Source organism: Escherichia sp. MOD1-EC6300 (assembly GCF_002965045.1).
Lineage (GTDB): Bacteria > Pseudomonadota > Gammaproteobacteria > Enterobacterales > Enterobacteriaceae > Escherichia > Escherichia coli_F.
In genome coordinates, this window is record NZ_PTRH01000014.1 from 1 (window position 1) to 105,403 (window position 105,403).

A 105,403-nucleotide genomic window follows, 5' to 3' on the forward strand; every position below is an offset into this window, starting at 1 on the left:
TTTTTCGTCTTGCGACGTTAAGAATCCGTATCTTCGAGTGCCCACACAGATTGTCTGATAAATTGTTAAAGAGCAGTGCCGCTTCGCTTTTTCTCAGCGGCGCGGGGTGTGCATAATACACTTTCCCGCTACAGAGTCAAGCATTTTTTTGCTTTTCTCTGTCGAGATTCTCAGGAGAACCTCGCTGACCCGGCGGCGTGTTTGCCGTTGTTCCGTGTCAGTGGTGGCGCATTATAGGGAGTTATTCCGGCCTGACAAGAGGAAATTTAAAATAATTTTCCGACCGCGCATTTTTTACTCTTTATGCTTATTTCAGCGTCGGTTTGTCGGTTAAATGGGCGATTTCTCGGGCGAAATTCGCCACCTGCTGCCAATCGGTATAGACAACTTCTTTGCGCGTATCCGTTTCACCGCCTGACATCTTCATAATCAGCTTGATCATAAAGCGGTCGTACCAGCGGTAACGTGGATAACGTAGCGCCCCGGCAATGACGGCACAGCGATCGGGACGCCATTGTGAACTCATCAGAAACTTGCGCGCGTAGCTGTTGGTCTGTGGAGTACGCTTCTCCGGTTTACGCGCCACCAGGTTTACGGAGTAAAAGGCGCTCGGCATCGAATTCAGCCGCGTCGCATGCTTTTTGACAAATTCCTGGAACGCAGAGTGGTAGTGACCATAGCGAATAGAAGCACCAATGACCACACGGTCGTAGTTTTCCCACTGGGGTTCTTCAATGCGGTGCACATTGGCGACATCCGCCTGGATCCCCAGTTCTTTCAGTTCCGAAGCCAGGTAGGAGGCAATCTCGCGCGTTTGTCCGTCCCTTGTTGAGAAAAGAATTAATGTTTTCACGTATTACTCCATCATTCACGCCAGAAAGTCGGGGTAAAGAGCACCAGCAATGTAAAGACCTCGAGACGACCAAACAGCATGTTGGCAATCAGGATCCATTTAGCCACCGGGTTCATACTGGTAAAGTTATCAGCAACCACGCCAAGCCCTGGTCCCAGGTTATTCAATGTCGCAACAACCGAGGCAAAGGCAGAAAAGTCATCCACACCCGTGGCGATAATCGCCAGCATACTGACAATAAACACCAATGCATAGGCGGAGAAAAATCCCCAAACGGCTTCGAGGATACGTTCCGGCAGTGCGCGATTCCCCAGCTTAATGCTATACACGGCGTTCGGGTGCACCAGTCGTTTCAGCTCACGGTTCCCCTGCTTAAACAGCAGCAGAATGCGGATCACTTTCAGGCCACCGCCCGTAGACCCGGCGCAACCGCCAATAAATGCTGAACATAAAAGCAGTACCGGCAAAAAGAGCGGCCAGCGGGCAATGCTATCTGTCGTAAATCCGGCGGTCGTCGCCATCGACACCACCTGAAAAAACGCCTGGTTAATTGTCATCAGCGCCGAACTGTAGACATTATGAAACCACAGCACGAGGGTACAAATAACCACCAGCGTAAACTGTACGCCGATAAACATGCGAAATTCCGGATCGCGCCAATAAACCTTCAGACTACGCCCACTTAACAGCGAAAAGTGCAGACCGTAGTTACAGCCGGAGATCAGCAGGAAGATAGCAATGATGGTGTTAATAGTCGGGCTGTCGAAATAACCGATACTGGCATCATGTGTCGAGAAGCCGCCAATAGCGATAGTCGCAAAGCTATGGCCGATGGCATCAAAGGCATCCATTCCGGCAAACCACAACGCCAGCGCACAGGCGACGGTCAGCAAGACATAAATCAACCACAGGGTTTTCGCCGTTTCCGCAATTCGCGGGCGCATTTTGTTATCTTTCAGCGGGCCGGGCATTTCCGCGCGATAGAGCTGCATCCCACCCACGCCGAGGATAGGCAGTATCGCAACCGCCAAAACGATGATCCCCATCCCGCCAAACCATTGCAGCATCTGGCGATAAAAGAGGATTGCGTGAGGAAGTGTATCCAGTCCCACCAGCGTAGTGGCCCCCGTGGTAGTCAGACCGGAGAAAGATTCAAAAAACGCATCGGTAATCGTGAGGTTTGGGCTTTCCGAAAAGATAAAAGGGAGCGCACCGACGCTACCCAACACGGTCCAGAACAGCACCACTATCAGAAACCCTTCACGGGATTTCAGTTCGCCCTTTTCTTTACGGTTCGGCCACCACAGCATAGAACCAATGGCAAGGGCGACAAAAAAGGTCTGGGTAAAAGCGCGGCCCGCTCCATCCCGGTAGATGAGTGCTACCAGCCCAGGGATAATCATGGTCCCTGAAAATAAGATGACCAGTAGTCCAACGATTCGGGTAATGGCGCGAAAATGCATCTCTGCCGCTTCCTTAGTTCTGCAAAACGAAGTGGGGATTATTCTTCAATCGCTAACAATTGCAATGAACCACGGCTAAAATCCGCCAGCTTTGCGGAAAATTCAGCCACTTTCGCCGCCGGAAGCGCCACCCGCAGCAGAACGAATGCCTGATAATCACTGTTGATAATTTTGCCGCCACACTGCCCCAGCAACGCTTCAATGCCGGTTAACTGACTATATTCACATTGCAAAGTATATTCGGTTAATGGCGTCTTGCGTTGGGTCGTTAGCTGGCGCAGTGCCTGATTCACGCCGCCGCCATACGCTTTCACTAACCCACCGGTGCCCAGCAATATGCCGCCGTAGTAGCGCACCACCACGGCGGTAATTTCCCCGACGCCGCTGCCCATAAGTTGGGCGAGCATCGGTTTACCTGCCGTTCCCGCCGGTTCCCCGTCATCAGAGAAACCCAGTTGTTGAGAATCATCCGGTGCGCCAGCTACCCACGCCACGCAATGGTGGCGGGCATCAGGGTGTTCTGCCCGCACCGATTCAACAAACGCTTTCGCCGCCTCGACGCCATCGGTATGCGCCAACAGCGTAATGAAGCGGCTTTTTTTGATCTCTTCAACAACCGTGACCGGTGCCGCAGGAATTAACCAGCTTTCCATCACGCCAGTTTCAGATCCCGGGTCATGTTTTCCACGTTGTTTTCGTGGATCACCACGTTGTCTTCGATACGAATACCGCCGAACGGTTTCAGTGCTTCAATTTTCTGCCAGTTGAAGTGTTTGCTGAACTGCCCTTCACGCCACGGTGCCAGCAGCGATTCGATGAAGTAGATACCCGGTTCGATGGTTAAGACCATGCCCGGCTGGAGAATACGGGTGCAGCGCAGGTACGGATATTTTGCCGGTGCCGCGAGGTGCGTACCGCTATCATCCTGCATAAAACCGGCCACGTCATGCACCTGCAGGCCCAGCGGATGGCCGATACCGTGCGGCATAAACGGTCCGGTAAGATCATTTTCGACCATCGCCTCTTCACTCATATCGGTGATGATTTGATGTTTACGCAGCAGTTTGGCGATACGCTGATGGAACTGGATGTGGTAATCCACATAGCTGACGCCTGCTTTCATGGTGGCGATCAGCGCCAGTTGTTCATCATTTACGTCTTTCACCAGCTGTGCATAGTCGTTGTCGCTTTTTGCCGACCAGGTACGAGTCAGGTCAGCCGCATAGCCGTTATATTCGGCCCCGGCATCCAGCAGGAAGCTGCGCATCTCTTCCGGTGCCTGATGGTCGAGTTTGGTGTAATGCAGTACCGCAGCGTGTTCGTTGAGCGCCACAATGTTGCTGTAAGGCACGTCGGTATCACGATGACCGGTCGCGGTCAGATAGGCAATGTTGATATCGAACTCGCTCATGCCAGAACGGAACGCTTCTTCTGCCGCGCGATGACCGTTGACCGCCATTTTCTGCGCTTCTCGCATACAGGCCAGTTCGTACTCGGTTTTGAAGGAGCGGTAGTAATGCAGGTAGTCGATCACCCCTTTCGGGTTGATATTGCTGGCCTCAATACCCAGTTGCAGCGCACGTTCTGGCACCGGACCGATATAACCGATATTGCCGCGCGCAGCAGGCAACAGACTACCAATGCCATCGGCTTTCGGCAGCGCGATCACTTCTACATCTTCAGTCCAGAAGGAGTTCGGCAGCGGTTCGACGTTGTGCCAGTAATCAACCGGCAGATAGAACCACAGTTTCGGCTTATTCACGCCATCCACCAGCAGCCAGCAGTTTGGCACCTGAGTTACCGGCACCCACGCTTTGAATTGCGGGTTCACTTTAAACGGATAGGGATGATCGTCGAGAAAAACGTTGAACAGTTCGCCGGAGTGAATAAGTAACGCATCCAGCTTGAAGCGCGCCAACGCATCGCGAGTCCGTTCCTGTAAGGTAGCTATATGATTTTTATAGAGCGAGGCCAGTGATTCCATTTTTTACCCTTCTGTTTTTTGACCTTAAGTCTCCGCATCTTAGCACAACGTTAATACAGAGCGTGATTTCTGCCGAGCGTGATCAGATTGGCATTTCTTTAATCTTTTATTTGCATATTTTTAACACAAAATACACACTTCGTCTCATCTGGTACGACCAGATCACCTTGCGGATTCAGGAGACTGACATGCTTTACAAAGGCGACACCCTGTACCTTGACTGGCTGGAAGATGGCATTGCCGAACTGGTATTTGATGCCCCAGGTTCAGTTAATAAACTCGACACTGCGACCGTCGCCAGCCTCGGCGAGGCCATCGGCGTGCTGGAACAGCAATCAGATTTAAAAGGGCTGCTGCTGCGTTCGAATAAAGCAGCCTTTATCGTCGGTGCTGATATCACCGAATTCTTGTCCCTGTTCCTCGTTCCTGAAGAACAGTTAAGCCAGTGGCTGCATTTTGCCAATAGCGTGTTTAATCGCCTGGAAGATCTGCCGGTGCCGACCATTGCTGCCGTCAACGGCTATGCGCTGGGCGGTGGCTGCGAATGTGTGCTGGCGACCGATTATCGTCTGGCGACGCCAGATCTGCGCATCGGTCTGCCGGAAACCAAACTGGGCATTATGCCGGGCTTTGGCGGTTCTGTACGTATGCCACGTATGCTCGGTGCTGATAGTGCGCTGGAAATCATTGCCGCCGGTAAAGATGTCGGCGCGGATCAGGCGCTGAAAATCGGTCTGGTGGATGGCGTAGTCAAAGCAGAAAAACTGGTTGAAGGCGCGAAGGCGATTTTACGTCAGGCTATTAACGGCGACCTCGACTGGAAAGCGAAACGTCAGCCGAAGCTGGAACCGCTAAAACTGAGCAAGATTGAAGCCACCATGAGCTTCACCATCGCTAAAGGAATGGTCGCACAAACAGCAGGGAAACATTACCCCGCACCCATCACCGCAGTAAAAACCATTGAAGCGGCTGCCCGTTTTGGTCGTGAAGAAGCATTAAATCTGGAAAACAAAAGTTTTGTCCCGCTGGCGCATACCAACGAAGCTCGCGCACTGGTCGGCATTTTCCTTAACGATCAATATGTAAAAGGTAAAGCGAAGAAACTCACCAAAGATGTTGAAACCCCGAAACAGGCCGCTGTGCTGGGCGCAGGCATTATGGGCGGCGGCATCGCTTACCAGTCTGCGTGGAAAGGCGTGCCGGTTGTCATGAAAGATATCAACGACAAGTCGTTAACCCTCGGCATGACCGAAGCCGCGAAACTGCTGAACAAGCAGCTTGAGCGCGGCAAGATCGACGGTCTGAAACTGGCTGGCGTGATCTCCACGATTCATCCAACGCTCGACTACACCGGGTTTGATCGCGTGGACGTTGTGGTAGAAGCGGTTGTCGAAAACCCGAAAGTGAAAAAAGCCGTGCTGGCAGAAACCGAGCAGAAAGTACGCCCGGATACCGTGCTGGCTTCCAATACTTCAACCATTCCTATCAGCGAACTGGCCAACGCGCTGGAACGCCCGGAAAACTTCTGCGGGATGCATTTCTTTAACCCAGTGCACCGGATGCCGTTGGTGGAAATTATTCGCGGTGAGAAAAGCTCCGACGAAACCATCGCGAAAGTTGTCGCATGGGCGAGCAAGATGGGTAAAACGCCAATTGTGGTTAATGACTGCCCCGGCTTCTTTGTTAACCGCGTGCTGTTCCCCTATTTCGCCGGTTTCAGCCAGCTGCTGCGCGACGGCGCGGATTTTCGCAAGATCGACAAAGTGATGGAAAAACAGTTCGGCTGGCCGATGGGTCCGGCATACTTGCTGGATGTCGTGGGCATTGATACCGCGCATCACGCCCAGGCAGTGATGGCAGCAGGTTTCCCGCAGCGGATGCAGAAAGATTATCGCGATGCCATCGACGCTCTGTTTGATGCCAACCGTTTTGGTCAGAAGAACGGCCTTGGTTTCTGGCGTTATAAAGAAGACAGCAAAGGTAAGCCGAAGAAAGAAGAAGATGCCGCCGTTGACGACCTGCTGGCAGAAGTCAGCCAGCCGAAGCGAGATTTCAGCGAAGAAGAGATTATCGCCCGCATGATGATCCCGATGGTCAACGAAGTGGTGCGTTGTCTGGAGGAAGGCATTATCGCCACTCCGGCAGAAGTCGATATGGCACTGGTCTACGGCCTGGGCTTCCCTCCGTTCCACGGCGGCGCGTTCCGCTGGCTGGACACCCTCGGTAGCGCAAAATATCTCGATATGGCACAACAATATCAGCACCTCGGCCCGCTGTATGAAGTGCCGGAAGGTCTGCGTAATAAAGCGCGTCATAATGAACCGTACTATCCCCCGGTTGAGCCAGCCCGTCCGGTTGGCGACCTGAAAACGGCTTAAGGAGTCACAATGGAACAGGTTGTCATTGTCGATGCAATTCGTACCCCGATGGGCCGTTCGAAGGGCGGTGCTTTTCGTAACGTGCGTGCGGAAGATCTCTCCGCTCATTTAATGCGTAGCCTGCTGGCGCGTAACCCGGCGCTGGAAGCAGCGGCCCTCGATGATATTTACTGGGGTTGTGTGCAGCAGACGCTAGAGCAGGGTTTTAATATCGCTCGTAACGCGGCGCTGTTGGCAGAAGTGCCGCATTCTGTCCCGGCGATCACCGTCAATCGCTTGTGCGGTTCATCCATGCAGGCACTGCATGACGCAGCACGGATGATTATGACTGGCGATGCACAGGCATGTCTGGTCGGTGGCGTGGAGCATATGGGCCATGTGCCGATGAGTCACGGCGTCGATTTTCACCCCGGCCTGAGCCGCAATGTCGCCAAAGCGGCGGGCATGATGGGCTTAACGGCAGAAATGCTGGCGCGTATGCACGGTATCAGCCGTGAAATGCAGGATGCCTTTGCCGCGCGATCACACGCCCGCGCCTGGGCCGCCACGCAGTCGGGCGCATTTAAAAATGAAATCATCCCGACCGGTGGTCACGATGCCGACGGCGTCCTGAAGCAGTTTAATTACGACGAAGTGATTCGGCCGGAAACCACCGTGGAAGCCCTCGCCACGCTGCGTCCGGCGTTCGATCCAGTCAGCGGCACGGTAACGGCGGGTACGTCTTCCGCTCTCTCCGATGGCGCTGCAGCCATGCTGGTGATGAGTGAAAGCCGCGCTCGTGAATTAGGTCTTAAGCCACGCGCCCGCGTACGTTCGATGGCGGTCGTTGGTTGTGACCCGTCGATTATGGGTTACGGCCCGGTTCCAGCCTCGAAGCTGGCGCTGAAAAAAGCGGGGCTTTCTGCCAGCGATATCGGCGTGTTTGAAATGAACGAAGCTTTTGCCGCGCAGATCCTACCATGTATTAAAGATCTGGGACTGATTGAGCAGATTGACGAGAAGATCAACCTCAACGGTGGTGCGATCGCGCTGGGCCATCCTCTGGGTTGTTCCGGTGCGCGTATCAGCACCACGCTGCTGAATCTAATGGAGCGCAAAGACGTCCAGTTTGGTCTGGCGACGATGTGCATTGGTCTGGGTCAGGGTATTGCAACGGTGTTTGAGCGGGTTTAACCACTTGCCGGATGCGGCGTGAATGCCTTATCCGGTCTACCGACCCGGCACTAATGTAGGCCTGATAAGACGCGCCAGCGTCGCATCAGGCATCGATTGCCGGATGCGACATAGATCTAAATGCCACTGTATAAAGTTTTAGTTGCCGTTCTTCCCGCCTGTCAGGGGCGGGTTTTTTATATCTCAGATAAACGCAAACGCATCGCCAAACAGGCGGTCTTCCCGCGCATTACGCTCACTGCAAAACAGGTCACGGGCGATTTTCGCCATCTCAAAACGCCCGGCAATGTAGATATCATGCTCTGCCAGCGTGCCGTGATCCTGCAATACCGCCGTTAACACGGTGCCAGTACGCCCACGCCAACCCGCTTCCGGTTGTTCAACCACCGGCACCACTTGCAGACCAGGATGCTTCAGCGAAAGCGCCTCAAGCTCGCAGAGATCATAAAGATGCTGCTCTTCACGCCCCCCCCAGTAAATGGTGATATCACGGTTTGGGTTACGCGCCAGCGCCGTCAGCAAAATCGAGCGCGCATAAGAGAACCCGGTGCCACCCGCAATCAAAATCATCGGACGTTCTTCATCATCGCGCAGCCACGCTTCTCCGTGGGGAATATCGACCACGATTTGATGATCTTTGAGGATACGGTCCATGACTGCTTTCGCGTAAAGGTTGATTTCAGAAGCGCCAATATGCAGCTCGATAAACTCTTTTTCATCCGGCGTCGAAGCCATTGAGAATGGACGTTTATCGCGCTCATCCATCACCACCATCAAATACTGACCAGCACGAAAAGAAAAGGCCGCGTCTGGCACGATTCGAACACGATATACGGTATCGGTGATAGCTTCTACCGAGGTCACTTTACAGCTTAAGGTTGTCATGCGCTTTCTCTGTCGGATCGATAAATAGGGCAAAACAAACGCGCATCAGGCGCTTTTACCGTTGTTAAAGATGGCCAGTTCATCCCAGATGGCGTCAATATGCGCGACAACATCCGGATCTTTTTTGATGGGACGTCCCCATTCACGCTGGGTTTCCCCTGGCCATTTATTCGTGGCATCCAGCCCCATTTTTGAACCCAGCCCGGAGACAGGCGAGGCAAAATCCAGATAATCAATAGGCGTATTTTCTACCAGAACAGTATCCCGCGCCGGGTCCATACGGGTGGTAATCGCCCAAATCACATCGTTCCAGTCGCGTGCGTTGACGTCATCATCGCAAACGATCACAAATTTAGTGTACATAAACTGGCGTAAGAACGACCAGACGCCCATCATGACGCGCTTCGCGTGTCCGGCGTACTGTTTTTTGATCGTCACTACCGCCAGGCGATAAGAGCAGCCTTCCGGCGGCAGGTAAAAATCGACAATTTCCGGGAACTGTTTTTGCAGAATCGGCACAAACACTTCGTTCAGTGCGACACCCAGCACAGCAGGTTCATCCGGCGGACGCCCGGTATAGGTGGAATGATAAATCGCATCTTCACGCTGGGTAATATGCGTCACAGTAAATACCGGGAAACTATCGACTTCGTTATAGTAACCGGTGTGGTCGCCATACGGCCCTTCCGGCGCCGTTTCACCTTGTTCGATATACCCTTCCAGCACAATCTCCGCACTGGCGGGCACTTCAAGGTCATTGGAGATACACTTCACCACTTCGGTCTTGGTGCCGCGCAGCAATCCGGCAAACGCATATTCTGAAAGTGTATCCGGAACGGGCGTTACCGCACCGAGAATCGTAGCGGGATCAGCACCCAGCGCCACAGAAACCGGGAAACGTTCGCCCGGATGCGCCGCGCACCACTCCTGATAATCCAGCGCGCCGCCGCGATGCGACAGCCAACGCATAATCAGTTTGTTTTTACCAATCAGCTGCTGGCGATAAATACCCAGATTCTGCCGTTCTTTATTCGGGCCGCGCGTTACGGTCAGCCCCCAGGTAATCAGCGGCGCGGCATCTTCCGGCCAGCAGGTCATAATGGGAATGCGGTTAAGATCGACGTCATCGCCAGAGACGATTTTTTGTTGGCAGGGCGCACCACGCAGTCGCTTTGTCGGCATGTTCAATACTTGTTTAAACTGCGGCAGTTTATCAAACAGGTCGCGGAAACCTTTTGGCGGCTCCGGCTCTTTCAGAAACGCCAATAATTTACCCACTTCACGCAGCGCCGAAACATCTTCCTGCCCCATGCCCATCGCCACGCGCTTTGGCGTACCGAACAGGTTGCACAGCACCGGCATTGAGTAGCCTTTAGGGTTTTCGAACAACAACGCAGGCCCACCGGCACGCAAAGTGCGGTCAGCAATTTCAGTGATTTCCAGATGCGGATCCACCGGGAGCGTGATACGTTTTAGCTCACCCTGCTGTTCAAGCAGCGTCAGGAAGTCGCGTAAATCGTTATATTTCATGGCATCCATTGTAGCCTCTTAATCTGCGCCCATTATACGGCGTTCATCTTTGCGATGCTGTAAATTTGTTAAATTAGCGTGAACTCTGACGGTATAACGCAAACCGGGGAATATAATTAACTTAGCGTAAAGCTTTTGCTATCCTTGCGCCCCGATTAAACGGATAAGAGTCATTATGCAATCCTGGTATTTACTGTACTGCAAGCGCGGGCAACTTCAACGTGCCCAGGAACACCTCGAAAGACAGGCTGTGAATTGCCTGGCACCGATGATCACCCTGGAAAAAATCGTGCGTGGCAAACGTACTGCAGTCAGTGAACCATTGTTCCCCAACTACCTGTTTGTGGAATTTGATCCAGAAGTCATTCATACCACGACTATCAACGCGACCCGCGGTGTTAGCCACTTCGTGCGCTTTGGCGCGTCGCCAGCGATAGTCCCATCAGCGGTGATTCATCAGCTGTCGGTGTATAAACCGAAAGACATTGTTGATCCGGCAACCCCTTATCCGGGTGATAAGGTAATTATTACCGAAGGCGCATTCGAAGGTTTCCAGGCCATTTTCACCGAACCCGACGGCGAGGCACGTTCCATGCTATTGCTTAATCTTATTAATAAAGAGATCAAGCACAGCGTGAAGAACACCGAGTTCCGCAAACTCTAAAACGCAACCCCAAACAGTGTTTTGACATTGGCATCCGTGGTGGCAGCCAGCCATGCGGCATCTTCCCCACGCCATTGCGCGATACGTTGCAAAATATGGGGCAGATAGGCTGGCTCGTTGCGCCGGGATGATGGCTTCGGCGTGAGATCTCGCGGGAGCAGATACGGCGCATCAGTTTCGATCAGCAATTTCTCCGCCGGAATCAACGGCAAGATTTCCCGCAGCTCCAGCCCACGTCGTTCATCGCAAACCCAACCGGTAATGCCGATATAAATTCCACGCGCCGCGCACGCCTGCATCTCTTCACGTGTACCGGTAAAGCAATGAAGAACTGCACCAGGCAGTTTATCCAGCCACGGCTCCAGCAAGGTTATAAACCGATCGTGGGCATCGCGACAGTGCATAAATACTGGCATGTTTAATTCTGCAGCAATGCGTAGCTGAGCAACAAAAGCACGTTCCTGCTCTTCTGGTGTAGAAAAGTTGCGGTTAAAGTCGAGGCCACACTCACCAATCGCCACCACTTCTGGCTGCGAGGCCAGTTCAATGATCGCTTCTTCGGTCGCTGCTTGCCACTGGCTGCTGTCATGAGGATGCACGCCCGCCGTTGACCAACAGGATGAATACTGACGCGCCAGTTTTTGTGCCTGCTGGCTTTCGTGCAGGTTAGTGCCAGTGATGAGCAGCCCATCAACTCCTGCGTCAAAAGCGCGTGCTACAACATCATCACGGTCTTTCGCAAATTGCGAACTGGTCAAATTAACGCCGATATCAAACATCCTGTACTCCATATGACAACCGCCCTGACGGGCGGTTGAATTTATTCTTCAGTTTTTTCGCTTTCTGCTTCAGCGTCGTTTTCCTCTTCCCGGTTTCGACCCTTACCAACGTAAAAGCGTGAGAAGAAGACACCGATTTCAAACAGGCAGTACATCGGGATCGCCAGCAGCGTTTGCGAGAAGACATCCGGCGGCGTCAGCAGCATCCCGACAACAAATGCGCCAACCAGCACATACGGACGTTTTTTGCGTAAGTCTTCTGGCGAGGTAATTCCCATCCAGCACAGCAGCACAATTGCCACCGGCACTTCAAAGGAGACACCAAACGCCATAAACAGCGCCATAACGAAGCTTAAATAGCTGGCGATGTCGGTGGATACCTGTACCCCTTCCGGCGCGGTATTGGCAAGGAAGCCAAATGCCAGCGGAAAGACCACAAAGTAGGCGAACGCCATGCCGATATAAAACAACAGAGAGCTGGAAACCAGCAGCGGCACCACCAGACGACGTTCATGCTTATACAGCGCTGGGGCGATAAACGCCCACACCTGATAGAGAATCACCGGCGCTGACAGAATCAGCGACACCATAAAGGTCAGCTTGATCGGCGTAAAGAACGGTGAGGCCACGTCGGTGGCGATCATCGTTGAACCTTGCGGCAACTGCTTGATCAATGGCGCGGATACCAGGTGATAGATGTCATTGGCGAAATAGACCAGACACAGGAATATCACGATCACCGCGATAATGCAGTTCAGCAGACGCTTACGCAGCTCAATCAGATGCGTGATAAGCGGTTGAGTATCTTCTACAGACATGTTTACGGTTTATCACTCGACGAAGGGGAAGGTGCAGCGGTTTTCGGTTCAGCGTCCGCAGCAGGTTTTACCACCGGCTCTGGCGTGGTTTCTGGCTTCTGTTCCGGCGAACTGGCCTGCGTTTGTGCAGCGGCAGGCGTTACGCCTTCATGCGCAGCTTCATTATCTTTCACCACCGGATTATGGATGGTGTGCGCTTCATCGCTCGCCTTTTCAGGATCGTTTGCAACGTAGGAACGCTTCATCGACTCCGCGGCCTGGCGTAGTTCATCCATCGACGCTTTCAGTTCGGGCGTCAGGTTAGTGAGGCTCGCCTTTTCAACCTTTTTCAGGCTGTCCTGAAACTCCTGGAGTTTTAACTCCTGGGTCAGTTCGTTCTGCACCGTTGTCGCCAGTGAACGCAACGCGCGAATCCAGCCCGCTACCGTTTTTACCGCCACAGGCAGTCGTTGCGGCCCCAGAACGACGAGGCCGATGATGAACACCAATAGCAGTTCGCTAAAACCGATATCAAACACGGATTACACCTGCTCTTTATCGTGGCGCTTCGCGTCTTCTGTTTTAGCCTGTTCCTGATTCGTATCCGCCTGCTTATCGGCGATAGTTTTCGCAGTAAAATCAGCATCCTGACTGGTTTTATCCTGCTTTGGTTCATCATCGCTCATTGCTTTTTTAAAGCCTTTGATCGACGCACCAAGATCGGAACCGATGGAGCCGAGCTTTTTGGTGCCAAAAAGCAGTACAACGATGACGGCAATAATCAATAACTGCCAAATACTGATACCACCCATACATGTTCCTCTGTGGTAGATGATGATTAAACAAGGCCGCATTATACGTTACACGGCCCGCCTTGAGCGATGAAAAAATCAGCGTGTTTTGCGCCAACCGACAAACCAGGCGATCAGACCACCTGCCATTAACCAGCCGGGCATCAACCCCCATTCAGGGCGGCTGACCAACAAGAATGTGCCGCTTAATACTAACGTAGCGCCAATTCCGAGAAAATAACGCGATTGTCCCTGACGTATATGATTTGACTGAAGCTCGCGGGCAATCTTATCAACACTGTGCTGTAAATACTTGCCCTGGCGCAAACTGTCGTAAACCAGTTCAGGCAGTTCTGGCATTTTTTCGACCCAGAACGGCGCTTTTTCTTTAAATGCTCTCACCAGCGCAGGAATACCGACCTGATCTTTAATCCACGATTCAAGGAAAGGCTTCGCCGTTTTCCATAAATCAAGCTGCGGATAAAGCTGGCGTCCTACCCCTTCGACGTAGAGCAGGGTTTTCTGGAGTAACACCAGTTGCGGCTGCACTTCCATATTGAAGCGACGCGCCGTATTAAACAGATTTAACAGCACATGTCCAAACGAAATTTCGGCCAGCGGTTTCTCAAAGATAGGTTCACAGACCGTACGAATGGCAAATTCGAACTCTTCAACGTTGGTATCTGGCGGCACCCAGCCAGAATCGACGTGTAGCTCTGCCACTTTGCGATAGTCGCGATTAAAGAAGGCGATAAAGTTTTCCGCCAGATAGCGTTTATCTTCTTTGTTTAGCGAGCCGACAATCCCGCAATCAATGCCGATATATTTCGGGTTTTCTGGGTGTTCATAGCTTACAAAGATGTTGCCAGGGTGCATATCGGCATGGAAAAAGCTGTCACGAAAGACCTGAGTGAAGAACACCTGCACGCCGCGTTCTGCCAGCAACTTCAAGTTGGTGCCGTTTTTCTCCAGCGCCGCGACATCTGAAACCGGAATGCCGTAAATGCGCTCCATCACCATCATCCCTTCACTACAATAGTCAGGGTAAACTTCCGGGATGTAGAGCATCGGGCTGTCTTCAAAATTGCGCCGAAGCTGAATGGCGTTGGCAGATTCCCGCAGCAAATTCAGTTCATCAATCAATGTCTTTTCGTACTCGCGCACCACTTCGGTTGGGCGCAGACGGCGACCATCCGGCAGCAAACGCGGCACCCAGCGAGCCAGACGGTAGATAAGTTTCAGATCCGCTTTAATCACCGGCAAAATATCCGGGCGGATAACTTTAATCACCACCTCTTTGCCATTCGATTTCAATCGTGCGGTATGAACCTGAGCAATAGAAGCCGACGCCAGCGGCTTGATTTCAAAATCGTCAAACCACGCTTCTACCGGCAAACCGCCCATTGCAGCTTCAATCTGTTGCTTCGCAAGCTTGCCATCAAACGGAGCAACTTTGTCCTGCAATAACGCCAGCTGATCGGCAATATGCGGAGGAAAAAGGTCGCGGCGGGTAGACAGCATCTGCCCGAACTTGATCCACACTGGCCCCAGTTCTTGCAGAGCCAGTCGTAGTCGCTCACCTAAAGGTTTGTCTTTATGCCGATTTGGCATCCAGAATAATGAGTATCGCCATAGTCGTAACGGCAGGGTGATACGCATTTTAGGGATCAGTTCATCAAGTCCGTAGCTTAAAAAAGTGCGAATGATGAAATATAGGCGCCGTACTTCACCTGGCGTCATTTAGCCTCCAGTTTTTCCAGCCGTTTGGTCAGGGCATCAACAGCACGCTCGACGGCAGCCGTCTCTTCCGCAAACCAGGCCACTTCAAGTGGACCGGGTGCCATACGCCACTCTTCAGTAATGGCTTCCGCCACATAACGTTGCTGGCGTTTAATACCGTGATGCAGGAGCTTTGCGCCTCCACGCAGGGCTTTGCTGATACCTTCAGCGGCGATATCACCGGTATAAGGGGCCAGCAGTTCCGCAGGGTCGAACTCTGCCAGATCTGCCAGCGCAACGAAGTTTTGCACCACCTGAATATCGCCCTGTACTTCCAGCTCACCGCTGCGAATTAACGCAGCAAGCTGCTGGCGATCGCGAAGTTTCGGCAACACGCTGGCGTAGGCGATAACGGTGCAGTCAGCATCTCCTGCCCATTCGCCCAGCACATCGACCTGGCGTTCGCTGAACACCAGAATCAATGACGTCGAAAAGCCTTTTACCTCCACGCGCAAAACTTTACCCAGCAGACGCGAGCGGGCCGTTTTCAGCGCGGGTGAACGATACAGGAAGGTGTTGAGCAGACTTTCAATTCCTGCCGTCACTAAAGGTTTAAAAGGCATTTCCGGTCTCCTGTCAGAACTTATAACCACGATGCAGCGCCACAACCCCTGCCGTCAGGTTGTAATAGTCGACACTTTCGAATCCAGCATCCTGCATCATAGCTTTCAGGGTGTCCTGATCGGGATGCATGCGGATAGATTCAGCAAGATAACGGTAGCTGTCAGCGTCGTTCGCGACCAGTGAGCCAATACGCGGCAGCACATGGAAGGAGTAAGCGTCATAGGCCTTACTTAACGGCTCGATAATCGGCTTCGAGAACTCAAGCACCAGCAGTCGGCCGCCAGGTTTCAGAACGCGATACATTGAACGCAGAGCTTTATCTTTGTCAGTGACGTTACGCAGACCAAACGAAATGGTGATGCAATCAAAGGTGTTATCCGGGAACGGCAGCGCCTCAGCGTTCGCCTGAACATACTCAACGTTGCCAATCACACCAATATTACGCAGCTTCTCGCGGCCCATTTTGAGCATGGATTCATTGATATCAGCAAGGACCACTTTGCCAGTTTCACCCACCAGGCGGGAGAATTTCGCTGTCAGGTCGCCAGTACCGCCTGCCAGATCCAGCACGGTCTGCCCGCGGCGTACGCCACTGCAATCAATCGTGAAGCGTTTCCACAAACGATGTATGCCAAAAGACATCAAATCATTCATGACATCGTATTTCGATGCCACGGAATGGAAAACGTGGGCGACCATATCCGCTTTTTGTTCCTTCGCGACGGTCTGAAAACCAAAGTGCGTCGTTTCTTGTGACTTATCCACCATCTCAATGCCTGCTCATCAAAAAATTGTTCCAGAAGTGTAACAGATTGGGCGTCGATGCCCTAGATTTCTACCCGGCTTAACTACCCCCAATGGGCTAGCGCGACTGCTGATTATATTCATCATCGCGTTGATAAGCTTCATCATTCGGCTGCTCCGGTACCGACCGCAGTCGATACTCTTCATCCTGGCTCACCGCTTGTTCAGCCAAATCCGGATTAATCTCGCGTTTAATTTCTACTCCTAAACCGCGAAACGCTTCTGCTTGCGCCAGCACATTTCCGCGACCTGAAGAGAGTTTTTTCATTGCCTGACGATAGTTGTCCTGTGCTTTGTCCAGACTTTGACCAATCGCGGACATATCATCGACAAACAAGCGCATTTTGTCGTACAACTTGCTGGCACGATCGGCTATTTTCTGAGCGTTGCGGCTTTGATGCTCATAGCGCCAGAGGTTGGCGATAGTGCGCAGCGCCACCAGCAGCGTGGTCGGGCTAACCAGCATGATATTGTTTTTCAACGCTTCGGTGATCAGCTCCGGCTGGCGGTCAAGCGCCAGTAAAAAAGCGGGTTCAACGGGAATAAACATCAGCACGTAATCCAGGGTTCGCAGCCCCGGCAGCTGTTGATAATCTTTGCGTCCCAGCAAACGGATATGGTTACGCACCGACGCGATATGTTCCTGTAGCGCGCTTTCGCGGGTGTAGTCGTCTTCTGCGTTGAAATAGCGTTCATAGGCGACCAGTGTCATTTTTGCGTCGATCACCACATCTTTTCCCTGCGGCAACCGCACGATGACATCCGGCTGCATCCGCGAGCGGGCGTCATTTTCGATGCTGACCTGGGTTTCATATTCATACCCTTCACGCAGACCGGAAGCCTCCAGCACACGCGTCAATACTACCTCGCCCCAGTTGCCCTGGGTTTTATTGTCGCCTTTCAGCGCACGCGTCAGGTTGATCGCTTCCTGGGCCATTTGCGCGTTGAGCTGCTGGAGATTGCGTATTTCGTGAGTCAGGGTATGGCGTTCTTGTGCTTCTTTACCGAAACTGTCCTGAACCTGACGACGAAAACCGTCCAGTTGTTCACGTAGTGGCGACAACAGGCTGTTCAGACTCTGACGGTTTTGCTCATCAACCCGGCGATTGCTGTGCTCGAAAATACGGTTGGCGAGGTTTTCAAACTGCTCACTGAGGCGCTGTTCGCTGTTGATCATTTGGCGAATTTTATCGTCAGCATGTTGCTGTACGGCCTCCATTCGCGTGGTGACTTCACGCAGATCCGCCTCCAGCGAGGTGTTAATGCTTTGCAGACTGCGCACTTCATTATTGAGTAACTCGCACTCAGCACGCCAATGTTCGCTTTGGGTAATTTGTTGTTTTGCCGCACTTAACTCCGCGACCATCTCTTCACGTTCAGCGAATTGCTCGGCTTTTTGCTGCGCATGCTGATAACTGGCAATCAGCCAGCCAATCGCCACGCTCACCAACGCAATAACTGCGTAAACCATGATTGAGATATCCACAACGCCTCCAGCCTCATTACTTACCCGCACAAAATAGAATTGTGCTGTACAAACGTCCAGTTTGAAAGAAGTTTCCTGCGAGGCGCTACGCAAAACGATCCTTAATTTTTATTATTTTATCCCACAATATGAGACCTAGTTTATATTGTGGGATAAATCACCTTTTCCCCACGTCATTATGTGGAACACTTCAGCAATATCATCAGGAGAAACGTATGGCAGATACCTCTTCAACCACCGCTGGCGCACAAACGTTATTACGCGGGCTCGCGGTTCTTAATGCTGTTTATAACGGCTGCCATGACCTGAAAAGTATCGGCGAGTTCACCGGCACGACCCGGAGCACAACCCATCGTTTAGTCACCGTTCTGGTGGAACAACGCTACCTGCGCCACGTCCCAACGCAGGGCTACCAACTGGGCGCCAAACTGATCGAATTCGGTGCCAGAGCGCTGGAAAGCACCTCGCTGTACGAAGTTGCGCTGCCCGTTTTGCAACGCCTTGCCCGTTACACCCTGGACACCGTGCATCTGGGGATCGTTGAAGGCGACGAAGTGCTGTATCTGGAGAAGATCAACAGCCAGCGCGGGCTGGAAATGCGCTCACGCCCAGGCCATCGCATGCCACTGGCAATCACCGGCATCGGCAAGGCATTGATCCTCAACCGAACAGAAGAAGAGTGGCGCACGCTGTTTAAGACCTGTGGTGATGAAACAAAACTGGGCGCATTTATTCAGAACATGCGTCGTTATGCCGCGAGTGGTTTTGCTTTTGATCTGGAAGAGAACGAGCCGACTATCCGTTGCGTTGCAGCGCCGGTTTACAACGCCCGGGATGAAATTGTGGCGGCTATTTCTGTCGCCAGTACCACTACGTATATGTCACTGGCGCGTCTGGAAGAACTGGCACCTTACGTCAAATCCTGTGCAGAAGAGATATCCGCTGAACTGGGCTGGGGTAAGCACGTCCGCAAAAATAAATAAACCATGACTAAAGGAAACGGCTAATGTCGGGAAACACCTCATTTATTGCCCTGGACTGGGGAACGTCATCGCTTCGGGCATGGCGTTTTGGCGATTCACCAAATCCACAAGAAAAACGTGAATTCCCGTGGGGGATCATGAAATTACCCTCCCAGGCAGCAACACGTGAGGACGCTTTCCACGATACGTTTTTACGTGTCTGCGGCGACTGGCTGGCACAATCCCCATGCCCGGTTCTGGCTTGCGGCATGATCGGCAGTGCGCAAGGGTGGCAACCCGCAGCTTATTTACCTTGCCCGGTCACTCTCGAGGGTCTGGCAAAGCAGTTGACGCCTGTTATCCACCAGCAGCAGACAATGCTGCATATTATTCCTGGCGTGATTAAAGAAGGTGAAATGCCCGAAGTAATGCGTGGTGAAGAGACACAAATCTTCGGTGCTATCTCGATGGAACCGGCCCTGCAAAACGCGATCCGCCAGGGTATGCCTGTGCTGATTGGCTTACCTGGCACACATGCGAAATGGGCGGTAGTTGAAAACAACACCATTACCGATTTCCGAACCTTTATGACTGGCGAGTTATTTGATGTTTTATCCCGCCATTCGATTCTCGGTGCCACCATGCGTTCGGGAGATGAACCGCACTGGGATGCCTTCACCCATGGGCTGACAGCAGCACAAGAGCATCATCAGACCGGATTATTATCGACGCTGTTTTCGACCCGTTCGCGCCTGCTGACCAGTAATCTTACGCCGTCCTCACAGGGGGATTACCTTTCAGGATTACTGATAGGCCATGAATTATGCGGTCTGGCATCCAGTTTGCTACGTGATTTACCCGCCACAACACCGATCGCCTTAATCGGTAGCGCCACTCTGAACAGCCGCTATTCACAAGCATTCAGCCACGTTTTTCCCGACAGACAGCTACACGCCATTCCTAATGCCACTGAACAGGGGTTATGGCGAATCGCCCACGTTGCCGGGCTACTCTCCACCAACGCCAGGGAATGTACCCATGCCATTTAATACGCTTTTGCAAAAAACCGGGTTAGTCGCCATTTTACGCGGCGTGAAACCGGATGAGATTGTCGCCATCGGTGAAAAGCTGTATGCCGCTGGATTTCGCCTGATTGAGATTCCCATGAACTCGCCGGAGCCGTTGCAAAGTATCAGTTTACTGCGCGACGCCCTGCCTAAGGACTGCCTGGTCGGAGCCGGAACGGTGCTTTCGGTGGAGCAAGTCGTCGCGGTTAAAGAGGCTGGAGGCCAGATTATCGTGATGCCGCATTGCGATACTGCGGTGATCCGTCGTGCCCGTGCGCTGGGTATGTATTGTGCGCCTGGCGTCGCTACGCCCACCGAAGCTTTTGCTGCCATTGAACATGGCGCCAATGCCATCAAGCTGTTCCCGGCTGAACAAATTACGCCTGAAGTCACCAAAGCCTGGCGTGCGGTTATTCCACAATCCGTTCCGATGTTACCGGTTGGCGGTATCACTCCAGACACAATGGCGCGTTATCTGAGCCACGGCGCAAACGGCTTTGGCCTCGGTTCTGCGCTATATCGCCCCGGCATGACGCCAGAGCAAGTCTATGAAAATGCAGTACTGTTTATGAACGCATGGAACAATTTAAATAGCAAATAACTGATAAATAAGGATATAAAAGCAATGATAAAACATCTTACCTTACCGAAAAAAATGGCTGCAATGGTACTTCTTGCCGGCGCTGCCCTCAGCACTGCGCCTGTACAGGCGGCCTCCTGGCCAACCAAACAAATCGAGTTAGTCGTACCCTACGCGGCCGGAGGCGGTACGGACCTGGTTGCCCGAGCCTTTGCTGATGCCGCCAAAAACCATTTACCCGTCAGCATCGGGGTTATCAATAAACCTGGCGGTGGCGGCGCTATCGGCCTGAGTGAAATCGCCGCTGCCCGCCCTAACGGTTACAAAATGGGTTTAGGCACGGTTGAACTGACCACCCTTCCCAGCCTCGGAATGGTGCGTTTTAAAACCAGCGACTTTAAACCCATTGCCCGTCTGAATGCGGATCCGGCGGCTATCACCGTCCGTGCCGATGCGCCGTGGAATAGCTATGAAGAATTTATGACTTACGCCAAAGCGAATCCCGGAAAAGTACGCATTGGTAACTCAGGCACCGGAGCAATCTGGCATCTGGCGGCAGCTGCACTGGAAGACAAAACGGGCGTGAAGTTTTCTCATGTCCCGTATGACGGCGCAGCCCCTGCCATTACAGGCCTGTTAGGCGGGCATATTGAAGCGGTTTCCGTAAGCCCAGGTGAAGTTATCAATCATGTGAAAGGCGGCAAGCTGAAGACACTGGTAGTGATGGCGGATGAACGTATGAAAACCATGCCTGACGTCCCGACGTTAAAAGAGAAAGGCGTTGATCTCTCCATCGGCACCTGGCGCGGCCTGATTGTGTCGCAAAAAACGCCGCAGGATGTGGTGGATGTGCTGGCAAAGGCAGCAAAAGAGACGGCTGAAGAGCCTGCATTCCAGGATGCACTGCAAAAGTTGAATCTCAACTATGCATGGCTTGATGGTGCCAGCTTCCAGACCCAAATCAACGAGCAGGAAAAGTACTTTGACGAGCTTCTGACTCGCCTGGGCCTGAAAAAATAATCCCGAGGTACGGTCGATGAACACAAAACAGTCTGTTGCTCAACTCGCCGTACCGCACCGCAAGCGCCTTTCATCCACTGTGGTGGTGGCGCTGTTACTTTGTGTGGTTGCTGGCGCGGTGATAATTAATGCCGCTGATTTTCCAGCAACTGCCATTGAAACGGATCCCGGTGCAAGTGCCTTCCCTACTTTCTATGCCTGCGCTCTGATTGTGCTCGCTGTCTTACTGGTGATACGCGATCTTTTGCTGGCAAAACCAGTCCCTTGCGCCAACGCACAGGAAAAACCGGCATTAAGGAAAACGGCAACAGGAATTGCGGCAACCGCGTTTTATATTGTGGCGATGAGCTACTGCGGTTATCTCGTTACTACTCCTGTTTTCCTCATCGTCATTATGACGTTGATGGGCTACAGGCGATGGGTACTCACTCCGGGTATTGCGCTGCTGTTAACGGCAATCCTCTGGTTGCTGTTTGTCGAAGCGTTACAGGTGCCATTGCCTGTCGGCACATTTTTCGAATAACAGGGGCCTGCAATGTTTGAAAGTGAACTTTTAACTCAGGGGTTTTCGACATTACTCAGTAATCCTCAGGCGCTGCTGTTTGCCACGTTTGGAGTGATGCTGGGTATTATGATTGGCGCTCTGCCTGGCCTGACAGCGACCATGGGTGTGGCGATTTTGCTGCCTTTCACCTACGGCATGGAGCCTGTTTCTGGCTTGTTGATGATTTGCGGTGTCTTTTTTGGTGGTGTGTATGGTGGTTCTATCACCGCAATTTTGCTCAAAATTCCCGGTACACCTGCCGCCGCTGCCACCGCCATTGACGGTTATGAGTTAACGAAGCAGGGAAAAGCCGGGCTGGCATTAAGTGCCGCCACGTTCTCTTCTTTTAGCGGTGGAACGCTCAGCATTATCGTATTGATGTTTCTCTCTCCGGTCCTTGCTAGTTGGGCGTTGAAATTTAGTGCCTCGGAGTCCTTCGCCCTGGCAACCTTCGGACTGAGCATTATTGCCAGTATTTCCGGTGAGTCGCTGATTAAAGGGCTGATCGCCGGGATTGGCGGATTAATGATCGCAACGATAGGCCTCGATCCGATGGGCGGTTTTCCACGCTTTACGGGCGGGTTTGTGGAACTGATGAATGTGCCATTTATCCCGGTGATGATTGGTCTGTTTGCTGCTTCAGAAGCGTTCCGTTCTATGGAACAAAATCAGCATATTCGTCAGAGCGCGAACGTGGCTATCGGCAGTCTGTTACTGCCCTGGCAAACGCTACGCCGCATCGCATTAACCATTTTGCGCTCATCAGGATTAGGGGTTTTTATCGGCATGATCCCCGGTGCGGGGGCAGATATTGCAGCTTTTGTTGCCTATAACGAAACTCGTCGTTTCAGTAAGACGCCTGAAAACTTTGGTAAGGGTGAGATTAAGGCGGTGGCCTCCTGTGAGGCAGGCGCGAATGGCTGCACCGGTGGCGCATTGTTACCTATGCTGACGTTGGGGATCCCAGGCGATGCGGTAACTGCCATCATGCTGGGCGCGTTAACGTTACAAGGGATGCAGCCAGGCCCACTGATGTTTACCGACCACGGCGATATGGTTTATACGTTATTTGTCGGCATGATCTTCTGTTACTTCATGCTGCTAGTTCTTGGACTGCTCTCTTTGAAAGTCATCGGTAACGTGGTGAAAATTCCCGGCAATATTCTCACACCGATGATCCTCGCACTTTGTGTGGTCGGGACTTATGCGTTGAACAATAGCCTGTTTGATGTTGGCATTATGCTGATTGCAGGCGTGGTGGGCTATTTCATGCAAAAAGGGGGATATCCGGCATCACCCGTAGTGCTGGCATTGATTATGGGGCCAATGGCGGAAAGTAATTTTCGCCGTGCGCTGTCGCTTTCAGGGGGGTCACTCGACTTCCTGTATACCCGACCGATAACCCTGGCATTGCTGACACTGGCAGCCTTTACGCTACTGACGCCAATAATACGCAAAATTATGCGCTTACGGCGTCAGTAATTGATATCGCTCCCCGACGTTGGGGAGTATGAGACTGATGACAAACGCTAAATTGCCTGATGCGCTGCGCTTATCAGGCCTACCACAGAAATGCAATATATTGAATTTGCATGCTTTTGTAGGCCGGATAAGGCGATCACGCCGCATCCGGTATGAACAAAGGACACGTTAACAACAATCGGAATGCTCCCCTAAGCCAGGGAGCGTTTTTTATTTCAGCAGACGACGCGCCGCTTCCACCACGATTTTCACCGCCTGGCTTTCGGTTTGTTTCATCGTCTCAGCATTCGGGATCTCTTGCTGGGTACGATTGACGATAACGCCCGCCACCATACCCGCACGCAGGCCCTGGCTTGCACACATGGTCAGCAGGGTTGCAGATTCCATTTCATAGTTCATTACGCCCATCGCCTGCCACTCTTCCATAGAACCTTTAAAGTGACGGACTACACGACCAGAGTAAGTATCGTAACGTTCCTGACCCGGGTAGAAGGTATCAGAAGAAGCCGTCACACCAACGTGAGTGGTGGCACCAATTGACTTCGCCGCTTCAACCAGCGCGGTCGTACATTCGAAATCTGCGACAGCCGGGAACTCCAGCGGAGCGAAGTGCAGGCTCGCGCCATCCAGACGAACAGACGCCGTGGTCACCAGCACATCGCCGACATTGATATGCGGCTGGATAGCGCCCGTTGTACCGATACGCAGGAAGGTGCGAATGCCCAGCTGTGCCAGCTCTTCAACCGCAATAGAGGTAGACGGGCCGCCGATACCGGTAGAGCAGACGATAACAGGTTTACCATCCAGCTCTGCACGCCAGGTGGTGAATTCGCGGTGAGATGCCAGCTTAACCGGCTTATCCATCAGCGCGGCGATCTTTTCCACACGATCCGGGTCGCCAGGGACGATGGCAAGCGTAGCCCCTTGTAAATCGTTTTTAGTGAGGCCGAGATGAAAAACATCAGACTTGGACATATACAACTCCTCTGTGAATCGGTTTAGTCAGAAGAAGCAAAAAGACACTTTACCGAAGGGTTTAACATTTTTTCGTGACACTCATCACCTTGATGCAAATGCGTTGCATAAATTTACCCAGCAAAAGTGATGCGAATCACATAAATCACTCTTCATTCTGCATGACTGCATAAAAGATGAGCCGATTCAGGCAATGTGATTTGTTGCATGCTGACTATAGTTAACATTGCGCAACATTTTTATAAGGGTACGGAGAATACCATGGCAACAACACAACAATCTGGATTTGCACCTGCTGCATCACCTCTCGCTTCGACCATCGTTCAGACCCCGGATGACGCGATTGTAGCAGGCATCACCTCTATCCCTTCACAAGGGGATAACATGCCTGCTTACCATGCCAGACCAAAGCAGAGCGATGGCCTACTACCAGTGGTCATTGTAGTGCAGGAAATTTTTGGCGTGCATGAACATATCCGCGATATTTGTCGCCGTCTGGCGCTGGAGGGGTATCTGGCTATCGCACCTGAACTTTACTTCCGCGAAGGCGATCCGAATGATTTTGCCGATATCCCTACGCTGCTTAGCGGTCTGGTAGCAAAAGTGCCTGACTCGCAGGTGCTGGCCGATCTCGATCATGTCGCCAGTTGGGCGTCACGCAACGGCGGCGATGTTCATCGCTTAATGATCACCGGATTTTGCTGGGGTGGGCGCATCACCTGGCTGTATGCTGCGCATAATCCACAACTGAAAGCAGCGGTGGCATGGTACGGCAAATTAACCGGCGATAAGACGCTGAATTCACCGAAACAACCTGTTGATATCGCAACCGATCTTAACGCTCCGGTTCTCGGCTTATATGGCGGCCAGGATAACAGCATTCCGCAGGAGAGCGTTGAAACCATGCGCCAGGCGCTGCGGGCTGCTAATGCGAAAGCAGAGATTATCGTCTACCCGGATGCCGGGCATGCATTCAACGCCGATTATCGCCCGAGCTATCATGCCGAATCTGCGAAAGATGGCTGGCAGCGAATGCTGGAGTGGTTTAAGCAGTATGGTGTTAAAAAGTAACGCCATAGCCGCTAAATCTGATGATTAAGCTCACACAATTTCAACGATTTTTTTAATCTCAAAACCATACAGCATCAAAAAATTTGTTGCTGTATGCCACTCTTTGACTCCCTTCACATTCGTCATCACACCACCTGTTGAATGCAAAAATTTCGTTGCTGTGCGGCAAACTTTTTTCCTGTTTTATGCCGCTTTTCTCCTGAATACTCGCTCTCAGAACAACTGGATCGTTTAAACATCAGACAGGAGATTTACCATGACGCAATCCATTTTTCAGGCTCAACCCTTTGAATTACCTTTTGATCCGCGCACAACTGCACTGGTCATGATCGACATGCAGCGTGACTTTGTCGAAGCAGGGGGCTTCGGTGAGGCACTGGGCAATGATGTTTCACTGGTACGCACGGCTATCGCACCATGTACAGAGGTGCTGGCAGCCGCACGTCAAAAAGGAATTATGGTTATTCATACTCGTGAAGGCCATCGTGCAGACTTAAGCGACTGCCCGCCAGCCAAACTGACGCGCGGCGGAAAAACCTTTATTGGTGAACCAGGACCGATGGGACGCATTCTGGTCAGAGGTGAAGCGGGTCATGACATCATTCCTGAACTGTACCCAGTGACAGGCGAACCGGTGATTGATAAGCCCGGTAAAGGCGCTTTTTATCAAACCGACTTACATCTGATTTTGCAAAACCACGGTATCAAGACGCTGATAGTTTGTGGTGTAACAACCGAAGTTTGCGTAACCACCACCGTGCGCGAAGCAAATGACCGTGGCTATGAATGCATTATCCCGGAAGATTGTGTCGGCTCATATTTCCCGGAATTCCAGAAATATGCCCTCGAGATGATCAAAGCACAAGGTGCCATTTTCGGTTGGGTGAGTGATTCCAAAGCCATTATTGCAGGTCTGGAAGGCTAACGCCGATGGTACAGGTGACGCTTTGCGCATCATCGTTGGGATATCTTTTCCCGCAAAATGAAACGCAAGATTTACGTCTGCATAGTGCTTTTAAACATGCGGTAAATCTGTATTCAGAAGCGGGAACATTCATCACTCTGTTGTGTGCGCAAACGTATCTGAATCTCCCTGATGCCGCCAGAGTCAACCTGCCTGAGAATTGGGACTGGCGAAGAGAGATTGCCCATTCAGATCCCATTCAGTTAACCCCAGGCTTGTTACAAACACCTCGCTTTTGCGTGGTGCTTCATAACACAACACTTTGGCAACCGCCATTTGTGGGGGGAATGCTGACACTTGAGGCATTCCCTTTGGTTTTCCAGCACTACCCAACGATGGCATCGCAACGGCTTTTATTTTGTCTGGAGCATAACGTTCAAAGCACATTGCACCTGCCGGATAGTCTCACGCACCAGGGATTAGCGATTATGGAACATCCAGATGCACTGGAACGCCAGGTGCCACAACTGATCGGCTTTGGTAAAGGCTTAACGCCCGATGGAGATGACTATTTGTTGGGCTATCTGGCAGCGCTCTGGTTATGGCAACTCCCTGCAACACTTGCCGATCATCAATACCGGTTGCAGCAGGCAATTGATCAACATGCGCACAACACCACGGATATCAGTCGTCATTATCTGGAGCGTGCGCTTCAGGGGCATTTTTCAGAACCGATTTGCCAGTTACTCGCACAACTGGTTGGGGGCGCATCGGAAATGACAATCGCATCCTGTGCAGAACAGGTCATGCAATTTGGCGCAACGTCAGGAGTAGATTGCCTTGCAGGAATGCTGCATGGCTTTCGAACCCTGAACACCATGAATTGATTTCAACCTTTTCTCCCGTAGCCCATTTATGGCGCTACACGGGGATGCTTTGCCCGAATTTTGCTATCGGGCGGAATAAAACAGGCGTAACAGCATGAAAGTTAAATATAAAGTTTTCAGCAATCTTTATCAGGACTCGGTTTCTCTGATGCAGATTTCCGCGCAAATCAGTAAGTTGCCCGGTATTCAACAGGCCTCGGTCGTCATGGGAACACCCAATAATCTCGAACAATTGCGCGATGCGGGTCTGGGTAACGAAATCAACGCCAGTCCCAATGATTTAGTGATTGCAGTCATGGGTGAAGAAGATATTTGCAATGAAGCACTGATACTGGCCCAGCAACGTCTGACCAGCAAACCCGATGATGAAACGGATAGTGGCATTAAAACACCGGAAAATGTCAGCCTGGAAATGGCACTGGAAGCCGACACCGAAGCCAACCTGGCACTCATTTCTGTACCGGGAGACTACGCCGCCGCCGAAGCAATTAAAGCGTTAAACCTCGGAATGAACGTGATGATGTTCAGCGATAACGTCAGTATCGGGCAGGAAAAATCCATCAAAACACTTGCCCGAGAACGTCAGCGCATCGTAATGGGACCTGATTGTGGAACCGCCATTGTTAACGGCATTCCGTTAGGCTTCGCTAATGTGGTGAAACGCGGAGCAATTGGTGTTATTGGCGCGTCAGGCACCGGGCTACAGGAAGTGACTTGCCGAATCGACCAGCTCGGAGCGGGTATTTCTCAGGCGTTGGGAACAGGCGGGCATGATCTCAGTGAAGAGATTGGTGGAATATCGATGCTCTTCGCTTTAGATGCGCTGGCGCAAGACGATGAAACTCGCGTGATTGTGCTTATTTCAAAACCGCCTTCACCGATCGTTGCCCGGGCTATTCTGGAGCGCGCCGAGGCTTGTGGAAAACCCGTGGTGGTGAATTTCCTCGGTGCGAATCCGCATGATCTGGCACGTCCCAATATCACCGCTGCCGCCACACTTGCCAGCGCCGCAAATATCGCCGTGGCAGTACTGAATGATCAGCCACTTCCGACTGTCGAGACCGAGATTTCCTGCGACGATCTCACAATGTTACAAAACGCCTGCCAGCGTCTGCCAGCCCATCGCCAGGCGATACGCGGTGTTTTCGCCGGAGGAACCTTCTGTTACGAAGCGCAACTTATCTGCCAGCAAAAGGGATTCAGCGCCGCCTCCAATACGCCAGTTGCGGGTAATCGTACTCTGGCAAATATCTGGCAAAGCAAAGGTCACACGCTGATCGATATGGGCGACGATGATTTCACCCGTGGCAAACCGCATCCAATGATCGACCCGACTCTGCGCAATCAACGTCTGCTCAACGAACTCAACGACTCACACACTGCCGTCGTGTTATTCGACCTGGTACTTGGTTATGGCGCTTCCGCTACGCCTGCCAGCGAATTACTGGACCAACTTTCACACATCGACATGAATAACGCACCGTTGCTGATTGCGCACGTTTGCGGAACGGAAGCTGATCCGCAAATACGCAGTCAGCAGATAAGCGCACTACAAAATGCGGGCATCATCATTGCCAGCAGCAATGCACAGGCGGCGCTATGGGCCAGCGCCGTTGCGCAGACTCAGTTGCAGAAAAAGGGGCTAAACGCATGAATACCTTATTTAATCAGCCTTTGAAGGTCGTGAACGCGGGACTACACAGTTTTGCTGACAATATTCAACATGCCGGGGGAAGCGCAATTGCACTCAACTGGCAGCCACCAGCACAAGGCGATATTGACGCTGGATTGGATCTGGCATCGTTGCTACGTCATCCACTAGTAGAAAATGCCAATCAAATCGCCATGACACGTTATCTCGAAGCACAACCCGTGCTGGTGGATGTCATGCTCGCTAAAGAGGCCATTCCAGCAATGGCTGAACAAAAACGTATTTTGCACTCTGGCCCGCCGATTGCCTGGGAAGAGATGTGTGGTCCGGTAAAAGGGGCGATTATTGGTGCCATGCTGTACGAAGGTTGGGCCACCAGCCAGCAAGACGCTGAAAACCAGATAAACACAGGCGAAATCGACCTTGCCCCTTGTCATCATTATCACGCGGTTGGACCAATGGCAGGCATCATCAGCCCGTCGATGCCGTTATGGGTGGTAGAAAACAAAACCAACGGCCACCGTACTTTTAGCAATTTCAATGAAGGTCTGGGTAAGGTTCTCCGTTTTGGTGCCAATAACGATGAAGTTCTCAATCGTCTGGCCTGGATGCGCGATGAACTGGCACCGGCAATGAAAGCAGCAATCGCACAACACGGCGAGCTGGAACTCAAGCCATTAATGGCGCAGGCGCTGCATATGGGGGATGAAGTTCATAACCGCAATGCTGCCGCTACCGGTTTGCTGATTAAGCGCCTGCTCCCGGCATTGCTGGCCTGCTCTATTCCACAGGAACATATCCAGCGCGTCGTGGCATTTATCACCAGTAACGATCACTTCTTCCTCAATCTGTCGATGGCTGCCTGTAAAGCGATGATGGATGCCGCCGCCAATGTACCGTTCAGTTCAATGGTTACGGTGATGGCGCGTAACGGGGTGAATTTTGGTATTCGGCTTTCCGGTACTGGCGATCGCTGGTTCCAGGCTCCTGCCAATGCAGTTGAAGGTCTGTTCTTCCCCGGATTTGGCGTCGACGATGCCGCTGCTGACCTGGGTGATAGCGCAATTACCGAAACCGCAGGTGTGGGTGGCTTCGCGATGGCGTCATCTCCAGCGATCGTCAAATTTGTGGGAGGCACCCCTGCCGATGCCACCAATAACAGCCGTAGGATGCAAGCAATCACCCTCGGTGGTAACCCCGCATTTACACTTCCTGCCCTCAATTTTGCCCCCACCGCAGCAGGGATTGATGCGCGTAAAGTGACCGATCGCGGCATTTTACCGGTCATCAATACGGGTATCGCCCACAAACAAGCGGGGGTCGGGCAAATTGGTGCCGGGATCACCACTGCGCCGATGGCCTGTTTTGTCGCCGCTGTACGTGCACTGTCTGAGATCGTCGCAAAGGAGAACCATCATGGTTAAGCCACTGGCTGTTGTCGCAGTTGGCGGCAATGCGCTCATTCAGGACGAGCAACGCAATAGTATTCCCGATCAATATGTTGCAGTGATGGAAAGCGTGCAGCATATCGTTGATATGGTTGAAGCCGGATGGGACCTGGTGCTTACCCACGGTAATGGCCCGCAGGTGGGCTTTATTCTGCGCCGCTCTGAACTCGCCAGTAACGAAGTTTCTCCGGTTCCACTTGATTACGCCGTGGGTGATACACAAGGTGCAATTGGCTACATGTTCCAGAAAGCGCTGCATAACGAATTGGCTCGCCGTGGCATAAACAAACCGGTAATTGCGCTGGTGACACAAACGCGAGTCTGCCCACATGACGATGCTTTCACCAGCCCCAGTAAACCGATTGGCGCGTTTCTCGATGAAGCAACGGCCCTACAACGCCAACAGCAACTCGGCTGGACGCTGATGGAGGACGCCGGGCGTGGTTGGCGGCGTACAGTTCCCTCTCCTGCGCCACTGGAAATTATTGAGCACGACACCATCGCTCACCTGGTGCGCCAGGGATATCTGGTTATTGCCTGCGGCGGTGGCGGTATTCCGGTGGTGCGAGACGGACAACAACTGAAAGGTGTGGAAGCCGTGATCGATAAAGATCTGGCCTCCGCGCTGCTCGCCAGTCAGTTAGGCGCAGATCTGCTGGTGATCCCCACCGGTGTAGAAAAAGTGGCGATTAACTTTGGTACACCACAACAACAGTGGCTCGACGCTATCAGCGTTGCCGAAGCGCAAACGCTGTTACGGGAAGGTCAGTTTGGTGTCGGCAGTATGCAGCCCAAAGTGGAAGCCATTGTTGATTTCATCAATGCCAGCCAACAACAAGGCAAACAGGCCAGCGGCCTGATTACTTCACCGCAAACCATAAAAGCAGCCCTTTCGCATCAGAGCGGCACATGGATAACCCTTTAATTCTCTGGAGAACTCAATGACTACAACACTTTTAGCCGTTAACGGAACGCTGATGCGTGGCCTGGAACTCAACCCAAATATGCAAAAAGCGGGCGGCATTTTTGTCCGTGAAGACCGAACTGACGCCCATTACAGGTTGTGGAGTATTAACGATCGTCATCCGGGAATGATTCGCGTGAATGAAGGAGGAACACACGTCGACGTAGAAATTTGGCAATTACCACTGACCAGTTTTGCCGCTCTGTTAATGAGCGAACCCGCTGGGCTGGCAATTGGCAAAATCAAACTTGCCGATGGTAGCGAAGTGCTGGGCGTACTGGCAGAAAACTGGCTGACCGAAGGCCAACGGGAAATTACAGAACTGGGTAGCTGGCGCAAATACACCGGGCATTTTCATACTGTGTAACGCGCATTTTTAAAGGGAACATACTATGCGTAAAAAAGAAGAGAATCTGAATACAGCATCAGGATTGCGTATTGCCATGATTTTACTGGGTATTGCCGTCACACCTGTGCTGTTGTCATCCTCAAGCCTCGGCAATCAACTTTCCAGCGGCAGTTTAATTAGCGTCGTATTGTTAGGCGGCGTCATTCTGACCTTACTTTCAGCCATCACCATTAGCGTGGGAGAAAAAGCCCGCCTGCCAACGTATGGCATTGTGAAATATTCGTTTGGCGAAAAAGGGGCCATCGCCATTAACATTTTGATGGCGATAAGTCTGTTCGGCTGGATTGCCGTTACCGCCAATATGTTTGGTCATTCGGTACATGACTTACTGGCTCAACATGGACTGGAAGTTCCACTAGCACTGTTAGTGGCTGCTGGCTGTGTCATTTTTGTCGCCTCTACAGCATTTGGTTTTGCCGTTCTGGGAAAAATTGCCCAGGTTGCCGTGCCGGTTATCGCGCTGGTGCTGTGTTACATCCTCTATGTGGCAACCCATACCGAAGTGGCAGCACCAGCGGTGATTGTGGAGATGAATACGGGTGTCGCTGTTTCCACCGTTGTTGGCACCATTATTGTGCTGGTTGCCACACTGCCTGATTTCGGTAGTTTTGTGCATAACCGCAAACATGCGCTGATTGCCGCAGGCGTGACGTTTCTGGTTGCCTACCCTCTGCTCTACTGGGCGGGAGCAACGCCGAGCGCCATTAGTGGTCAGGGATCTTTACTGGGTGCGATGGCGGTATTCGGTGCGGTTCTGCCCGCGGCGCTGTTGTTGATTTTCGCCTGCGTCACCGGTAACGCGGGCAATATGTTCCAGGGCACGCTGGTGGTTTCCACACTGCTTACCCACTTTCCCAAATGGCAGATTACCGTGGCGCTGGGTATCCTTTCCGCCATCGTAGGCAGTCTGGATATTATGGCGTGGTTTATTCCGTTTCTGCTGTTCCTGGGTATCGCCACGCCACCCGTTGCCGGAATTTATATCGCTGACTTTTTCCTTTATCGCCGTAATGGCTATCAAGAGTCAGTGTTAGCCCAGGAGTCACAGATCAAAGTGCTGACATTCGCAGCATGGATCATAGGTGCAGCGGTTGGCTTTATGACCGTAAAAGGCTTATTCACCCTGACGACAATCCCTTCGGTAGACTCGATTCTGGTGGCATGTATCGCGTATGCGATTCTCAGTCGGGCAAGTCAACGCCGCTAATTCCTGGGTATACTCAGGCAATGATTACGGCTGAATCTGGAGAGATTCAGCCACTTTACCACTGACCAGGGAGCCTTATGTTCATCTCAGACGAAACGCTTCGTGTTATTCATCTGGTCGCCAGACACCAGAGCATTACCACCGCAGCCGAACAGTTAAATAAAGTCCCTTCCGCCATCAGTTACACCATCAAGAAAGTGGAAGAGAGCCTAGGCGTTGAACTGTTCATTCGTAAGGGACGCTATATTGAATTATCTCCGGCGGGGAGTTACTTCATCGAACATAGCAAAACTATTCTGGGCGACCTGGAAGCATTAAAGCGCAACACAGTGCTGATTCACGATGGTATTGAACGTGAACTGACAATTGCGGTGAACAATATTATTCCTGGTGATTTGCTGGTGGCATTTATTCGAGATTTTGAACGGCAATTCACATCAACAACACTGACGGTAGATCTTGAGGTATACAACGGCTGCTGGGATGCGCTGTACAGTAAGCGTGCTGATCTGGTCTACGGTGCTCCTCATGCAGTGCCAAGCAGTGAAGGCATCATTAGCGAACCGGTCGGACAAATGGAATGGGATTTTGTCGTCAGCCCACTCCACCCACTGGCAGCGAAGCGGCATCCATTAGAAAACAGTGAATTGCGTCATTATCCAGCGGTTTGTATCCGCGATACCTCCGTTAACTTCCCCCCGATGCAAGCCTGGCTGTTGGAAGGACAAAAACCGATTTTTGTTCCTGACTTCGCTACGGCAATCGCCTTAATAGAACAAAACGTCGGTATTGGTTATATTCCACATCATCTGGCATTGCCGTTATTGAACAGCGGTAAATTGCTTAAAAAGCCAATGCGCGAACATAAACACGCCACCAAGTTATTTCTTGCCGCTCGTTCCGATGGTATGGGCAAAGCCTGTCAGTGGTGCATAGAATATTTAAGAAATCCGCAATTAATTTTCTGTTCCTGAAGATCCACATCATACCTGGCATACATAGCAAAATGGCTTCCGGTGTTGGAAGCCATTATTGTGCTGCAATTTACAATGACTCGTTAATACTCATCATCCCCGACGCAAATTCTGCGCCGCCTGCACCATGTTCGCCAGTGCCGCGCGGGTTTCTGGCCAGCCGCGCGTTTTCAAACCACAGTCCGGGTTAACCCACAGACGCTCTGCCGGAATGCGTTTTGCCGCTTTCTTCAGCAGGGACTCAATCCATTCCACGCTCGGTACGTTTGGCGAGTGAATGTCATAGACGCCTGGACCAATTTCATTTGGATAATCAAACTCTTCAAACGACTCCAGCAACTCCATGTCGGAACGCGAGGTTTCGATTGTGATGACGTCAGCATCCAGCGCCGCAATCGAATCCATGATGTCGTTGAACTCGCAGTAACACATGTGAGTGTGGATTTGCGTGTCATCTTTCGCTACGGCAGCGTTGATACGGAAAGCCTCCACGCCCCACTGGAGATAGGCATCCCAGTCGCTGCGACGCAGTGGTAAACCTTCGCGCAATGCCGGTTCGTCAATCTGAATGATGCCAATTCCAGCGGCTTCCAGATCGGCCACTTCATCACGCAGCGCCAGCGCAATTTGTTTGGCGATGGTTTCACGGCTGACATCTTCACGCGGGAACGACCAGCAGAGAATGGTCACCGGGCCAGTCAGCATCCCTTTCACCGGTTTGTCGGTCAGCGATTGCGCATACTTTGCCCACTCCACGGTAATCGGTGCCGGGCGGCTAACGTCACCAATGACAATCGGCGGTTTCACGCAGCGGGAACCGTAGCTCTGTACCCAACCGTTTTGTGTAAAGACAAAACCGTCGAGGTGCTCACCAAAGTATTCCACCATGTCATTACGCTCGGCCTCACCATGCACCAGCACATCCAGACCCAGACGTTCCTGCTCAACAATGGCCTGCTTGATATGTTCTGCAATGCCCGTACGATAGTTGTTGGCGTCGAGATTACCCTTTTTGAAATCCAGACGCAGGGTACGGATTTCTGTGGTTTGCGGGAAAGAGCCAATCGTGGTGGTCGGCCACGCGGGCAGTTTAAAACGCGCACGCTGGGCTTCAGCACGCACTTCATAGACATTCGCACGCTGACTGTCCTGGGCGGTGATCGCCGCCAGACGCTTTTCTACTGCCGGATTATGTACACGAGTAGAGTGACGACGCGCCTGAATCGGTGCACTCCACTCTGCCAGAGCTGCCGTGTCACCACTGTTCAGCGCATCGCGCAGCAATGCCAGTTCATGGCATTTTTGCAGGGCGAAGGCAAACCAGCTTTTCACTTCTGCATCAAGACGCGTTTCCACGCTCAGGTCGATAGGGCTGTGCAGCAATGAGCAGGAAGATGCCACCCACAAATCACGTTTGCCGACAATGTCCTTAATTTGCGCATATTTCTCGGTAAGATCGGCGCGCCAGACGTTACGACCATTGATAAGACCAGCAGATAGCAGCCAGTCAGAAGGCAGACGCTTGTGCAGTTCAGCAACGTCATCTTTACCATGTACGAGATCGACATGCAGACCCTGAACAGGCAGCGCAGTAATGGTGTCGAGGTTTGGCGTTACGCCTTCAAAATAGGTAGTCAGCAGCAGTTTCACCTGGCCCTGGAGCGCGTCGTAAGCGGGTTTATAGGCGTCCAGCCACGCCTGCGGCAGTTCCAGCACCAGCGCGGGTTCGTCGATCTGTACCCACTCAATGCCACGTTTTGCCAGTTCTGCCAACACTTGCTGATAAACCGGCAGAATGTCGCTCAGCAGGCTCAGGCGATCAAACTGTTCACCTTTCACTTTACCCAGCCACAGGTAGGTAACCGGTCCCAGCAGCACGGGCTTGACCTTGTGGCCCAGCGCCAGCGCCTCGTCCACTTCCTCCAGCAGCTGCGTCCAGGTCAGTTTGAACTGTTGGCCTTTAACGAACTCCGGCACCATGTAGTGATAGTTGGTGTTAAACCATTTGGTCATTTCCGCTGCCGCCGCAGGTTCGCCAGTCGGTGCACGTCCACGACCAATACGGAACAGAGTGTCGATATCTACCGAACCATCTTTGTTCTGGTGACGCGCCGGAACGTTACCCAGCAGCAGACTGGTGGTCAGTACATGATCGTACCAGGCAAAATCGCCCACCGGCAGCAGGTCGATACCCGCTTGCTTTTGTTGATCCCAGTGACGAGCACGCAGTTCACGCCCTACCGCCAGCAGTTCTTCACGCGTGGAGTTCCCCGCCCAATAACTCTCTTGCGCTTTTTTCAGCTCGCGACGCAGGCCAACGCGAGGGAAACCGAGGGTGTGATTCAATATTGTCATTTTTCTTCCTCTAATTATATGTAAATCCTATGGATTTTGAATTTAGGGAAGGCGGCAAGTTTATTCATCCCCGGGAGCTTACTGAAGTAAGTGACCGGGGTGAAGAAACGCAGCCAACGCACCATAAATTTAAAAGACGAAGGATTTTAGCCGTCCAGATGTTTACACATCCATAATTGGCGGTTACTGTATATTCCTCAAGCGCAAATTATTCATGCCGAAGTGAAGGACTTTCATGATCGAAGTAAAACACCTGAAAACGCTACAAGCGTTGCGGAACTGCGGCTCACTCGCAGCCGCTGCGGCGACGTTGCATCAAACGCAATCCGCCCTGTCTCACCAGTTTAGCGATCTGGAACAACGCCTTGGCTTCCGGCTATTTGTGCGTAAAAGCCAGCCGCTTCGGTTTACACCGCAGGGAGAAATCCTGTTGCAACTGGCGAATCAGGTGCTGCCGCAAATCAGCCAGGCACTGCAAGCCTGCAATGAACCGCAGCAGACGCGCCTGCGCATTGCCATTGAGTGCCATAGCTGTATTCAGTGGCTGACGCCCGCGTTAGAAAATTTCCATAAGAACTGGCCGCAGGTGGAGATGGATTTTAAATCGGGCGTGACGTTTGACCCGCAGCCCGCGTTGCAGCAGGGTGAGCTGGATCTGGTGATGACCTCCGATATTCTGCCACGCAGTGGCCTGCATTATTCGCCGATGTTCGATTATGAAGTGCGTCTGGTGTTGGCACCTGACCATCCACTGGCGACAAAAACGCGAATCACGCCGGAAGATCTCGCCAGCGAGACGCTGTTAATTTATCCGGTGCAGCGTAGCCGACTGGATGTCTGGCGGCATTTTCTTCAGCCCGCAGGCGTTAGCCCGTCACTGAAAAGCGTCGATAACACCTTGTTGTTGATTCAGATGGTTGCCGCACGGATGGGCATCGCTGCGCTACCGCACTGGGTGGTGGAGAGTTTTGAACGCCAGGGTCTGGTGGTCACCAAAACCCTGGGCGAAGGCTTGTGGAGCCGACTGTACGCCGCCGTGCGCGATGGCGAGCAGCGTCAGCCGATTACAGAAGCGTTTATTCGCTCAGCGCGCAATCACGCCTGCGATCATCTGCCGTTTGTGAAGAGCGCGGAGCGACCCACTTACGATGCACCCACAGTGAGGCCAGGATCACCAGCGCGCCTGTAATAAACGTTGGCCAGTGCGGCTGTTGGTGCCAGATAGCCAGGTTAACCAACAGCCCTGCCGGAACGTGCATATTATTCATAATGCCCAGCGTTCCGGCGTCCACCTGAGTCGCGCCGTAGTTCCACATAAAGTAGCCAATCCCGGAGGCCACCACGCCAAGAAACACCAGAATGCCCCATTGCAGCGTGGTTTGCGGCATTTTCTGCGCATTTCCCAGCAAAAACCATGCAATCACTGCCACCAGAAACGCGCCAAGATAGAACCACACAAAGGCGTTATGCTGTGGCATCGGACGAGTTTCCATCAGGCGTTTGTAACCCACCATGCCGATAGCAAAAGTGATATTGGAGAGTTGCACCAGCAGCAGGCCAGTCCAGAAGTGGTCGGTGACCTGATCATAGCGAATAATTCCGGCACCAATCACCGCCAACAAGGCGCTAAAAGCATAGCCCCAGCGCAGACGGCGCTTACTCATGATGTCATAAATCAGCGTGATGTAGAGCGGCGTCAGTACGGTGAACAGCAACAGCTCGGAGACCGTCAGGTAGAGATAGGCGCGAAAACTCAGCATATACATCACGCCAAGCTGCATCGCGCCCACCAGCATATACAGACCGACCGTTTTCAGGCTATTGCCACGGGTACGCAGAAACGGCAGAAACACGAGTGCCGCCAGGCCAACGCGCACCAGCACTGCAAAATAGCTATCGACGTGCCCCGCAAGGTACTCGCCATAAAAGCTAAAGGAGAAGGCCCACAGAATCGTGGTGATGATAAGTAGCGCCACAATGGAAAACTCTTTGATTAACGAGTATCCATTGTAGCGAAGTATCAGGTTGACAACTGACCAAATAAAGAACAATTACGATAAATAGAGTTTACGCAGATAATGCGGCACCGCATCGTCGGCATTAGTACCAATCACTTCCAGCTCCGGATGCAGATCTTTCAGACGCTGGTGCGCACTGCCCATAATGCAGCCTTTACCTGCCATCGACAGCATTTCGGCGTCGTTCATCCCGTCACCAAAGGCAATACAATCTTTCAGACTGTAGCCCAGTTTCTTCGCCACCGCTTCCAGGGCATGGCCTTTTGAAACGCCGCCCGCCATCACTTCCAGACAAGTTAGGGTAGAGAAGCTGACGTTGACGCGATCGCCCCAACGAGCGTTGATTGCCTGTTCCAGCGGCAGCAGTTGTTCATGAGAATCACAGGTGAAGAACACTTTGCTGACGCCTTCCGGATCCAGTAATCCTGGCTCATACAGCGCATATTTGAACACCGCTTCTTTAAAAAAGCGCATCTCTTCCGGGCGGTGGCGATTCATAAACCATTCGTCGTCGCGATAAACGTTAGTAATGATGTCCGGGTTGTCGTTGACCACGCCAAACAGATCGCTGGCAATGTCGCGATCCAGGTTATGAGCAAAAATCAGATTGCCATCCAGATCATGAACGCGCGCGCCATTGGAGGTAATCATGTAAGACTTAATCTCCAGATTATCGCGAATTTGCCCCACATCAACGTGGTGGCGACCGGTCGCAAACACAAAGTTAATGCCGCGCGCGGTGAGGAGCTTCAGAGTTTCTTTGGCGTAAGGGGATAACGTATGGTCGGGAGAAAGTAACGTGCCATCTAAATCAGACGCAACAACCTGGTACATAAGAAATTTAAACCTCTGTAGAGCGGTTTCCGCTGGGTGAGTTATGCCTGTTGAAAAAATCAACAATGGCGTGGAGCGCGACTGAGCGCATTGCGTCCTTTTCAAAAAGGATCTCATGGTACGCACCTTTAATTACCAGCGGTCGTCCCCCTTCGACAGGATGGCCCGCAGCGGTGCGGAGTTCACAAAAACGGTCGTGCATGCGGTTATCCACCACGCGTTCCTCTTCAGCCTGCAAGAGAAGCGTTGGCGTGGCGTCATCACCCGCACCGGCTAACACCTGTTCGCCAGCCAGAATACTTTCGCGTACCCAATGGTAGGTCGGCCCACCGACGCGAATCGTTGGGTCATCAGCATAGAAGCGTAAGTTACGTCGATATCGCTGTCTGCTGTGGGTCAGTACGTTGATAGCAAACGGCAACGCGCGCCAGCGCCCGGTGCCTATTGCATAGCCATCACGGAAACGTGGATGTGCTTCGGCCCAGTTAAGGATCTGCCGCGCCATAAATGACGGCATACGAATCACGATCCCAAACATTGGCGCAGTTAGCGCAATGGCGTCACATACACCTGGATGGCGTTGCAGAAATAACGTGGAGATCGCACCGCCCATCGAATGTGCCAGTATATAGCGCTTACGCCACGGACCGGGCTGGACCTCCTGTTGCCAGAATGCCGCCAGATCATCAACATAATCATTAAAGCGATTAACATGCCCAAGATGCGGATCGGCTAACAGGCGACCGGAACGTCCCTGCCCGCGATGGTCGATGATTAAGACATCAAACCCCAAATGGAACAGGTCGTAGGCCAGTTCCGCATATTTTACGTAGCTCTCAATACGCCCCGGGCAGATGACTATCACCCGGTCATGGTGCTGTGCGCGAAAACGGACAAAGCGCACCGGAATGTCATCTACACCAGTAAACTCTGCTTCATCACGCTGACGCCAGAAATCAGTCAGCGGTCCCATGGTAAAAGCAGCAAACGCGTTTTCTCTTGTTTCCCAGTCTTTTTGCTGCTGAAACATCGGGTAATCTGCCTCTTAAACCACGTAAAATCGTTTTTTTAAGCGTGTCTGACACAACGCTGCGACAGTAGCGTATTGTGGCACAAAAATAGACACACCGGGAGTTCATCATGACCTTAGAATGGTGGTTTGCCTACCTGCTAACATCAATCATTTTAAGCCTGTCGCCAGGCTCTGGTGCAATCAACACCATGACCACCTCGCTCAACCACGGTTATCGTGGTGCGATGGCGTCTATTGCTGGGCTTCAGACCGGACTGGCGATTCATATTGTGCTGGTTGGTGTGGGGTTGGGTACGCTATTTTCCCGCTCAGTGATTGCGTTTGAAGTGTTGAAGTGGGCAGGAGCAGCTTATTTGATTTGGCTGGGTATCCAGCAGTGGCGTGCTGCTGGCGCAATTGATCTTAAATCGCTGGCCTCAACCCAATCGCGCCGACATTTGTTCCAACGCGCAGTGTTTGTGAATCTCACCAATCCCAAAAGTATTGTGTTTCTGGCAGCACTTTTTCCACAATTCATCATGCCGCAACAGCCGCAAGTTATGCAGTATGTAGTGCTCGGCGTCACCACCATTGTGGTCGATATTATTGTGATGATCGGTTACGCCACCCTCGCCCAACGGATCGCGTTATGGATAAAAGGGCCGAAACAGATGAAGGCATTGAATAAGATTTTCGGCTCGTTGTTTATGCTGGTGGGAGCGCTGTTAGCATCGGCGAGACATGCGTGAAAAATAATGTCGGATGCGGCGTAAACGCCTTATCCGACTTACTCTGATGACGCGTCTGGCATCAACGCGAAATAATCAAATGAATACCAAATCCGGCAAATAACGCCCCGGCAAAACCATCAATCCACTTCGCCAGACGTTGATAACCACGGCGCATTTGCGGCAGGGCAAACAGGCTGGCAACGACGGTAAACCACGCCAGTGTTTCGATAATAATCAACGCGAAAATGCCCCAGCGCTCAGTAGTGCCGACGTTATCGCCGACAAACAGCGAGAATACCGAACCAAAGTAGATAATCGCTTTCGGATTGGCGAGATTGGTCAGTAAGCCTTTCAGGAAACTGCGCCCGCTTTTTGCCAGTTCTACCTGTGGCGCAGGCGCAGAAACGACCTCTTTTTTCAGTGCGCTACGCAGCATCTGATAACCCATCCAGCAGAGATACAGGCCACCGCCCACCATAATCAGCGTATGCAGCCAGGCCATTTTTTCGATAATCAAATGCAGGCCAAGCAACGCGATCCCTGCCCAGACCATTACGCCGCAGGTAATGCCCAGCACGCCCATCATCGCTTCTTTGCGCGAACGGCTAACGGCAGTCTGGGAGACAAAAAAGAAATCGGGACCGGGGCTCATAAGCGCCACAATGTGCACCATGGCGACGGTGAGGAATAACATCAACATACAATTGACTCGCGGGGAAATCGTTTACGGAGTCTTCATCCTGGCACTTTTTTATGCTGCTGACTACTCTTCGTCATCGCCATCGACATGCGCACGAATCAGCGCCATAAACGGTTTGCCAAAGCGTTCCAGCTTGCGCATCCCAACGCCGTTAACGCTGAGCATTTCGCTGGCGGTGATTGGCATCTGTTCCGCCATCTCAATCAAGGTCGCGTCGTTAAACACCACGTACGGCGGGACATTGCTTTCATCGGCAATCGATTTACGCAGTTTGCGTAATTTGGCGAACAGTTTGCGATCGTAATTGCCACCGAACGATTTCTGCATCGCTTTCGGTTTGAGCGCCACAATACGCGGCACGGCAAGTTGTAAAGAGGATTCGCCGCGCAACACCGGGCGTGCGGCTTCTGTCAGTTGTAATGCCGAATGCTGGGCGATGTTTTGCGTCACCAGACCGAGATGAATCAACTGGCGGATTACGCTCACCCAGTGCTCATGACTTTTATCGCGGCCCATGCCGTAGACTTTCAGTTTGTCATGACCATAGTCGCGGATTCGCTGGTTATTCGCACCGCGAATCACTTCCACTACATAGCCCATACCAAAACGCTGATTCACACGACCAATGGTGGAAAGCGCAATCTGCGCATCGGTTGAACCATCGTACTGTTTTGGCGGATCGAGACAGATATCGCAGTTCCCGCACGGCTCCTGCCGCCCTTCGCCAAAGTAATTCAGCAGCACCAGACGACGACAGGTTTGCGCCTCAGCAAACGCGCCCATCGCATTGAGTTTATGACGTTCGATATCCTGCAACTGCCCCTGCGGTTTTTCTTCCAGGCAACGGCGCAGCCACGCCATATCGGCCGGATCGTAAAACAGCATCGCTTCCGCGGGCAGGCCATCACGCCCGGCGCGACCGGTTTCCTGATAATAGGATTCGATATTGCGTGGAATATCAAAGTGAACCACGAAGCGGACGTTAGGCTTGTTGATGCCCATGCCGAACGCTACCGTCGCCACCACAATTTGCAGGTCATCGCGCTGGAATTTTTCCTGCACGTCCGCACGGACATCGTTTTCAAGCCCGGCGTGATAAGCCGCTGCGCTGATACCCTTGCTTTGCAGACGCGCGGCGGTGTCTTCTACTTTCGCACGACTATTACAGTAAATAATCCCCGACTTACCGCGTTGTTCCTGCACGTAGCGCATCAGCTGATCGAGAGGTTTGAACTTCTCCATCAGCATGTAGCGAATATTCGGACGGTCAAAACTGCTGATTTGAATCAGCGGATCGTTCAGCCCCAGCAGGCGCACGATATCCTGCCGCGTGGTGTCGTCGGCGGTGGCAGTCAGCGCCATAAACGGCAGCGTCGGAAAACGCTGACGCAGCTGACCGAGGGCAGCGTATTCCGGGCGGAAATCGTGGCCCCATTGGGAGATACAGTGCGCTTCATCAACGGCTAATAACACCGGATTCCAGTGCGCCAGATGCTCAAGGAAGTTATCCAGCATCAGGCGTTCCGGCGCGATATACAGCAGGCGGATTTGCCCGGTGCGGCAGCCTGTCATTACTTCAAGCTGCTGCTCGCGGGTTTGCGTCGAGTTAAGGCACGCCGCCGCCACGCCGTTGGCCTGTAGCTGATCCACCTGATCTTTCATCAACGAAATCAGTGGTGAAACAACCACGGTAAGACCGTTTAGCAGTAAGGCAGGAATTTGATAGCAAAGGGATTTTCCGCCACCAGTGGGCATGACGACCAGGCAATCGCGACCGGAAAGTACGGTGTCGATAATCTCTTCCTGGCCGGGGCGAAACTGTTGGTAGCCAAAGGTTTCTTGTAAAACCTGTTTAGCCCCGGACTCCAGATTCAACACTTCCGCCTGCGCCACATTAACCCCGATTGCCTGAAATAAAAACAGGCGCTATTTTCAGCGCCTGCGCGAGAAACTGCAATGCTTTTAGTCTCTGAGAGGGTAATCCTGGATGCTGGATTCCAGTTTTGCCTTTCAATCAACTCACATTAGAACAAGTCGTTCAGCATAACCCCCACACCCACACGGGTCTGGTTAAAGTTATAGTCGATGAGCGATTCGCCATAACCGCTGTAAACCTGGGTATAAAGGCGCACATGCCTGGTGATCGGGTAACTTAAGCCTAACTCCGCACCACCGTAACCGGTGTTCCAGTTGTACTGTCCTTTCGCACTCAGCACCGCATCACCCAGGTGATAGCCGATTTTAAGCTGGTAGTAACCCATATATTTGGTGATATCTGGGTTATCGTCAGTATTCCCCACCACATACCACGGCTTCACCTCTACCAGCCAGTTACCGTTTTCTGCCATCAGACGGGTATAAAGGCGGTTCCAGCTGCGGGAAGTCGGGTCTGAACGCCCGTTAGAGTCGTGGTTATAACCCATCTCCACATCGCGCAGCGTCCAGCCAGCAAAGCGGTAATCTGTGGCAAAACCAAGGAACAATTGCGGTTCGTAGTTGGTTTCACGAAACGGTGAAGACTCTTCGCTATTGGACAGTTGCCACCAGGATTTTTGCGTGTAAGAAGCCCCCAACACCGAATTTGGCCCCAAGATTCCGCGCCACAGCGGAAATGCCAGGCTCAACTGGAATTTCACTTCATCCTTACGCGCGTTTTCCGCCCAGTCATAACTGGCAATCGCTTCTTTATTCAGATCGCTGGTTTGGGTGTAGATGAGGTAGTTGGTGTCATAAGGATAGAGCGTGAAAGGATTGTCATGCTCCTGCAGCATATTCGCAATAATACTGCCACGCACCGCAGGCGCGTCATGCACCTCTTTTACCGTTGCCTCTTGCGCATACACTGCCATTGGCAACATAAACACCGGCAACAACCAGCCCTGCAGAGTCCGCATCGGTCGTGTTCTCCGTAACGAATTATTGATTAGATGAATATTTTTCTGCGGGCTATTTTACATACTTAACTCCTTTGCCGTTAGTTATCCCTTCCTAAAGTAGAAACCAACAAAAAAGAAGCATAAAATCAACATTTCATTAACTAATGAAGTGTAAGGATGATATGTCTGCCGTACTGACCGCTGAACAAGCCCTGAAATTAGTGGGTGAGATGTTTGTTTATCACATGCCATTTAACCGCGCATTGGGGATGGAACTGGAGCGTTACGAAAAAGAGTTCGCACAGCTGGCCTTTAAAAATCAGCCAATGATGGTGGGTAACTGGGCGCAAAGCATTTTGCACGGCGGGGTCATTGCGTCGGCGCTGGATGTCGCCGCCGGTCTGGTGTGCGTGGGAAGTACCTTAACCCGCCACGAAACCATCAGTGAAGATGAACTACGCCAGCGGCTATCGCGAATGGGGACCATTGATCTTCGCGTCGATTATCTGCGCCCAGGCAGGGGTGAGCGTTTTACTGCTACCAGTAGTCTGTTGCGTGCGGGCAATAAAGTCGCCGTCGCCCGCGTTGAATTACACAATGAAGAACAGCTTTATATAGCCAGTGCCACCGCCACCTATATGGTAGGTTGATAACGTAAAAGCAGGTAAACTGCTTTTACCCATAAAAAATGAGTTTTGCCAATGGACACCAAACAAACGCGGCAGGGCGTATTACTCGCTCTTGCCGCTTATTTTATTTGGGGTATTGCGCCAGCGTACTTCAAGCTGATTTACTACGTGCCCGCCGATGAGATCCTGACGCATCGCGTGATCTGGTCGTTTTTCTTTATGGTGGTGCTGATGAGCATTTGCCGCCAGTGGTCCTATTTAAAAACGCTGATTCAGACACCAAAGAAAATCTTCATGCTGGCCGTCTCTGCCGTGCTGATTGGTGGCAACTGGCTACTGTTTATCTGGGCGGTGAACAATCACCATATGCTGGAAGCGAGCCTTGGTTACTTTATTAACCCGCTGGTGAACATTGTGCTGGGGATGATTTTCCTCGGCGAGCGATTCCGCCGGATGCAATGGCTGGCGGTGATTCTGGCGATATGTGGTGTATTGGTCCAGCTCTGGACTTTTGGTTCGCTGCCAATCATCGCGCTGGGGCTGGCGTTTAGTTTTGCCTTCTACGGCCTGGTACGCAAGAAAATTGCCGTTGAAGCGCAAACCGGCATGTTAATCGAAACCATGTGGCTGCTGCCCGTGGCGGCGATTTACCTGTTTGCTATTGCCGACAGCTCAACCAGCCATATGGGGCAAAACCCGATGTCGCTGAATTTACTGCTGATCGCCGCCGGTATTGTCACCACCGTGCCACTGTTATGTTTTACCGCAGCAGCTACACGCTTACGACTCTCAACATTAGGCTTTTTCCAGTACATTGGGCCGACGCTAATGTTCCTGTTGGCAGTGACGTTTTATGGTGAAAAACCGGGAGCCGATAAGATGGTGACTTTCGCCTTTATTTGGGTAGCGCTGGCAATTTTTGTGATGGATGCGATTTATACGCAGCGTAGAACGTCCAAATAAATATATTCTGAAAAAATATGCCTGCTCTTGCATGAGAGTGGGCATATTGTCATGCTGACAGGATACTCACATAAGGAAAGGCAGAATTTCCAGACGTCGTTGTATATTTTCATTTGCTTTAATAAATTCCATTTTTGGTAAATTCAGCATTATGTTATTAGCGATGAGCAAGACCAATCATTAACCAAGTTCTCTTCAGAATGTAATGAAAAATGTGAAGTGCATTTCTTTTTTAAAAATTTTTTACCCTATTATTTCTTATCAAATTAACATTGCCCTTAATTATAAGAAAGGAGAATATAAATGAACAACATATTAGGCTCATCAATTAATATGCCCTGTACACTTTTCGAAACTATTACTTTATTCGATGATTTCTCTGCTGATGATATGCAGTATGGGGATATGGAAGAACAAGATTTTCTCTCACTCGGCTTAAGCGACATCTCTGCAAAAGTTGATCCTTACCGCCTCATTAAATACCATTTTCCTGGGCCGAATTCTACTTATGGTGCTTTTAGTATTCCAACTTCTGGAACAAAAATATCACAAAGTGAATGTATTGATATTTTATTTGCAGAAATGAAAGATCTGGCAAAAATGTTTTCCTTTTTTGGACAATACAAAACACTCATCCAGGATCTGATTGATCATTTTAGATATGGAAATGGCAACAGTTTCCATAGCCAGGAATTGAACTTATCTTTTCATGAACGAATAAACAAATATGATTATAATAGCCCAATACGTGTAATCAAAGAATGTATCGAAAATGATATTTCTTCAACACCTACGATAGGATACCGGCCTCTTCTCCTACAAAAGATTAAGACCGAATTACTTTCATCAAGACTAAATAAATTCAATGATTTTAAAGATAATTTTAATGGCCTGGGAATCAGCATTCATGATATCTCAGCTCAAAAAATATCTCTTTTAAATTTTCAAAAATATCCTATGGGCTGGAGCGCTACCATTCATTTCATAGCACAAGACCACTTTGGTTTGGATGTGACTGATATAAAAAACAAGATTTACAACAAGTATAGATTTTTTCGCATATGGTTCTTTTTACAACGGCATAAAGACTTTGCTTTCAAACCTTTTTTTACCAATTTTAACACTATCGAAAGAATCGAAAATTATCTATGAAAAGCAAACTCCAGAAAATTATATTATATTTATTTCTTCTATGCTGCATCTATAATTTATGGACATTGCGTCCTGTACAGATTTTGTATACATACTCTGATGCTGGCAATTCAGTCTTTCTGGTCGTTGATCATCTGCCATGGACTGATAGCGATAAAATAAATTGGTATCTGAAGCATCAGGATGAAATTAAAAGTCAAAATCCCCTACCAGAAGGTAGTTGGCATACCTGGTATGTTATTGATATCGGTAATGGCTTCACTGACTATAAAAAATATATCGAAGGGCCGTATGAAGATCTCTACTGTTTCCCGACGATTAAGAGCAATGATAATTGCATCGTAAAAAACTATTTAATGGTTATTAATGAATATCCTTACCGTAATACTCATTTTTTTATTGCTGATAACAATGAGTATCAACTAACCCAGGAAAATAAGATAGAGCGAGTGTTCAACCCGCATGACTTTGAAAAAGACAATTTTCAGCAATAAGCCGGATAAAGAACAATCTTTACCCGGCATTTATATTACAACCAGTTCTTCCGCTTAAAGTACAGATACGGTGCCAGGCCCGCGAGGATCATAAAGATAATCGCGCCTGGGTAGCCGAAGCTCCACTTCAGTTCCGGCATAAACTCAAAGTTCATCCCGTAGCTGGAAGCGACCAGCGTCGGTGGCAGGAACACCACGGATACCACCGAGAAGATTTTGATGATGCGGTTCTGCTCGATATTGATAAAGCCCATCGCCGCCTGCATCAGGAAGTTCACCTTCTGGAACAGGGATTCGTTATGCGGCAGCAGGGATTCGATATCTCGCAGGATTTCACGCGCCTGTTCCAGTTGTCCACCCGGTAAACGCGCTTTACGCACCAGGAAATTGAGCGCACGCTGGGTATCCATAAGACACAGGCGAACTTTCCAGCCGATATCTTCCAGCTCCGCCAGTGTGGAGAGTGCTTCGTCGTACTCATCGCCCTGATGCCCTTCCATAATTACCCGGCTCAACTGCTCCAGGTCGCTGTAGATATTTTCAATTTCATCTGCCAACTGTTCGATTTTGGTTTCGAACAGATCCAGCAGCAGCTCGTAGGCGTTACCGTCCACCATTGACTGGCTACGGGCACGCATACGATACAGACGAAAAGCGGGTAGCTCGCGCTCACGCAGGGTAAACAGGCGACCGTCGCGGATGGTAAATGCCACAGTGGAGTTACCGGCGTGATCTTCCGCATCTTCAAAGAAGAAGAAGGAGTGAATATGCAGGCCGTCATCGTCTTCAAAGAAACGCGCCGATGCTTCGATGTCTTCCAGTTCTGGGCGTGTTGCCAGGCTCTGCCCAAGTTCAGATTGTACGCGCAGTCGCTCGTCGTCATCCGGTTCGACAAGATCAATCCATACTGCATTTACAAGGGGTTGTGACTCTTCGACTTCCAGCCGGGTCAGTCGGTTATTTTCCAGTTGAAATGCGCTCAGCATGACCGGGACTCCCAATGCTTAAAATATCGGACAGTTCGGTGGGCACACAGAAACAAATTGGGTTTCAGACCATTAAACAGCCTGACTCAGCGCGACGGGAAAAATTGAGGTCGCTGACAACCGCTAAGGCTATCAGCAAAAAGGGATAGCCTTAGGAGTTGATCCTGGATGACAGGATAATGAGCCAGTATCTACTGGGTGTGTCCAAGGCGAATGTCCTCTTAGAGTGATCGTGCGCGCATGTTACGCCAGCAAAATTTTGCCGTCAACACGCAACAGAACACCACAGAACAATAGTTGAACTTCGCGCTTTTTGGTACTCGTCAAGGTCGCTAACAGGATAAAAAAATCCCACATCCAGGACCTATAATGGCGCATCGGCTACTCATTGGTAAAGGAATGATCACCTTGAATCTCAAACGGATTTTTCTCGCCCTCACCTTACTTCCCTTGTTTGCTGTTGCCGCTGATGATTGCGCATTATCAGATCCGACACTGACCGTACAGGCGTATACCGTTAATCCTCAAACAGAGCGGGTGAAAATGTACTGGCAAAAAGCCAATGGCGAAGCGTGGGAAACGTTACATGCGCTGCTGACGGATATTAATAGTCAGGGTCAGGTGCAAATGGCGATGAACGGCAGCATATATGATGAAAGCTATGCGCCGCTCGGTTTGTACATCGAAAACGGTCAGCAGAAGGTGGCGTTAAATCTCGCTTCAGGTGAAGGGAATTTCTTTATCCGTCCTGGCGGTGTGTTTTATGTCGCGGGAGATAAAGTCGGCATCGTTCGTCTGGATGCCTTTAAAACCAGTAAAGAGATTCAGTTCGCGGTGCAGTCAGGGCCAATGTTGATGGAAAACGGCGTCATTAATCCGCGTATTCATCCCAACGTCGCCTCACGCAAAATTCGTAACGGTGTTGGGATTAATAAACAAGGGAACGCCGTGTTTTTGTTGAGCCAGCAGGTGACAAATTTTTATGATTTTGCCTGTTATGCCAAAACGAAACTGAACGTTGAGCAACTGCTTTATCTTGATGGCACGATTTCACATATGTATGTGAAAGGCGGGGCAATCCCGTGGCAACGCTATCCTTTTGTTACCATGATTTCCGTCGAGCAGAAAAGTTAAAACAACCGTTTTGTGTCACTGAATATGGTGCAGATGCCGGATGCGGCGCAAACGCCTTACCCGGCCTACATGACATTGCAATTTATTGAATCTACATGATTTTGTAGGCCGGATAAGGTGCGCAGCACCGCATCCGGCAACGTTATACCGTCTCCAGCCGGGCGTAAGCCGCCACCAGCCATTTAATACCCTGGCCCTGAAATGCCACCTGCAAACGACTATGTTCGCCGCTGCCTTCCATATTGACGATGGTGCCTTCACCAAACTTGGCGTGGCGTACGCGCTGGCCGAGCTTGTAGCCGCTGTCGTTCTCGACCATCGGCGTACCCATCCGTTGATGGCTGACCGGGCGGCTTACCGTAGCGCGTAAACGCACCTCTTCCACACACTCTTCCGGCAACTCGCCAATAAAACGCGACGGGCGATGGTAAACCTCTTTGCCATACAGACGCCGGGTTTCCGCGTAGGTCAGCGTCAGTTTCTGCATCGCGCGGGTTACGCCAACGTAGGCCAGACGGCGTTCTTCTTCCAGACGCCCGCCTTCATCCAGCGACATCTGGCTTGGGAACATCCCCTCTTCCATACCGACAATAAACACCTGCGGGAACTCCAGACCTTTCGCCGAGTGCAGCGTCATCAACTGCACCGCGTCCTGCCAGGTGTCCGCCTGTCCTTCACCCGCTTCCAGCGCGGCATGAGACAGAAACGCCTGTAACGGCATTAAATCTTCGTCTTCTTCGTTGTACGCAAACTGGCGCGTCGCCGTCACCAGTTCGTCTAAGTTTTCGATTCGCGTCTGGCCTTTTTCGCCCTTCTCTTGCTCGTACATGGTGCGCAGGCCGGAGTCTTTAATTACCCGATCAGTCTGTACATGCAGCGGCATATCGGCAGTTTCTTGCGCTAAGGCGTCGATCAGTTCCATAAACCGTTGCAAAGCGCTGGCAGCACGCCCGGCGAGCGCTTTTTCCTGCAATAATTCGCGGCACGCCTGCCAGAGTGTTAACTGGCGATCGCGCGATGTCTGACGTACCACGTCCAGCGTCCGGTCACCAATACCCCGCGTTGGCGTATTCACCACGCGCTCAAAGGCCGCGTCGTCGTTACGGTTGGCAATCAGGCGCAGATACGAGAGCGCATCTTTGATTTCCTGGCGTTCGAAGAAGCGCATCCCGCCATAAATACGGTACGGCATACTGGCTTGTAATAACGCCTCTTCCAGTACACGCGACTGGGCATTGCTACGATAGAGAATGGCGCACTCGGCGAGCGCCCCGCCGTTGTCCTGCCAGGTCTTGATGCGGTTAACCACAAAACGCGCTTCGTCGAGTTCGTTAAAAGCGCAATAGAGGGAAATCGGCTCACCGTCCGCGCCATCGGTCCACAACTTTTTACCCAAACGCCCGTTGTTGTTTTCAATCAGGGCGTTCGCGGCGCTCAGGATATTGCTGGTAGAGCGGTAGTTCTGCTCCAGACGGATAGTTTCGGCACCGGGAAAATCATTGAGGAAACGCTGAATGTTCTCGACCTGCGCCCCGCGCCAGCCGTAGATTGACTGGTCGTCATCGCCAACGATCATCACTTTGCCAGTATCGCCTGCCAGCAGTCGTATCCACGCGTACTGAATGTTGTTGGTATCCTGGAATTCGTCCACCAGGATATTGGTAAAACGTTCGCGGTAGTGTTGCAGAATATGCGGCTTGTTAAGCCACAACTCGTGAGCGCGCAGCAGCAGCTCGGCGAAGTCCACCAGGCCCGCGCGGTCACACGCTTCCTGATACGCCTGATACACCTTCTGCCAGGTCTGCTCCACCGGGTTACCGTAGCTTTGAATATGATGCGGACGCAGCCCTTCATCTTTCTGGCTGTTGATGTACCACATTGCCTGGCGCGGTGGCCACTGCTTCTCGTCGAGGTTCATAGCTTTGATCAGACGCTTAAGCAGGCGCAGCTGGTCTTCGCTGTCGAGGATCTGGAAATCCTGCGGCAGGTTGGCGTCCATATGGTGCGCACGCAGCAGACGGTGTGCCAGCCCGTGGAAAGTGCCGACCCACATACCGCCCTGGCTGGTGCCCATCAGTTGCCCGATACGATGACGCATTTCCGCCGCCGCTTTGTTGGTAAACGTCACCGCCATAATCGAGTACGGCGAGCAGTTTTCCACACTCATCAGCCAGGCGATACGATGCACCAGTACGCGCGTCTTACCACTGCCCGCGCCCGCCAGCACCAGAAGGTTGCTGCGTGGCGCGGCCACCGCTTCGCGCTGTTTGTCATTAAGGCTGTCGAGCAGGTAAGAAACGTCCATTGGCACCGCCGCGTAAAAATAGGTTGGGCGGAGAAGCGCAACGCCCTCCGCCAAAAAGCTGGGTATATATACAGATTTGCTGATTATATCAGCGAGGTCAGAGATGCCAACCGGGAAATTTCCAGATGCGGCAGTAAACGGCTGTCCCAGGTTTGCATCAGATCGCCATTTTCCGGTCTGATCCAACAGGCCTGCATTCCGCTGCGAATTGCCCCACCCACGTCAGTGGTGAGATCGTCCCCGACATGTAAGATCTCGCCGATCGGCACGTTGAGTTTTTCCGCCGCCAGGAAGTACATATCGCTGAACGGTTTTGAGCGCCCGTGCGGGCCAGCGCGCAACACAAACTCAAAATAATCCCCCAAACCAAACAGCTCCGGCTGGGCGTTACCGTTGGTGATCGCCACCAGCGGCCATTTCTTCGCCAGCTGTTTTAAGGTGTCGTGCGTTTGCTGCGGAACGTCGATCCGGCTACGCCATTTGGCAAAGTTGATCATTGCCGCGTGTGCGCCTGCACTGGCTTCTTCTGCGCTCAGCCCGGCGTCGAGCATCGCTTGTTCTATTGAGCGAAAACGCCAGCGCGTCACATCATGATAAATCTCGGGTTCCGCTTCCCGTACCGCCTGACGCAGACGTTGCAGATCTTCATTCTGGAAGCTGCGCAGCGCCGGATGGTAATTTTGCACAAAGGTAAGCGCCTCCTGCTCAGTGCGCAAAATCACCGGACGGTTATCGTAAAGGGTATCATCCAGGTCAAAGGTGAGCGCCGAGATGCGCCCCAAAGGCCGGTAAAAACGCATTATTTCCCCCGTTTGGCGCGTGGATGCGCCGCATCGTACACCGAGGCAAGGTGTTGAAAATCAAGATGAGTATAGATTTGCGTGGTAGAGAGATTGGCATGACCCAGCAGCTCCTGCACACCACGAAGATCACCGCTCGACTCCAGCATATGCGTAGCGAACGAGTGACGTAATTTATGCGGGTGAACGTGATTATTCAGCCCTTGTTTTATGCCCCATTCGGCAAAGCGTTTCTGCACATTACGCGCGGAGATACGCTTGCCCAGTTTCGACAGAAAAAGCGCGTCGTCTTCGCTGCCAAACAGGTCGCGCAAATCAAGCCAGTGCTCAATCCACGCTACAGCGTTGCGACCAATCGGCAGGCGACGCTCTTTGCTGCCTTTCCCCATCACCCACACTTCACCGGACTCCAGGTCGAGGTGTTTGATATCGAGCCCCACCAGTTCGGAAAGACGCAGACCCGCGCCGTACATCACTTCCAGCATTGCCCGATCGCGCACGGCAAGGGGATCGTTGATATCAATATCCAGCAGCCGATTTATATCATCGACGTCGATATTTTTCGGCAGATGACGCGGCGCTTTCGGTGCCGAAACACCTTTCGCCGGGTTGGCTTTAAGTTCGTTCTGGCTGACCAACCAGTCAAAAAAGCTACGTAGCGCAGAGAGGCGTAATGCGAGGCTTGCCGCGCCCAGCCCTTTACGGCGACTGCGTACAGCGAAATTGCGCACCATCGCCGCATCACATTGCTGCCAGCTTTGCAGGCCGTTTTCGCTGGCAAAATTGATGATCGCCTCAAGTTGGCGCTGGTAGTTAAGCAGGGTTATCGGGCTAAGCTGACGCTCCACGCTCAGATAACGTAGGTAGCGTTCTACATCGGTGTGTAAATCGGTCATACGCGTTCAATCCAACGCTCCAGAAGCTCCGGCAACATCAGCGCAATTTCATGAAGTAACTCCGTTCCCTGCCCTTGTTGATAGTGACTGGCATCGCGGCTGGTGAACAGCACGACACCCAAATCAGCATCGCTTCCCAGCATCGACATCGCCACCGATCCCACCGCTTTCGCTTCCGGTAGCACCACCAGCAGCTCCGGTCCGTTAAGCGGCCCAAGATAGTGCTGTTCCTGCCCCAGACGCTGAATACGCAGCGGTTCGAAAGACTGACGGCTTAATGCGAGATGAGTGTGGTTCGACGGCGCACCTAAGCGCCAGCGATCCGGAAACAGGCGCAGACTCGCACCTGCCAGACCGAGATCGCGCGCCCAGCGGTGAAAACGCATCAGCATATCGTCGAGACTGCTGGCGGCGGTGAGACTACGCTGCAGGTAAAGTAAGCGATAGAACAAGCCTTCGTTGGCGATAGCCTGTTCCATCAACAGCGCCATGTTCTCTTCCAGAACATGAATATGATGACGTGCGCGGGCCATGTGCCACTCGACCAACGAAACGGTGCCGCGTACCGGATGCGGCACACGTATCGCTTCTACTGCGCGCGCATTGCGGATAAAAAACTCAGGATTTTTAATCAGATAATCGACAACCGCCCGGTCATCTAGCTCCGTGAGTGTTTCCTGTAGTTCTTCCCCTGGTTGCTTCATAGATGAATAAATCCGTCGTAGACATGTACCGCCGGCCCCGTCATATATAAGGGGTGACCCGGACCTTTCCAGGCGATATCAAGACGACCGCCGGGGAGTTCCACGCGTACTTCTTCGGCCAGCAAACCTTGCTGAATCCCTACCGCCACCGCCGCACACGCGCCGCTGCCGCAGGCCTGGGTTTCTCCTGCCCCACGCTCATAAACGCGTAAACGAATATGCTCGCGCTTAACCACTTGCATAAAACCGATATTAGCGCGCTCCGGAAAACGTTCGTGGCTTTCCAGAACAGGACCAAGCGTTTCTACCGCTGCAGTATCGACATCATCAACCTGAATCACGCAGTGCGGATTTCCCATCGACACCACGCCGCATAAGATTGTCTGCTCGGCGGCGCGCATAATATAGGTCTTTTCCGCTTTGTTAGCGCGAAATGGCACGGCAGAAGGTTCGAAGTTGGGTTCGCCCATATTGACGCGCACCAGATCGTCATCGGTGACGGTCAGAACCATCCGCCCGTTGGCAGTACTGACGCGGATATCGCGCTTATTGGTCAGCCCTTTCAGACGCACAAAACGGGCAAAGCAGCGTGCGCCGTTGCCGCACTGCGCCACTTCACTGCCATCAGCATTGAAAATGCGATAGTGAAAATCCAGTTCCGGATCATACGGTGGCTCAACCACCAGCAGTTGGTCAAACCCTATCCCCAGGTGCCGATCCGCCAGGCGACGAATCAGTTCTGGTGAAAAAAAGACATTCTGCGTTACCGCGTCGACGACCATAAAATCGTTGCCAAGGCCATGCATTTTCGAGAACTGCATCATTTACTCCAATCACGCGGGTACAGAAACTGACTTTTAGTAATTCACCTGGGATGGGCCATCGCCAGTGGCGCGGTCGTTTTTATCCGGCACCGTGGATTGCGTTTGCGTCTCTACCGGTTTGGTCGGTGGCGGTGCGTTTTTATCTGCAGGCGGGAAATAGAGCGGACCTTTCAGACCGCAGCCCGTCAGGCTGAAGAGAGTAAGTAATACAGTGAGTGCCTTAAACACGTTTTTCATTATGGATTGCCTGTAAAGTTCATCGCTTTCTGCTTTCTATCATCGCAGGAGAAGACGTAAAAGCAAGCGTTTAGCGACTCTTTATGAAGTCTGAAAAATGAGGAATTGCTGCGAGTATAACGCTTACACGTGGGGATTTATGTTTTGCTGATAGTTTCGTGATCGGCACCTCGCGCCAGGATGGCTTTATGCACTATCGCAATGTGGTTTGTTTGTTGTCTTTTTTAGTTCCGTCAGCGTGGGGATGCTCGCTCGGTGAACCTGATCATAATATTTACCAGAAACAGGGAAAAGGCGTGGTATACCTGCGCCCTAATGAAGAGACAAATCTTTCGTTACCGGAAGTAAATTACCAGCGACTGCGTCGTTTACCTGATTTATTCATTGTTCCTGACACCCAGGACGATGGGGAAAAAGAACCGCCGTTAAACGACCTTACCACCGATTATATTGATCAGGGCGCATGGGCCTGGTATCCAAATTATGCTTACTTTAGCGATGGCCGTTTTGTTATTTATGCGGGCAAGATTGTACAAAATCCATCTGGTTATCCACCGGTCGATGTAGCCTCGTTCCATTCATGGGGCGATTTTGCCGTCGATAAAAACAGCATTTATTACAAAGGCCAACGGACAGATGAAAATGGCGGCAAGCAACGCGTCGATGAAAAAACGCTGCGCAAAGTAGGATTAGGTAGCCGTTGGATGCCTGATCGGCTGGGATTGGTGCTACGTGACGCGCATTTTCTTTATATCGATGGGCACCGTTTTGATAACCCAGAGAGTTTTTCCGTGATCGCGCAAAAATCCTGGGGTCAACAAGGGAAATTCGCTTCAACGTTTTTTCCCTGCATTGCCTACCCCTTTGGCCCGTGGGATATGCTTACCCGCACACGAACAAAGTTGCTGATCAATGGAGAGCAACTGGATGCAGATCCGGACAATTTTTCTGTCGTTCGCTGGATGCCCGGCACCCTGTTTAGCTGGCGTGATAAACACGGCGAGCATCGTAAAGTCATTGATCAGGTTCGTTTGGCAAGGAATGAAGATATATCCCGGCAATGTGACAACTTTACGCTGTTAGAAAAAAAGGTGTTCTGGCGCAAGGGGCCAGATTGTGAGCAGGAAGAATTACCCAGTCTCGACCCGGAGCAGTTTCACCCGATCAGTGACATCGTGGCGCAGTATCAGGACAAGTTGTATGCAATCAGTAAGACCCCCTTCGGTGAAAATCAGTTGGAGATCATCACCCTGGATAACCCGAATCTGATCATCAATAAACGTTTTAATGCCGGAAGGCATCATGGCTATTTAATCACCCGATCAACAAATTGGGACGGACATGAGAAAGACGGTTTACAGGTGTTTGAATCCGTTGGCCCACTGATACTGCTGGACTACCGTGTGCCGAATGAAGCAGATGCACACCGTGGCAATAACCCGCATTACAAAAAATGGTTTGCTCGCGACGATCGTTACGTTTATGCATTCGATGGTGCGCAGCTTTGGCGTTACCCTACGCAATATCCCAAAGCGGCACGTATCAAAGCCGCTAAAGATGACTGGCTGAACGTCAGCCTTAGCCAATTGGACGGTGAGATAATGAAAGATGGCTCATTTACTCCCACTGGCATCAAGCACACATCCTCTTTAAAACCCGCCAAGGCATACGAAGATGGGGACAATGAATCTTCATTTATCGTAAATAAATCGGGAGTAGGCTGGCGAAAAGCGCTTTCACCCGACCTGCAATGGAGTGAGTGGCATTACCTGGAAGGCATTTATCCAAAAAAGTTACATCTGATTACCGAACGTATTGCACAGTACAAAAACCAACTCTACGTCGTCAGGCGCTCGCATTTTGGAGAAGATCGGCTAGAAATCATAGAGTTGGAGTCATCTTTGCCCATCAAAAATAAACCGATAAATACGGGCAAGGAGCGTCATTACTTTCTGCAAAGTACCCGACAAAAACAGGATGTGCAGGTATTCACCAGCAGCGGTGCGCTGATAGCAACGGAGCGCTTTGCTTATGACGATAGCTATGTCTACACCTGGATTGACGATCAGCTTTATCGCACACCCTCCCCCTGCCCAGCGAAAACATACGTCAGAGAAAAGAATGTCCGTGAAATTCATAACAGCGACATTATTATTCCGGTGACGGAGGAATCGTGCCGGAACGCAGCAGCAGACGGGCAAACTTTGAAGCCCTGACACCATGCCGCTATACTGCCGCCATCACCTAAAAACAGGAAACAACAATGAACGACAGTGAATTTCATCGCCTGGCCGATACCCTGTGGCTGACCATTGAAGAACGTCTGGACGACTGGGATGGCGACAGCGATATCGACTGCGAAATCAACGGCGGTGTGCTGACCATTACCTTTGAAAATGGCAGCAAAATCATTATCAACCGTCAGGAACCGCTGCACCAGGTGTGGCTGGCAACCAAACAGGGTGGCTACCATTTTGACCTGAAAGGCGACGAATGGATTTGCGACCGTAGCGGCGAAACCTTCTGGGATTTGCTGGAACAGGCGGCAACGCAGCAAGCGGGTGAAACAGTCAGTTTCCGCTAAGATTGCATGCCGGATAAGCCTCGCTTTCCGGCACGTTCATCACGAAAAATACTGCTGTAATAGCGGCGTGTCGTGATCCTGATTGGCAGGCGGCATGTTGCCGATAGATTTGGTGCGGAACGGAATCACCTGTTCACGACCATCAACCTTCACAATCTGATAGAACTGCGGCAGGTTGAAGTTGATGAAGCTTGAGCCGTAGGTAAAACGGTCGTGCGATGACGAGTAGAAGCGACTGACGTCACGCACCAGCTCCTCTTTGCTGCCTTCGCAGTGGTGATACACCTCAACCCGGTTGCTTTCGTCGAGAATGTAGATATTAAAGCCATTCTCGTCTTGCGTTTCTTCGAAGAAGAACTGGATGATCCCTTCGCTGGCAAAGCCGTCCACCACCGCCGGTAATTTGACGTGATTGGTTTCAACCTGCACTGACAGGCCGTGCAGTTTGTTATGCGAAATAGCGCCATAAAACTCAATGGCATTTTCCAGTTTCTGTACCGATACATTCAGCCGTTCGAAGAACAACCCCCAGGTTTGACCAGAAACGCGCAGCGCCTTGAAGCGCCCTGTTTCCTGACGGGTGCTGGACAGACGCAGTTCAATACACTCAGAAACCAGTTGCTGCACGCGAGTACGGATTAAGCCGCGCAGATGCTGGCTGTAGCAGAAGACTTCCACGCTATCTGGCGGTGCGGCGTCCTGATGCATTTTACCGAGAATAGTTTTCAGGGCTTCGATCATCGACTGCTCGCCGTTGAAGTGCAGCGTACGCACTTCGTTCCACGAGTTGCGGTACAGCAGGTCCACGCTACCTACCAGGCAATTTTGGTTTTCGCCAAAGCTGAAGACGTCCAGCTTACGGAAATCAAAATGCACCACCTGATTGCGGAACGCAGCTGTCGGGTCATATTCCAGGTTAACGATAATCGCCAGATGGCGAATTTCACACGGGCTGTAGAGCGCTTTTGGCGTCGGTGCAGGCAGGCGCAGCGGGAAATGGTGCGACACATCGGCGACCATCTCCTGCAACTTAGGCAAATCGACAATGCCGTTGCCTTTAATATACAAGCGGGTGCGCGAGGTCAGCAGGCCGTTAAACCATGCCCACGCCACCAGTTTATTCAGGTAACGGTTATATTCCAGCGGCTGATGGCTGATGATCGACTCAATATTTGGCGCGCGGTTATACAGATACCAACCTGAACGGTTAGCCCGGCCCGGCGGCACATAAATAAAGGTCAGATTCGGTTCCGAGAGATCGGGCGAAATCTGCGGGTTTACCAGCGTCACTTTACCTGGCAATGCTTCAAACGCGGCGTACAGTTTACGCGTCAGAACACCGATATCCTGTGGGCTGGCGGAGACGCTAAGGTTATTGCGACGCGCAAAGCGGATCAGATTACGGTAGCTCTGCATCATTGCATCGAGCAGCTCGTTGTGCGCCTCACGCACCTGATCAATCTTCCAGTTAGCGCGGTTATCGAGCATTGCAAGACGACCATCGTCCCATTCCCACTCTTTCACTAACTGGGTTAGCACTTCACGACGCCAGCCTACACAGGCGCGTTCACGGCTGAGTTTTTCGCACACTTTTAAATAGAAGCAGCGACGCACTAAATCCAGACGGGTGAAATCTTCAATCGCCGTCAGGTATTCAGTAACACGCTCCAGCATCATGCAGTACGGATCGAGACCAAACGATACAATCTCGCCATCGTGCAAACGCTGTTTGATATCTTTCGCCAGCAGACGTGGGTTCGGGTATTCCCAGGAATAGGCTTCCAGCAGCAGTGTTTTCAGCACCGCTTTGTATGGGGAATCGATACTCTTATAGAGCTGCCAAAGGCTGGCACCAAAGTACTCTTCGGCAGAAAGTGAGCTTAAGCCGCCGAGATCCAGCCATTCATTAGGAGTAAGCACGCCCTGCGCGTAAAGCGTCATCACATAGTCGTCGTAATGCTCTTCTTCGTCACACGGCACCATATTCCACAGAATACGCTTACCCGCGAGACGCACGGCAGTGCGATAAAATTCGTCAAGCAGCAGTATATGCTGGGTGGAGCCACAATCTTCGCCCCCCAGGCTGCCGCTTTCATTATGACGGAAGCGATTTTCATCAATCAGGAAGAAGCTAACTTCCACGCCCAGCGAGGCGGCCCAGCTTTCCAGCAGGCTGCATTTACGTTGTAGTAACTGGCGCTCTTCGCTATCAAGCCAGGATTGATGACAGACCCAGATATCCAGGTCAGAGGAACAACTTTGCCCTACGGACGAGGTGCTGCCCATGGTGTATACACCAGTAATTGGAAGCTCACCTTTCGGCGGATCCTGTACTGACATTCCACGATACAGTTCAAGCTCGTTCAGGTAGTGGCGTTGAGTTTCATCAGGCGTGTAAAGGCAAATGCCTTTGGGAACGTTACCATCAAGGTAACCCGGCATTAGCGGATGGTGATAGTGCAACAATGTCGGCAGTAGACTGTAGACCTGTTGGAATGCAGGCCCCATAGCAGCAAGCGCGCGATCCACACGCAATTGATTTATGGCATCCAGTCTCTGTTTCAGAGTCTCAATATAGAGGTACAAGACGTATCGCCTGATTTGCTACCCGTCATGACTGTGATTCCGCCAACATCAACGGTAACACGCGGCATTCGGGATATTTCGTATGTCAAAGGTAACCGTTACCACTTTTCGCGCCTGGTTTTTTTAGTTTCACGACGAAAAAATGGTCTAAAACGTGATCAATTTAACACCTTGCTGATTGACCGTAAAGAAAGATGCGCTACATACAAGTGTAGCACCGTTTATTCTCTGTAAATTCCTTATTACGACGGCGTGAAACGCCTGTCAGGATCCACTGCCAGACCTCATTTTACGGTTTGCGCAGGCGTCTACGTTTCACCACAACACTGACATCGCTCTGGCAAGGATGTTAGGATGGACCACGGATGATAATGACGGTAACAAGCATGTTAGACAATGTTTTAAGAATTGCCACACGCCAAAGCCCACTTGCACTCTGGCAGGCACACTATGTCAAAGACAAGTTGATGGCGAGCCATCCGGGCCTGGTCGTTGAACTGGTACCGATGGTGACGCGCGGCGATGTGATTCTTGATACGCCGCTGGCGAAAGTAGGCGGAAAAGGCTTATTTGTAAAAGAGCTGGAAGTCGCGCTCCTCGAAAATCGCGCCGATATCGCCGTACATTCAATGAAAGATGTGCCGGTTGAATTCCCGCAAGGTCTGGGGCTGGTCACCATTTGCGAGCGTGAAGATCCTCGCGATGCCTTTGTGTCCAATAACTATGACAGTCTGGATGCGTTACCTGCAGGCAGTATCGTCGGGACGTCCAGTTTACGTCGCCAGTGCCAACTGGCTGAACGCCGCCCGGATCTGATTATCCGCTCCCTGCGCGGCAACGTCGGCACTCGCCTGAGCAAACTGGATAACGGCGAATACGATGCCATCATTCTTGCCGTAGCCGGACTAAAACGTTTAGGTCTGGAGTCACGCATTCGCGCCGCGTTGCCACCCGAGATTTCTCTTCCGGCGGTAGGACAAGGTGCGGTCGGTATTGAATGCCGCCTTAATGATACTCGCACTCGCGAGCTGCTTGCCGCGCTGAATCACCACGAAACTGCACTGCGTGTTACCGCAGAACGCGCCATGAATACCCGTCTCGAAGGCGGATGTCAGGTGCCAATTGGTAGCTACGCCGAGCTTATTGATGGCGAAATCTGGCTGCGTGCGCTGGTCGGCGCGCCGGACGGTTCGCAGATTATTCGCGGTGAACGCCGCGGTGCGCCGCAAGATGCCGAACAAATGGGGATTTCGCTGGCAGAAGAGCTACTGAATAACGGCGCGCGCGAGATCCTTGCTGAAGTCTATAACGGAGACGCCCCGGCATGAGTATCTTGGTCACCCGCCCGTCTCCCGCTGGAGAAGAGTTAGTGAGCCGTCTGCGCACACTGGGGCAGGTGGCCTGGCATTTTCCGCTGATTGAGTTTTCTCCGGGTCGACAATTACCGCAACTTGCTGATCAACTGGCAGCGCTGGGGGAGAGGGATCTGTTGTTTGCCCTCTCGCAACACGCGGTTGCTTTTGCCCAATCACAGCTGCATCAGCAAGATCGTAAATGGCCCCGACTACCTGATTATTTTGCCATTGGACGGACCACCGCACTGGCGCTACATACCGTAAGCGGACAGAAGATTCTCTACCCGCAGGATCGGGAAATCAGCGAAGTCTTGCTACAATTACCTGAATTACAAAATATTGCGGGCAAACGTGCGCTGATATTACGTGGCAATGGCGGTCGTGAGCTAATTGGGGATACCCTGACGGCGCGCGGTGCTGAGGTCACTTTTTGTGAATGTTATCAACGATGCGCAATCCATTACGATGGCGCAGAAGAAGCGATGCGCTGGCAATCCCGCGAGGTGACGACGGTCGTTGTTACCAGCGGTGAAATGTTGCAGCAACTCTGGTCGCTGATCCCACAATGGTATCGTGAGCACTGGTTACTACGCTGTCGACTATTGGTCGTCAGTGAGCGTTTGGCGAAACTCGCCCGGGAACTGGGCTGGCAAGACATTAAGGTCGCCGATAACGCTGACAACGATGCGCTTTTACGGGCATTACAATAACTCTCATAACAGGAAGCCATAATGACGGAACAAGAAAAAACCTCCGCCGTGGTTGAAGAGACCAGGGAGGCCGTGGACACCACGTCACAACCTGTCGCAACAGAAAAAAAGAGCAAGAACAACACCGCATTGATTCTCAGCGCGGTGGCTATCGCTATTGCTCTGGCGGCGGGCGTCGGTTTGTATGGCTGGGGTAAACAACAGGCCGTCAATCAGACTGCCACCAGCGATGCCCTGGCTAACCAACTTACGGCACTGCAAAAAGCCCAGGAGAGCCAAAAAGCCGAGCTGGAAGGCATTATCAAGCAACAAGCTGTACAGCTTGAGCAAGCGAATCGTCAGCAAGAAACGCTGGCAAAACAGCTGGATGAAGTCCAACAAAAGGTCGCGACTATTTCCGGCAGCGATGCTAAAACCTGGCTGCTGGCTCAGGCTGATTTCCTGGTGAAACTCGCCGGAAGGAAGCTGTGGAGCGATCAGGACGTCACGACCGCTGCAGCGTTGCTGAAAAGTGCAGATGCCAGCCTGGCGGATATGAATGACCCGAGTCTGATTACCGTTCGTCGGGCAATTACCGATGATATCGCCAGCCTTTCTGCGGTATCGCAGGTGGATTATGACGGCATCATCCTTAAGCTGAACCAGCTTTCTAATCAGGTAGATAACCTGCGTCTGGCCGATAATGACAGCGATGGTTCACCGATGGATTCCGACGGTGAAGAGCTTTCCAGTTCCCTCAGCGAATGGCGTATCAATCTACAAAAAAGCTGGCAGAACTTTATGGACAACTTCATTACGATTCGCCGTCGTGATGACACCGCCGTACCACTGTTAGCACCGAATCAGGATATCTATCTGCGCGAAAATATTCGCTCCCGCCTGCTGGTCGCGGCACAAGCCGTACCGCGTCATCAGGAAGAGACTTACCGCCAGGCGCTGGAGAACGTCTCCACCTGGGTTCGTGCTTATTACGATACTGATGATGCCACCACCAAAGCGTTCCTCGACGAGGTGGATCAGCTAAGTCAGCAAAATATCTCGATGGATCTCCCGGAAACCCTGCAAAGCCAGGCGATGCTGGAAAAACTGATGCAGACTCGCGTGCGTAACCTGCTGGCACAACCGGCAGCGGGGACAACGGAAGCTAAACCTGCACCTGCACCTGCACCTGCACCTGCACCTGCACCGCAAGCTGATACTCCGGCAGCCGCGCCGCAAGGAGAATAACCATGCTAAAAGTGTTGTTGCTCTTTGTTTTGCTGATTGCGGGGATAGTGGTTGGCCCGATGATTGCCGGTCATCAGGGTTACGTATTGATTCAGACCGACAACTACAATATCGAAACCAGCGTCACTGGCCTGGCGATTATTTTGATTCTGGCGATGGTAGTGCTGTTTGCCATTGAGTGGCTACTGCGGCGGATCTTCCGCACAGGCGCACACACCCGTGGGTGGTTTGTCGGACGTAAGCGTCGCCGTGCCCGTAAGCAGACCGAACAGGCGCTGCTGAAACTAGCGGAAGGCGATTATCAGCAAGTTGAAAAGCTGATGGCGAAAAATGCCGATCACGCTGAACAACCGGTGGTGAACTATCTGCTGGCTGCCGAAGCCGCGCAACAACGCGGTGATGAAGCACGCGCCAACCAACATCTGGAACGCGCAGCGGAGCTGGCCGGCAACGACACAATTCCGGTAGAAATCACCCGTGTACGTCTGCAACTGGCCCGTAATGAAAACCATGCAGCACGTCACGGCGTTGATAAGCTGCTGGAAGTTACGCCACGCCATCCGGAAGTATTACGTCTGGCGGAACAGGCGTATATCCGCACTGGTGCATGGAGTTCGCTGCTGGATATCATCCCATCAATGGCAAAAGCCCACGTTGGCGATGAAGAGCATCGTGCAATGCTGGAACAACAGGCATGGATTGGCCTGATGGATCAGGCGCGTGCCGATAACGGTAGCGAAGGTTTGCGTAACTGGTGGAAAAACCAAAGCCGGAAAACGCGTCATCAGGTGGCGTTACAGGTGGCAATGGCGGAACATCTTATTGAATGTGACGATCATGATACTGCCCAGCAAATTATCATCGACGGCCTGAAACGCCAGTATGACGATCGCCTGCTGCTGCCGATCCCGCGTCTGAAAACCAATAACCCGGAACAGCTGGAAAAAGTGCTGCGCCAACAGATCAAAAACGTGGGCGATCGCCCGTTGTTGTGGAGCACACTGGGTCAGTCGCTGATGAAGCACGGCGAATGGCAGGAAGCATCGCTCGCCTTCCGCGCGGCGCTGAAACAACGTCCGGACGCCTACGATTACGCATGGCTTGCCGACGCGCTGGACAGACTGCACAAGCCGGAAGAAGCCGCAGCGATGCGTCGCGATGGCTTGATGCTAACGTTGCAGAACAACCCGCCACAGTAGCTCTTTCTCACCCGGAGGCAAGCACCTCCGGGGCCTTTCTGATATATAAAAAAACGCCTGCTCTTATTACGGAGCAGGCGTTAAAACAGGTCTGTATGACAACAAGTGGGTGCTTCACTCAACGTTGTGTCCATGGTGTCTGATGAGGCATAAGCGACATCTGTCAGTGGACGATAAGCACCGTAAACGGCTCTGCGTCATTCCGGAGTTTATGAGGCACTAAGGCGAACATAAGAGATGGAATGAGCATCTACTCGTTTATTATGCCACAGAGAACCGGGAAATAACATCCCTTAACACTTGTTATGAGATAATTCTGTAATCCTCTTTGCTTCCTGAGTAATAACTTCCTGAGTGAATATTTCTCCTGCGCACGATTCTACACATATATATAATGAATAATAAAAGTCATTCAATTAATAACATATATATTAATTGCTGTTAAAACTAAAAACAGCATCAATAATCAACGCGATATAACATCACCGCCTTACATATCACCTGCGCCAGAGGTAGGATTGAAAACGCTCTCCTGATTTTCCAATTCATTATCTGGATAAATAAATAATTTATTTTCATCACTATTATTTATGCAATCATCCTGTCAGGGAGAGGGATCTCAATTATCAATGCTTAATTACGTCAACATTTTGACGACATGAAACCGGAGCATTTTGCATGGAATTTTCGTTTTCACCCAAACTTCTTGTTGTGGCTGTCGCCGCCGCTCTTCCACTCATGGCCAGCGCAGCAGATACCCCGTCAACCGCCACCGCACGCAAAGGCTTTGCCGGATACGATCACCCAAACCAGTATCTGGTTAAACCGGCGACCACTATTGCCGACAACATGATGCCGGTGATGCAGCATCCTGCACAAGACAAAGAAACCCAGCAGAAACTGGCGGAACTTGAGAAAAAAACCGGTAAGAAACCGAACGTGGTTGTTTTCTTGCTGGATGATGTGGGCTGGATGGACGTTGGCTTTAACGGCGGCGGCGTGGCGGTGGGTAACCCTACACCAGATATCGACGCCGTTGCCAGCCAGGGGCTGATTTTAACTTCGGCGTATTCTCAACCGAGTTCTTCCCCAACCCGCGCCACGATTCTCACCGGACAATACTCCATCCACCACGGCATTCTGATGCCGCCAATGTACGGGCAACCGGGCGGTCTGCAAGGGTTAACCACGCTGCCACAGTTGCTGCACGATCAGGGCTACGTCACCCAGGCTATCGGGAAATGGCATATGGGGGAAAACAAAGAGTCGCAGCCGCAGAACGTTGGCTTTGATGATTTCCGCGGCTTTAACTCGGTATCTGATATGTATACCGAATGGCGTGATGTTCATGTCAACCCGGAAGTCGCCCTGAGCCCGGATCGTTCTGAATACATCCAAAAACTGCCGTTCAGCAAAGATGACGTTCATGCCGTGCGCGGCGGTGAACAGGAAGCCATTGCCGACATTACGCCGAAATATATGGAAGATCTGGATCAACGCTGGATGGAATATGGCGTTAAGTTCCTCGACAAGATGGCGAAGAGCGATAAGCCTTTCTTCCTCTATTACGGCACTCGCGGCTGTCACTTCGATAACTACCCGAACGCCAAATATGCGGGTAGCTCTCCGGCGCGCACCTCTTACGGCGACTGCATGGTGGAGATGAACGATATCTTCGCCAATCTGTATAAAGCACTGGAGAAAAACGGTCAGCTTGATAACACGCTGATTGTGTTCACCTCTGATAACGGTCCGGAAGCTGAAGTTCCGCCGCACGGTCGCACACCGTTCCGCGGTGCGAAAGGTTCTACATGGGAAGGCGGCGTTCGTGTGCCAACCTTCGTTTACTGGAAAGGCATGATCCAACCGCGTAAATCTGATGGTATTGTCGATCTGGCGGATCTCTTCCCTACGGCGCTGGATCTGGCAGGACATCCTGGAGCGAAAGTGGCGAATTTAGTGCCGAAAACCACCTTTATTGATGGTGTGGACCAGACATCTTTCTTCCTGGGAACAAATGGTCAGTCTAACCGTAAGGCCGAGCACTACTTCCTCAACGGCAAACTTTCTGCTGTGCGTATGGATGAGTTCAAGTATCACGTCCTGATCCAGCAACCGTACGCGTATACCCAGAGCGGGTATCAGGGTGGATTCACCGGCACAGTAATGCAAACGGCGGGATCGTCGGTGTTTAACCTGTACACCGATCCGCAGGAAAGCGACTCTATCGGCGTGCGCCATATCCCAATGGGTGTACCGCTACAGACCGAAATGCATGCGTATATGGAGATCCTGAAAAAATATCCACCACGCGCGCAGATTAAATCTGATTAAGCCGGCGCTATCGCTACATCGGGCCACACTGACCTTGCCGGATGCGGCGTGAACGCCTTATCCGGCCTACAAGCCTTGCAAATTCAATAAATTGCAGCGTCCTGTAGGCCGGATAAGATGCGTCAGCATCGCATCCGGCAATCAACCGCAGGCGGCCACAAAATGGCTGCTTTTTTACTTATTCACCACCATCAAATGCGCCTGCATAATGTCGCTGGCCGGGCGACCGTGCGCCAGCAAATCAGCCATTGCTTTAAGATATGGCGGTAGATAGCGGAAATAACGCTGATACCCGGCACACAAATAATTCAGCCCCGGCTTACCGCTGGCATCGAGCATAAAGCGGTGTTTCGGGCAGCCTCCCCAACATGCTTTTAACACGTTACAACTGCGACACTGCGCCGGTAACTGCTTAAATTTATCTTCTCCAAACACCTGCTGCTGCGGGGAATCTACCATTTCTGCAATTGTTTGCTGAAGCATATTCCCCAGTCGATATTGCGGATAAACATAGTGATCGCAGGCGTAAACGTCGCCGTTGTGTTCGACAATCACCGAGCGTCCACAAGTCGGCTGATGATGGCAAACCGCACCCGGCGCACCGACAAAATTGGCAAACGCCCATTCGATATTCATCACGAAAATCTTGCCGACGTCACGTTTGATCCAGTGGTCAAAAATTGCCACCAGAAACTCACCGAACTCATCGGGGCGCACCGACCATTCTGTCAGTTCCCCCTGAATATCACCAGGCGCATGTAATTTCAGTCCATTGCGGGCAGCTGTTTCATCAGCCAGGCGCTCCACCACCGGAATAAACTGGATGAACTCCACGCCTGCATCACGCAAAAACGCATATACCTGCAACGGTTGCTGCGCGCTGGTGCGGTTGACGCAGGTCAGCACGTTATAGTCGACATGATGTTTTTGCAGGAGCGTCAGGGCACGCATCACCAGCTTATGCGTGGGTCTGCCACCTTTGGTCACGCGATATTGATTGTGGATCTCAGCCGGACCGTCCAGCGATAACCCAACAAGAAAATGATTTTCTGCCAGAAATGCACACCATTCATCATCAAGCAGCACACCGTTAGTCTGAAAGCTGTTACTTATCTTCCTGCCAGCACCATATTTCGCCTGTAGCGCCACGGCACGGCGGTAAAAATCCAGCCCGAGTAACGTTGGTTCGCCGCCCTGCCAGGTAAAAGCCACTTCGTTTTGGGGTTCGCTGGCAGCGATATAGTGACGGACATACGCTTCCAGCGTGTCATCGTCCATATGCGCAACTGGCTTTTCGCGGTAAAGGGATTGTTTTTCGAGATAAAAACAGTAGTCACAGTTCAGATTACAATCGGAACCGCTTGGTTTCGCCATCACATGAAAAGCACGCGTTGGAACCTGTAGCATGGTCGCTCCTTGCCTGAAGTCATCCTTCAATACGTTAAGGGCGAAATCATACCGTGTAGCAATGAGTGACTACGGGCGTTTCTTGCGAAGGGAGAGTGATGAAATGCACAGAAAACAAAAAACCCCGCCGAAGCGGGGTTCAAAATTGGTCGGCGAGAGAGGATTCGAACCTCCGACCCACTGGTCCCAAACCAGTTGCGCTACCAAGCTGCGCTACTCGCCGAAATACTGCTTTTTGAATTTTTAGTTCAATTCTTTAAAGTCGTGGTGCGAGGGGGGGGGACTTGAACCCCCACGTCCGTAAGGACACTAACACCTGAAGCTAGCGCGTCTACCAATTCCGCCACCTTCGCATTGTCACAACTTCTAATAATGGGGTGGCTAATGGGATTCGAACCCACGACAACTGGAATCACAATCCAGGGCTCTACCAACTGAGCTATAGCCACCACTACAAATCTTGTTACGCGGTATTACTACCACCGCAGCTCAAGCGCCGGGACTAAATGGCGCGCCCGACAGGATTCGAACCTGAGACCTCTGCCTCCGGAGGGCAGCGCTCTATCCAGCTGAGCTACGGGCGCTTAGCGCCGTTGCGGGGGTGGATAATACGGACTTCCCACCCCTCTGTCTAGTCCCTTTTTAAATAAATTGCGCGTTTGGTTACGGTTTGTGCGTTTTGCTGCTTATTCCTCCAGTTTATGCGCTTTACCGTGGCGATTAAGCCCAAAAACTTTATAAATTGCCGTCACCGCCAGCATAAAGATGATGCCGACAAACAGCGACATACGCGTATCTTCATTAAAGTACATGCCGATCAAAACGCAAATCAGGAATGCCATTGTTACGTAGTTGGCCCACGGGAACAGGATTGAGCGGAACGGATGGCTGGCAATCGCCGCTTTGTGCGCTCGACGAAAACGCAACTGGCTAATCAAAATCACAAACCATGGCACCATCCCCGGAAGCACGCTGGCACTGTAGACATAGACAAACACACGCTGTGGATTGGGAATGATGTAGTTCAGGCATGAGCCAATTAACAGAATAGCAATTGATACCGCCACGCCTGCAACCGGAACACCTTGACGGGAAACTTTCGCCATTGCCGCCGGTAACTGACGGTTTTTCGCCAGTGCGTAGAGCATACGTCCACAACTGTACATGCCGCTGTTACAGCCAGAGAGCGCAGCCGTCAGTACCACAAAGTTGATAATACCCGCCGCTGCGGTAATGCCGATTTTGGCGAAAGTCAGTACGAACGGGCTGCCGTTGCTGCCAATGTCATTCCACGGGAAGATGGTGACAATAACGAAAATCGCACCTACGTAGAAAATCAGGATTCGCCACAGCACTTTGCCAACGGCACTGCGCAGTGTCACCTGCGGATTCTTCGCTTCACCGGCCGTAATGCCAATCAGCTCCACGCCCTGGTAAGACGCCACCACGATACACAATGCGGTCAGGAACCCTTTCCAGCCACCCGCAAAGAAACCGCCATGCTCTGTGAGATTGCTAAAACCAATCGACTGCCCGCCATTGCCAAAGCCAAAGAAAATCACGCCCAGGCCAATGACAATCATCACTATAATCGTGGTGACTTTGATCATCGCGAACCAGAATTCGATTTCACCGTACAACCGCACCGCCGCCAGATTCGCCAGTGCCACCAGCGCCACCGCGATCAATGCCGGTATCCATTGCGCCATCTCCGGGAACCAGAACTGGACATAAACGCCAATGGCGGTGATTTCTGAGATCCCCACCGCCATCCACATAAACCAATAAGACCAGGCGGTGAGATAGCCAAAGAACGGGCTCATATAACGGTGCGCGTAAACGGCGAACGAACCGGTAACCGGTTCGAGGAACAACATTTCGCCCATTGAACGCATGATGAAAAAGACGAACAGCCCGGCGATGATATAGGCCAACAATACGGATGGCCCGGCCCATTTCAGGGTACTGGCGGCCCCCATAAACAGGCCGACGCCAATGGTGCCCCCCAGGGCGATGAGTTCGATATGTCGAGCTTCCAGCCCACGCTGTAGCTCTGGTTTGTTATCTGCCATAAATCCTCGTGTTGTGTTTGCATGCTTTCCGGTGTTACCGGTTATCGTTATGGGTACATCGAGTGTTGCGAATGTTTTCGTAATTCAGGAGAAATGGCAAATAAAGCATTAAAAATTTGAATGCTTTGTGTAATAAAAAGACAGGCAGGCGACGAAGTGACCACTCCGTCGCTTTACAGAGAGAGGAAAATCAGAGGTTGCCGGTGTAATGCCAGCGTAAATAACGCAGCAAACGAAGCTGACGCTTAATGCGGCTCGGCTGCGAAAGCAGGCGGTAGAGCCACTCCAGCCCCAGCGTTTGCCAGATTTTCGGTGCGCGTTTCACGTGACCGGTGAAAACATCGTAAGTCCCGCCAACGCCCATATACAGCGCATCCGGATGCACCAGACGGCAGTCGCGCATGAAGATCTCCTGCTTTGGCGATCCCATCGCAACGGTGACGATTTGCGCTCCGCTGGCATGAATGCGTTCAAACAGCGCCTGACGCTGCTCGGGTTTAAAATAACCATCCTGACTGCCAACGATATTCACATTCCACTGATTGCGCAGTTTAGCTTCAGTTTGCGCCAGCACTTCAGGTTTACCGCCCACAAGAAATACCGGCGTCCCTTCTTTGCCTGCGCGCGCCATCAGCTCTTCCCAGAGATCGGCCCCGGCAACGCGGGAAACCTGCGCCTGCGGGTACTTTTTACGTACTGAACGTACAACGCTGATGCCATCAGCATATTTAAATTCGGCAGCATTAATTAACTCCCTGACCTCGGCGTTATCTTCAATGGTCAGCATTTTTTCGGCATTAATGGCAACCAGCGTTCCTTGCTTAAGCTGCCCGTCAGCAAACAGATAATCGAGGGCGTGCTGCATATCACGCCAACCGATTAACTGTAAGCCACGCAACGTATATGTCGGTGCCGTGGTATTGTTATTCATTGTTATCCTTCAACCTGCGTCCGGAGCGATGATTTTGTACGTTTATGAATGAGTCCGGCGCTTTCAAAAAGCCAGTACAACAGTTTTGCGATCATCAGACATGCGCCGAAGACCACGATAAAAAAGACCACACGTGAGACAAACGAATCCAGCCCTTCACGCGCCAGTACGATCATATTGAAGATCGCCCCGAAGCAGAAACTGTGCAATATCGCAGCCTTATAGCGATTAGTTTCGCGATTGCCCAGTTCATACAGCCAGTCGAACCATTTGATGATCAGTCCAACCACAATCGCCCCGAGCGGGATGAACAACGCGCCGCCCATAACAACCAGTGAGCCTATAAGCGTAGGCGAGATCGCCAGCCCGGAGTGGTTATTCAGCACTTCCCAGGTAAAGTAGTTGGCGGAGTTCAGTACCATACTCGGGCGACCCGGCCACAGCCAGGAAGGGATAAAGACATAGAAATCGCGGACAATGGGAGCCAGGCCCTGGAAGTCGATGTTGTCGTAGTTCTGCAACAGCAATGCCAGATTCTCCCACGGCGAAAAGGTATCGCGGGTGAGATAGAGAAACGTATAGAACGCTTCATCGCCGCTCACATTCATTCCATAGCGTTTTAGCGCCAGCCAGAACATGCCCACAATCCCCAGCACGCCCGCCGCCGCCAGCATCCACAACGAAATCCAGCCGCGAATAATGCCAATAAACAGGAAGATAGCAAATGCGATGATAATATTGGCGCGAGTGCCGCCGACAATCATGTAAGTCAGCAAGCCAAAGGCGACCGTGCTGGCGAGGAAAAACAGCCACGCTTTGCTGTCCTGGCGCAGAAAGTAGACCACCAGCATCGCCGGGATGAAAAAGTAAAAGAAACGTTTTAACGCCACGCCGGAGACTTCACTGGAGAAGATCTGACTGTAGGAGTTAAGACGGAACAGCAAAAAACCGTTGTGCATGAAGAAGATGCCGACGCTTACCAACGCAATGCCCATCAGGATCACCCACGTGAGATTGGTCTCCACGCGGTTCATGGTAAACAGCGGACGGCGCGGTACATCAGCAACGCGTTTGCGTAGGCGGGTTTTGTAGGTGACATAGTAAACCGCGTAGAAGCAGCCCGCAGAAAGCAACGCCTGCAACAAGATTTCTGGCGGCGCAACACCAACATCAAAGCGAAATACCAGCACGCTGGTCAGCGGGAAGCCGAAGAAAAAGGTGAGCAAAAACAGCAATGAAAAGAAGACATTGAAGTTAAAGCGCACACGGCGAAACTCAAACCAGGTCAGCGTGGCAATAAACAGCGTGCAGAGCAGCCAGACAACAAACAGGCCACTGAATTGCAGCAGACTCATGCGACCTCCCCGGCGGCAATCGCCAACGCCCGCTGCCAGCCTTGTAGAAAGTTAGGGCTAAAGAAGGCAATGGTGTTTTTATCCACCGACGCCAGCTGGCGCTGTGCTTCACGCACAATATCCTCGTTGAGATCGTCGGTAGTAAACAGCACCGGCAAATGCTGTTCCGTCATATCCTGCCAGAACGGATTTTCCCGGTTAAGCACACAAGGAATGCCCGCCTGAATCAGCAAGCACAGCGTACCAATGCCCTGCTGGCGGGCAAAAATAAAGTAACCGAGATCGCACTGACGAAGTAGCGCCAGATAGGCATCAAATTCCAGTTTTTCGCTCAGAACTTGCAGATTTTCTTCGCTGAATAACGCCAGCCCCGCCTGGCGAACTTCATTGATATATGCATCGTTATTGGGTGGATATCCCATCGGCACCACGACTTTTACCGTATTGCCAAATTGCTGATGAACGGCGCGTAAGGCGGCGACATGCTCATTGCTGCGGTCACCGGAGTTCCCCACCAGAATGGTCATTTTCCCTTCACGTTGGCGATCGTTCGCCATCGTATTGAGAGAAGGGTCCATCCGCGTCGGGAAGTACAGCAGTTCGCCCCGCACCTTTGGATGCGTTTTGGCAAAAAAACTCAAATCACCGCGGGTGGCAAATACACAGCCGACTCGCTTTTGCGCCAGACGGCGCAGCGGATAAAAAAGCTTATATCTCAAGCCACTGGAAAGCTCATACAGGTCTGCCCCCCAGATATGCCAGTAAAACTGGCTGGGCTTAATGCCACCACTCAGCAGAGCTAGCCACAGTTTGGGATTGAACTGACCGTGGAAGAAAAATCGCTGCTGACGGTTAGCTTTTGCTTTCGCGATGACCGCTTCCGCCAGCGATTTTTTCCCAGGGAAAAATTGCACAGAAAGCGCCGGACAGCTATCACTTAAGCCGTCGTCCTTGCCAACAACCATAAACTCGCGCGCGTGCTCGCTCGTCGCGGCCAGCGCGTCGTTGAAAAACCGCAGAACGGTTCGGTTATGGTGAGGGATATCCGATCCCAGTACGTGAATCAGTACAGTCATGCCCGCCTACGCCAGAGTAAAAATACGCCACAACAAAGAGAAAAATAGACGATATAGGTTGCCATGTAGGCCTGCGCCGCGCCCAGTGCGCCATGCGCAGGGATTAGCCAGTGGGCAAATACCATCAATAAAGTGAACTGGCTGACTTCCGCCAGAATATAAAACCGCAGTGACGCTTTGGCGATCACCAGATAACCAAAGACATAAGCGCCCACTTTTAATACATCGCCCACCAACTGCCAGGCAAAGAGATCGCGCATAGCGGTAAATTTATTCGACAACAGCAGCCAGATAGCAAAATCACGCAGCAACCAGACGGTAAAACTCGCCACAGCTACCGCCGGTAAGACGAATTTCAACGATTTAACCACTTCCCGGGTGATATCGCGCTTTTCCGTTAGCCGCGACAACGTGGGCAGTAAATATACGCTGAACGATGCCGTAATAAATTGCAGGTAGGCATCGGAAATACTGCTCACCCCTTGCCAGATACCCACTTCATCCCAGCTATAATGCGCCGCCAACAGTTTACGCATCATAATGTACGCAACGGGCAAGGTCACCGACGTAATCAACGCCATGAGCGTAAATTTGCTCAACTGCCCTGCCAGGCCGTTATCCCAACTGGGTTTCAGATAGCTTAACGGGATGGCACCACGTTTGATCAACATGATGACGGCAGGAATCACCACCAACGCCGGAATCAGCGCCAGCCCCAGCAATGCCCCTTCATAACCACCCAAACGGTAACTGACATAATAAGCGATAACGCCAATCAAGCTGCCGACAATCAGCGATAACGCATTACCAGCGGCATCGCGAAAGCCTTTCATCAACGCCAGTAACAGGTTGCCCCAGGCGATCCCCATTTGCACCAGCGCCACTAAACGCACCAGCCCCACATAGTCGGTATTACCAAACAATCCCTGGCTAATTGGCGCTGCCGCCAGCACAAAAACCAGCGCCATCAGCGTAGAGAAACCAAGCACCATCGCTGATGAAGTGCCGACCACGCGGCGCAGCTGCTGCGGATTATCATGGTACTGGGCAACGTATTTGGTTACGCCATTAAAGATGCCCGCCCCGGCAAGCACGCCGAGCACGGTAATCAACTGGCGGAAATTTGCCGCCAGCCCAAGCCCCGCCGGACCAAATGACACCGCCAGCAACTTACCGACCAGTAACCCTGCACCAATCTTGACCAGTGTACTGGCCGCCGTCCATAAGGACGCTTTTGCCAACGACATATCAGGAGAAGTAATTCAACAAGGTCGCAATTACCGTACGCTGATTGACGGGCGACAGGTTGTAGAACAGCGGCAGGCGCAGCAGGCGCTCGCTCTCTTTGGTGGTGTAGCGATCTTCACCGTGGAACTCACCAAAGCGTTCCCCCGCAGGGCAACCGTGCAGCGGAATGTAATGGAACACCGCCATGATTTCCGCTTCTTTCAGAAAGTTAATCAACGCGCTCCGGTCATCAATATCCCGCAGTTTAATGTAGAACATATGCGCGTTCTGCACGCAGCCATCGGGAATCGACGGCAGCTCGATACGCCCGGCTTTCGCCAGAGGTGCTAACGCATCGTAGTAGTTTTGCCACAGCGCCAGACGTTGCTGATTGATACGATCCGCTGCTTCCAGTTGCGCCCACAGGTACGCAGCTTGCAGATCGGACATCAAATAGCTGGAGCCAATATCGCGCCAGGTATATTTATCGACCTGACCACGGAAGAACTGGCTGCGGTTAGTCCCTTTTTCACGGATGATCTCGGCTCGTTCGATTAACGCTTTATCGTTAATCAGCGTCGCGCCGCCTTCACCGCCCGCCGTGTAGTTTTTGGTTTCATGGAAGCTAAAGCAGCCAATATGACCAATGGTTCCCAGCGCACGCCCTTTATAAGTGGACATCACGCCCTGAGCGGCATCTTCCACCACAAACAGATTATGCTTTTTCGCCAACGCCATAATGGTGTCCATTTCGCAGGCCACACCCGCGTAATGAACCGGCACGATAACGCGCGTTTTGTCGGTGATCGCCGCTTCAATCAACGTTTCGTCGATGTTCATGGTGTCCGGGCGAACATCCACAAAGACGATTTTCGCGCCACGCAGCACAAAGGCATTGGCGGTGGAGACAAAGGTGTAGCTCGGCATGATCACTTCATCGCCAGGCTGGATATCGAGCAGCAGCGCCGCCATCTCCAGCGAAGCGGTGCAGGATGGTGTCAGTAACACTTTGGCGCTGCCAAAACGTTGCTCCAGCCATTGCTGGCAGCGACGGGTAAAACCGCCATCGCCACACAGTTTGCCGCTACCCATTGCCGACTGCATATAGTCGAGTTCGGTTCCCACCACCGGCGGTGCGTTAAATGGAATCATGTGATCACCTGTATAACCAGTACGCGGTGCTTTCTACATTCGCACCACTTTGTATGTATCGTTTAAGCGCGGCGGTGTTGCCCATCTGGGTCGCCACCCGCAAAGTTGTTTTACCGCGAGCATACGCCCAGTTTAGCGCTGTTTGCATCAGCTCAGCACCTGCACCGCGTCCAGCCAGCAGGCCAATTCGCGCATCTGTCGCATTGAGTTCCCGTAAAGAGACATAGCCGCGAATATCGCCGGACGCCGAACGTAAAATGAGGCATTGATGATCAAAGGTGCCGCGCACGGCATTTTCAATCCACTGCGCATAAAAGCGACCGCTGGCGTCAGGCGCATACCATGGCGCACGAAAACGGCTTTGCGCAAATGCGGCGCTGGCTAACTGACGTAATGCGGGAATATCTGTCTCTTGTGCCACTTCTGCGCCGCTATCACTGACATTGTTCACGGGTAGCGCCAAATCAACTTCACCTTCAACCAGGCAGAATCCCAGCTGTTGCAAGGCATCCAGCTCAACAGTATTTGATGCAGTAATTTTGGCCTGTACTCGTGACCACGTCGCTAAAGCGTCTGGCGTCAGGAGTGGCGCATCAGGAGTGAGATGCACGATAGCGCTGTTAACGCCAAAGAAGGCATTTTCCCAGGCTAGTGGTTCAATACTGGCGCGGACGGGCACGGAGTAACTCCAGCAGATATTGGCCGTAGCCAGTTTTCGCTAATGAACTGGCAGCACGCTTCACACCTTCGTCATCGAGCCAGCCGTTACGCCAGGCAATCTCTTCCAGGCAGGCAATCTTAAAGCCCTGGCGTTTTTCCACCGTCTGTACAAAGGTACTGGCTTCAATCAGGCTGTCGTGTGTGCCGGTGTCCAACCAGGCAAATCCGCGCCCGAGCAGTTCAACGGTCAGGTTGCCTGCCTCGAGGTACATCTGGTTGATGGAGGTAATCTCCAGTTCACCACGCTCCGACGGCTTCACCTGCTTTGCGTACTCCACAACTTTACTGTCGTAGAAATAAAGCCCGGTCACCGCCCAGTTTGATTTTGGCTGTTTTGGCTTTTCTTCCAGAGAGATAGCGCGGAAATTGTCGTCAAACTCCACGACGCCAAAGCGTTCTGGATCCATTACCTGATAGCCAAATACCGTCGCCCCTTGCGTGCGCGCCGCAACATGACGCAGCTTCGGACTGAAGCCCTGGCCGAAGAAGATGTTATCGCCCAGCACCAGACAAGATGGTTCACCATTAAGGAAGGTTTCACCGATGATAAATGCCTGCGCAAGACCGTCCGGGCTGGGCTGTTCGGCATATTCCAGCTGGATACCGAACTCACTACCATCGCCCAGCAGGCGCTGGAAATAACCTTTATCTTCCGGCGTGGTGATGATGAGAATTTCGCGGATACCGGCCAGCATCAGCACCGACAGCGGATAGTAAATCATTGGCTTATCGTAAATCGGCAACAATTGCTTCGATACGCCGCGCGTAATCGGATGCAATCGGGTGCCGGAACCGCCCGCCAGGATAATACCTTTCATGTTTGCCTCCGCTGAGAATTAGCCGTTCAGACCTAAACGCTCACCCTGATAGCTGCCGTCCTGCACCTGCTTCCACCAGCTTTCATTAGCCAGATACCACTGCACTGTTTTACGCATTCCACTTTCAAAGGTTTCCTGCGGCAGCCAGCCAAGTTCACGGGCAATTTTCGAAGCATCAATGGCATAGCGTAGGTCATGCCCTGGACGGTCAGCGACAAAGGTAATCAGATCGCGATAGTGCGCCACACCGTACGGTTTATTCGGGGCCAGTTCTTCCAGCAGCTCGCAGATGGTTTCCACAACCTCGAGATTCTTACGCTCGTTGTGACCACCAATATTATAGGTTTCACCGACTTTCCCGGTGGTCACCACGCAATACAGCGCGCGGGCATGATCTTCAACATATAACCAGTCACGGATTTGCTGCCCATTGCCATATACCGGCAGCGGTTTACCCGCCAGCGCGTTGAGGATCATCAGCGGGATCAGTTTTTCCGGAAAGTGGTAAGGACCGTAGTTATTAGAGCAGTTGGTGATTAACGTCGGCAGGCCGTAGGTCCGCAACCAGGCGCGCACCAGATGGTCGCTGCTTGCTTTTGAAGCAGAATAAGGGCTGCTCGGCGAATACGGCGTGGTTTCGGTGAAGAAATCATCTGTGGAATGCAGGTCACCGTATACTTCGTCGGTGGAGATATGATGAAAACGGAACGCCGATTTTTTGTCTTCTGCCAGCGTATTCCAGTAAGCCCGCGCCGCTTCAAGCAGTGTATAAGTCCCGACAATGTTGGTTTCGATAAACGCTGCCGGGCCGTCAATAGAACGGTCAACATGGCTTTCAGCTGCCAGATGCATGACGCAGTCTGGCTGATGTTCTGTGAAAACACGCGCCAGTTCTGCCCGATCGCAGATATCAACTTTCTCAAAGGCAAAGCGATCGCTTTGCGCAACCGGTGCCAGCGACATCAGGTTTCCGGCGTAGGTCAGCTTATCGACCACCACCACCGCATCGCTCGTTTCGTTGATGATATAACGCACCAGCGCCGAGCCAATAAACCCGGCACCGCCTGTTATCAGAATCTTTCTCATTAGCGCCAGACTCCTTTGGCATCGACGACATACTGCTGATGGACGTTGTCGCCATTGATAACTTTGAACTGACTATGATCGACCAACATCACCAGCACATCTGCCGTTGCCAGCGCCTCGTCAAGCTGCGCCAGAGTACAAAGCCCATTCAGTTTGTTCGGCAACTGGTGAATGTTAGGCTCAACAACCAGCGTTTCGCCGCTGTGCCACTGAGCGATCAATTCAGCGATTTCCATCGCCGGACTTTCGCGCAGGTCATCAATATTCGGTTTAAACGCCAGACCAAAACAGGCAATTTTCAGCTCACTGGCGCGTTTATCGGTAGCGGCCAGGCAGTCGGCAACCGCCGCTTTGACCTGATCAATCACCCAGAACGGTTTGTGATCGTTCACTTCACGCGCGGTACGGATAAGCCGCGCCTGCTGCGGATTCTGTGCCACGATAAACCACGGATCAACAGCGATGCAGTGGCCGCCCACGCCTGGGCCAGGCTGAAGAATATTGACGCGTGGGTGGCGATTCGCCAGGCGAATCAGTTCCCAGACGTTAATCCCCTGATCGGCACAAATCAGCGACAATTCATTAGCAAAAGCGATATTCACATCGCGGAAGCTGTTTTCGGTGAGCTTACACATTTCCGCCGTTCGCGAGTTAGTGACGACACACTCACCTTCGAGGAAAATTTTGTACAGTTCGCTGGCACGGGCCGAACAAACCGGCGTCATACCACCAATCACGCGATCGTTTTTAATCAGCTCGACCATAACCTGGCCCGGTAACACGCGTTCCGGGCAGTAAGCAATGTTGACGTCCGCCTGCTCGCCCACCTGCTGTGGGAAAGTCAGGTCCGGACGCATCTCTGCTAACCATTCTGCCATCTTCTCGGTTGACCCCACCGGCGAGGTGGATTCAAGGATCACCAGCGCGCCTTTTTTCAGCACTGGCGCAATGGAGCGAGCAGCCGATTCAACGTAAGCCATATCAGGCTCATGATCGCCTTTAAACGGCGTGGGTACAGCAATCAGCCAGGCATCCGCTTCAACCGGCGTCGTGCTCGCTCGTAAAAAACCGCCTTCTACGGCAGTTTTTACTACGCTCGCCAAATCAGGCTCGACGATATGGATTTCGCCACGATTGATGGTATCAACCGCGTGTTGGTTGATATCAACACCAATCACCTGTTTTTGCCGGGAGGCAAACGCTGCCGCCGTTGGCAGTCCAATGTAACCCAGTCCAATGACAGAAATGGTCGCAAAACTCATAGTGATATCCGATTATTTTTTAACGCTTCCAGAATGCGAGAGCATGCCTGACCATCACCATACGGGTTATGGGCGCGGCTCATGGTTTGATATTCGTTTTCGTCTTTTAAAAGACGCGTCACTTCCTCGACGATTCGCTGCTTATCCGTGCCGACCAGACGTACCGTACCCGCCTTCACTGCTTCCGGACGTTCAGTGGTTTCACGCATCACCAGCACTGGTTTCCCCAGCGAAGGCGCTTCCTCCTGAATGCCACCTGAATCGGTCAAAATCAGCCAGGCGTGGTTCATCAGCCAGACAAACGGTAAATACTCCTGGGGATCGATCAGAATGACATTTTTCACGTGCCCCAGAATGCGATTGACCGGCTCTCTGACATTCGGGTTGAGATGCACCGGATAGACAATCTGAATGTCCTGGTGAGTGGTGGCGATGTCTGCCAGCGCATGGCAGATTTCTTCAAAGCCACGACCAAAACTCTCACGTCTGTGACCGGTCACCAGAATCATTTTTTTATCAGGGTCGATAAACGGATAATTTGCCGCCAGTTCTGAACGCAGCGTATCGCTGCTCATCACCTGGTCACGCACCCATAACAGTGCATCAATAACGGTATTACCGGTAATGAAGATTCGGCTGTCAGCAACGTTTTCACGCAGCAAGTTTTGCCGGGACGTTTCGGTTGGAGAGAAGTGATACATCGCCAGATGCCCGGTCAATGTACGATTTGCCTCTTCCGGCCACGGCGAATAGAGATCGCCCGTGCGCAGACCAGCCTCAACGTGACCAACAGGAATACGCTGATAAAACGCCGCCAGACTGGTTGCCAGCGTCGTCGTCGTATCGCCGTGAACCAGCACGACGTCTGGTTTGAACTCGGCAAGAATAGGTTTTAGCCCTTCCAGAATCCGACAGGTTATCTCTGTCAGACCCTGTCCTGGCTGCATTATGTTGAGATCGTAGTCAGGTACAATGGAAAAGAGTTTCAGCACCTGATCGAGCATCTCCCGATGCTGCGCAGTGACGCAAACTTTAGCCTCAAAAAAAGGATCTTTTGCCAACGCATGCACCAACGGCGCCATCTTGATGGCTTCCGGGCGCGTACCAAATACAGTCAGTACTTTCACATCGATTCTCTTCGAATAAGCGGCGAGCGCCTTTGCGCTCACCGCAGCAGTGTTGCTATTTCGAGCAACGGCGGGTTAATGCGACACCAGCCCCGATCAGCCCCCCGACAATGCCCCACATAATCATCAGGAAGGCACGACGTGGGCTATCGCGTTTTACCGGTTCTTCCGGCGTACGCAAATAGCGATAGGTCTGAAAACGCGGATCCAGGGTTGGACCAACATTCAGGGTGTTTAACATGGCCCGATTCTGATCATAGTCGAGATCAAAGGCCGGACCGACGGCCTGTAAATTTTCCAGTCGCGCCTGGAGCATTGGACGCCCAAGCAGGAACATTTCTGAATCAGGTAGTTCCTCGGCAGGTACATCTGTCGCACTGCGCGAAATATTATGCTGCTCAGCAATTTTCAGCGCCTGTTCAATGCTGTTCATCCGGCGGTCGTAGATGGCTTTCGCCACTTCTTCCTGACGCTTCACCTGAGCTTTCATCTGGATGGTACGCGCCGCCCATGCGCCTTTCAGCTCATCATTCAGATGGCTGGCAGCTCGTTGGCTGGCAAACGCAACATACTGACGTAACAGGTTATTAGCGTCAGGCGCGGTTTCGGCAATCAGCTTAACGCTATCATTGACCGCACGCGTGAAGTCACCGGGAATAAACACGATGTTGTTAATCATTTCATCCAGCAACGCCGCATCGGCTTTGCTGTTCCCGACCATCCGCTGTTTATAATAGTCTGTCTGCAACCAGAAATCGCGGCGGGTATCCCACGAGGCCAGTTGCATAACAAACTCTTTATAGGCTTCATCCATGACCGATGGTTGGTCGGCAGAAGCCATGTTCGAACGGACGTCCAGGTTACGCAAAAATTGCTGCTGCGAGTAGTATCCTCCCAGCATATTCACTGTTGGACGATCGGTAATCGCCGTCGAGCTCCACTCCTGACGAGCAAAAAAAGTATACGCCAGCGCGATTAACGCAAACGCCAGCCCCATGCCAATAATCCACAGCTTCCCAGCCCACAAGGTACGAAACAACCCACGAATATCCAGTTCATTTTCAGCGTCTTCGGCCGGTTTCCCAGGCATTGGTTGTGTCATCACATCCTCATTTATTTGGTTAAATTGGGGCTGCCACCACGATTTCTACGCAGTCTGCGTTTTACGCGCTTAATAAAGCGAGCAACTTTCCAGGCACGCTTAATGCAATATCCATAGAGGAAGAATGCTAGCAAAAAGAGCACCAGCATGACCCATTCCGGGACAAAATGAGAGTATTCTGCCAGCACGCCAATTGAGGCGAGCAGTGCTGCGGCAAGGGTAATCAGCACAAACGCCTGGCGGGAAGTAAACCCGGCACGCATGATCAAATGGTGAATATGCTGACGGTCAGGAGAGAATGGGCTCATGCCTTTACGCAGGCGACGGTACATAATTGCCACCATATCCATTAGCGGAATGGCGATAATCCATAATGCAGTAACCGGGCTTATTGGGTGCGTTTTTCCCTGAGTCGTTTCGAGCAGGATCCAGATAACGGTAAAACCAATCAGCGTACTGCCCGCATCACCCATAAAGACTTTGTAGCGGCGACCCAGGATACCAAGGTTGAGCATGATATAGGGCAGGATGGCGGCGATCATCGCAAAGCACCAGATAGCGAGGCTGGTTTGCCCGTCGAACCACAAAATCATACCGATTGCTGCAAACGAGACGCAGGACAACCCGCCCAGCAAGCCATCAATGCCATCAACCATGTTGAAAGCATTAATTGCCGCCCAGACGGCAAATAGCGTCAGGAAGTAGCCAAACGGTCCGAGCACCATCTCCCAGGAGCCAAAGATATAACCCAGGCTACTGAGATAAAGTTTGCCGAACACCATCATAACAATGCCAACAGCGGCCTGTATGGTGGCACGGATTTTTACGCTGATATCAAAACGGTCATCCAGCGCACCGATGAACACAAGCACACCGGCACAAGCAAGATAGAGAGATGCATGCGGAATATAATAATCGACAATTCCGAACGTGAAGCAAATCCCTGCGTAAACCGAAATACCCCCAACGAGAGGTATCAATCCCTGGTGACGTTTGCGGAAGTTAGGTTTATCCACTAAACCGACTTTTTTTGCTACCTTTCGGGCAAAAAACAGAAACAGTGTCGTGAATAAAAAAATACTGATGAGATCAGTACTCACTGTCAGTAAATTCACAATGCATGCTCTCAGAGAAAATTATTAGCAGAAGTATAACCACGAAGACCTTTATTCAGAAGGGAAAGTCCGTTCCGAACCCACCAGCCCTGTGCAAAAATTAATCATTCGATATGCAAATTGCATAACACACGAGCAAAACCCAGGAATTTTCCTAACATTGCCAGTGCGGCAATAAGATTACAGATATAAAAGCAAAACGCCACGTAAACACGTGGCGTTTTTGGCATAAGACAAATTTATGAGCGCTTCATCATTTCGAAGAAATCGTCATTGGTCTTGGTCATCGCCAGTTTATTAATGAGGAACTCCATGGCATCGATTTCGCCCATCGGGTGAATGATTTTGCGCAGGATCCACATTTTCTGCAGCTCTTCCTGAGTAGTGAGCAGCTCTTCTTTACGGGTACCGGAACGGTTGTAGTCGATTGCCGGGAAGACGCGTTTTTCAGCGATCTTACGAGAGAGGTGCAGTTCCATGTTGCCTGTACCTTTAAACTCTTCGTAGATAACTTCGTCCATCTTGGAACCGGTATCGATAAGCGCGGTAGCGATAATGGTCAGGCTGCCACCCTCTTCCACGTTACGCGCCGCACCGAAGAAGCGTTTCGGACGATGCAGGGCGTTGGCATCCACACCACCAGTCAGCACTTTACCTGACGCCGGAACAACGGTGTTGTAAGCGCGCGCCAAACGAGTGATGGAGTCGAGCAGAATGATAACGTCTTTCTTGTGCTCAACCAGGCGTTTCGCCTTCTCGATCACCATTTCCGCAACCTGAACGTGGCGAGATGCGGGTTCGTCAAAGGTAGAAGCAACAACTTCACCTTTTACCAGTCGCTGCATCTCGGTTACTTCTTCCGGACGTTCGTCGATCAGCAGAACCATCAGCACACAATCCGGGTGGTTGTAAGCAATGCTCTGAGCAATGTTCTGCAGCAGCATGGTTTTACCGGCTTTCGGCGGTGCCACAATCAGACCACGCTGACCACGACCGATAGGTGATGCCAGATCCAGTACGCGAGCGGTTAAATCTTCAGTAGAACCGTTACCACGTTCCATGCGCAGACGAGAGTTTGCGTGCAGCGGGGTTAAGTTCTCAAAGAGGATTTTGTTGCGGGCGTTTTCAGGTTTGTCGAAGTTAACTTCGTTAACTTTCAGCAGCGCAAAATAGCGTTCACCTTCTTTCGGCGGGCGAATCTTACCAGAGATGGTATCACCAGTGCGGAGGTTGAAACGGCGGATTTGGCTAGGAGAAACGTAGATGTCATCAGGACCGGCGAGGTAGGAGCTGTCTGCGGAACGGAGGAAACCAAATCCATCCTGCAATATCTCCAGTACGCCATCACCAAAGATATCTTCGCCACTCTTTGCGTGCTGCTTCAGGATGGCAAAAATAATGTCCTGCTTACGCATACGAGCCAGGTTTTCCAGCCCCATATTTTCGCCGAGAGTGATCAGCTCAGAAACCGGCGTATTCTTTAATTCGGTAAGATTCATAGTGGTGTGAGTTCTTAAACTTGGGGTAAATCTCGAACTTAATGTTGTGAATGGTATGGCAGGATCATCCATGCCTGTTTACGGTCATCGACTCATGTCTTTTCGCTGCCTGGTCACAGGAGAGTACGCAGAACTGAAACGACAAGACGGATTGAGTGACGAGCCAGAAATCTGTTCACTTCGCATTTAAGATAAAACGGGAAGCGTTGGAAATTACAAGATTCAAACTTAATAAGGTATGTTTAATACGAAGTCAACACTAAGTTAGCATGACTCACGCCGGGCGTCCAGTTTTTAGCGACAGGGCACCCGAACATGAAATTCCCTTACGCCAGGTTAGCGTCGAGGAACTCTTTCAACTGACCTTTAGACAGTGCGCCCACTTTGGTTGCCGCCACTTCACCGTTTTTGAACAGCAGCAGAGTCGGGATACCACGGATGCCATATTTCGGCGCAGTGCCAGGGTTTTGATCGATGTTCAGTTTTGCAACGGTCAGTTTGCCCTGATATTCGTCAGCGATTTCATCCAGAATCGGGGCGATCATTTTGCACGGACCGCACCACTCTGCCCAGAAATCAACGAGGATCGCCCCGTCCGCTTTGAGTACATCCGTGTCAAAACTGTCGTCAGTCAGGTGAATAATTTTATCGCTCATATATAACTCCACAGGAATAAGCCTGGCGTGTTGGTTTCGTTGTTGGTGTAACATTAACCAACTAAAGGTTGACTTTATTTCACCGGATACGCTTTCGTAAAGCAATAGTAAGCTGATATTCTACCACACTATGAGCAAAACACATTTAACAGAACAGAAGTTTTCCGACTTCGCCCTGCATCCGAAGGTTGTAGAAGCCCTTGAAAAAAAAGGGTTTCATAACTGTACGCCCATTCAGGCACTGGCCCTTCCGCTGACGCTGGCGGGTCGTGACGTAGCCGGGCAGGCGCAAACCGGTACCGGGAAAACGATGGCGTTTCTTACGTCAACGTTTCATTATCTTCTCTCTCATCCCGCGATTGCCGATCGCAAGGTGAATCAGCCGCGTGCCTTAATTATGGCACCGACGCGTGAACTTGCCGTGCAGATCCACGCCGATGCGGAGCCACTGGCGCAAGCTACCGGCCTGAAGCTGGGTCTGGCTTACGGTGGTGATGGCTACGACAAACAGCTGAAAGTGCTGGAAAGCGGCGTTGACATACTGATTGGCACCACGGGTCGTTTAATTGACTACGCCAAGCAGAACCACATTAACCTCGGTGCCATTCAGGTGGTGGTACTGGACGAAGCCGATCGCATGTACGATCTGGGCTTTATTAAAGATATACGCTGGCTGTTCCGCCGTATGCCGCCTGCAAACCAGCGCCTCAACATGCTGTTCTCCGCCACGCTTTCGTACCGGGTACGCGAACTGGCATTCGAGCAGATGAACAATGCCGAATATATTGAAGTGGAACCGGAACAGAAAACGGGCCACCGTATAAAAGAAGAGCTTTTCTACCCTTCTAACGAAGAAAAAATGCGTTTGCTGCAAACGCTGATTGAAGAAGAATGGCCAGACCGAGCGATTATTTTCGCCAACACCAAACATCGTTGTGAAGAGATCTGGGGCCACCTGGCGGCAGATGGTCATCGTGTCGGTTTGTTGACAGGCGATGTCGCGCAGAAAAAACGTCTGCGTATTCTTGATGAATTTACCCGTGGCGATCTGGATATTCTGGTTGCCACCGACGTTGCCGCGCGTGGTTTGCATATTCCGGCAGTGACGCACGTCTTTAACTACGATTTACCCGATGACTGTGAAGATTACGTTCACCGTATTGGTCGTACAGGTCGCGCAGGCGCAAGCGGTCACTCTATCAGCCTGGCCTGTGAAGAGTATGCATTGAATTTGCCTGCTATTGAGACCTATATTGGTCACTCAATTCCGGTAAGCAAATACAATCCGGACGCATTGATGACCGATCTGCCAAAACCGCTGCGCCTCACACGCCCGCGTACAGGTAATGGTCCGCGTCGTACTGGCGCTCCGCGTAATCGTCGTCGTTCAGGTTAAATAAAAAATGTCATACTCAAAATCATTCAAACTGTATCAAGATGGCAAGAGAATTAATCCCAATGAGCTTACTGTAGTAAGTGATTCGGATGAAAGAACGCAGCCAACGCAGAGACAGATTGAAGGATGAAGAGTATGGGTTCCACCTCGTCATTATATGCAGCCATTGATCTCGGTTCGAATAGTTTTCATATGCTGGTTGTGCGCGAGGTGGCTGGAAGCATCCAGACGCTGACGCGAATTAAACGCAAAGTGCGTCTGGCTGCTGGCCTGAACAGCGAAAATGCCCTGTCTAATGAAGCAATGGAGCGCGGTTGGCAATGTTTGCGCCTGTTTGCTGAACGTCTGCAAGATATCCCTCCCTCACAAATTCGCGTTGTCGCTACGGCGACGTTACGCCTTGCCGTCAATGCCGGTGATTTTATTGCCAAAGCGCAGGAAATCCTCGGTTGTCCGGTACAAGTGATCAGCGGTGAAGAAGAAGCCCGCCTGATTTATCAGGGTGTTGCTCACACCACTGGCGGTGCCGATCAGCGCCTGGTGGTGGATATCGGCGGTGCCAGTACTGAACTGGTAACCGGTACTGGCGCACAAACCACCTCGTTGTTCAGCCTGTCGATGGGCTGCGTCACCTGGCTGGAACGCTATTTTGCCGATCGTAATCTGGGGCAGGAAAATTTTGATGCCGCAGAAAAAGCGGCACGCGAAGTGTTACGTCCGGTTGCCGATGAATTGCGGTATCACGGCTGGAAAGTATGCGTTGGTGCTTCCGGCACTGTGCAGGCCTTACAAGAAATCATGATGGCACAGGGGATGGATGAACGGATTACCCTGGAAAAGTTGCAGCAACTGAAACAACGCGCCATTCATTGTGGTCGACTGGAGGAACTGGAGATCGACGGACTGACGCTGGAACGTGCGTTAGTGTTCCCGAGTGGTCTGGCGATCCTGATAGCCATTTTTACCGAACTGAATATTCAGTGTATGACCCTGGCTGGCGGTGCACTGCGTGAAGGCCTGGTCTACGGCATGTTGCATCTGGCCGTCGAGCAGGATATTCGCAGCCGTACACTGCGTAATATTCAACGCCGCTTTATGATCGATATTGATCAGGCTCAGCGAGTAGCCAAAGTTGCGGCTAACTTCTTCGATCAGGTGGAAAACGAATGGCATCTTGAAGCGATTAGCCGTGATTTGCTCATCAGCGCCTGTCAGCTTCATGAAATCGGTCTGAGCGTTGATTTCAAACAAGCGCCGCAACATGCTGCTTATCTGGTGCGTAATCTGGATCTTCCCGGTTTTACGCCTGCACAGAAAAAATTACTGGCGACGCTACTACTCAACCAGACGAACCCAATAGATCTCTCCTCGTTGCATCAACAAAATGCCGTACCGCCACGCGTCGCAGAACAACTCTGCCGTTTACTACGCCTGGCCATCATTTTTGCCAGCCGTCGCCGTGACGATCTCGTGCCAGAGATGACATTAAAGGCCAACCATGAACTGTTGACCTTGACGCTTCCGCAAGGTTGGCTAACCCAACATCCGCTGGGTAAAGAGATTATTGATCAGGAAAGCCAGTGGCAAAGCTATGTTCACTGGCCGTTGGAAGTACATTAAAGAATAATATGCCGGATGCGATGCTCGCGCATCTTACCCGGCCTTGATTATTTCCCTCGTTTTGCTGCCATCATCGCCTTCAGATTTGCCAGATGGTTTTGGCCTTTCTGCATTCGTTCTTCGGCGCTGACAACTTTGCGCTCCTGTTCCCAAACCAAATCATCCTGCGGCAGCTCCAGCAGGAAGCGACTCGGCTCCGGGCGCACCAGTTCGCCGTACTGACGGCGTTCTTTACACAGCGTAAAGGTCAATTCCTTCTGGGCGCGGGTGATGCCAACATAGGCCAGCCGACGCTCCTCATCGATATTGTCTTCATCGATGCTGCTCTGGTGGGGCAAAAATCCTTCTTCCATACCGACCATGTAGACATAGGGAAACTCCAGCCCTTTTGACGCGTGCAGAGTCATCAGTTGTACCTGATCCAGCTCTTCCTCGCTCTCGCCGCGCTCCATCATGTCTCGCAGAGTAAAGCGCGTCACCACCTGAGTGAGCGTCATCGGCTCATCCAGTTCACTGCCTTCCAGCATCTCCGTCATCCAGCTAAACAGTTGGTTGACGTTCTTCATGCGCATTTCGGCAGCTTTCGGGCTGGGCGATGTTTCATACAGCCAGGATTCATAATCCATGCCGTGGATCAGATCGCGTACTGCGGCAATCGGCTCCCGCTCCGCCAGGCGCTGGATTTCCGCCAGCCAGTGAGTGAAGCGGGTCAATGCTTCATAACCACGTCCACTAAGCGTCTGACTCAGGCCCATATCAAAACTGGCGGTAAACATACTTTTATTGCGCGTCATCGCCCACTCGCCCAGCTTTTTCAGCGTCGCCGGACCAATCTCTCTCTTCGGCGTGTTAACGATACGCAGGAACGCACTATCATCGTCCGGGTTAGTCAGCACACGCAGATAAGCCAGCAAATCCTTGATTTCCGGGCGAGAGAAGAATGAAGTACCGCCAGATATTTTGTACGGGATGCGGTTTTGCATCAGGAATTTTTCAAACACCCGCGACTGATGGTTACCACGATAAAGAATGGCGTAATCTTTGTACTGCGTTTTATTGACGAAGTGATGGGCGATCAATTCACCGGTGACGCGCTCGGCCTCATGTTCCTCGTTATTCGCGCTTAAAACTTTTAGCTCTGTGCCGTAACCCAGTTCAGAAAAAAGACGCTTTTCAAAGACGTGCGGGTTATTGGCGATAAGGATGTTCGCCGCTTTCAGAATACGCCCGGAAGAGCGATAGTTCTGTTCGAGTTTAATCACCTTCAGCGCCGGAAAATCCTGGCTCAACAGCACCAGGTTTTGCGGACGTGCGCCGCGCCAGGAGTAGATCGACTGGTCGTCATCGCCAACTACGGTAAAGCGCGCGCGGCTGCCCACCAGCAGTTTCACCAGTTCATACTGGCTGGTGTTGGTGTCCTGATACTCATCCACCAGCAGGTAGCGAATTTTGTTCTGCCAGCGCTCGCGGACTTCTTCATTGCGTTGCAGCAGTAACGTCGGCAATAAAATCAGATCGTCGAAGTCGAGAACGTTGCACGCTTTCAGGTGTGAATCATACAGCCCATAACAATGGGCAAAAATACGGTCCCGCTCGCCCTTTGCTTCTGCCGCCGCCTGCGCCGGTGTTTTGAGATCGTTCTTCCAATTGGAGATGGTCGAAATCAGCTGTTGCAGAAGAACTTTGTCATCTTCAATCAGCCCCTCGGTCAGTTCTTTGAGCAACGCCAGTTGATCGGTATCGTCAAACAGTGAAAAGTTCGCTTTCATCCCAAGCGCCGCATACTCCCGTTTGATGATATCCAGCCCTAATGTATGGAAGGTGGAGATCATCAGCCCGCGCGCCTCTTTACGCCCCAGCGTCTGCCCGACACGCTCTTTCATCTCGCGCGCCGCCTTATTGGTAAAGGTCACCGCCGCGATATGTCGCGCCTGATAACCGCAACCGCGGATCAGATGGGCGATTTTATTGGTGATAACACGAGTTTTACCGGAACCCGCGCCCGCCAGCACCAGGCAGGGGCCGGTAACGAATTCGACAGCTTGTTGTTGGCCGGGGTTTAGACGCATAGGTGTATTGCTCAATCTTCGAACGGGGGGAGGATTGTAGCAGAATCGCATTTGAATGTGACCGAGTGAAAACCGCTAACCGGATGGCTGCGGATGTTTAAATCAGAGAGGGAAGGCCGAAACCAGAGTTCATCATGAATCCATTAGACTTAGAAAATATCGGGTCGTAACGTTGTGTTATTACTTTTTCAGAGTTTACTAAGGAGAGGTTTACTCGTGGCGATTAATTTCAGCCCTAAGGTTGGTGAAATACTGGAATGCAACTTTGGTAACTATTCTGTTAGCCAGAATGGACAGTTCAGCACGACGTATTACGATGGCCGCATTCCACCTGAGATGATAAAAAATAGGTTGGTTGTCGTGCTCAACGGAAAAATTAATGGCAACGCATGTATCGTCATTCCATTATCAACCACTCGCGACCATGACAAGTTAAATCGTGGAATGCATGTTGAAATAGCCAGTAATGTTATCAATGACCTGCAATTCTTTGATCAGCAGATACGTTGGGCTAAAGCCGACCTGGTACAACAAGTCAGTCGAAACCGATTAAACAGAGCAAGGACTTATCGGGGGTATCTTAATCAATGTTTGCCACATGAGTTGGTTGCAGACATACAGAGGGCAGTCATCAAGTCAATCAATGCCATATCGCTCATAAATTGACAATAAAATCACCATCCCCGATAATGACTCTGTAGCCCATAGAGGCCCTAAGTTTTCTCCCCCTTGAGGGACCTGCGAAGCCCGGATTTTCCGGGCTTTTGCCATATATGTCCCCCCTCCCTGACTGACAATTTTTAATTCAAGGCACGATCATGGCAAAAACAGCAGCAGCACTGCATATCCTTGTAAAAGAAGAGAAACTGGCTCTGGAACTTCTCGAGCAGATTAAGAATGGTGCCGATTTCGGCAAGCTGGCGAAGAAACACTCCATCTGCCCGTCAGGCAAACGCGGCGGTGATTTAGGTGAATTCCGCCAGGGCCAGATGGTTCCGGCGTTCGATAAAGTGGTGTTCTCTTGTCCGGTACTGGAGCCGACTGGTCCGCTGCATACCCAGTTCGGGTATCACATCATCAAGGTGCTGTACCGTAACTAACAGCAAGGCCTTCTCCGGGAGAAGGCCTTGAACTCTGAATCGCTATTAACCCGCAACAGCAATGCGTTTCATATCTGTCATATAGCCGCGCAGTTTCTTACCAACCTGCTCAATTGCATGGCTGCGAATTGCTTCATTTACATCACGCAGCTGCGCGTTATCTACCGCACCTTCCGGAATAGCTTTACCTAAGTCGCCCGGTTGCAGCTCTGCCATAAACGGTTTCAGCAACGGCACACAAGCGTAAGAGAACAGGTAGTTACCGTACTCGGCGGTATCAGAGATAACCACGTTCATTTCGTACAGACGCTTACGGGCGATGGTGTTGGCAATCAGCGGCAGTTCGTGCAGTGATTCATAGTAAGCAGACTCTTCGATGATGCCGGAATCAACCATGGTTTCGAATGCCAGCTCAACGCCTGCTTTTACCATCGCGATCATCAGTACGCCTTTATCGAAGTACTCCTGCTCGCCGATTTTGCCTTCATACTGCGGCGCGGTTTCGAACGCGGTTTTGCCGGTCTCTTCACGCCAGGTCAGCAGTTTCTTATCGTCGTTGGCCCAGTCAGCCATCATGCCGGAAGAGAATTCGCCGGAGATGATGTCATCCATATGTTTCTGGAACAGCGGTGCCATAATCTCTTTCAGCTGTTCTGACAGCGCATAAGCACGCAGTTTCGCCGGGTTAGAGAGACGGTCCATCATCAGGGTGATGCCGCCCTGCTTCAGGGCTTCGGTGATGGTTTCCCAACCGAACTGAATCAGTTTTTCTGCATATGCCGGGTCGGTGCCTTCTTCCACCAGCTTGTCGAAGCACAGCAGAGAGCCAGCCTGCAACATACCGCACAGAATGGTTTGCTCGCCCATCAGGTCAGATTTCACTTCCGCAACAAAGGACGATTCCAGCACGCCAGCACGGTGACCACCAGTTGCTGCCGCCCATGCTTTAGCGATCGCCATGCCTTCGCCTTTCGGATCGTTTTCCGGGTGAACGGCAATCAGCGTCGGTACGCCAAACCCACGTTTGTACTCTTCACGCACTTCAGTGCCAGGGCATTTCGGCGCAACCATTACTACGGTGATGTCTTTACGGATCTGCTCGCCCACTTCGACGATGTTGAAACCATGTGAGTAACCCAGCGCCGCGCCGTCTTTCATCAGTGGCTGTACGGTGCGCACCACGTCGGAGTGCTGTTTGTCTGGCGTCAGGTTAACCACCAGATCTGCCTGCGGGATCAGCTCTTCGTAAGTACCCACTTTAAAACCGTTTTCGGTCGCTTTACGCCAGGATGCGCGCTTCTCAGCGATAGCTTCTTTACGCAGGGCATAAGAGATATCCAGACCAGAATCACGCATGTTCAGGCCCTGGTTCAGACCCTGCGCACCACAACCGACGATGACCACTTTTTTACCCTGAAGGTAGCTCGCGCCATCGGCGAATTCGTCGCGGCCCATAAAGCGACATTTGCCCAGCTGTGCCAGCTGCTGGCGCAGGTTCAGTGTATTAAAGTAGTTAGCCATGGTGATTCCTCGTGATGTTGTGCTTCTTATTGTTCGGTTCGCGTTTGCGAGATTGAATTCACTATATGACAGGAAATTTATTGCGGAAATTGATATATTCACAACGTCACATTGCAATTTTTGCAACATCAACATTGAGGGCTGCGCCATTGGATTTACGCGATCTGAAAACCTTCCTGCATCTGGCGGAAAGCCGCCATTTTGGCCGCAGCGCGCGGGCGATGCACGTTAGTCCATCCACGCTTTCCCGACAGATTCAGCGCCTGGAAGAAGATCTCGGTCAGCCGCTGTTTGTGCGCGATAACCGTACGGTGACGCTGACCGAAGCGGGCGAAGAACTGCGCGTTTTCGCCCAGCAAACACTGTTGCAGTATCAGCAATTGCGCCACACCATCGACCAGCAAGGACCGTCGCTCTCTGGCGAATTACATATCTTCTGCTCGGTGACCGCTGCCTACAGCCATCTGCCGCCGATTCTTGACAGATTCCGCGCGGAACACCCGTCAGTGGAGATCAAACTCACTACCGGTGATGCGGCGGATGCGATGGAAAAAGTGGTGACAGGGGAAGCGGATCTGGCGATTGCCGGGAAGCCGGAGACGCTGCCCGGTGCGGTGGCGTTTTCGATGCTGGAGAATCTGGCAGTGGTGCTGATCGCGCCTGCCCTACCGTGCCCGGTGCGTAATCAGGTTTCGGTAGAGAAGCCGGACTGGTCTACAGTGCCGTTTATCATGGCAGATCAGGGGCCGGTGCGCCGCCGCATTGAGTTGTGGTTCCGACGCAATAAAATCAGTAACCCGATGATTTACGCCACGGTTGGCGGGCATGAAGCGATGGTTTCGATGGTGGCGCTCGGCTGCGGCGTGGCATTGTTGCCGGAAGTGGTGCTGGAAAACAGCCCGGAACCGGTGCGTAACCGCGTGATGATTCTGGAGCGTAGCGATGAGAAAACGCCGTTTGAGCTGGGCGTTTGTGCACAAAAAAAGCGGCTGCATGAGCCGCTGATTGAGGCTTTCTGGAAGATTTTACCGAACCATTAACCCGCCAAAAAGAACCTGAACGCCGGGTTATGGGTTTCGTCGTGGCAATCGTAGCCCAGCTCATTCAGCCGGGTTTCGAAATCCGGTTCGTGGTCGCCAAGCTCGAACGCCGCCAGTACGCGCCCGTAGTCGGTGCCGTGGCTGCGATAATGGAAAAGCGAAATGTTCCAGTGGGTACCTAGCGTGTTGAGGAAGCGCAGCAGCGCACCCGGTGATTCCGGGAATTCGAAGCTGTAGAGACGTTCCTGCAACGGATGCGATGGACGCCCGCCAACCATATAGCGCACGTGTAGCTTCGCCATTTCGTCGTCGGAGAGATCAACCACGCTGTAGCCGCCATCGTTGAGCATCTGCAAAATTTCTCTTCGCTCTTCGAGCCCGCGGCTTAAGCGCACGCCGACGAAAATGCAGGCGTTTTTCGCATCGGCAAAGCGGTAGTTGAACTCGGTGACCGAACGCCCGCCAAGCAACTGGCAGAACTTCAGGAAGCTGCCCTTCTCTTCCGGGATGGTCACCGCCAGCAGCGCTTCACGTTGTTCGCCCAGTTCGCAGCGTTCCGAGACGTAGCGCAGGCCGTGGAAGTTCACGTTAGCACCGGAAAGAATATGCGCCAGCCGTTCACCGCGAATGTTGTGCTGAGCGATATATTTTTTCATCCCTGCCAGCGCCAGCGCGCCGGAAGGTTCCGCCACTGCGCGCACATCTTCGAATAAATCCTTCATCGCCGCACAGATCGCATCACTATCGACGGTGATGATGTCGTCGAGATACTCCTGGCATAAACGGAATGTTTCGTCGCCAATGCGTTTTACCGCTACGCCTTCAGCAAATAGCCCCACGCGCGGCAGATCAACCGGATGACCCGCATCCAGCGCCGCTTTCAGGCAGGCGGAGTCTTCCGCTTCAACGGCGATCACTTTGATTTGCGGCATCAGCTGTTTGATCAGCACCGCCACACCCGCCGCCAGGCCGCCGCCGCCGACCGGCACAAATACGCGATCGAGATGAGCGTCCTGCTGGAGCAGCTCCAGCGCCAGCGTGCCTTGCCCAGCGATCACCATCGGGTGGTCGAACGGTGGCACCCAGGTGAAGCCCTGCTGCTGTGACAGTTCGATCGCTTTCGCTTTTGCTTCGTCAAAGTTCGCGCCATGAAGCAACACTTCGCCGCCAAAGCCGCGTACCGCATCAACTTTGATATCGGCGGTGGCGGTTGGCATGACGATCAGCGCCTTCACGCCTAACCGTGCGGAAGAAAACGCGACGCCCTGCGCGTGATTACCCGCCGAGGCAGTGATCACGCCATGCGCTTTTTGTTCTTCCGTCAGGCCCGCCATCATGGCGTATGCACCGCGCAGCTTAAAGCTGTGTACCGGCTGGCGATCTTCGCGCTTCACCAGAATCACGTTATCAAGACGCGACGAGAGCTTTTCCATTTTTTGTAGCGGCGTGACCTGCGCCGCCTCGTAAACCGGTGCACGTAGCACCGCTCTTAAATATTCGGCGCCTTCCGGAGCACCAGACAGGGGTTGTGAGTCTGCCATCATTAACCCCCCAGTTTCGATTTATCGCGCACCGCGCCTTTGTCGGCGCTGGTTGCCAGGCTGGCGTAGGCGCGCAGGGCAAAGGAAACCTGACGTTCACGGTTTTTCGGCGTCCAGGCTTTGTCGCCACGGGCTTCCTGCGCTTCACGACGGGCCGCCAGTTCGGCATCGCTTACCTGTAACTGAATGCCACGGTTCGGAATGTCGATAGCGATCAGGTCACCATCTTCAATCAGGCCAATGCTGCCGCCGCTTGCCGCTTCCGGCGAGACGTGGCCGATGGAAAGACCAGAGGTGCCGCCGGAGAAGCGTCCATCGGTGATCAGCGCACAGGCTTTGCCGAGCCCCATTGATTTCAGGAAGCTGGTTGGGTAGAGCATTTCCTGCATGCCAGGGCCGCCTTTCGGGCCTTCATAGCGGATCACCACCACATCGCCCGCGACAACTTTACCACCGAGGATCGCGTCTACCGCGTCGTCCTGGCTTTCGTACACTTTCGCCGGGCCGGTGAATTTTAGGATGCTGTCATCGACGCCTGCGGTTTTAACGATGCAGCCGTTTTCTGCGAAATTACCGTAGAGCACCGCCAGACCGCCGTCTTTGCTGTAGGCGTGTTCCAGCGAGCGGATACAGCCATTGGAGCGATCGTCGTCCAGCGTATCCCAGCGGCAATCCTGCGAGAATGCCTGTGTAGTACGAATGCCCGCAGGGCCAGCGCGGAACATATTTTTTACCGCATCATCCTGGGTCACGACGATGTCGTATTGCTCAAGGGTTTGCGGCAACGTCAGGCCAAGTACGTTTTTCACATCACGGTTCAGTAACCCCGCGCGATCCAGTTCGCCGAGAATACCGATAACACCACCAGCACGGTGAACATCTTCCATATGGTATTTCTGGGTGCTCGGCGCGACTTTACACAGCTGCGGTACTTTGCGGGAGAGCTTATCGATATCACTCATGGTGAAGTCGATTTCCGCTTCCTGTGCCGCCGCCAGCAGGTGAAGTACGGTGTTAGTCGATCCGCCCATCGCGATATCCAGCGTCATGGCGTTTTCAAACGCCGCCTTACTGGCGATGTTACGCGGCAGTGCGCTTTCATCATCCTGTTCGTAGTAACGTTTGGTCAATTCAACAATGCGTTTACCGGCATTGAGGAACAACTGCTTACGGTCAGCGTGGGTTGCCAGCAGCGAGCCGTTGCCCGGCTGCGACAGACCCAGAGCTTCGGTCAGGCAGTTCATCGAGTTAGCGGTGAACATCCCGGAGCAGGAACCGCAGGTTGGGCATGCGGAACGTTCAACCTGATCGCTCTGGGAGTCAGAGACTTTCGGGTCTGCGCCCTGGATCATCGCATCAACCAGATCAAGTTTGATGATCTGATCGGACAGTTTGGTTTTCCCGGCCTCCATCGGGCCGCCGGAAACAAAGATCACCGGAATATTCAGGCGCAGGGAAGCCATCAGCATCCCCGGGGTGATTTTGTCGCAGTTAGAGATGCAGACCATGGCGTCGGCGCAGTGGGCATTGACCATATACTCAACGGAATCAGCGATCAGTTCGCGAGATGGCAGTGAATAAAGCATCCCCCCGTGGCCCATAGCGATCCCATCATCCACCGCAATGGTATTGAACTCTTTGGCAACGCCGCCAGCCGCTTCAATTTGTTCGGCGACCAGTTTACCGAGATCGCGCAGATGAACGTGACCCGGTACAAATTGGGTGAACGAGTTCACAACCGCGATAATCGGCTTACCGAAATCGGCGTCGGTCATTCCGGTGGCGCGCCACAGCGCACGAGCACCCGCCATATTACGACCATGAGTGGTGGTGGCGGAACGGTACTTAGGCATACTTTATTTACTCCCAGTGTCTGTCTCGTAAATGGGACGGTGCGTGCCGTCCCATTTTTTGTATTTATTGATTAACTTGATCTAACCAGCCCCATTTATCTTCGGTTTCACCAGTGAAGAGGCCGAAGAAGGCTTGCTGGATGCGTTTGGTAACCGGGCCACAACGGCCTTCGCCTACCTGGATACCATCTACACTGCGCACTGGCGTGATTTCAGCTGCTGTACCAGACATAAACACTTCATCCGCCAGGTACAGTGATTCGCGCGACAGCACCTGCTCACGCACTTCAATTCCCAGTTCTTTCGCCAGTTTGATGATGGCGTCACGGGTAATCCCCGGCAGCGCGGATGAGGTGAACGGTGGGGTAAACAGCACACCGTCTTTCACTTCAAACAGGTTTTCGCCCGCACCTTCAGAGATATAACCATTCACGTCCAGCGCGATACCTTCCTGATAACCGTGGCGGCGCGCTTCGCTACCCACCAGCAGAGAAGAGAGGTAGTTACCACCGGCTTTTGCCGCGGTTGGGATGGTGTTTGGCGCTGCGCGGTTCCAGGAGGAAACCATTGCATCGATCCCCTGCTCCAGCGCTTCTGCACCCAGATACGCTCCCCACGGGAAAGCGGCGATAATCACGTCGGTTGAGTATCCCGCTGGCGGGTTTACGCCCATGCCAACATCACCGACGAAGATCAGCGGACGGATATAGGCGCTGGTGAGATTGTTTTTGCGGATCACGTCACGACACGCTTCCATCAGCTCATCAATGCTCTGCGAAACCGGGAAGCGATAGATTTTGGCGGAGTCATGCAGACGCTGCATATGCTCACGATGGCGGAATACAACTGGTCCTTTGTGCGAATCATAGCAACGGATACCTTCAAAAACTGAGGTACCATAGTGCAGCGCGTGCGACATCACATGCACCTTCGCGTCTTCCCAGCGAACCATTTCCCCATTGAACCAAATGTAATCAGCTTTCTTCGTGGTCATTTTTATATTCCTTTTGCGCTCAGGCGCGGATTTGTTGTGATGTGGTTGTGCTCTGGCAGATGGCAACGTGTGCGACGTCCACCAGTTTATTTAACTGACTAAACAGTAAGTCGACCGACCGTGGGCTGGCAACGGTCAATTCGATATTTATATTTTGTGCATCGCTGGCGGCGGCCATATTCATTGAGCAGACGTGGAAACCACGATGACGCACCACGCGTAAAACACGTTCTAAGGTTTCCGGATTGAAGCGAGCCGATACATTGACCTGATGTTGCATCATGATAATTTCTCCAACATTTCTGAATTACTGGCGCCAGGCGGCACCAGCGGCCAGACGTTCTCAAGTTCGTCGATTGAGACATGAAGCAGGTATGGCCCATCACTGTTCAGCATGGTGTCGAGTGCCGCTTCAACCTGGTCTTTACGGGTGATGTGTTGGCCAGGGATGCCGAAGGCGCTGGCTAACATGAGGAAATCGGGATTATCGGTAAGGGTGGTTTCGCTATATCGTTCCTGGAAAAACAGTTGCTGCCATTGTCGAACCATCCCTAACCGTTGGTTATCGAGTAAGACGATTTTCAACGGTAACTGCTTGCGTTTTACGGTGCCCAGCTCTTGCACATTCATCATGAAAGAGCCGTCACCGGAGATACAGACGACGGTATCGTTCGGTCGCGCAACTTGCGCACCAACCGCTGCCGGTAAACCAAACCCCATGGTGCCTAATCCGCTTGAAGTGATGAAATTTTCCGGGCGAGTGTGGACGATGTGCTGCGCGGCCCACATCTGGTGCTGCCCTACATCTGTGGTTACTACACAATCTTCAGGTTTACGATCCGACAGTTGTTTTAACAACAACGGCGCGTAGATAGCATCACCGGGATGGTTGTAACGCCATGCATGTTCATCACGCAGCTGCGCGCAGTGTTGCTGCCAGTCATTGATATTCAACGGCTGTCGTAATGCCGGTAACAGAGCATTTAAATCACCCTGCAATGCCACATGCGCCTGACGCAGCTTGTTCATTTCTGCCGGGTCAATATCCATATGGATAACGCTGGCGTGTGGTGCGAAGGTGTTCAGTTTGCCAGTTACCCGGTCATCAAAACGTGCACCCACGGCGATCAACAAGTCACATTCCTGCACCGCAAAGTTCGCCGCTTTGGTGCCGTGCATCCCCAGCATGCCCAGATAGTACGGATAATCCGCATCAACTGCGCCAAGTCCTTTCAGCGTGCAGGTGGCAGGCATTTTTGTGGCAGAGAGAAATTCTCGTAATGCAGGAACTGCCTGCGCCATACCCACGCCACCGCCAACGTACAGCATCGGTTTTTGCGCTTTTGCCAACATCTGGCGCGCTTGCTCGACTTCGGCATGTGGGAAAGTCACTTCGTTTTCAACGGTGGTGAACCAGGGTTCCAGATCGCCGCTAGCTAACTGGATATCTTTTGGGATATCGACCAAAACCGGACCGGGACGACCTGAGCTGGCGACGTCAAACGCTTCGGCCATGATACGCGGTAACTCTTCCAGTGATTGCACCAGGAAACTGTGCTTGGTGCAGGCTAACGACAACCCCAGAATATCCACCTCCTGAAATGCGTCAGTGCCGATAAACGGTGCGGATACCTGACCGGTGATAGCAACAACGGGGATGGAATCTAACAGCGCGTCCGCAAGCCCGGTTATCAGGTTGGTTGCGCCCGGACCAGATGTGGCGATACATACGCCAGTTTTGCCGGTAGCACGGGCATAACCGATAGCCGCCATTGCCGCGCCCTGCTCATGCCGGCACAGCAAGTGCTCCACGCCGCCGTCATACAATGCATCGTAAACCGGCATAATTGCGCCACCCGGATAACCGAAAACGGTATTCACACCTTGTGCCCGCAACGCATGTACCACCCACTGTGCGCCATTCATAGTTAGTTCCCCGTCCTGAATCTTGAGAAACAGAATTTTGTGCTGTTATTCATTGTCTGCTCCTCGGTTATGTTTTTAAGGTCAAAAAAAACCCCCGGACCTTTCGGTGCGGGGGTCTTAGTTCGTTAAGGCTTGATCTCTAAGCCTTTCCTCGTCCAAGTGCAGCCCCGCACGGTGGGATAATAATCACCACCACGCTAATCACGACCAGGCTAATCACTCGTAGAAGGGCTGTCATTTTGTCTTTTCTTGCATCTTGTTCGAAGGAATGCCTAAAGAGTTACCATAGATTTTGCGAATAGCACAAGATATTTTTTGGCCGATTTTTATGATGCCTTTAATAATTTCAATAGAAATTGTTGTTTTTTAAAAAGAAAACAGTGAGTGAAAAAAATTCAATTTCAGTATGAATGTTGTTCCCTTCCTCGTAGTTAATCCTTTGTCCACTGCATTTTTGCGAGCATCGTTCCACCGCCAGAACAACTCAACTTCACTTGCACAAATAAACAGGAATCAGCCACTAAAATTCACGAATTAGCGGGCTACAGCAGCGATATCTTATGCACATAATGGCGACTCAAGGAGGGCTTATGTCACTGTCAATTGTTCATACCCGCGCAGCCCTGGGAGTAAATGCGCCCCCAATCACTGTTGAGGTACATATCAGTAAAGGTCTACCCGGCTTAACGATGGTGGGCTTACCAGAAACAACGGTAAAAGAAGCTCGCGATCGCGTGCGCAGCGCCATTATCAATAGCGGATATGAATATCCGGCGAAAAAAATCACCATCAACCTTGCTCCAGCCGATCTGCCAAAAGAAGGGGGACGATATGATTTGCCTATCGCTATTGCGTTACTGACGGCCTCAGAACAGCTTACAGCCAATAAGTTAGATGAATATGAATTAGTCGGAGAACTGGCGCTTACAGGCGCTCTGCGTGGCGTTCCCGGCGCAATCTCCAGTGCAACTGAAGCTATTAAGTCGGGCAGAAAAATTATCGTCGCGAAAGATAACGAAGATGAAGTGGGGCTAATTAACGGTGAAGGATGCCTGATAGCCGATCATCTGCAGGCTGTCTGTGCGTTTCTGGAAGGTAAGCACGCTCTCGAACGCCCGAAACCAACTGATGCAGTATCCCGGGCGCTACAACATGATCTCAGTGATGTTGTCGGTCAGGAGCAAGGAAAGCGAGGACTGGAAATTACCGCCGCTGGCGGACACAACCTTTTACTGATTGGACCGCCGGGAACAGGTAAAACAATGCTCGCCAGCCGTATTAATGGCCTGTTGCCAGATTTAAGCAATGAAGAGGCACTGGAGAGCGCTGCGATATTAAGTCTGGTAAATGCTGAATCAGTACAAAAACAATGGCGGCAGCGCCCGTTCCGCTCACCTCATCACAGTGCGTCGTTAACTGCGATGGTGGGCGGTGGTGCAATTCCAGGGCCTGGTGAAATTTCGCTGGCGCATAACGGCGTGCTTTTTCTTGATGAGTTACCTGAATTTGAACGGCGTACACTGGATGCCTTGCGAGAGCCGATTGAATCCGGGCAGATCCATCTTTCACGCACGCGAGCAAAAATAACCTATCCAGCCCGTTTCCAGCTTGTCGCGGCGATGAATCCCAGCCCTACCGGACATTATCAGGGAAACCATAACCGCTGCACACCAGAGCAAACGCTGCGTTATCTCAACCGACTCTCTGGTCCCTTTCTCGACCGCTTCGATCTCTCACTGGAGATCCCATTACCGCCACCCGGCATTTTGAGTAAAACGGTAGTGCCGGGAGAAAGCAGCGCCACCGTTAAACAACGCGTAATGGCCGCCAGAGAGCGCCAATTTAAGCGGCAGAATAAACTGAATGCCTGGCTGGATAGTCCGGAAATACGCCAATTCTGCAAGCTTGAGAGCGAAGATGCGCAGTGGCTGGAAGAAACGCTGCTTCATCTGGGGTTATCGATTCGTGCCTGGCAGCGGTTACTTAAAGTTGCACGAACCATTGCTGATATTGATCAGTCTGACATTATTACACGTCAGCATTTGCAAGAGGCTGTTAGCTATCGTGCTATCGACCGCTTGCTCATCCATTTGCAAAAACTGCTGACATAAAAAAAGGGCATTTCGCCCTTTTTATTAATCGTCGGAATCGGTGTAGTCTTCAGCACCTTCAACCTGCGGTTTACCGCCGGAAAGGGTGTGAAAACGTTTTGGACGCTTGATACGCGTCATATACTTGGACCACACGCGTTCTGCTTCTGTCACTGGCTCACGTTCGCCACGGCATACTGCTACGAAGAGTTTCTCTTCCTCGGTAACCGGCTCGCGTTTGCCGAGATCCAGCTCATTGAAGGCATAACCATGACGCTCAAGCAGTTGTGCCTCTTTGATGGTGAAATCACCATGACGAGAGAATCCACGTGGATAATGTTTATTGTCGAAATATCGATTAGTCGTCGTAAAGCTTTCCGCCATCCTGCACGCTCCTAATTCTTTGACCGAGCTAGTTATGGCGCGGAGTATTAGTTACGCTTGACAGAGTGTAAAACAAAACATTTAAATCATAACGACAAATAATTTTGCGGAGAGCACTGTGGATACGGAATTGTTAAAAACTTTCCTGGAAGTTAGCCGAACGCGTCACTTTGGTCGAGCGGCTGAATCGCTCTATCTGACCCAGTCAGCAGTGAGCTTTCGAATCAGACAACTGGAAAATCAACTGGGTGTGAACCTTTTCACCCGCCACAGAAACAATATCCGTTTAACCGCTGCCGGTGAAAAGCTACTGCCCTATGCAGAAACGCTCATGAGTACCTGGCAGGCCGCCCGTAAGGAGGTGGCGCATACCTCACGACATAATGAGTTTTCTATCGGTGCCAGCGCCTCGTTGTGGGAATGTATGCTTAATCAGTGGTTGGGACGCTTGTATCAAAACCAGGATGCCCATACAGGTTTACAGTTCGAAGCGCGAATTGCCCAACGGCAGTCTCTGGTAAAACAGCTGCATGAACGCCAGCTTGATCTTCTTATTACTACTGAAGCGCCCAAAATGGACGAATTTAGCAGTCAGTTGCTGGGGTATTTCACTTTAGCGCTTTATACCAGTGCCCCTTCCAAACTTAAGGGAGATCTTAACTATCTGCGACTGGAATGGGGGCCAGATTTTCAACAACATGAGGCAGGTTTGATCGGTGCTGACGAAGTTCCCATTCTGACAACGAGTTCAGCTGAACTGGCACAGCAACAGATTGCGATGCTTAATGGTTGCACCTGGCTACCAGTCAGCTGGGCGCGTAAAAAAGGCGGCCTACATACCGTTGTCGATAGCACAACACTTTCACGGCCGCTTTATGCTATATGGCTGCAAAATAGCGATAAAAATGCGTTGATTCGTGATCTATTGAAAATTAACGTGCTGGATGAAGTGTATTAATCAAAATGACTGGCAAGGATGCCGGTGGAAGGATTTACTTCGGAGAGGGTTGTTACAGATAAAAAAAATCCTTAGCTTTCGCTAAGGATGATTTCTGGCAGGGGCGGAGAGACTCGAACTCCCAACACCCGGTTTTGGAGACCGGTGCTCTACCAATTGAACTACGCCCCTAATTAGGGTGGCGGAACGGACGGGACTCGAACCCGCGACCCCCTGCGTGACAGGCAGGTATTCTAACCGACTGAACTACCGCTCCACCGAATTCTTTTACAACCACCGGTTTTATGACCGGCTTACTGCTTAATTTGATGCCTGGCAGTTCCCTACTCTCGCATGGGGAGACCCCACACTACCATCGGCGCTACGGCGTTTCACTTCTGAGTTCGGCATGGGGTCAGGTGGGACCACCGCGCTAAGGCCGCCAGGCAAATTCTGTTTCATCAGACCGCTTCTGCGTTCTGATTTAATCTGTATCAGGCTGAAAATCTTCTCTCAATCCGCCAAAACATCTTCGGCGTTGTAAGGTTAAGCCTCACGGTTCATTAGTACCGGTTAGCTCAACGCATCGCTGCGCTTACACACCCGG

General features: G+C 51.9%; 97 protein-coding genes, 6 tRNA genes and 1 rRNA gene. 39 read left to right on the forward strand and 65 right to left on the reverse strand.

Features of this window, described 5'->3' with window-relative positions:
- Positions 1 to 307 precede the first annotated feature (307 nt).
- Genes hemG through pepQ form a run of 4 tightly spaced genes read right to left on the reverse strand, consistent with a single transcriptional unit; the run spans position 308 to position 4,300 of the window.
- Positions 308 to 853, reverse strand: coding sequence for a menaquinone-dependent protoporphyrinogen IX dehydrogenase (hemG, locus tag BGE37_RS18790; protein WP_032185585.1), 546 nt, complete (start codon positions 851 to 853; stop codon positions 308 to 310).
- A gap of 11 nt (positions 854 to 864) precedes the next feature.
- On the reverse strand, positions 865 to 2,316 hold the full coding sequence (gene trkH / locus BGE37_RS18795; protein ID WP_000545683.1) for a Trk system potassium transporter TrkH: 1,452 nt from the start codon (positions 2,314 to 2,316) through the stop codon (positions 865 to 867).
- 38 nt (positions 2,317 to 2,354) lie between these two features.
- A complete protein-coding gene (locus BGE37_RS18800) occupies positions 2,355 to 2,969 on the reverse strand; it encodes an IMPACT family protein (protein WP_001353706.1) in 615 nt (204 codons plus the stop codon).
- Complete coding sequence (gene pepQ / locus BGE37_RS18805) at positions 2,969 to 4,300, reverse strand: Xaa-Pro dipeptidase (RefSeq protein ID WP_000444545.1); 1,332 nt, start codon at positions 4,298 to 4,300, stop codon at positions 2,969 to 2,971. Before pepQ ends, BGE37_RS18800 begins: the two co-directional genes overlap by 1 nt.
- Positions 4,301 to 4,488: 188 nt before the next feature.
- Here pepQ and fadB point away from each other — a divergent pair, with 188 nt between their 5' ends.
- Positions 4,489 to 6,678 carry a fatty acid oxidation complex subunit alpha FadB gene (gene fadB, locus BGE37_RS18810; RefSeq protein WP_105288345.1) on the forward strand — a complete coding sequence of 730 codons (2,190 nt, stop codon included), beginning with the start codon at positions 4,489 to 4,491 and terminating at the stop codon, positions 6,676 to 6,678.
- A 9-nt stretch (positions 6,679 to 6,687) separates the two neighbouring features.
- Positions 6,688 to 7,851, forward strand: a complete 1,164-nt coding sequence (gene fadA / locus BGE37_RS18815; RefSeq protein WP_105288320.1) for an acetyl-CoA C-acyltransferase FadA — start codon at positions 6,688 to 6,690, stop codon at positions 7,849 to 7,851.
- A gap of 183 nt (positions 7,852 to 8,034) precedes the next feature.
- On the opposite strand, the gene fre is transcribed toward fadA, so the two are convergent.
- Both fre and ubiD read right to left on the reverse strand, forming a co-directional pair.
- The gene (fre, locus tag BGE37_RS18820; RefSeq protein ID WP_032185583.1) at positions 8,035 to 8,736 is read right to left on the reverse strand and encodes an NAD(P)H-flavin reductase; all 702 of its coding nucleotides are present in this window, start codon (positions 8,734 to 8,736) and stop codon (positions 8,035 to 8,037) included.
- Between the two features lie 45 nt (positions 8,737 to 8,781).
- Positions 8,782 to 10,275: a 4-hydroxy-3-polyprenylbenzoate decarboxylase gene (gene ubiD / locus BGE37_RS18825; RefSeq protein ID WP_000339813.1), complete on the reverse strand. Its 1,494-nt coding sequence runs from the start codon at positions 10,273 to 10,275 to the stop codon at positions 8,782 to 8,784.
- 166 nt (positions 10,276 to 10,441) lie between these two features.
- Here ubiD and rfaH point away from each other — a divergent pair, with 166 nt between their 5' ends.
- Positions 10,442 to 10,930, forward strand: a complete 489-nt coding sequence (rfaH, locus tag BGE37_RS18830; RefSeq protein ID WP_001192396.1) for a transcription/translation regulatory transformer protein RfaH — start codon at positions 10,442 to 10,444, stop codon at positions 10,928 to 10,930.
- Here rfaH and tatD read toward each other — a convergent pair.
- From tatD to rmuC, 8 genes are all read right to left on the reverse strand, one after another.
- Positions 10,927 to 11,709, reverse strand: a complete 783-nt coding sequence (tatD, locus tag BGE37_RS18835; RefSeq protein WP_105288321.1) for a 3'-5' ssDNA/RNA exonuclease TatD — start codon at positions 11,707 to 11,709, stop codon at positions 10,927 to 10,929. The genes rfaH and tatD overlap by 4 nt on opposite strands.
- Before the next feature lie 41 nt (positions 11,710 to 11,750).
- Positions 11,751 to 12,527, reverse strand: coding sequence for a Sec-independent protein translocase subunit TatC (tatC, locus tag BGE37_RS18840; protein ID WP_000109943.1), 777 nt, complete (start codon positions 12,525 to 12,527; stop codon positions 11,751 to 11,753).
- Between the two features lie 2 nt (positions 12,528 to 12,529).
- Positions 12,530 to 13,045, reverse strand: a complete 516-nt coding sequence (gene tatB / locus BGE37_RS18845; RefSeq protein WP_000459594.1) for a Sec-independent protein translocase protein TatB — start codon at positions 13,043 to 13,045, stop codon at positions 12,530 to 12,532.
- A 3-nt stretch (positions 13,046 to 13,048) separates the two neighbouring features.
- Entirely contained in the window at positions 13,049 to 13,318 is a 270-nt protein-coding gene (gene tatA / locus BGE37_RS18850) for a Sec-independent protein translocase subunit TatA (RefSeq protein WP_001295260.1), read from the reverse strand.
- Between the two features lie 78 nt (positions 13,319 to 13,396).
- Positions 13,397 to 15,037, reverse strand: coding sequence for a ubiquinone biosynthesis regulatory protein kinase UbiB (gene ubiB / locus BGE37_RS18855; protein ID WP_105288322.1), 1,641 nt, complete (start codon positions 15,035 to 15,037; stop codon positions 13,397 to 13,399).
- Positions 15,034 to 15,639, reverse strand: coding sequence for a ubiquinone biosynthesis protein UbiJ (gene ubiJ / locus BGE37_RS18860; protein WP_001355388.1), 606 nt, complete (start codon positions 15,637 to 15,639; stop codon positions 15,034 to 15,036). Before ubiJ ends, ubiB begins: the two co-directional genes overlap by 4 nt.
- 13 nt (positions 15,640 to 15,652) lie before the next feature.
- A complete protein-coding gene (gene ubiE / locus BGE37_RS18865) occupies positions 15,653 to 16,408 on the reverse strand; it encodes a bifunctional demethylmenaquinone methyltransferase/2-methoxy-6-polyprenyl-1,4-benzoquinol methylase UbiE (RefSeq protein ID WP_000227958.1) in 756 nt (251 codons plus the stop codon).
- A gap of 94 nt (positions 16,409 to 16,502) precedes the next feature.
- Positions 16,503 to 17,930, reverse strand: coding sequence for a DNA recombination protein RmuC (gene rmuC / locus BGE37_RS18870; protein ID WP_032185577.1), 1,428 nt, complete (start codon positions 17,928 to 17,930; stop codon positions 16,503 to 16,505).
- A gap of 215 nt (positions 17,931 to 18,145) precedes the next feature.
- Here rmuC and BGE37_RS18875 point away from each other — a divergent pair, with 215 nt between their 5' ends.
- The 6 genes from BGE37_RS18875 to BGE37_RS18900 are packed head-to-tail and all read left to right on the forward strand — an operon-like array spanning position 18,146 to position 23,585.
- Complete coding sequence (locus BGE37_RS18875) at positions 18,146 to 18,913, forward strand: IclR family transcriptional regulator (protein WP_105277611.1); 768 nt, start codon at positions 18,146 to 18,148, stop codon at positions 18,911 to 18,913.
- Between the two features lie 23 nt (positions 18,914 to 18,936).
- Positions 18,937 to 19,941, forward strand: a complete 1,005-nt coding sequence (locus tag BGE37_RS18880) for a 2-dehydro-3-deoxygalactonokinase (RefSeq protein WP_105288323.1) — start codon at positions 18,937 to 18,939, stop codon at positions 19,939 to 19,941.
- The gene (locus tag BGE37_RS18885) at positions 19,931 to 20,560 is read left to right on the forward strand and encodes a 2-dehydro-3-deoxy-6-phosphogalactonate aldolase (protein ID WP_001116474.1); all 630 of its coding nucleotides are present in this window, start codon (positions 19,931 to 19,933) and stop codon (positions 20,558 to 20,560) included. Before BGE37_RS18880 ends, BGE37_RS18885 begins: the two co-directional genes overlap by 11 nt.
- A 24-nt stretch (positions 20,561 to 20,584) precedes the next feature.
- Entirely contained in the window at positions 20,585 to 21,559 is a 975-nt protein-coding gene (locus BGE37_RS18890; protein WP_000589812.1) for a Bug family tripartite tricarboxylate transporter substrate binding protein, read from the forward strand.
- Between the two features lie 16 nt (positions 21,560 to 21,575).
- Positions 21,576 to 22,082 (forward strand): tripartite tricarboxylate transporter TctB family protein, encoded by a 507-nt coding sequence (locus tag BGE37_RS18895; protein ID WP_105288324.1) that lies wholly within the window; start codon positions 21,576 to 21,578, stop codon positions 22,080 to 22,082.
- 12 nt (positions 22,083 to 22,094) lie between these two features.
- The gene (locus BGE37_RS18900) at positions 22,095 to 23,585 is read left to right on the forward strand and encodes a tripartite tricarboxylate transporter permease (protein WP_105288325.1); all 1,491 of its coding nucleotides are present in this window, start codon (positions 22,095 to 22,097) and stop codon (positions 23,583 to 23,585) included.
- A gap of 210 nt (positions 23,586 to 23,795) precedes the next feature.
- Here the strand turns inward: BGE37_RS18900 and udp are convergent, their stop codons facing one another.
- Positions 23,796 to 24,560 (reverse strand): uridine phosphorylase, encoded by a 765-nt coding sequence (gene udp / locus BGE37_RS18905; RefSeq protein ID WP_000045181.1) that lies wholly within the window; start codon positions 24,558 to 24,560, stop codon positions 23,796 to 23,798.
- Positions 24,561 to 24,821: 261 nt separating this feature from the next.
- Between udp and BGE37_RS18910 the strand changes: the two genes are divergently transcribed.
- The 9 genes from BGE37_RS18910 to BGE37_RS18950 all read left to right on the forward strand — a co-directional run bounded on the left by BGE37_RS18910 (position 24,822) and on the right by BGE37_RS18950 (position 34,075).
- A complete protein-coding gene (locus BGE37_RS18910) occupies positions 24,822 to 25,631 on the forward strand; it encodes a dienelactone hydrolase family protein (protein WP_105277614.1) in 810 nt (269 codons plus the stop codon).
- Positions 25,632 to 25,887: 256 nt separating this feature from the next.
- A complete protein-coding gene (locus tag BGE37_RS18915) occupies positions 25,888 to 26,556 on the forward strand; it encodes a cysteine hydrolase family protein (RefSeq protein ID WP_046082265.1) in 669 nt (222 codons plus the stop codon).
- Positions 26,557 to 26,561: 5 nt separating this feature from the next.
- The gene (locus BGE37_RS18920; protein WP_046082708.1) at positions 26,562 to 27,422 is read left to right on the forward strand and encodes a DUF2877 domain-containing protein; all 861 of its coding nucleotides are present in this window, start codon (positions 26,562 to 26,564) and stop codon (positions 27,420 to 27,422) included.
- Between the two features lie 94 nt (positions 27,423 to 27,516).
- The gene (gene fdrA / locus BGE37_RS18925) at positions 27,517 to 29,076 is read left to right on the forward strand and encodes an acyl-CoA synthetase FdrA (protein WP_105288326.1); all 1,560 of its coding nucleotides are present in this window, start codon (positions 27,517 to 27,519) and stop codon (positions 29,074 to 29,076) included.
- Positions 29,073 to 30,497 carry a DUF1116 domain-containing protein gene (locus tag BGE37_RS18930; RefSeq protein WP_105288327.1) on the forward strand — a complete coding sequence of 475 codons (1,425 nt, stop codon included), beginning with the start codon at positions 29,073 to 29,075 and terminating at the stop codon, positions 30,495 to 30,497. The genes fdrA and BGE37_RS18930 overlap by 4 nt, the downstream gene beginning before the upstream one ends.
- On the forward strand, positions 30,490 to 31,446 hold the full coding sequence (gene arcC, locus BGE37_RS18935) for a carbamate kinase (protein ID WP_046082706.1): 957 nt from the start codon (positions 30,490 to 30,492) through the stop codon (positions 31,444 to 31,446). Before BGE37_RS18930 ends, arcC begins: the two co-directional genes overlap by 8 nt.
- Before the next feature lie 16 nt (positions 31,447 to 31,462).
- The gene (locus tag BGE37_RS18940) at positions 31,463 to 31,852 is read left to right on the forward strand and encodes an allophanate hydrolase-related protein (protein ID WP_105288328.1); all 390 of its coding nucleotides are present in this window, start codon (positions 31,463 to 31,465) and stop codon (positions 31,850 to 31,852) included.
- Between the two features lie 25 nt (positions 31,853 to 31,877).
- Positions 31,878 to 33,101, forward strand: coding sequence for a cytosine permease (locus BGE37_RS18945; RefSeq protein ID WP_105288329.1), 1,224 nt, complete (start codon positions 31,878 to 31,880; stop codon positions 33,099 to 33,101).
- A 77-nt stretch (positions 33,102 to 33,178) separates the two neighbouring features.
- Positions 33,179 to 34,075: a LysR substrate-binding domain-containing protein gene (locus BGE37_RS18950; RefSeq protein ID WP_105271949.1), complete on the forward strand. Its 897-nt coding sequence runs from the start codon at positions 33,179 to 33,181 to the stop codon at positions 34,073 to 34,075.
- A gap of 93 nt (positions 34,076 to 34,168) precedes the next feature.
- Here the strand turns inward: BGE37_RS18950 and metE are convergent, their stop codons facing one another.
- Positions 34,169 to 36,430 (reverse strand): 5-methyltetrahydropteroyltriglutamate--homocysteine S-methyltransferase, encoded by a 2,262-nt coding sequence (gene metE, locus BGE37_RS18955; protein WP_105288330.1) that lies wholly within the window; start codon positions 36,428 to 36,430, stop codon positions 34,169 to 34,171.
- Positions 36,431 to 36,665: 235 nt separating this feature from the next.
- On the opposite strand from metE, the gene metR reads away from it, so the two are divergent.
- On the forward strand, positions 36,666 to 37,619 hold the full coding sequence (metR, locus tag BGE37_RS18960; protein ID WP_000573627.1) for an HTH-type transcriptional regulator MetR: 954 nt from the start codon (positions 36,666 to 36,668) through the stop codon (positions 37,617 to 37,619).
- On the opposite strand, the gene bioP is transcribed toward metR, so the two are convergent.
- From bioP to pldB, 3 genes are all read right to left on the reverse strand, one after another.
- Positions 37,507 to 38,406, reverse strand: a complete 900-nt coding sequence (gene bioP / locus BGE37_RS18965) for a biotin transporter (protein ID WP_072646052.1) — start codon at positions 38,404 to 38,406, stop codon at positions 37,507 to 37,509. The genes metR and bioP overlap by 113 nt on opposite strands.
- Positions 38,407 to 38,481: 75 nt before the next feature.
- Positions 38,482 to 39,282: a sugar/pyridoxal phosphate phosphatase YigL gene (yigL, locus tag BGE37_RS18970; protein WP_105288331.1), complete on the reverse strand. Its 801-nt coding sequence runs from the start codon at positions 39,280 to 39,282 to the stop codon at positions 38,482 to 38,484.
- A 7-nt stretch (positions 39,283 to 39,289) separates the two neighbouring features.
- Positions 39,290 to 40,312: a lysophospholipase L2 gene (gene pldB / locus BGE37_RS18975; protein WP_000487644.1), complete on the reverse strand. Its 1,023-nt coding sequence runs from the start codon at positions 40,310 to 40,312 to the stop codon at positions 39,290 to 39,292.
- Between the two features lie 110 nt (positions 40,313 to 40,422).
- On the opposite strand from pldB, the gene rhtB reads away from it, so the two are divergent.
- A complete protein-coding gene (gene rhtB, locus BGE37_RS18980) occupies positions 40,423 to 41,043 on the forward strand; it encodes a homoserine/homoserine lactone efflux protein (RefSeq protein WP_000171697.1) in 621 nt (206 codons plus the stop codon).
- A 61-nt stretch (positions 41,044 to 41,104) separates the two neighbouring features.
- Here rhtB and rhtC read toward each other — a convergent pair whose 3' ends face one another.
- The 3 genes from rhtC to pldA all read right to left on the reverse strand — a co-directional run bounded on the left by rhtC (position 41,105) and on the right by pldA (position 44,619).
- Positions 41,105 to 41,725 (reverse strand): threonine export protein RhtC, encoded by a 621-nt coding sequence (gene rhtC / locus BGE37_RS18985; RefSeq protein WP_000928844.1) that lies wholly within the window; start codon positions 41,723 to 41,725, stop codon positions 41,105 to 41,107.
- Between the two features lie 63 nt (positions 41,726 to 41,788).
- The gene (recQ, locus tag BGE37_RS18990) at positions 41,789 to 43,618 is read right to left on the reverse strand and encodes an ATP-dependent DNA helicase RecQ (protein WP_000035580.1); all 1,830 of its coding nucleotides are present in this window, start codon (positions 43,616 to 43,618) and stop codon (positions 41,789 to 41,791) included.
- Between the two features lie 131 nt (positions 43,619 to 43,749).
- Positions 43,750 to 44,619: a phospholipase A gene (gene pldA / locus BGE37_RS18995; protein WP_001259701.1), complete on the reverse strand. Its 870-nt coding sequence runs from the start codon at positions 44,617 to 44,619 to the stop codon at positions 43,750 to 43,752.
- Between the two features lie 164 nt (positions 44,620 to 44,783).
- Between pldA and yigI the strand changes: the two genes are divergently transcribed.
- From yigI to BGE37_RS19015, 4 genes are all read left to right on the forward strand, one after another.
- On the forward strand, positions 44,784 to 45,251 hold the full coding sequence (gene yigI, locus BGE37_RS19000) for an acyl-CoA thioesterase YigI (protein ID WP_001277142.1): 468 nt from the start codon (positions 44,784 to 44,786) through the stop codon (positions 45,249 to 45,251).
- Positions 45,252 to 45,302: 51 nt separating this feature from the next.
- A complete protein-coding gene (gene rarD, locus BGE37_RS19005) occupies positions 45,303 to 46,193 on the forward strand; it encodes an EamA family transporter RarD (protein ID WP_000379995.1) in 891 nt (296 codons plus the stop codon).
- Between the two features lie 303 nt (positions 46,194 to 46,496).
- Complete coding sequence (locus BGE37_RS19010) at positions 46,497 to 47,345, forward strand: YPO3983 family protein (RefSeq protein WP_032185566.1); 849 nt, start codon at positions 46,497 to 46,499, stop codon at positions 47,343 to 47,345.
- On the forward strand, positions 47,342 to 47,839 hold the full coding sequence (locus BGE37_RS19015) for a DUF943 family protein (RefSeq protein WP_032185564.1): 498 nt from the start codon (positions 47,342 to 47,344) through the stop codon (positions 47,837 to 47,839). The genes BGE37_RS19010 and BGE37_RS19015 overlap by 4 nt, the downstream gene beginning before the upstream one ends.
- A gap of 35 nt (positions 47,840 to 47,874) precedes the next feature.
- Here the strand turns inward: BGE37_RS19015 and corA are convergent, their stop codons facing one another.
- Together corA and ysgD are read right to left on the reverse strand one after the other, a co-directional pair.
- Positions 47,875 to 48,825 carry a magnesium/cobalt transporter CorA gene (gene corA / locus BGE37_RS19020; RefSeq protein WP_000947159.1) on the reverse strand — a complete coding sequence of 317 codons (951 nt, stop codon included), beginning with the start codon at positions 48,823 to 48,825 and terminating at the stop codon, positions 47,875 to 47,877.
- Between the two features lie 151 nt (positions 48,826 to 48,976).
- Positions 48,977 to 49,033: a YsgD/CorL family protein gene (ysgD, locus tag BGE37_RS25660; protein WP_212723238.1), complete on the reverse strand. Its 57-nt coding sequence runs from the start codon at positions 49,031 to 49,033 to the stop codon at positions 48,977 to 48,979.
- 161 nt (positions 49,034 to 49,194) lie between these two features.
- On the opposite strand from ysgD, the gene BGE37_RS19025 reads away from it, so the two are divergent.
- Positions 49,195 to 49,959 (forward strand): phosphodiester glycosidase family protein, encoded by a 765-nt coding sequence (locus BGE37_RS19025; protein WP_103253857.1) that lies wholly within the window; start codon positions 49,195 to 49,197, stop codon positions 49,957 to 49,959.
- A 142-nt stretch (positions 49,960 to 50,101) separates the two neighbouring features.
- Here BGE37_RS19025 and uvrD read toward each other — a convergent pair whose 3' ends face one another.
- The 6 genes from uvrD to lptM all read right to left on the reverse strand — a co-directional run bounded on the left by uvrD (position 50,102) and on the right by lptM (position 55,725).
- Positions 50,102 to 52,264 (reverse strand): DNA helicase II, encoded by a 2,163-nt coding sequence (gene uvrD / locus BGE37_RS19030; protein WP_105288332.1) that lies wholly within the window; start codon positions 52,262 to 52,264, stop codon positions 50,102 to 50,104.
- A gap of 83 nt (positions 52,265 to 52,347) precedes the next feature.
- Complete coding sequence (gene yigB / locus BGE37_RS19035) at positions 52,348 to 53,064, reverse strand: 5-amino-6-(5-phospho-D-ribitylamino)uracil phosphatase YigB (RefSeq protein WP_001213567.1); 717 nt, start codon at positions 53,062 to 53,064, stop codon at positions 52,348 to 52,350.
- Positions 53,064 to 53,960 carry a tyrosine recombinase XerC gene (gene xerC / locus BGE37_RS19040; RefSeq protein WP_000130685.1) on the reverse strand — a complete coding sequence of 299 codons (897 nt, stop codon included), beginning with the start codon at positions 53,958 to 53,960 and terminating at the stop codon, positions 53,064 to 53,066. The genes yigB and xerC overlap by 1 nt, the downstream gene beginning before the upstream one ends.
- Positions 53,957 to 54,664, reverse strand: a complete 708-nt coding sequence (locus tag BGE37_RS19045; protein WP_105288333.1) for a DUF484 domain-containing protein — start codon at positions 54,662 to 54,664, stop codon at positions 53,957 to 53,959. The genes xerC and BGE37_RS19045 overlap by 4 nt, the downstream gene beginning before the upstream one ends.
- Positions 54,661 to 55,485 (reverse strand): diaminopimelate epimerase, encoded by an 825-nt coding sequence (gene dapF, locus BGE37_RS19050; protein ID WP_001160648.1) that lies wholly within the window; start codon positions 55,483 to 55,485, stop codon positions 54,661 to 54,663. Before dapF ends, BGE37_RS19045 begins: the two co-directional genes overlap by 4 nt.
- Before the next feature lie 36 nt (positions 55,486 to 55,521).
- Positions 55,522 to 55,725, reverse strand: coding sequence for an LPS translocon maturation chaperone LptM (gene lptM, locus BGE37_RS19055; protein WP_000799889.1), 204 nt, complete (start codon positions 55,723 to 55,725; stop codon positions 55,522 to 55,524).
- 188 nt (positions 55,726 to 55,913) lie between these two features.
- On the opposite strand from lptM, the gene BGE37_RS19065 reads away from it, so the two are divergent.
- Both BGE37_RS19065 and cyaY read left to right on the forward strand, forming a co-directional pair.
- Positions 55,914 to 57,941 (forward strand): hypothetical protein, encoded by a 2,028-nt coding sequence (locus tag BGE37_RS19065; RefSeq protein ID WP_157944753.1) that lies wholly within the window; start codon positions 55,914 to 55,916, stop codon positions 57,939 to 57,941.
- A 47-nt stretch (positions 57,942 to 57,988) separates the two neighbouring features.
- On the forward strand, positions 57,989 to 58,309 hold the full coding sequence (cyaY, locus tag BGE37_RS19070; RefSeq protein ID WP_000999963.1) for an iron donor protein CyaY: 321 nt from the start codon (positions 57,989 to 57,991) through the stop codon (positions 58,307 to 58,309).
- A gap of 39 nt (positions 58,310 to 58,348) precedes the next feature.
- Here the strand turns inward: cyaY and cyaA are convergent, their stop codons facing one another.
- Positions 58,349 to 60,895, reverse strand: coding sequence for a class I adenylate cyclase (gene cyaA, locus BGE37_RS19075; protein ID WP_000281697.1), 2,547 nt, complete (start codon positions 60,893 to 60,895; stop codon positions 58,349 to 58,351).
- A gap of 386 nt (positions 60,896 to 61,281) precedes the next feature.
- Here cyaA and hemC point away from each other — a divergent pair, with 386 nt between their 5' ends.
- From hemC to aslA, 5 genes are all read left to right on the forward strand, one after another.
- A complete protein-coding gene (gene hemC / locus BGE37_RS19085) occupies positions 61,282 to 62,223 on the forward strand; it encodes a hydroxymethylbilane synthase (RefSeq protein ID WP_001355383.1) in 942 nt (313 codons plus the stop codon).
- Positions 62,220 to 62,960 carry a uroporphyrinogen-III synthase gene (gene hemD / locus BGE37_RS19090; protein WP_032185560.1) on the forward strand — a complete coding sequence of 247 codons (741 nt, stop codon included), beginning with the start codon at positions 62,220 to 62,222 and terminating at the stop codon, positions 62,958 to 62,960. Before hemC ends, hemD begins: the two co-directional genes overlap by 4 nt.
- Before the next feature lie 21 nt (positions 62,961 to 62,981).
- Positions 62,982 to 64,187, forward strand: a complete 1,206-nt coding sequence (gene hemX / locus BGE37_RS19095; RefSeq protein WP_074513283.1) for a uroporphyrinogen-III C-methyltransferase — start codon at positions 62,982 to 62,984, stop codon at positions 64,185 to 64,187.
- Between the two features lie 2 nt (positions 64,188 to 64,189).
- Positions 64,190 to 65,386 (forward strand): protoheme IX biogenesis protein HemY, encoded by a 1,197-nt coding sequence (gene hemY, locus BGE37_RS19100; protein ID WP_000921791.1) that lies wholly within the window; start codon positions 64,190 to 64,192, stop codon positions 65,384 to 65,386.
- Between the two features lie 678 nt (positions 65,387 to 66,064).
- On the forward strand, positions 66,065 to 67,720 hold the full coding sequence (aslA, locus tag BGE37_RS19105; protein WP_000395858.1) for an arylsulfatase AslA: 1,656 nt from the start codon (positions 66,065 to 66,067) through the stop codon (positions 67,718 to 67,720).
- A 174-nt stretch (positions 67,721 to 67,894) separates the two neighbouring features.
- Here aslA and BGE37_RS19110 read toward each other — a convergent pair whose 3' ends face one another.
- From BGE37_RS19110 to trxA, 21 genes are all read right to left on the reverse strand, one after another.
- Complete coding sequence (locus tag BGE37_RS19110) at positions 67,895 to 69,127, reverse strand: anaerobic sulfatase maturase (RefSeq protein ID WP_105288335.1); 1,233 nt, start codon at positions 69,125 to 69,127, stop codon at positions 67,895 to 67,897.
- A 146-nt stretch (positions 69,128 to 69,273) separates the two neighbouring features.
- Positions 69,274 to 69,350, reverse strand: a tRNA-Pro gene (locus tag BGE37_RS19115).
- Between the two features lie 42 nt (positions 69,351 to 69,392).
- Positions 69,393 to 69,480, reverse strand: a tRNA-Leu gene (locus BGE37_RS19120).
- Between the two features lie 20 nt (positions 69,481 to 69,500).
- A tRNA-His gene (locus BGE37_RS19125) sits at positions 69,501 to 69,576 on the reverse strand.
- 58 nt (positions 69,577 to 69,634) lie between these two features.
- Positions 69,635 to 69,711 (reverse strand) — tRNA-Arg (locus BGE37_RS19130).
- A 102-nt stretch (positions 69,712 to 69,813) separates the two neighbouring features.
- Positions 69,814 to 71,199, reverse strand: a complete 1,386-nt coding sequence (gene thrP / locus BGE37_RS19135) for a bifunctional threonine/serine APC transporter ThrP (RefSeq protein WP_039020284.1) — start codon at positions 71,197 to 71,199, stop codon at positions 69,814 to 69,816.
- Between the two features lie 190 nt (positions 71,200 to 71,389).
- Positions 71,390 to 72,130 carry a lipopolysaccharide N-acetylmannosaminouronosyltransferase gene (wecG, locus tag BGE37_RS19140; RefSeq protein ID WP_001064038.1) on the reverse strand — a complete coding sequence of 247 codons (741 nt, stop codon included), beginning with the start codon at positions 72,128 to 72,130 and terminating at the stop codon, positions 71,390 to 71,392.
- Between the two features lie 2 nt (positions 72,131 to 72,132).
- Positions 72,133 to 73,485: an ECA oligosaccharide polymerase gene (gene wzyE / locus BGE37_RS19145; RefSeq protein ID WP_105288336.1), complete on the reverse strand. Its 1,353-nt coding sequence runs from the start codon at positions 73,483 to 73,485 to the stop codon at positions 72,133 to 72,135.
- Positions 73,482 to 74,561: a TDP-N-acetylfucosamine:lipid II N-acetylfucosaminyltransferase gene (gene rffT, locus BGE37_RS19150; protein ID WP_105288337.1), complete on the reverse strand. Its 1,080-nt coding sequence runs from the start codon at positions 74,559 to 74,561 to the stop codon at positions 73,482 to 73,484. Before rffT ends, wzyE begins: the two co-directional genes overlap by 4 nt.
- On the reverse strand, positions 74,558 to 75,808 hold the full coding sequence (gene wzxE / locus BGE37_RS19155) for a lipid III flippase WzxE (protein WP_105288338.1): 1,251 nt from the start codon (positions 75,806 to 75,808) through the stop codon (positions 74,558 to 74,560). Before wzxE ends, rffT begins: the two co-directional genes overlap by 4 nt.
- 1 nt (position 75,809) lies before the next feature.
- The gene (gene rffA / locus BGE37_RS19160) at positions 75,810 to 76,940 is read right to left on the reverse strand and encodes a dTDP-4-amino-4,6-dideoxygalactose transaminase (RefSeq protein ID WP_000612044.1); all 1,131 of its coding nucleotides are present in this window, start codon (positions 76,938 to 76,940) and stop codon (positions 75,810 to 75,812) included.
- Between the two features lie 4 nt (positions 76,941 to 76,944).
- Entirely contained in the window at positions 76,945 to 77,619 is a 675-nt protein-coding gene (gene rffC / locus BGE37_RS19165) for a dTDP-4-amino-4,6-dideoxy-D-galactose acyltransferase (RefSeq protein ID WP_105288339.1), read from the reverse strand.
- Entirely contained in the window at positions 77,597 to 78,478 is an 882-nt protein-coding gene (gene rfbA, locus BGE37_RS19170; protein ID WP_000676063.1) for a glucose-1-phosphate thymidylyltransferase RfbA, read from the reverse strand. Before rfbA ends, rffC begins: the two co-directional genes overlap by 23 nt.
- Before the next feature lie 18 nt (positions 78,479 to 78,496).
- The gene (gene rffG / locus BGE37_RS19175; RefSeq protein WP_105288340.1) at positions 78,497 to 79,564 is read right to left on the reverse strand and encodes a dTDP-glucose 4,6-dehydratase; all 1,068 of its coding nucleotides are present in this window, start codon (positions 79,562 to 79,564) and stop codon (positions 78,497 to 78,499) included.
- Positions 79,564 to 80,826 carry a UDP-N-acetyl-D-mannosamine dehydrogenase gene (gene wecC / locus BGE37_RS19180; protein ID WP_000006603.1) on the reverse strand — a complete coding sequence of 421 codons (1,263 nt, stop codon included), beginning with the start codon at positions 80,824 to 80,826 and terminating at the stop codon, positions 79,564 to 79,566. Before wecC ends, rffG begins: the two co-directional genes overlap by 1 nt.
- Entirely contained in the window at positions 80,823 to 81,953 is a 1,131-nt protein-coding gene (gene wecB, locus BGE37_RS19185; protein WP_001364316.1) for a non-hydrolyzing UDP-N-acetylglucosamine 2-epimerase, read from the reverse strand. The genes wecC and wecB overlap by 4 nt, the downstream gene beginning before the upstream one ends.
- A 55-nt stretch (positions 81,954 to 82,008) precedes the next feature.
- The gene (gene wzzE / locus BGE37_RS19190) at positions 82,009 to 83,055 is read right to left on the reverse strand and encodes an ECA polysaccharide chain length modulation protein (protein WP_001355381.1); all 1,047 of its coding nucleotides are present in this window, start codon (positions 83,053 to 83,055) and stop codon (positions 82,009 to 82,011) included.
- 11 nt (positions 83,056 to 83,066) lie between these two features.
- Positions 83,067 to 84,170, reverse strand: coding sequence for a UDP-N-acetylglucosamine--undecaprenyl-phosphate N-acetylglucosaminephosphotransferase (gene wecA / locus BGE37_RS19195; RefSeq protein WP_001050960.1), 1,104 nt, complete (start codon positions 84,168 to 84,170; stop codon positions 83,067 to 83,069).
- A gap of 239 nt (positions 84,171 to 84,409) precedes the next feature.
- Positions 84,410 to 85,669 carry a transcription termination factor Rho gene (gene rho / locus BGE37_RS19200; protein WP_001054527.1) on the reverse strand — a complete coding sequence of 420 codons (1,260 nt, stop codon included), beginning with the start codon at positions 85,667 to 85,669 and terminating at the stop codon, positions 84,410 to 84,412.
- 84 nt (positions 85,670 to 85,753) lie between these two features.
- Positions 85,754 to 85,855, reverse strand: coding sequence for a rho operon leader peptide RhoL (gene rhoL / locus BGE37_RS19205; protein ID WP_001295255.1), 102 nt, complete (start codon positions 85,853 to 85,855; stop codon positions 85,754 to 85,756).
- Positions 85,856 to 85,995: 140 nt separating this feature from the next.
- Positions 85,996 to 86,325: a thioredoxin TrxA gene (trxA, locus tag BGE37_RS19210; RefSeq protein WP_001280776.1), complete on the reverse strand. Its 330-nt coding sequence runs from the start codon at positions 86,323 to 86,325 to the stop codon at positions 85,996 to 85,998.
- A 130-nt stretch (positions 86,326 to 86,455) separates the two neighbouring features.
- Between trxA and rhlB the strand changes: the two genes are divergently transcribed.
- Positions 86,456 to 87,721 carry an ATP-dependent RNA helicase RhlB gene (rhlB, locus tag BGE37_RS19215; RefSeq protein WP_000047508.1) on the forward strand — a complete coding sequence of 422 codons (1,266 nt, stop codon included), beginning with the start codon at positions 86,456 to 86,458 and terminating at the stop codon, positions 87,719 to 87,721.
- A 135-nt stretch (positions 87,722 to 87,856) separates the two neighbouring features.
- Positions 87,857 to 89,341 (forward strand): guanosine-5'-triphosphate,3'-diphosphate diphosphatase, encoded by a 1,485-nt coding sequence (gene gppA, locus BGE37_RS19225; protein WP_001355380.1) that lies wholly within the window; start codon positions 87,857 to 87,859, stop codon positions 89,339 to 89,341.
- A 47-nt stretch (positions 89,342 to 89,388) separates the two neighbouring features.
- Here the strand turns inward: gppA and rep are convergent, their stop codons facing one another.
- A complete protein-coding gene (gene rep / locus BGE37_RS19230) occupies positions 89,389 to 91,410 on the reverse strand; it encodes a DNA helicase Rep (protein WP_001238880.1) in 2,022 nt (673 codons plus the stop codon).
- A gap of 216 nt (positions 91,411 to 91,626) precedes the next feature.
- Here rep and BGE37_RS19235 point away from each other — a divergent pair, with 216 nt between their 5' ends.
- Together BGE37_RS19235 and ppiC are read left to right on the forward strand one after the other, a co-directional pair.
- Positions 91,627 to 92,076, forward strand: coding sequence for a type II toxin-antitoxin system PemK/MazF family toxin (locus BGE37_RS19235; RefSeq protein ID WP_105288342.1), 450 nt, complete (start codon positions 91,627 to 91,629; stop codon positions 92,074 to 92,076).
- Between the two features lie 152 nt (positions 92,077 to 92,228).
- Positions 92,229 to 92,510: a peptidylprolyl isomerase PpiC gene (gene ppiC, locus BGE37_RS19240; RefSeq protein ID WP_001140258.1), complete on the forward strand. Its 282-nt coding sequence runs from the start codon at positions 92,229 to 92,231 to the stop codon at positions 92,508 to 92,510.
- A gap of 45 nt (positions 92,511 to 92,555) precedes the next feature.
- On the opposite strand, the gene ilvC is transcribed toward ppiC, so the two are convergent.
- A complete protein-coding gene (ilvC, locus tag BGE37_RS19245; RefSeq protein WP_000024951.1) occupies positions 92,556 to 94,031 on the reverse strand; it encodes a ketol-acid reductoisomerase in 1,476 nt (491 codons plus the stop codon).
- A gap of 149 nt (positions 94,032 to 94,180) precedes the next feature.
- On the opposite strand from ilvC, the gene ilvY reads away from it, so the two are divergent.
- Positions 94,181 to 95,071 carry an HTH-type transcriptional activator IlvY gene (gene ilvY / locus BGE37_RS19250; protein ID WP_000365790.1) on the forward strand — a complete coding sequence of 297 codons (891 nt, stop codon included), beginning with the start codon at positions 94,181 to 94,183 and terminating at the stop codon, positions 95,069 to 95,071.
- Here the strand turns inward: ilvY and ilvA are convergent.
- The 7 genes from ilvA to ilvL form a co-directional block, all read right to left on the reverse strand.
- Positions 95,068 to 96,612 (reverse strand): threonine ammonia-lyase, biosynthetic, encoded by a 1,545-nt coding sequence (gene ilvA, locus BGE37_RS19255; protein WP_105288346.1) that lies wholly within the window; start codon positions 96,610 to 96,612, stop codon positions 95,068 to 95,070. The two genes, ilvY and ilvA, sit on opposite strands and share 4 nt — an antisense overlap.
- Positions 96,613 to 96,614: 2 nt before the next feature.
- Positions 96,615 to 98,465, reverse strand: coding sequence for a dihydroxy-acid dehydratase (ilvD, locus tag BGE37_RS19260; protein WP_105288343.1), 1,851 nt, complete (start codon positions 98,463 to 98,465; stop codon positions 96,615 to 96,617).
- Positions 98,466 to 98,529: 64 nt separating this feature from the next.
- A complete protein-coding gene (gene ilvE, locus BGE37_RS19265; protein ID WP_000208520.1) occupies positions 98,530 to 99,459 on the reverse strand; it encodes a branched-chain-amino-acid transaminase in 930 nt (309 codons plus the stop codon).
- A gap of 19 nt (positions 99,460 to 99,478) precedes the next feature.
- The gene (ilvM, locus tag BGE37_RS19270; protein ID WP_000983255.1) at positions 99,479 to 99,742 is read right to left on the reverse strand and encodes an acetolactate synthase 2 small subunit; all 264 of its coding nucleotides are present in this window, start codon (positions 99,740 to 99,742) and stop codon (positions 99,479 to 99,481) included.
- A complete protein-coding gene (gene ilvG, locus BGE37_RS19275) occupies positions 99,739 to 101,385 on the reverse strand; it encodes an acetolactate synthase 2 catalytic subunit (protein ID WP_039020271.1) in 1,647 nt (548 codons plus the stop codon). The genes ilvM and ilvG overlap by 4 nt, the downstream gene beginning before the upstream one ends.
- 2 nt (positions 101,386 to 101,387) lie before the next feature.
- Positions 101,388 to 101,438, reverse strand: a complete 51-nt coding sequence (ilvX, locus tag BGE37_RS19280) for a peptide IlvX (RefSeq protein ID WP_001387183.1) — start codon at positions 101,436 to 101,438, stop codon at positions 101,388 to 101,390.
- 86 nt (positions 101,439 to 101,524) lie between these two features.
- The gene (ilvL, locus tag BGE37_RS19285; RefSeq protein WP_001311244.1) at positions 101,525 to 101,623 is read right to left on the reverse strand and encodes an ilv operon leader peptide; all 99 of its coding nucleotides are present in this window, start codon (positions 101,621 to 101,623) and stop codon (positions 101,525 to 101,527) included.
- A 352-nt stretch (positions 101,624 to 101,975) separates the two neighbouring features.
- Here ilvL and BGE37_RS19295 point away from each other — a divergent pair, with 352 nt between their 5' ends.
- Positions 101,976 to 103,496 carry a YifB family Mg chelatase-like AAA ATPase gene (locus BGE37_RS19295; protein ID WP_105288344.1) on the forward strand — a complete coding sequence of 507 codons (1,521 nt, stop codon included), beginning with the start codon at positions 101,976 to 101,978 and terminating at the stop codon, positions 103,494 to 103,496.
- A 24-nt stretch (positions 103,497 to 103,520) separates the two neighbouring features.
- On the opposite strand, the gene maoP is transcribed toward BGE37_RS19295, so the two are convergent.
- Positions 103,521 to 103,859: a macrodomain Ori organization protein MaoP gene (gene maoP, locus BGE37_RS19300; RefSeq protein ID WP_000841001.1), complete on the reverse strand. Its 339-nt coding sequence runs from the start codon at positions 103,857 to 103,859 to the stop codon at positions 103,521 to 103,523.
- A 118-nt stretch (positions 103,860 to 103,977) separates the two neighbouring features.
- Between maoP and hdfR the strand changes: the two genes are divergently transcribed.
- Positions 103,978 to 104,817, forward strand: a complete 840-nt coding sequence (gene hdfR / locus BGE37_RS19305; protein WP_000379245.1) for an HTH-type transcriptional regulator HdfR — start codon at positions 103,978 to 103,980, stop codon at positions 104,815 to 104,817.
- Positions 104,818 to 104,912: 95 nt separating this feature from the next.
- Here hdfR and BGE37_RS19310 read toward each other — a convergent pair.
- The 3 genes from BGE37_RS19310 to rrf form a co-directional block, all read right to left on the reverse strand.
- Positions 104,913 to 104,988 (reverse strand) — tRNA-Trp (locus BGE37_RS19310).
- An 8-nt stretch (positions 104,989 to 104,996) separates the two neighbouring features.
- Positions 104,997 to 105,073, reverse strand: a tRNA-Asp gene (locus BGE37_RS19315).
- Positions 105,074 to 105,127: 54 nt separating this feature from the next.
- Positions 105,128 to 105,243 (reverse strand): 5S ribosomal RNA (gene rrf / locus BGE37_RS19320).
- Between the last annotated feature and the right edge of the window lie 160 nt (positions 105,244 to 105,403).

What these genes read in the sequence shown, in the direction of transcription:
- rffA (WP_000612044.1), bottom strand. Translation starts at nt 76,940, where the DNA reads ATGATTCCATTTAACGCACCGCCGGTGGTGGGAACCGAACTCGACTAT.
- hemX (WP_074513283.1), top strand. Translation starts at nt 62,982, where the DNA reads ATGACGGAACAAGAAAAAACCTCCGCCGTGGTTGAAGAGACCAGGGAG.
- ilvD (WP_105288343.1), bottom strand. Translation starts at nt 98,465, where the DNA reads ATGCCTAAGTACCGTTCCGCCACCACCACTCATGGTCGTAATATGGCG.
- BGE37_RS19025 (WP_103253857.1), top strand. Translation starts at nt 49,195, where the DNA reads ATGGCGCATCGGCTACTCATTGGTAAAGGAATGATCACCTTGAATCTC.
- yigL (WP_105288331.1), bottom strand. Translation starts at nt 39,282, where the DNA reads ATGTACCAGGTTGTTGCGTCTGATTTAGATGGCACGTTACTTTCTCCC.
- yigB (WP_001213567.1), bottom strand. Translation starts at nt 53,064, where the DNA reads ATGCGTTTTTACCGGCCTTTGGGGCGCATCTCGGCGCTCACCTTTGAC.
- BGE37_RS18940 (WP_105288328.1), top strand. Translation starts at nt 31,463, where the DNA reads ATGACTACAACACTTTTAGCCGTTAACGGAACGCTGATGCGTGGCCTG.
- BGE37_RS18915 (WP_046082265.1), top strand. Translation starts at nt 25,888, where the DNA reads ATGACGCAATCCATTTTTCAGGCTCAACCCTTTGAATTACCTTTTGAT.
- ubiD (WP_000339813.1), bottom strand. Translation starts at nt 10,275, where the DNA reads ATGGATGCCATGAAATATAACGATTTACGCGACTTCCTGACGCTGCTT.
- BGE37_RS19295 (WP_105288344.1), top strand. Translation starts at nt 101,976, where the DNA reads ATGTCACTGTCAATTGTTCATACCCGCGCAGCCCTGGGAGTAAATGCG.
- metR (WP_000573627.1), top strand. Translation starts at nt 36,666, where the DNA reads ATGATCGAAGTAAAACACCTGAAAACGCTACAAGCGTTGCGGAACTGC.
- ubiE (WP_000227958.1), bottom strand. Translation starts at nt 16,408, where the DNA reads ATGGTGGATAAGTCACAAGAAACGACGCACTTTGGTTTTCAGACCGTC.
- BGE37_RS19045 (WP_105288333.1), bottom strand. Translation starts at nt 54,664, where the DNA reads ATGAAGCAACCAGGGGAAGAACTACAGGAAACACTCACGGAGCTAGAT.
- fadA (WP_105288320.1), top strand. Translation starts at nt 6,688, where the DNA reads ATGGAACAGGTTGTCATTGTCGATGCAATTCGTACCCCGATGGGCCGT.
- BGE37_RS18920 (WP_046082708.1), top strand. Translation starts at nt 26,562, where the DNA reads ATGGTACAGGTGACGCTTTGCGCATCATCGTTGGGATATCTTTTCCCG.
- fadB (WP_105288345.1), top strand. Translation starts at nt 4,489, where the DNA reads ATGCTTTACAAAGGCGACACCCTGTACCTTGACTGGCTGGAAGATGGC.
- rhtC (WP_000928844.1), bottom strand. Translation starts at nt 41,725, where the DNA reads ATGTTGATGTTATTCCTCACCGTCGCCATGGTGCACATTGTGGCGCTT.
- ppiC (WP_001140258.1), top strand. Translation starts at nt 92,229, where the DNA reads ATGGCAAAAACAGCAGCAGCACTGCATATCCTTGTAAAAGAAGAGAAA.
- BGE37_RS18900 (WP_105288325.1), top strand. Translation starts at nt 22,095, where the DNA reads ATGTTTGAAAGTGAACTTTTAACTCAGGGGTTTTCGACATTACTCAGT.
- BGE37_RS18930 (WP_105288327.1), top strand. Translation starts at nt 29,073, where the DNA reads ATGAATACCTTATTTAATCAGCCTTTGAAGGTCGTGAACGCGGGACTA.
- metE (WP_105288330.1), bottom strand. Translation starts at nt 36,430, where the DNA reads ATGACAATATTGAATCACACCCTCGGTTTCCCTCGCGTTGGCCTGCGT.
- pldB (WP_000487644.1), bottom strand. Translation starts at nt 40,312, where the DNA reads ATGTTTCAGCAGCAAAAAGACTGGGAAACAAGAGAAAACGCGTTTGCT.
- BGE37_RS18910 (WP_105277614.1), top strand. Translation starts at nt 24,822, where the DNA reads ATGGCAACAACACAACAATCTGGATTTGCACCTGCTGCATCACCTCTC.
- BGE37_RS19065 (WP_157944753.1), top strand. Translation starts at nt 55,914, where the DNA reads ATGCACTATCGCAATGTGGTTTGTTTGTTGTCTTTTTTAGTTCCGTCA.
- dapF (WP_001160648.1), bottom strand. Translation starts at nt 55,485, where the DNA reads ATGCAGTTCTCGAAAATGCATGGCCTTGGCAACGATTTTATGGTCGTC.
- trkH (WP_000545683.1), bottom strand. Translation starts at nt 2,316, where the DNA reads ATGCATTTTCGCGCCATTACCCGAATCGTTGGACTACTGGTCATCTTA.
- trxA (WP_001280776.1), bottom strand. Translation starts at nt 86,325, where the DNA reads ATGAGCGATAAAATTATTCACCTGACTGACGACAGTTTTGACACGGAT.
- lptM (WP_000799889.1), bottom strand. Translation starts at nt 55,725, where the DNA reads ATGAAAAACGTGTTTAAGGCACTCACTGTATTACTTACTCTCTTCAGC.
- hemC (WP_001355383.1), top strand. Translation starts at nt 61,282, where the DNA reads ATGTTAGACAATGTTTTAAGAATTGCCACACGCCAAAGCCCACTTGCA.
- pepQ (WP_000444545.1), bottom strand. Translation starts at nt 4,300, where the DNA reads ATGGAATCACTGGCCTCGCTCTATAAAAATCATATAGCTACCTTACAG.
- gppA (WP_001355380.1), top strand. Translation starts at nt 87,857, where the DNA reads ATGGGTTCCACCTCGTCATTATATGCAGCCATTGATCTCGGTTCGAAT.
- xerC (WP_000130685.1), bottom strand. Translation starts at nt 53,960, where the DNA reads ATGACCGATTTACACACCGATGTAGAACGCTACCTACGTTATCTGAGC.
- hemD (WP_032185560.1), top strand. Translation starts at nt 62,220, where the DNA reads ATGAGTATCTTGGTCACCCGCCCGTCTCCCGCTGGAGAAGAGTTAGTG.
- rhtB (WP_000171697.1), top strand. Translation starts at nt 40,423, where the DNA reads ATGACCTTAGAATGGTGGTTTGCCTACCTGCTAACATCAATCATTTTA.
- rhoL (WP_001295255.1), bottom strand. Translation starts at nt 85,855, where the DNA reads ATGCGAAGTGAACAGATTTCTGGCTCGTCACTCAATCCGTCTTGTCGT.
- tatD (WP_105288321.1), bottom strand. Translation starts at nt 11,709, where the DNA reads ATGTTTGATATCGGCGTTAATTTGACCAGTTCGCAATTTGCGAAAGAC.
- BGE37_RS18885 (WP_001116474.1), top strand. Translation starts at nt 19,931, where the DNA reads ATGCCATTTAATACGCTTTTGCAAAAAACCGGGTTAGTCGCCATTTTA.
- rho (WP_001054527.1), bottom strand. Translation starts at nt 85,669, where the DNA reads ATGAATCTTACCGAATTAAAGAATACGCCGGTTTCTGAGCTGATCACT.
- BGE37_RS18895 (WP_105288324.1), top strand. Translation starts at nt 21,576, where the DNA reads ATGAACACAAAACAGTCTGTTGCTCAACTCGCCGTACCGCACCGCAAG.
- ubiB (WP_105288322.1), bottom strand. Translation starts at nt 15,037, where the DNA reads ATGACGCCAGGTGAAGTACGGCGCCTATATTTCATCATTCGCACTTTT.
- ilvC (WP_000024951.1), bottom strand. Translation starts at nt 94,031, where the DNA reads ATGGCTAACTACTTTAATACACTGAACCTGCGCCAGCAGCTGGCACAG.
- rfaH (WP_001192396.1), top strand. Translation starts at nt 10,442, where the DNA reads ATGCAATCCTGGTATTTACTGTACTGCAAGCGCGGGCAACTTCAACGT.
- thrP (WP_039020284.1), bottom strand. Translation starts at nt 71,199, where the DNA reads ATGGCAGATAACAAACCAGAGCTACAGCGTGGGCTGGAAGCTCGACAT.
- ilvA (WP_105288346.1), bottom strand. Translation starts at nt 96,612, where the DNA reads ATGGCAGACTCACAACCCCTGTCTGGTGCTCCGGAAGGCGCCGAATAT.
- tatC (WP_000109943.1), bottom strand. Translation starts at nt 12,527, where the DNA reads ATGTCTGTAGAAGATACTCAACCGCTTATCACGCATCTGATTGAGCTG.
- wzyE (WP_105288336.1), bottom strand. Translation starts at nt 73,485, where the DNA reads ATGAGTCTGCTGCAATTCAGTGGCCTGTTTGTTGTCTGGCTGCTCTGC.
- rhlB (WP_000047508.1), top strand. Translation starts at nt 86,456, where the DNA reads ATGAGCAAAACACATTTAACAGAACAGAAGTTTTCCGACTTCGCCCTG.
- rarD (WP_000379995.1), top strand. Translation starts at nt 45,303, where the DNA reads ATGGACACCAAACAAACGCGGCAGGGCGTATTACTCGCTCTTGCCGCT.
- BGE37_RS18880 (WP_105288323.1), top strand. Translation starts at nt 18,937, where the DNA reads ATGTCGGGAAACACCTCATTTATTGCCCTGGACTGGGGAACGTCATCG.
- uvrD (WP_105288332.1), bottom strand. Translation starts at nt 52,264, where the DNA reads ATGGACGTTTCTTACCTGCTCGACAGCCTTAATGACAAACAGCGCGAA.
- fdrA (WP_105288326.1), top strand. Translation starts at nt 27,517, where the DNA reads ATGAAAGTTAAATATAAAGTTTTCAGCAATCTTTATCAGGACTCGGTT.
- BGE37_RS19110 (WP_105288335.1), bottom strand. Translation starts at nt 69,127, where the DNA reads ATGCTACAGGTTCCAACGCGTGCTTTTCATGTGATGGCGAAACCAAGC.
- rfbA (WP_000676063.1), bottom strand. Translation starts at nt 78,478, where the DNA reads ATGAAAGGTATTATCCTGGCGGGCGGTTCCGGCACCCGATTGCATCCG.
- maoP (WP_000841001.1), bottom strand. Translation starts at nt 103,859, where the DNA reads ATGGCGGAAAGCTTTACGACGACTAATCGATATTTCGACAATAAACAT.
- corA (WP_000947159.1), bottom strand. Translation starts at nt 48,825, where the DNA reads ATGCTGAGCGCATTTCAACTGGAAAATAACCGACTGACCCGGCTGGAA.
- cyaY (WP_000999963.1), top strand. Translation starts at nt 57,989, where the DNA reads ATGAACGACAGTGAATTTCATCGCCTGGCCGATACCCTGTGGCTGACC.
- BGE37_RS19015 (WP_032185564.1), top strand. Translation starts at nt 47,342, where the DNA reads ATGAAAAGCAAACTCCAGAAAATTATATTATATTTATTTCTTCTATGC.
- arcC (WP_046082706.1), top strand. Translation starts at nt 30,490, where the DNA reads ATGGTTAAGCCACTGGCTGTTGTCGCAGTTGGCGGCAATGCGCTCATT.
- udp (WP_000045181.1), bottom strand. Translation starts at nt 24,560, where the DNA reads ATGTCCAAGTCTGATGTTTTTCATCTCGGCCTCACTAAAAACGATTTA.
- tatA (WP_001295260.1), bottom strand. Translation starts at nt 13,318, where the DNA reads ATGGGTGGTATCAGTATTTGGCAGTTATTGATTATTGCCGTCATCGTT.
- BGE37_RS18945 (WP_105288329.1), top strand. Translation starts at nt 31,878, where the DNA reads ATGCGTAAAAAAGAAGAGAATCTGAATACAGCATCAGGATTGCGTATT.
- rep (WP_001238880.1), bottom strand. Translation starts at nt 91,410, where the DNA reads ATGCGTCTAAACCCCGGCCAACAACAAGCTGTCGAATTCGTTACCGGC.
- wzzE (WP_001355381.1), bottom strand. Translation starts at nt 83,055, where the DNA reads ATGACACAACCAATGCCTGGGAAACCGGCCGAAGACGCTGAAAATGAA.
- rffT (WP_105288337.1), bottom strand. Translation starts at nt 74,561, where the DNA reads ATGACTGTACTGATTCACGTACTGGGATCGGATATCCCTCACCATAAC.
- hemY (WP_000921791.1), top strand. Translation starts at nt 64,190, where the DNA reads ATGCTAAAAGTGTTGTTGCTCTTTGTTTTGCTGATTGCGGGGATAGTG.
- wzxE (WP_105288338.1), bottom strand. Translation starts at nt 75,808, where the DNA reads ATGTCGTTGGCAAAAGCGTCCTTATGGACGGCGGCCAGTACACTGGTC.
- ilvE (WP_000208520.1), bottom strand. Translation starts at nt 99,459, where the DNA reads ATGACCACGAAGAAAGCTGATTACATTTGGTTCAATGGGGAAATGGTT.
- BGE37_RS18875 (WP_105277611.1), top strand. Translation starts at nt 18,146, where the DNA reads ATGGCAGATACCTCTTCAACCACCGCTGGCGCACAAACGTTATTACGC.
- ilvG (WP_039020271.1), bottom strand. Translation starts at nt 101,385, where the DNA reads ATGAATGGCGCACAGTGGGTGGTACATGCGTTGCGGGCACAAGGTGTG.
- pldA (WP_001259701.1), bottom strand. Translation starts at nt 44,619, where the DNA reads ATGCGGACTCTGCAGGGCTGGTTGTTGCCGGTGTTTATGTTGCCAATG.
- BGE37_RS18800 (WP_001353706.1), bottom strand. Translation starts at nt 2,969, where the DNA reads ATGGAAAGCTGGTTAATTCCTGCGGCACCGGTCACGGTTGTTGAAGAG.
- wecC (WP_000006603.1), bottom strand. Translation starts at nt 80,826, where the DNA reads ATGAGTTTTGCGACCATTTCTGTCATTGGACTGGGTTACATTGGACTG.
- ilvM (WP_000983255.1), bottom strand. Translation starts at nt 99,742, where the DNA reads ATGATGCAACATCAGGTCAATGTATCGGCTCGCTTCAATCCGGAAACC.
- yigI (WP_001277142.1), top strand. Translation starts at nt 44,784, where the DNA reads ATGTCTGCCGTACTGACCGCTGAACAAGCCCTGAAATTAGTGGGTGAG.
- ubiJ (WP_001355388.1), bottom strand. Translation starts at nt 15,639, where the DNA reads ATGCCTTTTAAACCTTTAGTGACGGCAGGAATTGAAAGTCTGCTCAAC.
- fre (WP_032185583.1), bottom strand. Translation starts at nt 8,736, where the DNA reads ATGACAACCTTAAGCTGTAAAGTGACCTCGGTAGAAGCTATCACCGAT.
- aslA (WP_000395858.1), top strand. Translation starts at nt 66,065, where the DNA reads ATGGAATTTTCGTTTTCACCCAAACTTCTTGTTGTGGCTGTCGCCGCC.
- ilvL (WP_001311244.1), bottom strand. Translation starts at nt 101,623, where the DNA reads ATGACAGCCCTTCTACGAGTGATTAGCCTGGTCGTGATTAGCGTGGTG.
- rffG (WP_105288340.1), bottom strand. Translation starts at nt 79,564, where the DNA reads ATGAGAAAGATTCTGATAACAGGCGGTGCCGGGTTTATTGGCTCGGCG.
- BGE37_RS19010 (WP_032185566.1), top strand. Translation starts at nt 46,497, where the DNA reads ATGAACAACATATTAGGCTCATCAATTAATATGCCCTGTACACTTTTC.
- BGE37_RS18890 (WP_000589812.1), top strand. Translation starts at nt 20,585, where the DNA reads ATGATAAAACATCTTACCTTACCGAAAAAAATGGCTGCAATGGTACTT.
- wecG (WP_001064038.1), bottom strand. Translation starts at nt 72,130, where the DNA reads ATGAATAACAATACCACGGCACCGACATATACGTTGCGTGGCTTACAG.
- BGE37_RS18950 (WP_105271949.1), top strand. Translation starts at nt 33,179, where the DNA reads ATGTTCATCTCAGACGAAACGCTTCGTGTTATTCATCTGGTCGCCAGA.